The 112,442-nt window shown below is 63.8% G+C and carries 116 protein-coding genes and 1 riboswitch (2 of these 117 cut by a window edge); of the genes, 74 read left to right on the top strand and 42 right to left on the bottom strand.

Annotation, left to right across the window (positions count from 1 at the left end):
• Positions 1-300, top strand: the final stretch of a protein-coding gene (locus KTJ89_RS01270) for a sensor histidine kinase (RefSeq protein WP_259356660.1). Its footprint begins 924 nt before the window's first position; only the last 300 of its 1,224 coding nucleotides appear in the window; its start codon lies beyond the left edge, outside the window; the stop codon is at positions 298-300.
• A gap of 32 nt (positions 301-332) precedes the next feature.
• Entirely contained in the window at positions 333-974 is a 642-nt protein-coding gene (locus tag KTJ89_RS01275) for a LuxR C-terminal-related transcriptional regulator (RefSeq protein ID WP_259356866.1), read from the top strand.
• A 34-nt stretch (positions 975-1,008) separates the two neighbouring features.
• On the opposite strand, the gene KTJ89_RS01280 is transcribed toward KTJ89_RS01275, so the two are convergent.
• The 4 genes from KTJ89_RS01280 to KTJ89_RS01295 are packed head-to-tail and all read right to left on the bottom strand — an operon-like array spanning position 1,009 to position 3,214.
• Entirely contained in the window at positions 1,009-1,503 is a 495-nt protein-coding gene (locus tag KTJ89_RS01280; protein WP_259356661.1) for a DinB family protein, read from the bottom strand.
• A gap of 45 nt (positions 1,504-1,548) precedes the next feature.
• The gene (gene arfB, locus KTJ89_RS01285; protein WP_259356867.1) at positions 1,549-1,992 is read right to left on the bottom strand and encodes an alternative ribosome rescue aminoacyl-tRNA hydrolase ArfB; all 444 of its coding nucleotides are present in this window, start codon (positions 1,990-1,992) and stop codon (positions 1,549-1,551) included.
• 1 nt (position 1,993) lies between these two features.
• A complete protein-coding gene (locus KTJ89_RS01290; RefSeq protein WP_139466851.1) occupies positions 1,994-2,599 on the bottom strand; it encodes a 1-acyl-sn-glycerol-3-phosphate acyltransferase in 606 nt (201 codons plus the stop codon).
• A gap of 33 nt (positions 2,600-2,632) precedes the next feature.
• Positions 2,633-3,214 carry a hypothetical protein gene (locus KTJ89_RS01295; RefSeq protein WP_259356662.1) on the bottom strand — a complete coding sequence of 194 codons (582 nt, stop codon included), beginning with the start codon at positions 3,212-3,214 and terminating at the stop codon, positions 2,633-2,635.
• A gap of 88 nt (positions 3,215-3,302) precedes the next feature.
• Between KTJ89_RS01295 and KTJ89_RS01300 the strand changes: the two genes are divergently transcribed.
• Positions 3,303-3,989: an SDR family oxidoreductase gene (locus tag KTJ89_RS01300; protein WP_139466853.1), complete on the top strand. Its 687-nt coding sequence runs from the start codon at positions 3,303-3,305 to the stop codon at positions 3,987-3,989.
• A gap of 114 nt (positions 3,990-4,103) precedes the next feature.
• Here KTJ89_RS01300 and KTJ89_RS01305 read toward each other — a convergent pair whose 3' ends face one another.
• Positions 4,104-4,742, bottom strand: coding sequence for a dihydrofolate reductase family protein (locus KTJ89_RS01305; protein WP_259356663.1), 639 nt, complete (start codon positions 4,740-4,742; stop codon positions 4,104-4,106).
• 120 nt (positions 4,743-4,862) lie between these two features.
• On the opposite strand from KTJ89_RS01305, the gene KTJ89_RS01310 reads away from it, so the two are divergent.
• Positions 4,863-5,354 carry a winged helix-turn-helix transcriptional regulator gene (locus KTJ89_RS01310; protein WP_139466855.1) on the top strand — a complete coding sequence of 164 codons (492 nt, stop codon included), beginning with the start codon at positions 4,863-4,865 and terminating at the stop codon, positions 5,352-5,354.
• A gap of 11 nt (positions 5,355-5,365) precedes the next feature.
• Here KTJ89_RS01310 and KTJ89_RS01315 read toward each other — a convergent pair whose 3' ends face one another.
• The gene (locus KTJ89_RS01315; RefSeq protein ID WP_259356868.1) at positions 5,366-6,226 is read right to left on the bottom strand and encodes a sigma-70 family RNA polymerase sigma factor; all 861 of its coding nucleotides are present in this window, start codon (positions 6,224-6,226) and stop codon (positions 5,366-5,368) included.
• Between the two features lie 77 nt (positions 6,227-6,303).
• Between KTJ89_RS01315 and KTJ89_RS01320 the strand changes: the two genes are divergently transcribed.
• From KTJ89_RS01320 to KTJ89_RS01330, 3 genes are all read left to right on the top strand, one after another.
• Positions 6,304-6,693, top strand: coding sequence for a DoxX family protein (locus KTJ89_RS01320; protein WP_259356664.1), 390 nt, complete (start codon positions 6,304-6,306; stop codon positions 6,691-6,693).
• A gap of 103 nt (positions 6,694-6,796) precedes the next feature.
• Positions 6,797-7,129, top strand: coding sequence for a VOC family protein (locus KTJ89_RS01325; RefSeq protein ID WP_259356665.1), 333 nt, complete (start codon positions 6,797-6,799; stop codon positions 7,127-7,129).
• On the top strand, positions 7,122-7,592 hold the full coding sequence (locus KTJ89_RS01330; protein ID WP_259356666.1) for an SRPBCC domain-containing protein: 471 nt from the start codon (positions 7,122-7,124) through the stop codon (positions 7,590-7,592). Before KTJ89_RS01325 ends, KTJ89_RS01330 begins: the two co-directional genes overlap by 8 nt.
• Here the strand turns inward: KTJ89_RS01330 and KTJ89_RS01335 are convergent.
• On the bottom strand, positions 7,582-8,484 hold the full coding sequence (locus KTJ89_RS01335) for a carbohydrate kinase family protein (RefSeq protein WP_259356667.1): 903 nt from the start codon (positions 8,482-8,484) through the stop codon (positions 7,582-7,584). The genes KTJ89_RS01330 and KTJ89_RS01335 overlap by 11 nt on opposite strands.
• Positions 8,485-8,603: 119 nt before the next feature.
• Here KTJ89_RS01335 and KTJ89_RS01340 point away from each other — a divergent pair, with 119 nt between their 5' ends.
• From KTJ89_RS01340 to KTJ89_RS01360, 5 genes are read left to right on the top strand one after another with little or no spacing between them, the layout of a single operon-like run.
• Entirely contained in the window at positions 8,604-9,062 is a 459-nt protein-coding gene (locus KTJ89_RS01340) for a DUF2695 domain-containing protein (RefSeq protein WP_259356668.1), read from the top strand.
• A 27-nt stretch (positions 9,063-9,089) separates the two neighbouring features.
• The gene (locus tag KTJ89_RS01345) at positions 9,090-10,250 is read left to right on the top strand and encodes a nucleoside hydrolase (protein ID WP_259356669.1); all 1,161 of its coding nucleotides are present in this window, start codon (positions 9,090-9,092) and stop codon (positions 10,248-10,250) included.
• Entirely contained in the window at positions 10,247-11,125 is an 879-nt protein-coding gene (locus KTJ89_RS01350) for a histidine kinase (protein ID WP_139466861.1), read from the top strand. Before KTJ89_RS01345 ends, KTJ89_RS01350 begins: the two co-directional genes overlap by 4 nt.
• 17 nt (positions 11,126-11,142) lie before the next feature.
• The gene (locus tag KTJ89_RS01355) at positions 11,143-11,961 is read left to right on the top strand and encodes an energy-coupling factor transporter transmembrane component T family protein (RefSeq protein WP_259356670.1); all 819 of its coding nucleotides are present in this window, start codon (positions 11,143-11,145) and stop codon (positions 11,959-11,961) included.
• A 1-nt stretch (position 11,962) separates the two neighbouring features.
• On the top strand, positions 11,963-13,369 hold the full coding sequence (locus KTJ89_RS01360) for an ATP-binding cassette domain-containing protein (protein WP_139907527.1): 1,407 nt from the start codon (positions 11,963-11,965) through the stop codon (positions 13,367-13,369).
• Positions 13,370-13,408: 39 nt separating this feature from the next.
• Here the strand turns inward: KTJ89_RS01360 and KTJ89_RS01365 are convergent, their stop codons facing one another.
• Complete coding sequence (locus KTJ89_RS01365) at positions 13,409-13,696, bottom strand: YrhK family protein (RefSeq protein ID WP_139466864.1); 288 nt, start codon at positions 13,694-13,696, stop codon at positions 13,409-13,411.
• Between the two features lie 113 nt (positions 13,697-13,809).
• On the opposite strand from KTJ89_RS01365, the gene KTJ89_RS01370 reads away from it, so the two are divergent.
• From KTJ89_RS01370 to KTJ89_RS01390, 5 genes are all read left to right on the top strand, one after another.
• The gene (locus KTJ89_RS01370) at positions 13,810-14,451 is read left to right on the top strand and encodes a hypothetical protein (protein ID WP_139466865.1); all 642 of its coding nucleotides are present in this window, start codon (positions 13,810-13,812) and stop codon (positions 14,449-14,451) included.
• 60 nt (positions 14,452-14,511) lie between these two features.
• Positions 14,512-15,084, top strand: coding sequence for a DinB family protein (locus KTJ89_RS01375; RefSeq protein WP_259356671.1), 573 nt, complete (start codon positions 14,512-14,514; stop codon positions 15,082-15,084).
• Positions 15,085-15,097: 13 nt separating this feature from the next.
• Entirely contained in the window at positions 15,098-15,559 is a 462-nt protein-coding gene (locus tag KTJ89_RS01380) for a VOC family protein (protein ID WP_139466867.1), read from the top strand.
• A 95-nt stretch (positions 15,560-15,654) separates the two neighbouring features.
• Positions 15,655-16,320, top strand: coding sequence for a PepSY domain-containing protein (locus tag KTJ89_RS01385; protein ID WP_229663896.1), 666 nt, complete (start codon positions 15,655-15,657; stop codon positions 16,318-16,320).
• Positions 16,313-16,933 (top strand): thymidine kinase, encoded by a 621-nt coding sequence (locus KTJ89_RS01390; protein ID WP_139466868.1) that lies wholly within the window; start codon positions 16,313-16,315, stop codon positions 16,931-16,933. Before KTJ89_RS01385 ends, KTJ89_RS01390 begins: the two co-directional genes overlap by 8 nt.
• Before the next feature lie 24 nt (positions 16,934-16,957).
• Here KTJ89_RS01390 and KTJ89_RS01395 read toward each other — a convergent pair whose 3' ends face one another.
• On the bottom strand, positions 16,958-17,602 hold the full coding sequence (locus KTJ89_RS01395) for a mismatch-specific DNA-glycosylase (RefSeq protein ID WP_259356672.1): 645 nt from the start codon (positions 17,600-17,602) through the stop codon (positions 16,958-16,960).
• A gap of 23 nt (positions 17,603-17,625) precedes the next feature.
• Here KTJ89_RS01395 and KTJ89_RS01400 point away from each other — a divergent pair, with 23 nt between their 5' ends.
• On the top strand, positions 17,626-18,141 hold the full coding sequence (locus tag KTJ89_RS01400) for an SRPBCC family protein (RefSeq protein ID WP_259356673.1): 516 nt from the start codon (positions 17,626-17,628) through the stop codon (positions 18,139-18,141).
• On the opposite strand, the gene moeB is transcribed toward KTJ89_RS01400, so the two are convergent.
• From moeB to thiO, 4 genes are all read right to left on the bottom strand, one after another.
• Positions 18,112-19,392: a molybdopterin-synthase adenylyltransferase MoeB gene (moeB, locus tag KTJ89_RS01405; protein ID WP_259356674.1), complete on the bottom strand. Its 1,281-nt coding sequence runs from the start codon at positions 19,390-19,392 to the stop codon at positions 18,112-18,114. The genes KTJ89_RS01400 and moeB overlap by 30 nt on opposite strands.
• Complete coding sequence (locus tag KTJ89_RS01410; protein WP_259356675.1) at positions 19,389-20,156, bottom strand: thiazole synthase; 768 nt, start codon at positions 20,154-20,156, stop codon at positions 19,389-19,391. Before KTJ89_RS01410 ends, moeB begins: the two co-directional genes overlap by 4 nt.
• 1 nt (position 20,157) lies before the next feature.
• Positions 20,158-20,415 carry a sulfur carrier protein ThiS gene (gene thiS, locus KTJ89_RS01415; RefSeq protein ID WP_259356676.1) on the bottom strand — a complete coding sequence of 86 codons (258 nt, stop codon included), beginning with the start codon at positions 20,413-20,415 and terminating at the stop codon, positions 20,158-20,160.
• Positions 20,412-21,569: a glycine oxidase ThiO gene (gene thiO / locus KTJ89_RS01420; RefSeq protein ID WP_259356677.1), complete on the bottom strand. Its 1,158-nt coding sequence runs from the start codon at positions 21,567-21,569 to the stop codon at positions 20,412-20,414. The genes thiS and thiO overlap by 4 nt, the downstream gene beginning before the upstream one ends.
• A riboswitch (TPP riboswitch) is annotated at positions 21,559-21,662 on the bottom strand. It overlaps the preceding gene by 11 nt.
• 11 nt (positions 21,663-21,673) lie before the next feature.
• Here thiO and thiE point away from each other — a divergent pair.
• Complete coding sequence (thiE, locus tag KTJ89_RS01425; protein ID WP_259356678.1) at positions 21,674-22,357, top strand: thiamine phosphate synthase; 684 nt, start codon at positions 21,674-21,676, stop codon at positions 22,355-22,357.
• A complete protein-coding gene (locus tag KTJ89_RS01430; protein ID WP_139907532.1) occupies positions 22,354-23,319 on the top strand; it encodes a ketopantoate reductase family protein in 966 nt (321 codons plus the stop codon). Before thiE ends, KTJ89_RS01430 begins: the two co-directional genes overlap by 4 nt.
• Here the strand turns inward: KTJ89_RS01430 and KTJ89_RS01435 are convergent.
• A complete protein-coding gene (locus KTJ89_RS01435) occupies positions 23,273-24,496 on the bottom strand; it encodes a DedA family protein (protein ID WP_259356679.1) in 1,224 nt (407 codons plus the stop codon). The genes KTJ89_RS01430 and KTJ89_RS01435 overlap by 47 nt on opposite strands.
• Before the next feature lie 153 nt (positions 24,497-24,649).
• Here KTJ89_RS01435 and KTJ89_RS01440 point away from each other — a divergent pair, with 153 nt between their 5' ends.
• The 6 genes from KTJ89_RS01440 (at position 24,650) to KTJ89_RS01465 (ending at position 31,774) form a co-directional block, all read left to right on the top strand.
• Positions 24,650-25,846, top strand: a complete 1,197-nt coding sequence (locus KTJ89_RS01440; protein ID WP_259356680.1) for a sensor histidine kinase — start codon at positions 24,650-24,652, stop codon at positions 25,844-25,846.
• 29 nt (positions 25,847-25,875) lie between these two features.
• Entirely contained in the window at positions 25,876-26,535 is a 660-nt protein-coding gene (locus KTJ89_RS01445; RefSeq protein ID WP_139467405.1) for a response regulator transcription factor, read from the top strand.
• The gene (locus KTJ89_RS01450) at positions 26,532-27,785 is read left to right on the top strand and encodes an alpha-hydroxy acid oxidase (protein WP_259356681.1); all 1,254 of its coding nucleotides are present in this window, start codon (positions 26,532-26,534) and stop codon (positions 27,783-27,785) included. The genes KTJ89_RS01445 and KTJ89_RS01450 overlap by 4 nt, the downstream gene beginning before the upstream one ends.
• Before the next feature lie 27 nt (positions 27,786-27,812).
• Positions 27,813-29,132 carry an FAD-dependent oxidoreductase gene (locus KTJ89_RS01455; protein ID WP_259356682.1) on the top strand — a complete coding sequence of 440 codons (1,320 nt, stop codon included), beginning with the start codon at positions 27,813-27,815 and terminating at the stop codon, positions 29,130-29,132.
• Between the two features lie 106 nt (positions 29,133-29,238).
• Positions 29,239-30,717 (top strand): amino acid permease, encoded by a 1,479-nt coding sequence (locus KTJ89_RS01460; protein WP_301539170.1) that lies wholly within the window; start codon positions 29,239-29,241, stop codon positions 30,715-30,717.
• 100 nt (positions 30,718-30,817) lie between these two features.
• The gene (locus tag KTJ89_RS01465) at positions 30,818-31,774 is read left to right on the top strand and encodes an ABC transporter substrate-binding protein (protein ID WP_259356683.1); all 957 of its coding nucleotides are present in this window, start codon (positions 30,818-30,820) and stop codon (positions 31,772-31,774) included.
• Positions 31,775-31,812: 38 nt separating this feature from the next.
• Here the strand turns inward: KTJ89_RS01465 and KTJ89_RS01470 are convergent, their stop codons facing one another.
• Complete coding sequence (locus tag KTJ89_RS01470) at positions 31,813-32,271, bottom strand: NUDIX hydrolase (protein WP_139466882.1); 459 nt, start codon at positions 32,269-32,271, stop codon at positions 31,813-31,815.
• 91 nt (positions 32,272-32,362) lie between these two features.
• On the opposite strand from KTJ89_RS01470, the gene KTJ89_RS01475 reads away from it, so the two are divergent.
• The 7 genes from KTJ89_RS01475 to KTJ89_RS01505 all read left to right on the top strand — a co-directional run bounded on the left by KTJ89_RS01475 (position 32,363) and on the right by KTJ89_RS01505 (position 38,664).
• A complete protein-coding gene (locus tag KTJ89_RS01475; RefSeq protein ID WP_259356684.1) occupies positions 32,363-33,151 on the top strand; it encodes an alpha/beta fold hydrolase in 789 nt (262 codons plus the stop codon).
• A 72-nt stretch (positions 33,152-33,223) separates the two neighbouring features.
• Complete coding sequence (locus tag KTJ89_RS01480; RefSeq protein WP_259356685.1) at positions 33,224-34,132, top strand: sulfurtransferase; 909 nt, start codon at positions 33,224-33,226, stop codon at positions 34,130-34,132.
• Entirely contained in the window at positions 34,132-34,617 is a 486-nt protein-coding gene (locus KTJ89_RS01485; RefSeq protein WP_172169020.1) for a SufE family protein, read from the top strand. Before KTJ89_RS01480 ends, KTJ89_RS01485 begins: the two co-directional genes overlap by 1 nt.
• A gap of 96 nt (positions 34,618-34,713) precedes the next feature.
• Positions 34,714-35,781 carry an iron chelate uptake ABC transporter family permease subunit gene (locus KTJ89_RS01490; RefSeq protein ID WP_139466886.1) on the top strand — a complete coding sequence of 356 codons (1,068 nt, stop codon included), beginning with the start codon at positions 34,714-34,716 and terminating at the stop codon, positions 35,779-35,781.
• A gap of 86 nt (positions 35,782-35,867) precedes the next feature.
• Positions 35,868-36,881 (top strand): FecCD family ABC transporter permease, encoded by a 1,014-nt coding sequence (locus KTJ89_RS01495; RefSeq protein ID WP_139467407.1) that lies wholly within the window; start codon positions 35,868-35,870, stop codon positions 36,879-36,881.
• Entirely contained in the window at positions 36,878-37,705 is an 828-nt protein-coding gene (locus KTJ89_RS01500) for an ABC transporter ATP-binding protein (RefSeq protein ID WP_181270407.1), read from the top strand. The genes KTJ89_RS01495 and KTJ89_RS01500 overlap by 4 nt, the downstream gene beginning before the upstream one ends.
• Before the next feature lie 29 nt (positions 37,706-37,734).
• Positions 37,735-38,664 carry an ABC transporter substrate-binding protein gene (locus tag KTJ89_RS01505; protein ID WP_259356687.1) on the top strand — a complete coding sequence of 310 codons (930 nt, stop codon included), beginning with the start codon at positions 37,735-37,737 and terminating at the stop codon, positions 38,662-38,664.
• Between the two features lie 82 nt (positions 38,665-38,746).
• Here the strand turns inward: KTJ89_RS01505 and KTJ89_RS01510 are convergent, their stop codons facing one another.
• From KTJ89_RS01510 to KTJ89_RS01520, 3 genes are read right to left on the bottom strand one after another with little or no spacing between them, the layout of a single operon-like run.
• On the bottom strand, positions 38,747-39,718 hold the full coding sequence (locus KTJ89_RS01510) for a DUF808 domain-containing protein (RefSeq protein ID WP_259356688.1): 972 nt from the start codon (positions 39,716-39,718) through the stop codon (positions 38,747-38,749).
• Entirely contained in the window at positions 39,719-40,039 is a 321-nt protein-coding gene (locus KTJ89_RS01515; RefSeq protein ID WP_259356689.1) for an META domain-containing protein, read from the bottom strand.
• A complete protein-coding gene (locus tag KTJ89_RS01520) occupies positions 40,036-40,515 on the bottom strand; it encodes an META domain-containing protein (protein ID WP_172169032.1) in 480 nt (159 codons plus the stop codon). The genes KTJ89_RS01515 and KTJ89_RS01520 overlap by 4 nt, the downstream gene beginning before the upstream one ends.
• Before the next feature lie 246 nt (positions 40,516-40,761).
• Between KTJ89_RS01520 and KTJ89_RS01525 the strand changes: the two genes are divergently transcribed.
• Positions 40,762-42,702 (top strand): S1 family peptidase, encoded by a 1,941-nt coding sequence (locus tag KTJ89_RS01525; protein ID WP_259356690.1) that lies wholly within the window; start codon positions 40,762-40,764, stop codon positions 42,700-42,702.
• Between the two features lie 267 nt (positions 42,703-42,969).
• A complete protein-coding gene (locus tag KTJ89_RS01530; protein WP_259356691.1) occupies positions 42,970-45,198 on the top strand; it encodes a S1 family peptidase in 2,229 nt (742 codons plus the stop codon).
• 75 nt (positions 45,199-45,273) lie between these two features.
• Here the strand turns inward: KTJ89_RS01530 and KTJ89_RS19235 are convergent, their stop codons facing one another.
• Positions 45,274-46,251, bottom strand: a complete 978-nt coding sequence (locus KTJ89_RS19235; RefSeq protein WP_310650267.1) for a GNAT family N-acetyltransferase — start codon at positions 46,249-46,251, stop codon at positions 45,274-45,276.
• 84 nt (positions 46,252-46,335) lie between these two features.
• Here KTJ89_RS19235 and KTJ89_RS01545 point away from each other — a divergent pair, with 84 nt between their 5' ends.
• The 7 genes from KTJ89_RS01545 to tpx all read left to right on the top strand — a co-directional run bounded on the left by KTJ89_RS01545 (position 46,336) and on the right by tpx (position 52,472).
• Entirely contained in the window at positions 46,336-46,551 is a 216-nt protein-coding gene (locus KTJ89_RS01545; RefSeq protein WP_139907554.1) for a hypothetical protein, read from the top strand.
• Positions 46,552-46,593: 42 nt separating this feature from the next.
• A complete protein-coding gene (locus tag KTJ89_RS01550) occupies positions 46,594-47,412 on the top strand; it encodes a thioesterase family protein (protein WP_259356692.1) in 819 nt (272 codons plus the stop codon).
• Between the two features lie 107 nt (positions 47,413-47,519).
• Complete coding sequence (locus tag KTJ89_RS01555; RefSeq protein ID WP_101544850.1) at positions 47,520-47,891, top strand: VOC family protein; 372 nt, start codon at positions 47,520-47,522, stop codon at positions 47,889-47,891.
• A gap of 55 nt (positions 47,892-47,946) precedes the next feature.
• Entirely contained in the window at positions 47,947-48,465 is a 519-nt protein-coding gene (locus tag KTJ89_RS01560; protein WP_259356693.1) for a DinB family protein, read from the top strand.
• Positions 48,466-48,509: 44 nt separating this feature from the next.
• Positions 48,510-49,517 (top strand): DUF368 domain-containing protein, encoded by a 1,008-nt coding sequence (locus KTJ89_RS01565; RefSeq protein ID WP_259356694.1) that lies wholly within the window; start codon positions 48,510-48,512, stop codon positions 49,515-49,517.
• A gap of 115 nt (positions 49,518-49,632) precedes the next feature.
• The gene (locus KTJ89_RS01570) at positions 49,633-51,831 is read left to right on the top strand and encodes a bifunctional metallophosphatase/5'-nucleotidase (protein WP_259356695.1); all 2,199 of its coding nucleotides are present in this window, start codon (positions 49,633-49,635) and stop codon (positions 51,829-51,831) included.
• Positions 51,832-51,971: 140 nt separating this feature from the next.
• Complete coding sequence (gene tpx / locus KTJ89_RS01575; protein WP_259356696.1) at positions 51,972-52,472, top strand: thiol peroxidase; 501 nt, start codon at positions 51,972-51,974, stop codon at positions 52,470-52,472.
• A 147-nt stretch (positions 52,473-52,619) separates the two neighbouring features.
• Here tpx and KTJ89_RS01580 read toward each other — a convergent pair whose 3' ends face one another.
• The gene (locus KTJ89_RS01580) at positions 52,620-53,336 is read right to left on the bottom strand and encodes a PIG-L deacetylase family protein (protein WP_259356697.1); all 717 of its coding nucleotides are present in this window, start codon (positions 53,334-53,336) and stop codon (positions 52,620-52,622) included.
• Between the two features lie 105 nt (positions 53,337-53,441).
• Here KTJ89_RS01580 and KTJ89_RS01585 point away from each other — a divergent pair, with 105 nt between their 5' ends.
• Positions 53,442-54,104, top strand: a complete 663-nt coding sequence (locus KTJ89_RS01585; protein WP_218973595.1) for a hypothetical protein — start codon at positions 53,442-53,444, stop codon at positions 54,102-54,104.
• Here the strand turns inward: KTJ89_RS01585 and KTJ89_RS01590 are convergent.
• The 5 genes from KTJ89_RS01590 to KTJ89_RS01610 form a co-directional block, all read right to left on the bottom strand.
• Entirely contained in the window at positions 54,074-55,309 is a 1,236-nt protein-coding gene (locus KTJ89_RS01590; protein ID WP_259356698.1) for an NAD(P)-binding domain-containing protein, read from the bottom strand. The two genes, KTJ89_RS01585 and KTJ89_RS01590, sit on opposite strands and share 31 nt — an antisense overlap.
• A gap of 90 nt (positions 55,310-55,399) precedes the next feature.
• Positions 55,400-55,954: a hypothetical protein gene (locus KTJ89_RS01595; RefSeq protein ID WP_180345513.1), complete on the bottom strand. Its 555-nt coding sequence runs from the start codon at positions 55,952-55,954 to the stop codon at positions 55,400-55,402.
• Positions 55,955-56,256: 302 nt separating this feature from the next.
• Entirely contained in the window at positions 56,257-56,898 is a 642-nt protein-coding gene (locus tag KTJ89_RS01600) for a hypothetical protein (RefSeq protein WP_259356699.1), read from the bottom strand.
• A gap of 159 nt (positions 56,899-57,057) precedes the next feature.
• A complete protein-coding gene (locus KTJ89_RS01605) occupies positions 57,058-57,651 on the bottom strand; it encodes an HhH-GPD-type base excision DNA repair protein (RefSeq protein WP_374990244.1) in 594 nt (197 codons plus the stop codon).
• Between the two features lie 271 nt (positions 57,652-57,922).
• Positions 57,923-58,240: an immunity protein CdiI family protein gene (locus tag KTJ89_RS01610; protein ID WP_259356700.1), complete on the bottom strand. Its 318-nt coding sequence runs from the start codon at positions 58,238-58,240 to the stop codon at positions 57,923-57,925.
• A gap of 1,741 nt (positions 58,241-59,981) precedes the next feature.
• Between KTJ89_RS01610 and KTJ89_RS01615 the strand changes: the two genes are divergently transcribed.
• The 6 genes from KTJ89_RS01615 (at position 59,982) to KTJ89_RS01640 (ending at position 65,198) form a co-directional block, all read left to right on the top strand.
• The gene (locus KTJ89_RS01615; RefSeq protein WP_229663899.1) at positions 59,982-60,365 is read left to right on the top strand and encodes a YchJ family protein; all 384 of its coding nucleotides are present in this window, start codon (positions 59,982-59,984) and stop codon (positions 60,363-60,365) included.
• Positions 60,366-60,560: 195 nt separating this feature from the next.
• Positions 60,561-61,040 carry a DUF2087 domain-containing protein gene (locus KTJ89_RS01620; RefSeq protein ID WP_259356701.1) on the top strand — a complete coding sequence of 160 codons (480 nt, stop codon included), beginning with the start codon at positions 60,561-60,563 and terminating at the stop codon, positions 61,038-61,040.
• A 59-nt stretch (positions 61,041-61,099) separates the two neighbouring features.
• Positions 61,100-61,603, top strand: a complete 504-nt coding sequence (locus tag KTJ89_RS01625; RefSeq protein WP_025778180.1) for a phosphoribosyltransferase — start codon at positions 61,100-61,102, stop codon at positions 61,601-61,603.
• Between the two features lie 9 nt (positions 61,604-61,612).
• Positions 61,613-62,914: a carboxylesterase family protein gene (locus tag KTJ89_RS01630; RefSeq protein ID WP_259356702.1), complete on the top strand. Its 1,302-nt coding sequence runs from the start codon at positions 61,613-61,615 to the stop codon at positions 62,912-62,914.
• Positions 62,915-63,003: 89 nt separating this feature from the next.
• Entirely contained in the window at positions 63,004-64,113 is a 1,110-nt protein-coding gene (locus KTJ89_RS01635) for a winged helix DNA-binding domain-containing protein (protein ID WP_139907594.1), read from the top strand.
• Positions 64,114-64,148: 35 nt separating this feature from the next.
• On the top strand, positions 64,149-65,198 hold the full coding sequence (locus KTJ89_RS01640; protein ID WP_259356703.1) for a diacylglycerol/lipid kinase family protein: 1,050 nt from the start codon (positions 64,149-64,151) through the stop codon (positions 65,196-65,198).
• Here the strand turns inward: KTJ89_RS01640 and KTJ89_RS01645 are convergent.
• Genes KTJ89_RS01645 through pdxS form a run of 3 tightly spaced genes read right to left on the bottom strand, consistent with a single transcriptional unit; the run spans position 65,181 to position 68,252 of the window.
• A complete protein-coding gene (locus KTJ89_RS01645; RefSeq protein WP_259356704.1) occupies positions 65,181-66,782 on the bottom strand; it encodes a helicase HerA-like domain-containing protein in 1,602 nt (533 codons plus the stop codon). The genes KTJ89_RS01640 and KTJ89_RS01645 overlap by 18 nt on opposite strands.
• Before the next feature lie 10 nt (positions 66,783-66,792).
• On the bottom strand, positions 66,793-67,374 hold the full coding sequence (gene pdxT / locus KTJ89_RS01650) for a pyridoxal 5'-phosphate synthase glutaminase subunit PdxT (RefSeq protein ID WP_310650268.1): 582 nt from the start codon (positions 67,372-67,374) through the stop codon (positions 66,793-66,795).
• Entirely contained in the window at positions 67,371-68,252 is an 882-nt protein-coding gene (gene pdxS, locus KTJ89_RS01655) for a pyridoxal 5'-phosphate synthase lyase subunit PdxS (RefSeq protein WP_139466913.1), read from the bottom strand. The genes pdxT and pdxS overlap by 4 nt, the downstream gene beginning before the upstream one ends.
• 218 nt (positions 68,253-68,470) lie before the next feature.
• On the opposite strand from pdxS, the gene pdxR reads away from it, so the two are divergent.
• Positions 68,471-69,865 (top strand): MocR-like pyridoxine biosynthesis transcription factor PdxR, encoded by a 1,395-nt coding sequence (gene pdxR / locus KTJ89_RS01660; protein WP_259356705.1) that lies wholly within the window; start codon positions 68,471-68,473, stop codon positions 69,863-69,865.
• Positions 69,862-70,251 (top strand): hypothetical protein, encoded by a 390-nt coding sequence (locus KTJ89_RS01665; RefSeq protein WP_172169086.1) that lies wholly within the window; start codon positions 69,862-69,864, stop codon positions 70,249-70,251. The genes pdxR and KTJ89_RS01665 overlap by 4 nt, the downstream gene beginning before the upstream one ends.
• Before the next feature lie 183 nt (positions 70,252-70,434).
• On the opposite strand, the gene KTJ89_RS01670 is transcribed toward KTJ89_RS01665, so the two are convergent.
• From KTJ89_RS01670 to KTJ89_RS01680, 3 genes are all read right to left on the bottom strand, one after another.
• Positions 70,435-71,079 carry a 4'-phosphopantetheinyl transferase family protein gene (locus KTJ89_RS01670; protein ID WP_259356706.1) on the bottom strand — a complete coding sequence of 215 codons (645 nt, stop codon included), beginning with the start codon at positions 71,077-71,079 and terminating at the stop codon, positions 70,435-70,437.
• A 3-nt stretch (positions 71,080-71,082) separates the two neighbouring features.
• Positions 71,083-71,541, bottom strand: coding sequence for a LapA family protein (locus KTJ89_RS01675; protein WP_139466917.1), 459 nt, complete (start codon positions 71,539-71,541; stop codon positions 71,083-71,085).
• Between the two features lie 102 nt (positions 71,542-71,643).
• Positions 71,644-73,872 carry an NADP-dependent isocitrate dehydrogenase gene (locus KTJ89_RS01680; protein WP_259356707.1) on the bottom strand — a complete coding sequence of 743 codons (2,229 nt, stop codon included), beginning with the start codon at positions 73,870-73,872 and terminating at the stop codon, positions 71,644-71,646.
• Between the two features lie 157 nt (positions 73,873-74,029).
• On the opposite strand from KTJ89_RS01680, the gene KTJ89_RS01685 reads away from it, so the two are divergent.
• From KTJ89_RS01685 to KTJ89_RS01700, 4 genes are all read left to right on the top strand, one after another.
• Positions 74,030-74,671: a thymidine kinase gene (locus tag KTJ89_RS01685; RefSeq protein WP_139907616.1), complete on the top strand. Its 642-nt coding sequence runs from the start codon at positions 74,030-74,032 to the stop codon at positions 74,669-74,671.
• A gap of 96 nt (positions 74,672-74,767) precedes the next feature.
• Positions 74,768-75,547 carry an alpha/beta fold hydrolase gene (locus KTJ89_RS01690; protein ID WP_139907619.1) on the top strand — a complete coding sequence of 260 codons (780 nt, stop codon included), beginning with the start codon at positions 74,768-74,770 and terminating at the stop codon, positions 75,545-75,547.
• Positions 75,548-75,629: 82 nt separating this feature from the next.
• The gene (locus KTJ89_RS01695; protein WP_259356708.1) at positions 75,630-76,700 is read left to right on the top strand and encodes an NADH:flavin oxidoreductase/NADH oxidase; all 1,071 of its coding nucleotides are present in this window, start codon (positions 75,630-75,632) and stop codon (positions 76,698-76,700) included.
• Positions 76,701-76,748: 48 nt separating this feature from the next.
• A complete protein-coding gene (locus KTJ89_RS01700; RefSeq protein ID WP_259356709.1) occupies positions 76,749-77,402 on the top strand; it encodes an MBL fold metallo-hydrolase in 654 nt (217 codons plus the stop codon).
• Positions 77,403-77,404: 2 nt separating this feature from the next.
• Here the strand turns inward: KTJ89_RS01700 and KTJ89_RS01705 are convergent, their stop codons facing one another.
• Complete coding sequence (locus KTJ89_RS01705) at positions 77,405-77,989, bottom strand: hypothetical protein (RefSeq protein ID WP_259356710.1); 585 nt, start codon at positions 77,987-77,989, stop codon at positions 77,405-77,407.
• 259 nt (positions 77,990-78,248) lie between these two features.
• Between KTJ89_RS01705 and KTJ89_RS01710 the strand changes: the two genes are divergently transcribed.
• The 7 genes from KTJ89_RS01710 (at position 78,249) to KTJ89_RS01740 (ending at position 89,851) form a co-directional block, all read left to right on the top strand.
• Positions 78,249-80,054 (top strand): ABC transporter family substrate-binding protein, encoded by a 1,806-nt coding sequence (locus KTJ89_RS01710; RefSeq protein WP_139466923.1) that lies wholly within the window; start codon positions 78,249-78,251, stop codon positions 80,052-80,054.
• A 104-nt stretch (positions 80,055-80,158) separates the two neighbouring features.
• Complete coding sequence (locus KTJ89_RS01715) at positions 80,159-81,703, top strand: ABC transporter permease (protein ID WP_139907628.1); 1,545 nt, start codon at positions 80,159-80,161, stop codon at positions 81,701-81,703.
• Entirely contained in the window at positions 81,700-82,731 is a 1,032-nt protein-coding gene (locus KTJ89_RS01720) for an ABC transporter permease (RefSeq protein WP_139466925.1), read from the top strand. The genes KTJ89_RS01715 and KTJ89_RS01720 overlap by 4 nt, the downstream gene beginning before the upstream one ends.
• Positions 82,731-84,653: an ABC transporter ATP-binding protein gene (locus tag KTJ89_RS01725; protein WP_259356711.1), complete on the top strand. Its 1,923-nt coding sequence runs from the start codon at positions 82,731-82,733 to the stop codon at positions 84,651-84,653. Before KTJ89_RS01720 ends, KTJ89_RS01725 begins: the two co-directional genes overlap by 1 nt.
• Before the next feature lie 106 nt (positions 84,654-84,759).
• Positions 84,760-86,670 (top strand): translational GTPase TypA, encoded by a 1,911-nt coding sequence (gene typA, locus KTJ89_RS01730; RefSeq protein ID WP_139466927.1) that lies wholly within the window; start codon positions 84,760-84,762, stop codon positions 86,668-86,670.
• Positions 86,671-86,722: 52 nt separating this feature from the next.
• Complete coding sequence (locus tag KTJ89_RS01735) at positions 86,723-88,042, top strand: PIG-L family deacetylase (RefSeq protein WP_259356712.1); 1,320 nt, start codon at positions 86,723-86,725, stop codon at positions 88,040-88,042.
• 48 nt (positions 88,043-88,090) lie between these two features.
• Entirely contained in the window at positions 88,091-89,851 is a 1,761-nt protein-coding gene (locus KTJ89_RS01740; protein ID WP_259356713.1) for a VanW family protein, read from the top strand.
• A 33-nt stretch (positions 89,852-89,884) separates the two neighbouring features.
• On the opposite strand, the gene KTJ89_RS01745 is transcribed toward KTJ89_RS01740, so the two are convergent.
• On the bottom strand, positions 89,885-90,970 hold the full coding sequence (locus tag KTJ89_RS01745; protein ID WP_139907636.1) for a GNAT family N-acetyltransferase: 1,086 nt from the start codon (positions 90,968-90,970) through the stop codon (positions 89,885-89,887).
• Between the two features lie 190 nt (positions 90,971-91,160).
• Between KTJ89_RS01745 and fdxA the strand changes: the two genes are divergently transcribed.
• From fdxA to KTJ89_RS01760, 3 genes are all read left to right on the top strand, one after another.
• A complete protein-coding gene (gene fdxA / locus KTJ89_RS01750; protein ID WP_025776980.1) occupies positions 91,161-91,487 on the top strand; it encodes a ferredoxin in 327 nt (108 codons plus the stop codon).
• A gap of 3 nt (positions 91,488-91,490) precedes the next feature.
• Positions 91,491-92,612 (top strand): succinyldiaminopimelate transaminase, encoded by a 1,122-nt coding sequence (gene dapC, locus KTJ89_RS01755; RefSeq protein ID WP_259356714.1) that lies wholly within the window; start codon positions 91,491-91,493, stop codon positions 92,610-92,612.
• Between the two features lie 234 nt (positions 92,613-92,846).
• On the top strand, positions 92,847-94,130 hold the full coding sequence (locus KTJ89_RS01760; protein WP_101544913.1) for a citrate synthase: 1,284 nt from the start codon (positions 92,847-92,849) through the stop codon (positions 94,128-94,130).
• Positions 94,131-94,861: 731 nt separating this feature from the next.
• Here KTJ89_RS01760 and dapD read toward each other — a convergent pair.
• Complete coding sequence (gene dapD / locus KTJ89_RS01765) at positions 94,862-95,806, bottom strand: 2,3,4,5-tetrahydropyridine-2,6-dicarboxylate N-succinyltransferase (protein WP_259356715.1); 945 nt, start codon at positions 95,804-95,806, stop codon at positions 94,862-94,864.
• A 41-nt stretch (positions 95,807-95,847) separates the two neighbouring features.
• On the opposite strand from dapD, the gene dapE reads away from it, so the two are divergent.
• From dapE to KTJ89_RS01795, 6 genes are all read left to right on the top strand, one after another.
• Entirely contained in the window at positions 95,848-97,014 is a 1,167-nt protein-coding gene (dapE, locus tag KTJ89_RS01770) for a succinyl-diaminopimelate desuccinylase (RefSeq protein ID WP_259356716.1), read from the top strand.
• 5 nt (positions 97,015-97,019) lie between these two features.
• Positions 97,020-97,883: an LOG family protein gene (locus KTJ89_RS01775; protein WP_259356717.1), complete on the top strand. Its 864-nt coding sequence runs from the start codon at positions 97,020-97,022 to the stop codon at positions 97,881-97,883.
• A complete protein-coding gene (gene folP, locus KTJ89_RS01780) occupies positions 97,880-98,779 on the top strand; it encodes a dihydropteroate synthase (protein ID WP_259356718.1) in 900 nt (299 codons plus the stop codon). The genes KTJ89_RS01775 and folP overlap by 4 nt, the downstream gene beginning before the upstream one ends.
• Before the next feature lie 35 nt (positions 98,780-98,814).
• Complete coding sequence (locus tag KTJ89_RS01785) at positions 98,815-99,150, top strand: DivIVA domain-containing protein (RefSeq protein WP_139466934.1); 336 nt, start codon at positions 98,815-98,817, stop codon at positions 99,148-99,150.
• Positions 99,147-100,382, top strand: coding sequence for a hypothetical protein (locus KTJ89_RS01790; protein ID WP_139466935.1), 1,236 nt, complete (start codon positions 99,147-99,149; stop codon positions 100,380-100,382). Before KTJ89_RS01785 ends, KTJ89_RS01790 begins: the two co-directional genes overlap by 4 nt.
• 141 nt (positions 100,383-100,523) lie before the next feature.
• Positions 100,524-100,694, top strand: a complete 171-nt coding sequence (locus KTJ89_RS01795; protein ID WP_064485784.1) for a DUF3117 domain-containing protein — start codon at positions 100,524-100,526, stop codon at positions 100,692-100,694.
• Between the two features lie 79 nt (positions 100,695-100,773).
• Here KTJ89_RS01795 and KTJ89_RS01800 read toward each other — a convergent pair whose 3' ends face one another.
• Both KTJ89_RS01800 and KTJ89_RS01805 read right to left on the bottom strand, forming a co-directional pair.
• The gene (locus KTJ89_RS01800) at positions 100,774-101,409 is read right to left on the bottom strand and encodes an O-methyltransferase (RefSeq protein WP_139466936.1); all 636 of its coding nucleotides are present in this window, start codon (positions 101,407-101,409) and stop codon (positions 100,774-100,776) included.
• Between the two features lie 36 nt (positions 101,410-101,445).
• Entirely contained in the window at positions 101,446-101,778 is a 333-nt protein-coding gene (locus tag KTJ89_RS01805) for an MGMT family protein (protein ID WP_139907659.1), read from the bottom strand.
• Positions 101,779-101,857: 79 nt separating this feature from the next.
• Between KTJ89_RS01805 and KTJ89_RS01810 the strand changes: the two genes are divergently transcribed.
• Complete coding sequence (locus KTJ89_RS01810; RefSeq protein ID WP_172169121.1) at positions 101,858-102,313, top strand: twin-arginine translocase TatA/TatE family subunit; 456 nt, start codon at positions 101,858-101,860, stop codon at positions 102,311-102,313.
• 85 nt (positions 102,314-102,398) lie between these two features.
• Here KTJ89_RS01810 and KTJ89_RS01815 read toward each other — a convergent pair whose 3' ends face one another.
• The 4 genes from KTJ89_RS01815 to KTJ89_RS01830 form a co-directional block, all read right to left on the bottom strand.
• Positions 102,399-103,820 (bottom strand): polysaccharide deacetylase family protein, encoded by a 1,422-nt coding sequence (locus tag KTJ89_RS01815; protein WP_259356719.1) that lies wholly within the window; start codon positions 103,818-103,820, stop codon positions 102,399-102,401.
• Between the two features lie 4 nt (positions 103,821-103,824).
• Positions 103,825-104,946 (bottom strand): Mrp/NBP35 family ATP-binding protein, encoded by a 1,122-nt coding sequence (locus KTJ89_RS01820; protein WP_181270429.1) that lies wholly within the window; start codon positions 104,944-104,946, stop codon positions 103,825-103,827.
• A 69-nt stretch (positions 104,947-105,015) separates the two neighbouring features.
• A complete protein-coding gene (locus KTJ89_RS01825) occupies positions 105,016-105,564 on the bottom strand; it encodes a DUF1003 domain-containing protein (RefSeq protein WP_229663902.1) in 549 nt (182 codons plus the stop codon).
• Positions 105,565-105,566: 2 nt separating this feature from the next.
• Positions 105,567-106,841 (bottom strand): magnesium transporter MgtE N-terminal domain-containing protein, encoded by a 1,275-nt coding sequence (locus tag KTJ89_RS01830; RefSeq protein ID WP_101544936.1) that lies wholly within the window; start codon positions 106,839-106,841, stop codon positions 105,567-105,569.
• 216 nt (positions 106,842-107,057) lie between these two features.
• Between KTJ89_RS01830 and KTJ89_RS01835 the strand changes: the two genes are divergently transcribed.
• Positions 107,058-108,983 (top strand): calcineurin-like phosphoesterase C-terminal domain-containing protein, encoded by a 1,926-nt coding sequence (locus KTJ89_RS01835; protein ID WP_259356720.1) that lies wholly within the window; start codon positions 107,058-107,060, stop codon positions 108,981-108,983.
• A 110-nt stretch (positions 108,984-109,093) separates the two neighbouring features.
• Here the strand turns inward: KTJ89_RS01835 and KTJ89_RS01840 are convergent, their stop codons facing one another.
• Positions 109,094-110,185, bottom strand: a complete 1,092-nt coding sequence (locus tag KTJ89_RS01840) for a P1 family peptidase (RefSeq protein ID WP_172169131.1) — start codon at positions 110,183-110,185, stop codon at positions 109,094-109,096.
• Positions 110,185-111,711, bottom strand: a complete 1,527-nt coding sequence (locus tag KTJ89_RS01845; RefSeq protein ID WP_259356721.1) for an aminopeptidase P family protein — start codon at positions 111,709-111,711, stop codon at positions 110,185-110,187. Before KTJ89_RS01845 ends, KTJ89_RS01840 begins: the two co-directional genes overlap by 1 nt.
• Before the next feature lie 78 nt (positions 111,712-111,789).
• On the opposite strand from KTJ89_RS01845, the gene KTJ89_RS01850 reads away from it, so the two are divergent.
• A protein-coding gene (locus KTJ89_RS01850) for a PHP domain-containing protein (RefSeq protein ID WP_139466944.1) crosses the window boundary here: on the top strand, positions 111,790-112,442 show its 5' portion. Its footprint extends 205 nt past the window's final position; the window shows 653 of its 858 coding nt (coding positions 1-653); it begins with the start codon at positions 111,790-111,792; its stop codon lies beyond the right edge, outside the window.

Below are 112,442 nucleotides of genomic sequence, written 5' to 3' on the forward strand. Positions count from 1 at the left end.
CAGATTCCCCGGCTGTCCGAACACGTCGAACTGACCGCCTATTACGTCACCACAGAGCTGTTGAGCAATGTCGCCAAGCATGCCGAGGCGACCCAGGTCGGTGTCCACGCGGCTGTGCACAATGATCTGCTGACCGTGAGTGTCGTGGACGACGGCGTCGGCGGCGCTGACGCCCGGCACGGTGACGGCCTGATGGGGCTCGCCGACCGGCTTGCCGTCGTCGGTGGGAGGCTGCGCGTGTCCAGTCCCCAGGGTGGTCCGACCCGCGCATATGTGGAGATCCCATGCCGGATCAGCTGAGCGCCGAAGCCTCGGACTCTGCGTCGACGTCTCTGCGCATCGTGCTCGCCGAGGACACCAGCCTCCTCCGTGCCGGTCTCGAGACGCTGCTGGCCCGCTTCGGGCACGACGTGGTAGCGGCTGTCGCGGACGCGGACGCTCTCCGGCAAGCAGCCCAGGATCTCCGACCTGATCTCGTGCTCACGGATGTTCGCATGCCCCCGGACGATGCCGATGACGGCCTCCGCGCCGCCATTGCGATCCGTGAGCACCGGCCAGATCAGTCGGTGCTGGTGCTCAGCCAGTACATCGAGCAGTCCTACGCCGAGGAGCTCCTCGCCTCCCAGGACGGCGTGGGCGTCGGCTATCTGCTCAAGGATCGAGTCGGCGATGTCCGGGACTTCGTCGCCGCAGTGCAGGATGTGGCGGACGGCGGCACAGTTATCGACACCGACGTCGTCCGTCACATGGTGAATCGGCGCCGCGATCCGCTTGAGAGCCTGTCCCGGCGCGAGCACGAGGTACTCGCGCTCATGGCTGCAGGCCGATCGAACGCCGCCATCGCCCGGAACCTGTACGTGTCCGAGGCCGCCGTGAACAAACACATCGGCAGCATCTTCACCAAGCTCGGCCTCCACGTCGCCCCCGACGATCATCGCCGAGTGCTCGCGGTCCTTGCTTTCCTCCGACGGTGACCTCCCGTCAGACCGTGCCCTCAGCCCTCAGCCCTCAGCTCTCGGCACCCGCGATGAACGCTGCCTGAGCCACATGCTGGATCGCATCGTCGATGATCGAGACCAGACGGACGCCACGCGTGACAGCGGGAGTCCAGTTCTCGTCGATGACCTCGTCGAGAGCAGCCTCTGAGAGCGTGCCCGCATAGTCGGTGAACGCGTTCAGCGTGGCCTTGAGATAGTCGACGAGCAGCTGCTGATCGTCAACGCGGATCTGCGCCGCCTGCTCCGAAGTGTGCCCGAGACCGAAGCCGTCACCTGCCTCGCCCAGGTCGAAGCGGTCGCGGAATCGCTCCCATTGCTCCGGCTGTCCCGTGAGGTCGGTCAGTTGGACGTCGACTTCACGGCCGCTGTGCCACAGCAGCCAGGCGATCGAGTTCGGATGACCGCCGAGGTGGTCGTTGAGTTGGTCTGCGGAGAGTTTGGGCAGCGCGTCGGCCGCCTGTCCGGGGCGCTGGGACAGGTCGGTGAGAATGTCGATGCTGTTCATGTCGCCCATTCTGCTCTTCACGTCAACCGCTGTCACCACCGGGGCTCAATCGAGACGGGGCCTGCGACGGTTGCGTTTGATCTCCGACCGCCGCTGTTCGGTCCGGACTCGGCGACGACGGGAATTGCGTGACGGCTTCGTCGCTCGCCTCTGCACCGGCGGAGCCAACGCCTCACGCAGCAGCTGCGCCAGACGCATGCGTGCGTCCTGACGGTTCTTCAGCTGTGACCGCTGCTTCTCCGAAGTCACGGTCACCACGGTGCCCGACAGTCGTGGTGCCAATCGACTGAGCACTCGCTCGCGTTGAAGCTCGGTGAGGAATCTCGCTGAGGCCAGGTCGAGGCTCAGTTGCACCCGTGAATCGGAGGTATTGACGTGCTGGCCGCCCGGGCCGGATGACCGGGAGAACTGTTCGGACAGGTCGGACGCGGGGATGACCAGCCCGGCGGGGATACCCGGCCCGGCGGGGACGCGCAGATCACCGTCCATCTCAGTTCGGCTCCGCTTCGCCTTCGCGATCGTCACCGGCGGAGTCTTCTTCGCGCAGCCTCGGCGTGATCTGCAGGTGCGGGCGGATTCCACGCTTGTCGGCGTAGAATTCGCGGATCCGATCCATGTCCGCGGCGATGTCGCCGGTCATCTCCAGGGTCGGGCCCAGCCCCGTCGTCCGGGTCGCGGTATCCAGGTAGCCCAACGTTACGGGCATTCCCGTTGCCATCGCGATGCGATGGAACCCGGATTTCCAATGAGTGTGTCCGCCGCGGGTGCCGTCCGGGGTGATGACGAGCGCGAAGACCTCGCCGTCTCGCATGCGGTCGACCACCTCGGTGACGATCTTGCTCGGATCAGACCGATCGACGGGAATCCCACCGAGTCCCCGCATGATCGGCCCCCGCCAGCCGGTGAACAGGGAATGCTTACCCAGCCAATGGACGTCGACGCGCATGCGCCACGCGATCGCGAGCATGACGACGAAGTCCCAGTTCGAAGTGTGCGGAGCGCCGACGAGGATGGTCGGACGGTTCGGAGCGGGCTCGGTCACGAGGTTCCACTTGCTGAAGGACCAGAAAGCGCGAGCGAGGAGGCGTCGGATCATGAACTCAACGGTAAGGCACGAGGATGTGTGGGCCTATCGGTGTCCATGGACGTGTGGTGAGAAACGGGCATGAGCGGCCCTGAGGACCGGGTAGAGTCGGCGATGTGAGAGGACGAATCCGCTTCTGACGAGCACGCGCGGATTGCGCCCGCGTCTGATGAGTCGGCGGGTTGCCTCTTCGGTGAGCATATAAGCGAGCACCTTCGGGCCTGGAGACACCGCCGATTCGAAGACCACTGACTCGATATCGTGCCATGGCAGCAGAGTCCCGGGCAGAACCTCACCGCGCCGGGCCGACGCGACGCCGGTGGGGGAGACGACGAGGGATTCGTGCCTGCGCAGCCGCACGAATACGCCGATCGGCGCGACGACGAGGCATCCGATGATGCCAGCGACAATTGCCCACATGCGCAGGTTCGCAACGATGACCCATGGGCTGCCTCCGTCACCGAGAGCTGCAGTGACAATGTAGACGAAGAAGGCGAGCAGGCCGATGCCGAGCGGGACCGCGATGGCCAAAGCAGTGAAGACGTTGCGTTTCGAGGAGGGGATGACGACCTGCTGTCCACGCTCGAGCCGGCGCACGACGTCGGCGGGGGAGAAGTCGTCGGTCATGGTCCTCAGAATACCGGCGGACTGGGAATAATCGCGCAAGTGGCATCGCTGTACCGAATGCCAAGCTTCACCGACAACGGAGGTAGATATGTCTGATTCAACTCGTGTCGTCATTCTCGGCGGCCATGGAAAGATCGCACTTCTGGCCGCGCCCAAGCTCAAGGCCGCAGGCTTCGCCGTCGATTCGGTGATCCGCAACCCCGACCAGTCATCAGATGTCGAAGCCGCTGAGGCCAACCCGGTCGTCCTCGACATCGAAACCGCCGACACTCAGGCGCTCGCCGATCTGTTCTCCGGAGCCCAGGCTGTCGTCTTCTCCGCAGGCGCCGGCGGCGGCAACCCGGCCCGGACCAAGGCCGTCGACCTCGAAGCAGCCAAGCGATCGATCGACGCCGCCGGGCAGGCGGGCGTCAAGCGCTTCGTCATGGTTTCCTATGCCAGTGCGAGCGTCGACCGTGATCGCGTCGACCCCGAGAGCTCGTTCTACCCCTACGTCGAGGCCAAGGCCGGTGCAGACGAGCACCTGCGCGCCAGCGACCTTGACTTCACGATTCTCGGACCCGGCGGTCTGACCCTCGAGCCCTCCAGCGGCAAGGTCCTCATCGCCGATGCGGCCGGCGATCTCGACGGTGAACGCCCGGCAGACGAGGTGCGGGTGACCTCCCGCGAACTCGTCGCCGAGGTCATCACACACGTCATCGCCGAATCTGCAGCTGTGCGTGAGACTGTGAACTTCTACGACGGGCAGACCCCCATCGCCGAGGCGATCAACTGACCTGACAATCCATGCGGGCGCTGTCCCGTCCCTACCCGATGGCCTGTGGTCTCCGAACCGAGACCACAGGCCATCGGGCGTTCCGACGAGTCCGGTTCGAGTCGCCGCTGAGATTCAGCCTCGTCTGTTCCACAATTGATGGGTCAGACCGCTGGCCGTGGTGAGACTCTCGATCGTGAAGTCCTTCTCCAACCCCTCGAGTCCTTCCCAGAGCCAGACCCCGCGGCCGAGGGTGACCGGGACGATGACGAGGTGCATGAAGTCGACGAGGCCGTCCGCAAGGAACTGTCTGACCATCGAAGGACCGCCGCCGATGCGGACATTGCCGCCGTCAGCGGCAGAGGTCGCCTCGGCGAGTGCCTCCGCGGGCGACGCGTCGATGAAGTGGAAACTCGTGCCGTTGTCGAACTCCATCGGCTCCCGTGGATGATGAGTGAGAACGAAGCACGGGGTCTTGAACGGCGGCTCCTCACCCCACCAGCCACGCCAGCCGTCGTTGGGCCACGGCCCCGTCTGGGGACCGAACTTCTTCCGGCCCATGATCTCGGCTCCGATGCCCTGCCCCCACATGGCGAACAGAGCGCGGTCTGCGGTCACCGGGGCGTCGACCTTGTCCACGCCCTCGATGCCGCGGCCGTCGAAGTAGGAGAACAGTGCTTGGGCTTCGCCGATCGGCTGATCGAAGGTGACGAACTCGCCGGCAGCGAATCCGTCGAGGGAGACGAAGAGGTTGTTGACACACGCTTTGGCCATGTGCACTCCAATGTGATGGTTCGGCTGATGTCTTCAGTCCGACGGATGGCGTGGGTTCCGGGGAAGTGGACCCAGTGTAAGATTAAGTAGTTTCAGAATGCAATCACTGGAGGTGGGGCGATGCCTGCACAGCCGCGTTCAGGATGTGCGATCAATGCCGCCGTCGAGGTCCTCGGCGACAACTGGTCGCTCATCGTCCTGCGGGACATCATCTTCGGCAATCGTCGGCACTTCCGCGAGCTGCTCACCCACAATGATGAGGGCATAGCCTCGAACATGCTCGCCAGTCGTCTGAGGAAGCTCATCGACGAAGGGCTGCTGACAAAAGCGGAAGCCGCACGCGGGCAGCGAGCCCAGTACACCCTCACCGAGGCTGGAATCCAGACTCTGCCGGTCATGGTCGCCCTCGGAACGTGGGGAATGACCCACCGGGAGACCTCGCCGGAGCTGACGATCCGATCCAGAATCATGGCCGATGACTCCCGACTCGTCGCAGGTCTCGTGGATGAGCTTCGGGAGACCCACCTCGGGGTGCCGCGCCCGAATCCTGACGAACCGCGTTCCTCGGAGCGACTGCAGGCCGCCTACGAGGCCGAGATCTCGGGAAGCTGATTCGGGTGGGCCTACTGCCCGGGCAGTCTCAGTCGCTCCAGCAGCTTCCTTGAGGTGATCGAGACGATGCCGACCAATCTGCCGTCTGCCACGGTGCATGCCATGAGTCCCAAACGGTGACCGCTTGCGGTCAGAACGAGCAGACCCGGCTCGCCGTTGACGTTGACCTTTCGAACTTCGATCCTGTCCGGATCGCCGCGCCGAATCGCTGCGAGCACCTCGTTCGCACCCATCCGGACCATGTGGCCGCGGGCGTTGCTGCGGTGCCACGTCAGTCCCGGGTCGAGAAAGTGCAGCAGAGCGTCGAAGTCTCCAAGCCGTGCGGCAGTGAGGAATGCGTCGACGACAGCACGGCGCTGTGAAAGTTCTCCGGACGGTGGTGGTGTGTCCTTGACCTTGCGCCGGGCTCGACTGGCGGCCATCTTCGCGGCGGCTTCCGAAGATCCGATGACGGCCGCGATTTCGGCAAAGGGCACCGAGAACATGTCGTGGAGGACGAACGCGACTCGCTCCTCCGGGCGCAGCGAGTCGAGCACGATGAGCATGGCCGGTCCGAGCGAATCCGACAACGTTGCGTTCTGCTCGGGCGTCGGGTCATCCTCGTCGACGATGGCTTCGCTGACCCAGGCGTCAAGCGACGATTCTCCCCGAGCGGTGCGTCGGCGGAGCACATCGAGACAGATGCGTCCGACGACCCGGGTCAGCCACCCGCCGAGATTGTCTTTGGACTCCGGTCCGTTCCGCTCCCAGCGGAGCCATGTTTCCTGAACGGCATCCTCGGCGTCCGAATGCGAGCCGAGCACTCTCGTGGCCAACGCAGTCAGGCGAGGGCGATGAGCTTCGAACTCTGAGGTCGCAGATGACTGCGCGATGGTTGTTACCTTTCCTGGCGGCGGTGCGTCAACAGAGTGAGAGTCCGACCGGGCTCTTTCGGCAAAGGAGAATCGCAATGATGGACATCGTACTATGGGTCGTCGCCGCCGCAATGGCAGTGGCCTTCGGCATCGGCGGAGCCTCGCAGGTGATCCTGTCCAAGGAGAAGTATCGGGCGCTGGCTCGCAGCCAGCACTGGGTGGACGATTTCAGTCCGGGGCACATCAAAGTCATCGGAACCATCAAGCTCCTCGGCGTGATCGGACTGATCGTGCCCCCGCTGGCGGGAATCCTTCCGGTTCTCTCGCCGATCGCGGCGTGTGGACTCATGCTGGTGATGGCTGGGGCGGCGACGACACGATTTCGACGCAGCGAATGGGGCCTGATGGCGGGGGACACCGCATACCTGCTGGTATTTGCGTTCCTCGCATGGGGCCGGTTTGCGTTGGCCCCGTTCGGGGGCTGAGCTGAGCGTCGCTCTTGCTCCCGGGGCCGATGTGTGCTTCTATGGAATAAGTGATTGCAGAATGCAATCACTCAATCTCAAGACTGATCCCGAAGGAGCGATCATGATCACCGGACTCATGGCCAATATCGTTGTCACCAGCGAGAAGGGAGCGACCGAATGGTATTCCCGACTCTTCGAAAGACAGCCGGATGACAAGCCGATGGCGGGGCTGGCCCAATGGCTCTTCGACGAGAGGATCGGAATCCAGATCTGGGAGGACCCGCAGCGAGCCGGACGCTCCAACGTGGTTCTCGACGTGGACGACCTCGACAAGATGACCGAGCATCTGCGAGCGGCCGGAATCGACCACGACGAACCATCCCCAGGAGGCGGACAGCGCATCCTGCCGGTCACCGATCCGGACGGAAACCAGGTGGTGTTCTTCGGTGAGTGAGGCGGCATCCGACCAGAGGGCGCCGGTGACCGCGACGATCAGCCTTAGCGCTGACTTCGAGCATCCGGCCTCGAAGGTGTGGAACGCCTTCGCCGATACGGATCAGCGCGTGCAGTGGGGAGTCCCCGAGGGAGAGGAGATGGTGTGCGACATCGACGAATTCCGTCCGGGCGGTGCGATCCGTGCCCGCTGTGGGTCATCGGGAGAACTCGAGTTCGTCTCCACCGGGCAGTACTGCTCACTTGAGCCGGGACGTCACATCGTCACAACAGAGACTCTCACCAAAGACGATGAGATCCTCTCGACGGCCATCATCACCTGGACCCTGACCGCCATCCCGACAGGCACCCGGGTCGAGCTCGTCGACCAGGTCGTGTCCTTCGTCGGTCAGGGAATGATCGACGGACACCGCAACGGCCATGACATCTGCCTGCGACAGCTCGGCGAATTCCTCAGTTCGTGAGGTCCGCGGCCCACGGCAGATCCGCACCCTCACGGCTGACCGTGATCGCCGCAAGCGCCGATGCACGATCTCCTAGGGCTGTGAGTTCTGCCGTGCTGAGATCGGACACAGCGTTCTCCTGTGCATTCAGGTCGTGGATGAGCGAGACCATGAACGTATCCCCGGCCCCGATCGTGTCTTTGACTTCCACCTTCCTTGAGGTCACCGATGCCCGCGCCGAGGCCGTCGCCACGATCGCACCCTCACCACCGCGAGTCATGGCGACCAGATTCGCCCCGAGGCTGAGAAGACGGTCGACCTGTGCGGACTCGTCGAGATCGGGATAGAGCCAGTTCGCATCGACGTCGCTGAGTTTGAGAACGTCGACTCGACGAGCCAACTCCTCGAATCGCGGCAGCACATCCTCGCGGGAGCCGATGATCGACGGTCGGATATTCGGGTCGAAGGAGATGAGCGGACGAAGATGCGTACCGGAAGCGCCGGTCGCAGAGGCGAGGACATCATCGATGGCTGCGGAGCCGGGCGAAAGGAATGCCGCAATCGAACCGACATGCACAACAGAGCGAGACGCGTCCTTGAGCAGGGAAGAGTCAGGATCCCACCGCAGGTGGAACTCGTACTCGGCCGAGCCGTCATCGGCGAGGCGAGCCAGCGCTGTCGACGTGGCGCCACGTGGTGAAGCGAGCACGGCGACCTGAGACTCCTGAAGATGAGCGAGAAGGAACCCACCGTGGAAATCATCGCCGACATCGGTGAGGAACTCGACATCGTCGCCGAGGCGGCCCAGCCCGAGAGCGACATTGGCTGGAGCTCCACCCGGTGCATATCGGTCTGGACTCCCGGGCGTGCTGACGATGTCGATGAGGGCCTCACCGATGACGAGAATGCTCATGGGCACGATTCTAAGGTGAAAAGTCTTCTCCAGTTGAGACCTGCATAAATAGGACGGAAATCGATGAATGATATTAATTCTCCTCATGTCATGTCAGTGCCGTCTGGAACTGTGTGGTCATGGACAAGAACACCATTGACAACGACGTCAGAACGATCATCGACGAGGAGACCGCCCGTGTCTTCGCTCCGCGCCCCGGCGAATGCCTGGCCTGCTACGTGTTCCGACAACTCGGCGAATTCGGCTGCAACGGCACCCACAGGTTCGCGGAAGGCTTCCGCGACCGTACGGCTCCACGCGCCACGGCTCTGCTCGCGCGGCTGAGCAGCATGGGTGCCTGCTGCTGTGACTGTGAAATGTTCCTCAACGCCTTCACCTTCGCCGCCAAACCGTGGATCACCAGCATGCCGTTCGGTGAAGTCATCGGCACTCCCTTCGGCAGCGAGGAAGCCATCGACATGAGAGAAAGGTTCGGAATCGACGAACCTCCCTCGGCGAAGCTCTACCTCTGCTGCCGACTGGTGAGACGGGGATCAACCCAAGCCTGCGGAAACTGGGCCCGCATCCGAAGGTGGTGACACAGCCGGATCCGGCAGAATAGAACCATGCCTGCCGCTCTGCCGCTCTTCCTCGACTGCGACCCCGGGATCGACGATGCTATTGCACTGGCCTACCTGTGCTGCCAAGACGACGTCGACGTTGTCGGCATCGCCGCATCCGGAGGCAACGTCGCCACCGCACAAGTCGTCGAGAACACCCGCGGATGGCTGTCGCTGGCCGGACGCAGCGACATTCCCGTCCACGCCGGCCACAGCCTTCCGCTGGCATGGCGGGTCCTGCAGATGGATCCGCAGGCAGCGGAGACGGCAACGGGCGAAGCCCTGGAATATGCCGACCTCACCCATGGGGAGTCCGGGCGGGGATATGCGCGGCTGCCGGCCCCGAGCACGCCGGTGAGTTCGGTGACGGCGGCTCAGGCCTGGGTCGATGCTGCCCACGCCCATCCCGGACAGCTCCTCGGTGTCGTCATCGGTCCAGCCACGAATCTTGCCCTGGCCCTCGAAATCGACCCGGAACTCCCGAGTCTGTTCAAACGTCTCTTCATCATGGGAGGAGCGTTCAACTACCGGGGCAACACCCACCCGACGACGGAATGGAATGTCACCTTCGACCCTGAGTCCACCGCCCAGGTGCTTGCCGCTTTCGACCGCACCAGACAGGAGGAGAGGCTGGCCCACCTTCCGGTCATCGCCCCGATCGAAGCGACCGAAGCCGTTGAGATGACACCCGAGCGTCTCGCCACCATCCTCGACGGATCCTCTGCCGGTGGTGCCGATGACCGCTGGCAATCAGTACTCGCACAACTGGCCGAGGCGCTTCGGTTCTACTTCGAATTCCACGAAACCGACGGGCTCGGCTACCTCGCCCACATCCACGACCCGTTCGTCCTCGCCTGCGCTCTGTCCTGGGCTCGGCAAGACACCACAACGTCGACCGGAACAGAGCTCGAGGGATCGGACTCCGACTCCCGGGAGCCGTCCGCCCCGGTGCCCGTGAGGGGAAGTGCGGGGGACCTGCCATGGGCGTCGACGCTGTGGGCACCTGTCGATGTCGAACTCACGGGTACACTCACACGAGGCGAAACCGTCGCCGACTGGCTGGGGCGGTGGGGCCGCCCCGTGAACGCAGAGATCATCCGCGCCATCGACGCTCCTGCCTTCCTCGACCACCTCAGCACCACCCTGATGAAAGGACCACCCGCATGACCGCACACTCCAGACAGTCTGGGCAGGGGCCGACCACCACGGTCGGTCCCGGACAAAACCGCAACCGCACTCTTCCCCTCATCCTCACACTGCTCGGCACCCTCATCGTCATCGGCACCTACGTCGCCGTACTCCTCACCCAACCTGCCAACCTCGGCGTTGACCTCGGATACACCACTCTGTGGGTCATGCTCGGCTATCTCGGCGGAGGAGTTCTGCTCGCCGCAGGCACTCTCCCGCTCATTCCCCGCAGCGTTCTCGCGCTCATCCCGGTCGCCATCGCCCTCAACGTCGTCATCGGGCAGATCATCGGCAACTACACGCCTGTGCCCCTCTACCTCGACTCCATCGGAACCGTGCTCATCGGCGTCCTGGCAGGCCCCGCAGCAGGTGCCTTCACGGGAATCATCTCGAACCTCATCTGGGGCGTGACCCTGAGCCCCAGCGTCATCGCCTTCAGCTCCGGGGCCGCCTTCATCGGCGCCGCCGCCGGCTGGGCAGCAAGGCTCGGAGTCTTCCGCACACCCTGGACCGCGATCATCGTCGGCGCCGTCGCCGGTGTTCCCGCCGGCGCCATCGGAGCACCCGTCGCCGCTTATGTCTTCGGCGGCGGGCTGGGGGCCGGCACCGGGGGAGTCGTCGCGATCCTCCAAGCGACGGGCCTCGAGATGTTCAATGCCACCTTCGCTCAGAGCATGGTCTCCGACATCGTCGACAAGGCGCTCATCTTCGCCCTCGCCTATGTCGTCATCCAGTCGCTGCCCAAACGCATCGTCGGTCGCTACGAGTTCGCCGCTCATAGTCGCCCCCGGGCGAAGAAGTCCGACGGCCCCGATCTGACCAAACAGGCCGAATCGGCACAGCCGGCGGAATGAGTCACGCCTCTTCCGACATGCACGCCGCCGTTGACTCGGCTGAGGCTCACCGCCCGAAGCGTCGTCTGCACCCTGCCACGGAATTGATCATCCTTGCCTGCAGCCTGCTGCTCGTCTTCGGAATCCCCTCTCCGATCGTGCCGGTCATCATCCTGACCGGCACGGTCGTGACCGTGACAGTCTCACCCGCCGTGCGACTGCGGGAATGGGCGATGACAGTAGGTCTCCTGTGCCTGCCGACTCTGCTTGTGCTGATCGTCGTGCAGGGGCTGTTCTACCCCGGAACCGATGTGCATGTGCTCTGGCAGGTCGGACCCGCTCGCCTCAGCGTCGAAGGACTGAGCATCGCCGTTCAGATCTGGCTGCGGGTGAGCGCCCTGATCGGGCTGTGCGCGATGTTCGGTCTGGGTGCCGACTCCGCTCGCCTCTTCGACGGTCTGCGTCGACTTCGTCTGCCCTCGGCAGTCGCCTATATGTGCGCCTCTGCCATCGGTCTCATCCCAATGATCGGCGCACGCACCCGACACATCATCGAAGCCAGACAGGCCCGCGGCTGGGCCACCGACTCCTGGCGGGTGCGCATCCGACTGCTGCCGGGAATCGTCACAGGACTCGTCACCGCGATCCTGCTGACCGTCGACCAACGTCACGACGTGCTCGAATCCAGCGGACTCAATTCGAACGCGACCGCGACTGCGCTCCAGGACCACACGGACGGGACAGGGCAGAGCCTCCTGCGGATCCTGACTCCGCTCGTGAGCATCGCACTCATCGTCGCCTCGGTGACGGGATCCCTCCCGCTGCCGGGCGCCGCGCAGCTGATCGGCGGTGCCTGAGATGACCGTTTCGATCACGGACGCGTGGTTCACCTATCGTGGAGAGGACACTGCCGCGCTGAGCGGAATCACTTTCGACGTTGTCAGCGGCACCATGACCGCAGTGCTCGGACCGCTCGGATCGGGAACGTCGACTCTCTGCCGCCTGTTCGCCGGACAGCTCGTCTCTCGGGGAGCCCTGACCGGCACCATCGACCGGAACGGAACCGTGGCGCTGCTCGGCGATGACCCGGAAGCGCAACTGAGCGGAATGACCAGCCACGTCGGTGACGAGTCCCAGCTGGCGTGTCGACTGTACGGGCATGATCCGGCCGATGCCCACCGCCGAGCCCGGAACCTGCTCGAGCTCCTCGGCATCGGAGACCTATGGAACCGACGGCTGGACACGCTCTCCGGAGGGCAGAGGCAACTGGTCGCGGTGGCACGGATCCTCGCACCCGGGCCCGACCTGCTCGTTCTCGACCAACCAGCACAGTCCTTGGATCCGCAGATGCGTGTGCGCCTGGTGACAGTGCTGCAGGAATTCTGTGATCGGGGAGGGGCTGTGCTCATCACCGGTCATCAGACTGACGAACTGACCCGGATCTGCGAAGAGGTCCGCTTCCTTGACGCCGGTCGGCTGCAGACGGCGACTCCCACGGTTCGATCCGTCGGAATCTGGGACAGCCGCCCGAACGATGATGCGACTCTCTCGACGATGCTGAGGTCACAGGCAGATCCGCTGCTCACCGTTCGCGACCTCACCGTGGATCGGGGGAGCAGCCGAATCCTCGACGGCCTCGACCTCGATCTGCGGCCCGGCGAACTCACCTCAGTCACCGGTGCCAACGGGGCCGGCAAGTCCACGCTTCTGCGGGCCCTCCTCGGCCTGCTCGACCGGTCGGCGTCCGTGACGGGCACGATCACAGTCAGCCGCCTCGGCGAGATGATCCGATTGGACACCCTGCCCGCCCACGCGCGCAGTGCTCACCTCGGATGGGTGGGACAGGATGCAGGACTGCAGCTCTCCGCAGCCACAGTGGCACGCGAACTGCTTCACGCCGCTCCGCTGCCGCCGCATCGACGGCGAGACCGAAAGCGAGTGCGCGACCATCGCCTGGCAGCCGCAGACAGCGTCCTCGCCGAGGCGGACCTGACCGAGGTCGCCGACGACCATCCCTTCGACCTCGATGTGGCCAGGCGCAAAGACATCGTCATCGCCTCGGCTCTGATGACCGAGACCACGGTGCTGCTGCTTGACGAACCGACGATCGGGCGCGACCTCGCGGCAATGACCCGACTGAACGCGATTATCGAGTCGTTCCTCAACAGTGGAGGCGCTGTCCTGGCAACAACACACGACCAGCGCTGGGCGAACGAGTTCGCGCACCGCAGACTGCGGCTTATCGACGGGCGAGCCCGGTCATGATGGAATGGCGGGCGGATATTTGAGAGCGGATGACAGCGGTCAGTAGTCGAAGGAATCGTCTCCGGCGGCTGCGGGGCTGCGCAGCCTCTGCAGGTGCAGATGCCTGATGAGGCGGATGACCGGGCGAATGAGCATCTCGACACTGCCGATGACGAACAGCCAGGTTCCCGAATAGGTCAGTGATTCGGAGAAGAACATGAAGCTGCCGATGAGGAACCACAGGCCGATGAGCACATCATTGGCGATGCTGATCACCTGGTAGCGCTGCCGGACGACGAGTTCCTCCCGCCCGATCCGCAGATGAAGATCCGGATTGTGCTCGGTCAACACTCTCTCCTTTCCCGCTGAATCTGTTTCACAGCGAGCCTACCGCCGCCGCCCGGGCACGGACTCCGACCGGCGCCGAATCTCGTGTCAGGGGCTGCGCCTACCGTGAGAACATGGATCAGAAGTCGAAACCATTCGATTCCCACGTTGCCGAGTTGCTCGACCGTCACTTGCCGATGTCATGGGATGAGTTGCTCGCCGCTGTTCGTCGGTCCCCGCAGCTCTCCGCCGTCGAAGCGGCCCGCGGTGCGAAGCAGAGGCCCGATCGCACGACCGACGGTCTCAGGTCTCTGCCCGCGGCGAGCCCACCCACCTGGGATGGACTGCACGCAGTCATCAATACGCTGCACCGGAAGAACCTGCTGCCGGACGACCTTCCGCACACACGCAGCCCCTCCGTCATGCTCATCCATCTCCTCAGCGAACTCGCGCTCAGCCTCTCCGACCACCGCAGGCCAGGGCGCGACCTCGGTGCGGCGTCGGTCGAGCCGAAGGCTGAGGGAGTCCAGGCGCGGTTCGAAACCGAATGCATCATCTGGCTCATCACCGGGCGACTCGGTGTGAGGGCCGCCGCGACCGGATCACTCAAGGGCTACCTCAAATACGGAGAGCTCATGCCCGAGTTCTCCCGGGACCGGGTGCTGCAGACCGTCGACACGATCGAGGGACTCTTCGGAGGTGCGCTCGCCTTCGGGATCATGATCCGAGAGGAGATGCCGAGCCTGTTCGAACTCGATGACAGCTTGGCTGTCTGAACCCTGGCAAAGCGCCTTCGACCCTGGTGCTCAGCCGTCCACCGGAGCAGAATGACCATCATGTCCACCTCACCACAGCGCTGGAGCATTGCCACCGTCTACCCCGATATGTGGGTCGATCCCGACGACAACCCCCGCAGCTCCGACAGACACAGTCCCGACGGAGAACTCGCCACACTGCTGAGCTACCTGCGCGACTACCGGCTGACCCTGGATCTGAAATGCCAGGGACTCACGCTTGAGCAGATGATGAAGCTCTCCGTCCCACCGTCGACGATGTCGCTGTTCGGGTTGGTCCGTCACATGACCGAAGTGGAGCGAGACTGGAGGAATTGGATCACCGACGGCGAACCCGAACCCCCGATCTATGGGAGCTTGGATGACGCATTCGACCTCAGTGATGTTCCGTCTCACCCCGAGGAAACCGTCCTCACCGATGCCTTCGCCCGACTGGAACAGGAGCAGGCCGCCACCGACGCTGAAGTCAGCAGACACGACGACCTCGGCACACACGTGGGCCGAGAAGACATCGCGGTTCGGGAATTCTTAGTCCACCGCATCGAAGAATATGCCCGCCACTGTGGTCACGCTGACCTGCTGCGTGAATGCATCGACGGCAGAACCGGACAATAGGGAGCCACCGACCATGAGCCGAACAATCCAGGTGACCGTCGACTGCCACGACCCCGAAAGGCTCGCCCGCTTCTGGGCCGAAGCACTCGGCTACATCATTCCAGGACCTCCGGGGGTGCGACTCGGTGCTGACGACGACCCCCTCGTCGCTTGGAAGGAATTCATCGCCGGACTCGGCATCGAACTCGGTCCCGAGAACATGCGTGCCGCCATCGAAGACCCTGAACAGGTCGGTCCTCGGGTCTTCTTCCAAACGGTGCCCGAGCCCAAAACGGTGAAGAACCGCGTGCACCTCGACGTCCGTGCCGCTCCGGGACTCGACGGCGATGAGCGGATGGATGCACTCGAAGCAGAATGTACCCGACTCACGGGACTCGGAGGCACTCGGTTGCGCCGAGTCGATCCGGACCCGCCGTTGGAACACGGCTTCATCGTCATGGCCGATCCCGAAGGCAACGAATTCTGCCTTGACTGACCAGCAGTCTCGAACCCCTTCAGATGAGATTGTTCTCAGAAACGACTTGTGAAAGGTGTTCGCTTGCTAGCGTGGCAGCCATGAAGACGAATCGCATGGCAATGAGTACAGTGGCCGGACTTGCAGCACTCACTCTCGGCCTGGCCGGGTGTGGCGGAAGTGATTCCGGAAACGGAGGCGATGAGGCGCAGGACTCGTCCGCGGCAAGCGAATCGGCCGAGGCCAGCCCTGCCGGAGGCGAGGATCAGAGCGACGATGGCCAAAACGATGACGGCGATGAAACCAGGCCGGCGGAGGAATCGTCCGGGAAAGGCCTGAGCGCCGGTGCCGACCTGAGCAAAGAATCGCCGGCCATCAGTGCCGAAGACGCGATCAAGACTGCCGAGGAGGAAGTCGGGAACGGAATCGTTCATGGCATCGAGCTCGACTGGGACGACAAAGACGAGGCCTGGCAGTACGAGGTGTCCATCCTCGACGGAAACACCGACCATGACGTCGAGATCGACGCGGAGACCGGGAAGATCGCCGAACACGAGCAGGACTCGACCGATGACAAAGAGAAGGCCATCGACCTCAACGATCCGATGGCCTTCGACGACGCTCTCAAACTTGCCCAGAAGAAAGCCGACGGAAAGCTCGTGAGCTGGAAACTCGAATTCGACGACGGCAAGCAGGAGTACCAGTTCGATTTCGAGAAGGGCAGCGGAGACGTGGAAGTCACCGTTGATACCGACTCCAAGAGAGTCAGCGTCGATGACTGACACCGGTCGTCTCACGGTCATCGCCGGACCTATGTTCTCCGGAAAATCCGAAGAGCTTATGCGCAGGGTCCGGCGGGCTACGATTGCCGGAATCGATGTCCTCGTCGTGTCCCACTCGCTCGACACCCGATCGGACATCTCCACGATCACCTCGCACACCGGGGTGAATATCCCCGCAGTGCCGCTCGGAGACGTCGCGTCCCTTGCAGGGGCGGCCCTACAGAAGGACTATGACCTCATCGCCATCGATGAGGCGCAGTTCTTCGGCCCGGAGCTCGTCCCCGCCGTCGAGGACCTCCTCAGCCGTGGACTCGACGTCATCGTCGAAGGACTGTGCGTGACCTTCGACGGGCAGCCGTTCGAACCGCTGCCCAGCTTCATGGCCGTCGCTGAGGAGGTCCTGAGACTCACGGCGGTGTGCACAGTCTGTGGGAAGGACGCTGTGTTCCACCAGCGTTTGGAACAGACGGAGAGCCCGAACGGACCAGACGCAGCACGGACAGTTCAGCCACCCGAGGCGACTCTGGCCGCGACTGAGATCGACGCCAGCCACATCGGTGGCTTGGATACCTATGTCGCTCGCTGTCGGCAGCACTTCACCGGGGCCGGGTAGCTTCACCGGATCTGTCCAACGGTCCTAGCCGTCGACGCTGTCCCAGACCTCTCGCCAGATCCGCGCGAGGTCTGGGATCTGATAGTGGGCGTTGAGGCCGCTCGGCTGCGGAACCACATGCAGCGCCACATCAGCCGGCCACCCGTCGATCAGCGTCGTATCCTGTCGACCGAGCCGAGCTTTCGGCACCTGAAAGCCGGTGCGGAACGCTGTGATCCCGGCGATCGCGACCGCCCGGGGTCGGATATCGGCAAGACGCTCGATGAGGTGAGCCGCACCTTCACGCAGCTCCTGCCGGGAGAGTTCGTCGGCACGGACAGTGGCTCGCCCCACGAGGTTGGTCAGACCGATTCCACGACTGAGCAGCTGCAGTTCATCCGCAGACTCCAGCCCACACGAGGCATCGACTTGGTGATCGGTGAGACCTGCCTGATGCAGAGATGGCCAGAAACGGTTGCCGGGACGTGCGAACGGCGCATTCACCGCTGCCGTCCACAGCCCCGGGTTGATGCCGACGATGAGCATCTTCAGCCCGGTGGAATCGCTCGGCAGAATATCGTCGATCGCATCCGGATCGTCCGTGGCGAAAGCCGCGAGATCGTCCTTGGTCGGTTTGCGACCGCCCAGAGGGGATGGCCGTCGATTGCTGACGAAGTTGTCCTCACTCACATCTTTCACACTACCGTCGTACCATGAGCCACGATCATGTGACCCCACAGCCCGGAGAGTCCGCACCCTTCCATTTCAACGACCGCTGGATCACCTACGCCGGAATCGAATCGGTGTGGGCGGTTCTGGAACAGGTCGACGAGTGGCCTGGGTGGTGGCCGGGACTGACAGCAGCCGAAAGGGTCGGGGCCGCACAGGCTGACGTTGATGCCGCCGATCTGCCGGTGACCCCAGGCAGCCGAGCCCGCCTTCTGGTCCACGCACCGGTCGGGTGGTCTCTGCGGTTCTCCATCGAAGTCGAGGAGGTCGACGCACCCCATCACATCCGGTTCCGGGCGAGTGGTGATCTGCGCGGCGAAGGCCGATGGACTCTGACGACCTCCGAGGGGGTGACGACAATCGATTCTCTGTGGTGTGTGACGACGAGCAGAACGATCATCAGAGCGATGCGACCGCTGTCCGGACTCATGCATGGGGCAGTGATGAGAGCCGGCGAACGGGGACTGCGATCACGACTGGCCGACCGGCCCGGCTCCTGAGCGAACCGGTACCCAGGTCCTCGAATCTGCCGGTCGCTGGTCCCTCTGGTCTGCCGAGGCCCGAGCGGCGGCCTCCCACGCCTCGATGCCCCCGGCAAGAGAGCGCAGACGGACTCCGGCCGGCACCGAACCGGACAGAAAATGGACTGCCTCGGCCGATCGGGCCCCGGACTTGCAGTGGATGACGATATCGACGGGTGTCTCCGACCGGCCGGAGGCGCCGACCAACGACTCAAGCGCCTGCCACCCGCCGTCTCGGAGGGCGCCGAGCGGCAGATGCATCGAGCCGGGGATGGCCGCCAGCTCACGTTCCCAGTCCTCCCGCACATCGACGACGAACACATCGTCTTCGACGGACAGGAATTCGGCGACGTCGATCTCATCCGCCGCAGGCTCTGCCACGCCGCCGCCGTCGAGGTCCACAGCACAGGCGGCAGCCACCTCGGTGAGGTCGGTGACCGGGGGACGGTCGGGATCGAGGGAGAACCGCAGGGTCGAGTACTCCCCGGTCAGCGCCTCATAGCGCAGCAGCCGACCGATGAATGGGGCACCGATGCCGCAGATGAGCTTGATCGCCTCGGTTGCCATCGCCGAGCCCACGGTTCCGCACAGCACACCGAGGACTCCGCCCTCGGCGCAGTTGGGCACCGAATCGGGTTCCGGGATATCCGGGAACAGATCGCGCAGCATCGGCCCGTGACCGGGAACGAACGTGCTCACCTGACCGGCGAAGCGGAAGATCGTGCCCCACACCAACGGGGTGCCGGTGAGTTCGGCGGCATCATTGGATAAGTACCGAGTGGCGAAGTTGTCCGCCCCGTCAACGACGACATCGTGTTCAGCGAAGAGACCGAGCACATTCTCCGGGCTCAGCCGTTCCGCGATCGTGCGAACCTCGAAGTTCGGATCGAGCCGGTGCACGGCATCGGCGGCAGAGGAGACCTTCGGTCGGCCCACATCCGCATTCCGGTGGATGATCTGGCGCTGCAGGTTCGAGGCCTCCACCACGTCATCGTCGATGATCGTGATCGACCCGACTCCTGCGGCCGCGAGATAGTTGAGGACTGGAGCCCCGAGCCCGCCGGCGCCGATGACCAGCACCGAGGCGGCCCGCAGACGCCGTTGTCCCTCGAGTCCGAATCCCGGCAGGCTCAGGTGCCGGGAGTAGCGTTCCAGCTCCGTCCGGGACAGAGACTCCACGGGGTCGACGAGAGGAGGCAGCGACGGAGGAGTGGCGGCAACGGTGGTCATTGTGCTGCGACCATTCCATCGAACGGCGATGATGCCAATGCCAACGGTCGTTTGGGAATCCTCCCGGCTCCGGCCGCCAGATGCCCGGCCTCGACGGCCAAAGCCATCGCCCGGGCCATGGCGTGAGCATCGTGGGCGCGGGTGACCGCCGAGGCCAGCAGCACCGCGGTGCACCCGAGCTCCATCGCCAGAGCGGCATCGGAGGCGGTGCCGACACCGGCGTCGAGGATGACGGGCACCTGTGCACGGGAGACGATGGTCTCGATGTTGTGAGGGTTGAGGACGCCCAGCCCACTGCCGATCGGAGCACCGGCCGGCATCACCACAGCTACACCAGCGTCCTCCAGACGCTTCGCCAGGGCCGGATCGTCGTTCGTGTAGGCGAAGACCGTGAACCCATCGAGGACGAGCTCCTCGGCTGCTGCGAAGAGCTCGATGGGATCCGGCAGCAGGGTGTCCTCATCGGCGATGACCTCGAGCTTCACCCAATTCGTCTCCAGCGCCTCTCGGGCCAGTCGGGCGGTGAGCACGGCGTCTCGGGCCGTATAGCAGCCGGCGGTGTTCGGCAGCACCCGAATACCCAGACGCTGGAGCATTGTGAACACTGAGTCGCGGGACTCGGCATCGAAACGGCGCATCGCCACAGTGGTCAGCTCGGTTCCCGAAGCCACGAGTGCGTCTTCGAGAATGCTCAGGGAACTCGCCCCTCCCGTGCCCATCACGAGGCGAGACGACATCTCCACATCATCGATCGTCCAGGTCATCTCAACCTCCCTGCACGGCGGTGACGATGTCGACGGTGTGCCCGTCGGCCAGGGTGCAATCGGACCAGGCACCGCGACGGATGACTTCACCGTCGACGGCCAGGGCGATGCCCAGGCGGCCGCCGTCGGCTGGTGTCCCATCGGGGTTCAGCTCCCGTCCGGTGACGTCGGCGATGAGGTCGAGCGCCGAGGTGGCACCCGGCAGCTCATGGCGAGCGCCGTTGAGGACGATGGTCGGTGAGTGGTCGTGGTCGGTCATGAGATGCTCCTCATCGGGTAGGCACTGGTGTGGTCTGTGGTGAAGCGGTGTGGGGACACGGACTCGAGCGTCCCGTCAGGAGGCCAGTCGGAGGCGACGCCCAGGGCGAGCTCGGCACCGAGCCTGCCGCCGAACGGGGCCAAGAGGATGCCGTGGCGGAAATACCCGGTGTTCACGATGCAGCCGGGATCGATGCGGCCGATCATCGGCAGGTCGTCCGGAGAACCGGGCCGGGCACGGGTGGTGATATCGGTGATCTCCGCGTCGACGATGCCCGGGACCAGTCGCTGCCCGTCGGCGAGCAGCCGGTGAATCGCCCCGGCCGGAGTGCCGGAGAGTCCGTCCTCACGCGAACTGGCACCGAGCACGATCTCGCCGTCCGGGCGAGGAACCAGGTAGACGGGGCGACCATTGACCAGCCCGCGGATGGTGCGGCTCAGCAGCGGAGTCGCCTTCGCGGAGGCGCGCAGTCGCAGAACATCACCCCAGACCTCACGCAGAGGCAGCTGCGGGGCACCGACGATCGCGGACACAGCGCTGCCGGCGCAGATGATCACCTGATCGGCCTCCAACCGGCGGCCATCGCCCAGTGCGACTCCCACAGTCGTATCGCCGTCCTTGATCAGGCTGGCCGCCCGCTGGCGAATGAAGCCTCCTGAGTGAGAGGACAGGACAGTCAGCAATGCGGCAGTGAGCCGACGGGGGTCGATCGAGTGATCGCCTGGAATGTGGACTGCCCCGGCGACGGCAGGCGACAACGACGGCTCAACCCGGCGGGCAGCACTGCCGGTGATGAGCTCGGTGGCGAAACCGGACCGCGATTGTGCATCGCGCAGCTCCCGCAGAGCCTGCAGATCAGCTCGGTCACCGGCGCACACCAATGTTCCGGCATCCGAAAAACCGAGATCGCTGCCAGCGGCGCTCGCCACCTCGGCGGAGAACCGAGGATACATCTGTGCGGAGGCTCGCATCAGCGGGTACAGGGGAGTCTGCCCCCAGACCACCTCGGCGGCGGGAGCGAGCATCCCTGCGGCAGCATGGCTCGCACCCTGAGCGGGCGCAGGATCGATGATGGTGACTTCGGTACCGAGGCGGCGCAGATACCAGGCCGTGGACAGGCCGATGATCCCGGCGCCGACGACAATGACTCTCACAGCTTCTCCCTCCGGCGGCATGATCCGCATCAGGTCTGACGGTCGGCTCTTACGCCCTCTCAGCCTCGTTGGGAGGCTCCCGCGAACTCCTCTACTCTATGACCATGACCACACAGATGCCACCGCGCACCGCAGCGCGGCAGACGAAGAGAGCCTGGAGAGAGGCGCGACTGGCAGAGGCGAAGCTCTACCTGTGCACCGATGCCCGGACCGGTCAGGGCGACCTCGCCGAGTTCCTCGACGCCGCCTACCGTGGAGGTGTCGACATCATCCAACTGAGGGACAAGAGCCTCGAGGCCCGCGCCGAGATCGCGGCATTGGAGGTCCTCAAAGATATCGCCACCCGTCACGACAAGCTCTTCTCAGTCAATGACCGTGCCGACGTTGCGCTGCTGACCGACGCCGACGTCTTCCACGTCGGTCAAGGCGACCTCACCAGTGCTCAGGCCAGGGCTGTGCTCGGACCCGATGTCATCCTCGGCCGCTCGACCCATTCCCTCGAGCAGGCGCTCGCCGCCGAGGCGGACCCGGAGACCGACTATTTCTGTGTCGGGCCGGTCTGGGAGACCCCGACGAAGCCAGGCCGCGCCTCTGTGGGGACGGCGCTGCTGACCGCAACCGCCGCCGAGGCGGCCAAACCGTGGTTCGCGATCGGCGGTATCGCGCCCGGGGAGAGGCTGGACGCGATCCGGCAGGCGGGCGCGAGGCGTACCGTCGTCGTCCGTGCGATAGCCTCGGCTGAGGATCCCGCTGCGGCCGCGCGGGAGCTCAAGGAGGAGTTGGAATGACCCAAGCAGCTGACAGAGCATCCGACGGAATCGGTGCTGGCGCTGACCTGTCGATTCTCATCGCCGGGGCGGGGGCGACCGGCGGAGCGTTCGGCACCTATCTGCAGGAGGCCGGACGCGATGTCACTTTCCTGCTCCGGCAGGCACGGGCGGAGACGGTCCGCGCGGAGGGACTGCGCTTCACTGCACCCGGTGATGATCGGACGAATCAGGTCGATGTCATCACCGCTGAGGAACTCACAGCCGCATCACGAACCTTCGACCTCGTCATCGTCGCGGTCAAAGCGGGTGGACTCGACTCGGTCATCGCCGATATCGGACCGGCTGTGGGCGAGCAGACGACGATCATTCCGTTCCTCAACGGCATGGCTCAGATCGAGAAGCTGCAGAGCAGATACCCCGGACAGGTGCTCGGAGGGTTCGTCAAGATCGTCGGCACCATCAGGGACGGAGCCGTCGTCCAGCTCACCGACCTGGCCGTGATGACCATCGGAGATCTCCACGGCGCCGAAGTGCCCACACGCATCTCCGAGGCGCTCGATGTGCCCGGATTCAAACTCCAGACCGTCGATGGAATCATCGACGGGCTGTGGGAGAAATGGATCTTCATCGCCGCGGCAGGAGTCGTCACCTGCCTGTTCCGCGCCCCGGTCGGAGCGATCATGGAAGCCGGCGGCAGATCGCACGTGTATGCCATCATCGATGAACTCGAAGCCGTGGCGGCTGCGGCAGGACACCCGGTGTCGGAAGCCTCCCACGCCATGACTATCAAGATGCTCACCGAGGACGGTTCCGCCTTCACCTCATCCCTCTACCGGGATGTGACGGCAGGGCTGCCGAGCGAAACGGAGCACATCCTCGGCGACCTGTCGATCAAGGCGGAGGATCTGGGAGTGGCGACTCCGCTGCTCGACCTCACACTTGTGCAGCTGCGGGCAGGGGAAGCCCAGAAGCGGCTCTGACTTCGGCAATGCCGGTGCGCAGCATCGCCAGATACGGCTCCTGCGGCTGAGCGTGTTCGACGTCTGACGAACGATGCGCGGCGGTGAACGTGACCATCGGGACACCGTCGACATCATCGAGGACGAGCAGCGTCTCGTACCCGCCCGGACCCAGAGAGTGGGAGCTGCCGGCTGCCAGATCGAAGACGAGGCGTTCCAGCGGACTGTCCGGTTCGGGCGGTCGGTGCATCTCCTGTGCCGCCACATCGGCGAACTGTTCGGCAGTGATGAGGTAGGCCTTGGCGGGGGTCGGTCCGGGGAGGAAATGATCGTAGAAGGCCATGCCGCCGCCCCACACCTTGGACTCGCCGGCGAAATAGATCGTTCCGGGCAGTTCGATCCCGGCTTCTGCGCGGGGCAGTGTTGCGTCCCTGGCACCTGGATAGGTGACCATCGCCCCGGGCGGTCGCCCGCCCTGCAGATAGCAGGCGAGCCGATCGCGAGCCATATTCGATCCGTAGCTGACGTACCACACATATGTTTGAGACATCCCTGCCATCGTGACATCTCGGTCTTGGAATTCGGTGAATCGGTGCCGAGTGTGTCCTCTGCGGCGCCGGCATAATCGGCGGATGAGTTCGGCGCTGCCGGTGATGGCCAGGGCGATGCCGATGCCCACGGCGACTCCGAGCAGCGGCCGGTCCTCGAAGATCATTCCCCCGATGAGTCCGATCACCGTCGAATAGAGCGCCCAAGCGAGACTGCCGATCCCGTCCCAGAGGAGGAAAGTGCGGATCGGGAACCCGAGCAGACCGGAGCCGATGGTGGCCAGGCTGCGGCCCCCGGGAACGAATCGGCCGGCGATGAGCACGGTCCCGCCTCGGCGAGAGAAGACCGTGTGGGCGGAGTCGAGCAGGTTCGCGATGCGAGCCCACCGTCGCCATCGGCCGACCCCGGTCGCAGCGAATCGGCCGACGAGGTGAGCCGCCAGATCCCCGAGGAGAGCCCCTCCGGCAGCGGCGAGGATGAGTCCTGCCGGGTGAGGGTGCCCCGTCGCGGCGAAGGTCGCAGCGGTGATGAGTAGAGTCTCCGACGGCACAATCGGCATGAGCGAGTCCAGTGCCGCGGCCACGGCTATGAGCAGGTACACCCATGGAGATGTGAGGGTGGCAGTGAGCAGCTCGAGTGCGAGATCCATACTCATCCACGCTAGGCACAAGACGGCAGGGCCGGTACGCGGTCGGGCGCACAGTCAGTGCGGTCGAACAACAACCGCCATTGCGGAAAACCGGAATCCTAGACTGCGGCCGAACCTCTGGGAGGCGGCGTCAGGCGTTGCTACGATCGAATCATGCCCTGGCCGAGCGCGCTGTCCACCCGCCTTCCTCCCGAAGTACGGATGTTCACCGCGCGGTGGGCGCGGTCCGTACTCGCCGTCGCGTGGGGCGGTCTGCTGTGTCTGCCGCTGCTCATGGCCTCCGTGCTTCCGCCCACCTCACGCATGGCCGCGAAGGTGCGGAGCTGGGAACTCGCTCGGCATTCTCGCGGGTTCGGACTCGTCCTTGCCGACGAGCCGACCAAACGTCGGTTCCTGCTCGGCAACGGCCTGGTCGCAGCACTCGCCATCATTCCCACCGCGAACCTCCTCGGCGGATTCTTCGTCGTGACTCTCGGATCGCTCTTCCAAGGATTCTTCATCGGGGGAGCGGTCAACATCGGGTTCGACATGTGGTCGATCTCGCAACCCACGCTCTTCGTCGGTGTCCTCTACGGGGCGGCGAACCTCATCGGCGCCGTCGCTCTGGCCGAGGCGGCAAGCTGGGCGCATGGTCGCATCGACGCTCATTTCGTCGAGGTGGAGCGTCCCTTCGCCGTGTACACCCGCATCAGCGAGCTGCTGACGACCCGCCGTGGAGTCGTGCTCGCCATCGACGAGGAACGACGCCGGATCGAACGGGACCTGCACGACGGCGTGCAGCAGAATGTCGTCTCCCTGTCCGTGCTCATCGCCCGAGCCAGGCGTGCCTCTGACCCGGCGAAGTCCCAAGCGCTGCTCGACGATGCGCTGGTCCAGTCCCAGGACCTCATCGACGAGATGCGGGAAGTCGCCTGGCGGGTCTATCCCACTGCGCTGGACGACCATGGTCTTCGAACCGTGCTCGAGAGGATCGCCGGTCGCAGTCCTATTCCGCTGACCCTCGTGACCGTGCCGGAAGGCAGATTTCCGCCCGCAGTGGAATCTGCCGCCTACTTCGTCGTCCGTGAAGCCGTCACGAATGTCGTCAAACACGCCGAGGCGTCCGCGATCACGGTGAGCATCGTCGCCGAGCCCCGGACCGCGTTGACCGTGACCGTCTCCGATGACGGTGTCGGTGGAGCCGATCCGCGCGGGGGAGGGCTCCAAGGGCTCACACGGCGGGTCGGAGCGCTCGACGGGAATCTTGAGGTCGACTCCCTTGAGGGCGCAGGCACCACAGTTCGAACTCGGATCCCGTTCGGGACCGACGCACAGGACGGCAGCACGACGAAGGAGAAGAGACAGAAGTGAACACGACAGAGGTCCAGACAGAGAACCGGATGCGCGTCGTCCTCGCCGATGACGCGGTGTTGCTGCGAGAAGGCGTCCGCAGTCTGCTCGAAGACGAAGGGATCAGCGTCGTCGCGTCCGTCGGAGACGGAGGGGAGCTGCTGCGGGCGGTCGCCGAGCTGCGCCCGACCCTGGCGATCGTCGATGTGCGGATGCCTCCGACTCACACCACCGAAGGACTCGAAGCGGCGTTGGCGATCAAACGTCGCTTCCCGGATATCGGAGTCCTCGTCCTCAGCCAGTATGTGCTGCGGGAGTATGCGACGGAGCTGCTGAGCACCGAATCGGTGGGCGTCGGCTACCTCCTGAAGAACCGGGTGACCGACATCGACCGGTTCCTCGAGTCCGTACAGCGGATCGCAGAGGGAGGAACGGTCATCGACCCCGACGTCGTCCGGCAGCTGCTCACCACCTCGGAAAGGCAGAATACGTTGTCGACGCTGACTCCACGTGAGAGCGAAGTGCTCGAGGCGATGGCCGAAGGACTGTCGAACCGGGGAATCGGCGAACGGCTCTTCGTCTCGGTCAGTTCCGTCGAAAAGGCGATCAGCTCCATCTTCGATAAACTCGGCCTCCAGGCAGGGGAGACCACGAGCCGCCGTGTCGCGGCAGTGCTCGCCTACCTCAACCGAGAACGAGGAGAGAGATGAAGCGCCGACTGCCCGATCTGAGAGAACTCGCCCCCTTGCTGCAGTTCGACCTGCCCCGACTCGACCGGGTCGCAGCCAGATTGGAGTCGGCCGCAGACATCTGGGACCTCCGCCGCATCGCCAAGCGCGTGACGCCGACCGCGCCGTTCGACTATGTCGACGGTGCCGCTCTGGACGAGCGGACCTTGGCGAAGAACCGTGAGGCGCTCGGCAACGTTGAGCTCCTTCCGCGCATCCTCCACGGAGTCGATGCGCCGGATACGTCGACGACAATCGCCGGTGCCCGAACCCGGCTGCCCTTCGGCATCGCCCCGACCGGTTACACCCGCATGATGCACACCGAAGGCGAGGTCGCCGGAGTGCGTGCGGCGACGAAGGCCGGAATCCCGTTCTCACTGTCGACGATGGGCACGACCTCGGTCGAAGACGTCGCGCAGGCGGCGCCGGATTCCACCCGGTGGTTCCAGCTCTACCTGTGGAAGGATCGGCAGCGCAGCCTCGATCTGATCCAGCGGGCCGCCGCCAGCGGTTACGAGACCCTGCTGGTCACCGTCGACACTCCGATCACCGGTCAGCGTCTGCGCGATCACCGCAACGGTCTGACGATCCCGCCCCGACTGACGCTGGGAACCATCCTCGACGCCTCCTATCGACCCGGCTGGTGGTTCAACTTCCTCACCACCGAACCGCCGAAATACGCGTCGCTGTCGAACACCTCCCAGTCCCTCGCGGAGATGACGAAGACGATGTTCGACCCGACCCTCGACCTCGATGACCTGCGGTGGATCCGCGAACAGTGGAACGGACGCCTGTTCGTCAAGGGAATTCTCACCGCCGAGGATGCCCGCCGCGCTCAGTCGATCGGAGCCGATGGACTCGTCGTCTCCAATCACGGCGGCCGGCAGCTTGATCGGGCTCCGGACTCGCTGACCTCACTGGCCGAAGTCCGTGCGGAGGTCGGACCGGAGATGGAGCTGATCTTCGATTCCGGGATCATGTCCGGCACCGATGTCGTCGCCGCGCTGTGCGCCGGAGCCGACTTCGTGCTCATCGGCCGGGCGTACCTGTACGGGCTCATGGCCGGAGGCCAGCGAGGCGTCGAGCGGGCAATCGAGCTCATCGGACAGGAAATCCTCACCGCCATGGGACTCATGGGTGCCCGGAGCATCTCTGATTTGGGTCCCGAGCTCGTCCGCGGGCTGCCTCAGGCACCGGCCGCTGACGGGGAGTTGCGGACCGACGCTGTGTGAGCCTCGGCCCGACGAAGGAGACCACGCATGATCATCGCGGCAACGGTCAACGAGCAGCTGAAGCACGTGGACTCGGACGAGCCGCGCATTCTCATCGTCGGAGCCGGAATCGCCGGGATCACCCTGGCGCAGCTGCTCCGGGGTCGCGGGATGCACCCGACCCTCATCGATCGGTCGGCCGATTCCGGTCGGATGATCGGTGACAATCGTGCCGGATATATGCTCGCCCTCATGCCCATGGTCGATCCCATCATCGAAGAACTCGAGTGCCGGGAAGCCTACCTCGAAGCCAGCGTCGGCATCGATCGCTATATCGCCCATGCACACACCGGGAAAGTCCTCCGACAGGACCACCTCGGTGATCTTCTGGCCGACTTCGGCGACTATCGCGGGATCTCCCGCTCAGCGCTGCTCGACGTGCTCACCGGCAGCGACTGCCCGATCGCCTTCGGCACCACAGTGACCGGTCTGTCCGACGACGGCGGCACCGTAACACTGGCCCAGGCGAGCGTCGGCCGACAGCGCTTTGGAGAGCAGGAACAGAGCCGTGGCCAGGAAGAAGTGCTCGAATTCGATGCCGTCGTCATCGCAGACGGAATGAATTCCCGAACCCGCAGGCTCGTGACAGGTGGGCCTGCCGCGACCGCCATGTCCGGCTCCGGCAAGACTTCCGCTGACGGTTCTGATAAGCCCTCGTCAGAGTCCGCTGTGGACACGACATGGGGCGGATGGGTCTGCTGGGCAGAGGCGGATGACGATCAGGACGCCGTCGATGAGATATGGGGCGATGGATTCTTCCTCGGCATTTATCCGGTCAAGGGCGCCCTCGGAGTCTTTCTCGGCTGTCCCGACGCCCGGCAGCCGCTCGGCTCCCGGCGGTTCGCCGCCGAGGTCCGCAGTCGACTCACGGTGATGACTCCGCGGATCGACGCCTGCCTCACCGCGGTCGAAAAGGCCGAAGCACCGTTCTTCTGGCCGCTGCGGGATTCGCGAGCGCAGCGCTGGAGCCGTGGTCGCACCGTTCTGCTCGGCGATGCCGCCGCCGGGTTCCTTCCCACCGCCGGAATCGGGGCCGGAATGGCGATGGAATCGGCCGGAGTGCTCGCCGACGAATTCTCCTCCCTGACGACCGGGCCAGGTGCATTCGCAGCGCTCGAACGCTTCGAGGCCCGCCAGCGGTCGCGAGTCGAGGCCGCTCATGACAACTCGCGGTCCCTGGCCCGACTGATGTTCGACCGGTCCCGGCTCTTCGCGTTCGCCCGCGACCAGGCGTTCCGCTTCATCAGCATCCGCACCGCGCTCAAGCCGATACTGCATCTGCTCGAATCCCCGCCGAAGAGGGTGTGACCCTCCTCCCACCCTGCATCTTCGTCGGCCGTGGATGCCTCCGTTTGTGGTAGGAATGGCCAGGGTCCTCGTGCGCGGACCTGCCGAACCACGAACGAGGATGACCATGGGAATGCCAGCCGCCTCGGCGAACGAAGAACGCCGACTCCGACGGGGACTGAAGTCCCGCCACCTGCAGATGATCGCCATCGGCGGTGCCATCGGCACCGGGCTCTTCCTCGGCTCCGGCGGCACGATCTCACAAGCCGGCCCCGGCGGCGCCCTGCTGGCCTATGCCGCGATCGGCATCATGGTCCTCTTCGTCATGCAGTCCCTCGGCGAGATGTCGACCCACCTGCCCGTGGCCGGATCGTTCCACACCTACGGGACCAAATACGTCAGTCCCTCGTTCGGATTCGCCATGGGCTGGAACTACTGGTTCAACTGGGCGATCACCCTGGCTGCCGAACTCGTCGCCGCGGGCGTCATCATGTCCTTCTGGTTCCCCGACGTGCCCTCGTGGATCTGGGCGGCGGTCTTCCTCATCCTGCTGGCCGGGCTGAACTTCCTGTCGGCGAAGGCCTTCGGCGAAGGTGAATTCTGGTTCGCCGCCATCAAGGTCACGGCCGTGCTGGCGTTCCTCGTCCTCGGTGTGCTCATGATCGCCGGCATCCTCGGCGGGACTGCACCCGGGGTGAGCAATTGGACGACGGGAGAAGCTCCTTTCGTCGGCGGCTGGATGTCCATCATCAGCGTCTTCATGATCGCCGGATTCTCATTCCAGGGCACCGAGCTCGTCGGCGTCACCGCGGGGGAGTCGGAGAACCCGCGCAAGGACATGCCGCGCGCCATCCGCACCGTGTTCTGGCGCATCATGCTCTTCTACATCGGCGCCATCGCCGTCATCGGCTTCCTCCTGCCCTACACCGACCCCTCGCTGCTGGCCTCGGCGAACAATGAGGACATCACGGCCTCACCGTTCACTCTCGTCTTCGAACGCGCCGGAATCGCAGTGGCCGCCGGAATGATGAATGCCGTCATCCTCACCGCAATCCTCTCCGCCGGCAACTCCGGCCTCTACGCCTCCACCCGCATGCTCTACGCCATGGCGAAAGAGGGAACCGCGCCGAGGCTGTTCGCCCGACTCAACGAACGCGGAGTCCCCGTCATGGCGCTGCTGGCCACCGCCATGATCGGACTGTTCGGATTCCTCACCGAGATCATGGGTGACGGTGGAGCCTATACCTGGCTGATGAATGTCTCCGGACTCTCCGGCTTCATCGTCTGGGTCGGCATCGCCTGGTGCCACTTCCGGTTCCGCCGCGCCTATGTGCGGCAGGGGCGCGCTGTAGCGGACCTGCCGTACCGGGCGCCGCTGTTCCCGATCGGCCCGGTCATCGCGCTCATCATGCTCATCGTCGTCATCATCGGGCAGAACGTGCAGGCGATCGTCAACGGGCAGCTGCTCCAGGTCGCCAGCGCCTATGCAGGGCTTCCTGCGTTCCTGCTTCTGTGGGTCATCCACCGCATCGTCACGGGCCGCCGCTCACGCATGGTCGCCCTCGATGACATGGACGTCGAAGGGCTCGAGATCAAGGCTCCCTGATCCCTTGGTCGATTTCTCGCCGAGGCGGCCGTGCGGCCGGATTCGAACCGCCGGAGAAATGGGTTAAGCTAGGCTCGCCTAACTACTCAAGAAGGATTCCATGCGCCGTATTCTCGCCCCAGTGATTGCCTCCGTTCTCGTCCTCGCCGGCTGCGGCGGAGGAGCAGATTCAGCCGACGAGGCCTCGGGGCCCACCGTCGACACGAAGTTCGGCGCCGTCGAGGTGCCCGCCGACCCGCAGATGGTCGTGGCGCTGGGATGGGGCGATGCCGAGACCGCTCTGGCGCTCGGAGTCCAGCCCGTCGGCGCCTCTGACTGGGTCGAGTTCGGCGGCAAGGGCGTCGGGCCGTGGGCCGAAGATCTCTACGACGAAGCTCCGGAGATCATCGCGACGATGGAACCCGACTACGAAGCCATTGCCGCACTCGAGCCCGATGTCATCCTCGACACGAACAGCTCCGGAGAGCAGGAGCGCTACGACCGCCTCTCCGAGATCGCTCCCACGGTCGGAGTGCCAGAGGGCGGCGACAACTACCTGACGACCATGGACCAGCAGGTCGACCTCGTCTCCCAGGCGCTCGGCAAGGAAGACGACGGGAAGAAGCTGCTCGACGACCTCGACAAGACCTACGCCGATGCGCGCGAAGCCCATCCGGAGTTCAAGGACAAGTCCGTGACCGTGGCAGCGAAGACCTCTGAGGGCTGGGGTGCCTACGTCGAGGAATCAGGTCGCGTGCAGGTCATGGAGCAGCTCGGCTTCAAGCAGTCCGAGACGATCGCCGGAATGAAGGCGGACGGCTTCTCCGTGCCGATCTCCGAGGAGAACCTCGATCAGCTCGACGCGGACCTGCTCCTGACGTTCCCGATCTACATCGAGGACAAGGATGTCACCGAGGATGCGGCCTACAAGCGCATTCCTGCCGTCAAGGACGGGCACGACCTCGTTCTGACCAACGACAATGACGACATCCGCAAGGCATTCTCACTCAACTCGATCCTCTCGGCCAAGTACACCGCGGAGGAGCTCCCGGGTCTCATCGCCGACAAGGTGAAGTAACCGACTGACGAGCGCTGCTGCGCGCCCCTGCGCAGAACTCACACAGCGGCACGCCACGCATCCAGGCCGAGGTCGATGATGCGGGCGTGCCGCACATTTTGAAGCGAATCGATCGGCAGCCATTCCGCCCGATCCGTCGTCCCATCGACCTCGAGCGTGCCCAAGGTGCCGCCGGTGATCCGCGCCTCGTAGACGACCCGTACGCCTTTGAAAGGACGATCCGTCGAATCGCTGAAGATCGGATTGCGACGTGCTTCCGTGAAGGAATGAGTGGTCAGAGGGCGGACGACCTCAGCGTCGAACCCGGTCTCCTCTTTGATCTCACGGACCGTGCCGGCTTCGATGCTCTCGTCGAACTCGATTCCGCCTCCGGGCAGCGTCCAGATCGCGTGCAGTCGGTCCTTTCCGCCGTTGAACCAGCTGAGGAGGATTTCGTCGTCGTCATTGACGATGACCGCATAACCGGCAAGTCGGGTGTCATATTCGGAGAAGTGCATGACCTCACCCTACCCGCGTCAGCAGTGACCGCCGGGGGAGAATCTCAACAGGGCTGCTGATATGCAGAACGGCACGGGCTAGGCTGGGATCGTGACCACCATCAACAGCACTCGAATCGGCGAGTCCGGGCGCCTGGTCGTCTTCCTCCACGGCCTGTTCGGCCGAGGCAAGAACTTCACCCGCATCGCCAAGGACATCGAGCCCGAATTCTCCAGCCTGCTGGTCGACCTGCCCAACCACGGCGAGTCCGAATGGACCGAGACCTTCGACTACGTCGACCTCGCCGATGCCGTGGCGGCCCATATCGCCGAGGCGGTCGATCCCGGCGATCAGCCCGTGCACCTGGTCGGACATTCCTTGGGCGGAAAGGTCGCCATGGTGCTCGCGCTGCGCCACCCCGAACTCATCGACCGCCTCGTCGTCGTCGACATCGGACCCGACGCCGGCGGGTCCACCGGAGTCTTCGACCATCTGCTCTCCAGCCTCGCCGCCCTCGACCTCGACCGGATCGAATCGCGCACCGACGCGGATGAGGCGCTTCGGGACCCGATCCCCGAGGCCGCGATCAGGGGATTCCTGCTGCAGAACCTGCGCCCCACCTCGGCGGGCTATTCCTGGCAGCCCAATCTGCCGCTGCTGCATTCGAGCCTCGACATCATCGGGGACTTCCCGGACATGGGCGGTGCCGTCTTCGACCATCGGGTCCTCTGGGTCGCCGGCGAGAAATCGGACTACGTCGACCGCGACGACCTGCCGCAGATGCGCAGTCTGTTCCCTCGCACCACCCTTCTCACGGTCAAAGGCTCGGGTCATTGGGTGCACTCGGAGAAACCGCGTGAGTTCGTCTCAGCACTGTCGGCATTCCTCAGCCGCCCCTGAAAAGGAATATGCTGAACGCGCTCGACGTTGCCACAGCGAGCACAATTGGACTCAAACCCTCAGGAGGAATGCGTGAGCACTTCGATCCCGGCCGATCCCGCAGAGAAGTTCGCCGAATACGCGGACGGAACCCGACTGGTCAGCACTGACTGGGTGGCTGAGCATGCAGGCGATCCCGGACTCGTCGTCGTCGAAAGCGACGAAGACGTGCTGCTCTACGAAACGGGGCATATTCCCGGAGCGGTCAAGGTCGATTGGCACACCGAACTCAACGACCCGGTGACCCGTGACTACGTCGACGGCGAAGGATTCGCCGCACTCATGTCCGCCAAGGGCATCTCCCGCGATGACACCATCGTCGTCTACGGCGACAAGTCCAACTGGTGGGCTGCCTACGCGTTGTGGGTCTTCACTCTCTTCGGCCACGAAGACGTCCGCCTCATGGACGGCGGTCGCGCGAAATGGCAGGCCGAGGGCCGCGAGATGACCACGGACAAGCCGCAGCCCGTACCCTCCGAATACCCCGTCGTCGAACGTGACGATTCGGTCATCCGCGCCTTCCTTCCCGAGGTTCGAGACAGCCTCGGCGACCTGCCGCTCATCGATGTGCGCAGCCCGGAGGAATACACCGGCGAACGCACCCACATGCCCGCCTACCCGGAGGAAGGGGCACTGCGCGGCGGCCATATCCCCGGCGCGAAGTCGATGCCCTGGGGCAAGGCGGCCAACGAAGACGGCACCTTCAAGTCCGCCGCCGAACTCAAGGAGCTCTACACCGAGCAGGCAGGGCTGGGCGCCAGCAGCGAGGTCATCGCTTACTGCCGGATCGGCGAACGCTCCAGCCACACCTGGTTCGTCCTCAAGCACCTCCTCGGATATGAGAACGTGCGCAACTACGACGGCTCCTGGACCGAATGGGGCAATGTCGTCGGCGTGCCGATCGTCACCGGAGCGGAGCCGGGAGAGGTGCCCGGACGCTGATGAGCGAGACGACGACGCCTAAGACCGACGATCTGCCGGAGGCGCTGGCGGAGATCGTCACGGACTTCGCCGAAACCCCGTCCGACGACCGTCTCCAGGTGCTGCTGGAGTTCGCGACGGACCTTCCCGACCTGCCGGAGAAGTACACGGACCACCCGGAGCTGCTCGAGCCGGTACCCGAATGCCAGTCGCCGATCTTCCTCGTCACCGAGGTGGCCGACCCCGAGGCGGGGGAGCGGGCGGAAGTGCGCCTGCACTTCTCCGCGCCCCCGGAGGCGCCGACCACGCGGGGCTTCGCCGGGATCCTGCACGAAGGGCTCGACGGAGCCACCGCCGAGGCGATCCTGTCGGTTCCAGCCGACCTGCCCCTGCGGCTGTCGATGTCGGAGATCGTCAGCCCGCTGAGGCTGCGCGGAATGAGCGGAATGCTCTCGCGGATCCAGCGGCAGGTGTCCGAGAGGATCGGCAAGATCACAGCCGAGTGAGACCTCTCTCGCTTGGCTGAGGTGGTCCGGTGAGTTACAGTGTGGTTAGCCTGCCCTTAGTCACCTGACCGCCACCTCACTCAAAGGACCACCTCGATGACCGGTTCCGCCACCTCTGCCGAGGCGAAACCGCATACCGACACCAGTCATCCGACCGGTGGGAGCCTGCGGATCAGAAGAGTACTGGGACTGGTCGCAGCGATCATTGCGCTCATCGTCGTGATCGCAGCCTCCTTGGCGATCGGCGCCAGGGACATGCCGATCTCGGAGGTCCTCCGAGCCTTCTTCGCGCCCACCGGCAGCGACGATCAGCTCGTCGTCCTCGAACTGCGCCTGCCGCGGACCGTGCTCGGCATCCTCGTCGGCATGGGATTGGGCCTGGCCGGCGGTCTCATCCAAGCCCTGACGCGCAACCCCCTGGCCGATCCGGGCATCCTCGGCGTCAACGCGGGTGCGTCCCTGGCGATCACGATCGGCGTCGCATTCTTCGGGATCTCCTCGATCACCGGTTACATCTGGTTCGCGTTCGCCGGCGCCCTCGTCGCCACTGTCGGCGTCTATGTCATCGGGTCCGCGGGCCGCAGCCGCACGGTCGATCCGATCCGCCTGACTCTGGCCGGAGTCGCCGTCGCCGCTGTGCTCACCGGACTGACCAAAGCCATCCTGCTGACCAACGAACGCGCCTTCGACGCCTTCCGATCCTGGGACGTCGGCGCGATCGCCGGCCGCGATTTCGATACGATCACCGCGATCCTGCCGTTCATGGTCATCGGCACCGTGCTCGCACTGGCACTGTCCCACTCACTCAACGCCGTGGCCCTCGGTGACGATCTGGCCGCCAGCCTCGGCACCTCGGTCAACCGCACCCGAGTGCTCTCCATCCTCGCGGTGACCCTCCTTGCCGGAGCGGCTACGGCCGCCGCCGGACCGATCGGATTCATCGGCCTGATGATTCCGCACATCGCCCGTTGGATCGTCGGTCCCGACCAGCGCTGGATCCTCGGCTACTCACTCGTCCTGTCTCCCATTCTGCTCCTGGCCTCGGACGTCATCGGCAGAGTCGTGATGAAACCCGGCGAACTCCAAGTCGGAGTCGTCACCGCGTTCGTCGGTGCTCCGGTGCTCATCGCCCTTGTCCGTCGAAAGAAGGCGAGCGGCCTGTGAAGACCACCAACCTCGCGGTCACCGACCGCAGCCTCACTGCGCACCCGCATGCACTGACGGGGGAGAAAGTCGACTTCGGTCGGCCCATGTTGCGCGTCTTCGGATTCCGCATCGACCTGCGGGTTGTCATCACCGCCGGAATCATCACGCTGATCGCGCTGGCCTGCGGCTTCGCCGGTCTCATGCTCGGCAAGTTCTCGCTGACTCCGACCGAAGTGTTCCAGGGCCTGTTCGGGGCCGCTGAGAAGCGCATCGTCAATACCGTCGTCGGGGAGTGGCGGGCACCGCGCATCATCGCCGGCATCGTCCTCGGCGCCGGACTCGGAGTCTCCGGAGCCGTCTTCCAATCGCTGACACGCAATCCTCTCGGCTCCCCGGACATCATCGGCTTCTCCACCGGTGCCTACACCGGCGGCATCGTCACGATCATCGTCTTCGGCACGAGCTTCGTCTCCACCGCGGCGGGCGCGATCATCGGCGGACTCCTGACCGCCGTGGTCGTCTACCTGCTCACCTGGAAAGGCGGGGTCCAGGGCTTCCGGCTCATCATCGTGGGTATCGCACTGACGGCGATGCTCAACGCCTTCAACACCTGGCTGATCATGCGCGCCGATCTCGAGCTCGCCATGGCCGCTGCCACATGGGGTGCCGGAACCCTGAATGGAATGGGCTGGTCGACGATCGCACCGGCGGCTGTGGCCACCATCGTCCTCGGTCTGGCCTGCGGACTCTTCTCCCGAGATCTCGGCACTCTGGAACTCGGCGACGATACGGCGAAAGCGCTGGGCGTACGCAACGAGCCCATCCGTGCCGTTCTCATCGTCATCGCCGTCGCCCTCGTCGCCGTGGTCACGGCCGCGGCCGGTCCGATTGCCTTCGTCGCCTTGGCCGCACCGCAGATCGGGCGGCGGATCGCGCGGGCGCAGGGCACCAGCCTGCTGACCTCCGCGGCTGTCGGAGCACTGCTCCTCGTCGCCGCCGACCTCATCGCCCAACATGCGTTCGGCGATATCCAACTGCCCGTCGGCGTCATCACCGTGAGCATCGGCGGCATCTACCTCATCTGGCTCCTCATCCAAGAAGCTCGGAAGGCATCATGAGCATTCCCAACCCCGCAGGCGCAGCCTCCCCGCTGATCGCCGAGAACCTCGACCTGGCCTATGACCAGCGCCAGATCGTCAGCGATCTCGACGTGAGCATTCCCGACGGTAAGTTCTCGATCATCGTCGGCCCCAACGCGTGCGGCAAATCAACTCTGCTGCGTGCTCTCGCGCGACTGCTGCCGCCGGCGAAGGGCACTGTGCTTCTCGATGGGAACAACATCGAGAAGATGAAGACGAAGAAGATCGCCCAGCGGTTGGGTCTTCTCCCGCAGTCGTCCATCGCCCCGGACGGGATCACGGTCGCCGAGCTCGTCTCCCGCGGGCGACACCCGCATCAGTCGTTCCTTCGCCAGTGGACCGACGCCGATGAAGCAGCTGTGCTGTCGGCGCTGCGGGCGACGAACACCGAAGAGCTGTCCTCACGGCTCGTCGACGAGCTCTCCGGCGGTCAGCGTCAGCGCGTCTGGGTGGCCATGGTGCTCGCTCAGGAGACTTCCCTCCTGCTGCTCGACGAACCGACGACCTTTCTCGACGTCGCCTATCAGATCGAGCTGCTCGACCTGTTCTCGCAGCTCAATCACGAATACGGGCACACGCTGGTCGCCGTCCTCCACGACCTCAACCAAGCCTGCCGCTACGCCGACGAGATCATCGCCATGAAGAACGGTTCGATTGTCGCTCAGGGGGCTCCGGAGACGATCATCACCTCGGAACTCGTCAACGAGGTCTTCGGCATCGACTGCACAGTCATCGACGATCCGGTCACGGGTGCTCCGATGATCGTGGCGGGAGCACCGAAGAAGACATTCGCTCAGCGCTGAGCGCACGTATCCCGGAAATGAGAACTCAAATGACAAGGACCGCTCTCGGAGTCATCTCGGTGCTGGCGGCCTCGACGCTGCTGCTGGCAGGATGCGGCGGAACCGATGAGGCGGCGGACAACGCCGACTCGGTCACGGTCGACACTCTCAAGGGGGAGGTCGAAGTCCCGGCTGGTGCGAAGAACGTCGTCGTCCTCAATTCGCCTGCCGCTGACGCGGCTGCGGGAATGGGCGTGACACCGGTCGCCGTCGCATCCACGAAAGACCAGATCATGCCGTGGCAGAAGGGCGTCACCGACGATGTCGCGGACGATTCGCTCATCAACGCCGAATATGCGCCGAACCTCGAGAAGATCGCGGAATACGAACCGGATGTCATCTTCGCAGCACCCTGGAATATCGCCGACGACTCCACCTACGAGCAGCTCTCCGACATCGCTCCGGTGATCATTCCGGACACGGAGTCGGCGAATCCCGACTGGGATGAGATGACCGAACAGGTCGGCGAAGCTCTGGGGAAGTCTGATGAGGCAGAGAAACTGATCGACACGACGAAAGACAAGCTCGAAGCCGTCGGTGCCGACCTCGGGGTCGACGGGAAGTCATATCAGCTGATCTCGCCGCGGGCCGAAGGGATCTATTTCGGTAACGCCGCACCGCTGGAACTCTTCGGCCTCGAACCCGGGCAGCACCAGACGCCTGAAGAGATCAACAAGTTCACTCTCTCGACCGAGAATCTCGACGAGCTCGACGCAGACTACCTCTTCGTGTGGGCCATGGACGACGACGGGAAGAAGCAGGTCGTTGACAATCCGAGCTATGACTCGCTGCCGTCGGTGAAGAACGGCACCGCAGCCTTCATCGACGCCGAATTCGCGACCGCCGTCAATGCCGCCAGCCCGGCCAGCCTCGACTGGCTGGTGACCGACAGCGGCATCGAGGACATGCTCAGGAAGTAGGCGACCGGGCCAGCCCTTCTCTCACCGGCCCAACCCAACTCACGGAGCCCGGAACCCGAGCGACGAGGGACGCCGCCGCAGCTCAGGCGGTCGCAGTGTCCTTCTTGCCGTCCTTCTTCACGAGTGCCTTGACTCCGAAGATCACGCCGACGACGATGCCTCCCCAGATCGCACCGAGGATGAGGGAAAAGAACGTGTTGACCAGCCAACCCAGGAAGCCGCCGAGGACCGTGATCGCGGCGACGGGCTCTTCGAAGTGGTGGACGAAGCCGTAGAGGGCGTGGAAGCCGAGCTCGTCGGTGCCGACGAGGATGATGTGTCCTCCGACCCACAGCATGGCGAAGGTGCCCACGACGGAGAGCAGAGCGAGCAGCTTCGGCATCGCTCCGACGAGGAACCGACCGAACTTCTGCTGCCCGGGTGAGTCCTTCTTCGCCATATGCAGACCGATGTCATCCATCTTCACAATGAGTGCGACGACACCGTAGACGCCGACGGTGATCGCAACGCCGACGACGGCGAGGATGACGGCACGGCTGGTCAGGGATTCGGCGGCCACCTCGTTGAGGGCGATGACCATGATCTCGCAGCTGAGGACGAAATCGGTGGTGATGGCCGATCGCACGACCTTCTTCTCTGCCGCCTTGCCATCGGTCGACTGTTCGGCGGCCGGGGTGTCCTTCTCGTGGTGGGCGATCCAGCCGAGCTTCTCGAAGACCTTCTCGGCACCCTCATAGCAGAGGTAGGTGCCGCCGATCATGAGCAGCGGAGTGAGGAGCCAGGGCAGAAACTGGCTGAGCAGGAGAATGATCGGGAGGATGATGACGAGCTTGTTGAACAGGGAGCCCAACGCGATGCGCTGGATGATCGGAAGCTCGCGTTTGGGGTCCACTCCTTCGACGAACTTCGGCGTCACCGCGGCATCGTCGATGACGACCCCAGCCGCCTTCGCACCGGCTCGTGACGCACCTGCGGCGACATCGTCGAGGCTGGCAGCCGAGAGTTTGACGAGTGCGGCCACATCGTCGAGGAGTGCGATCAGACCTCCGGCCATCTAACGACCGCCGAGCTTGTGAGTTGGGCCGGGCGGCTGACGATGAAGGTCGCCGAGGTGGTTCTCGGCAGCGTCGAAGAGGTGCAGACGGTCGCCGTCGGGTTCGACTCTCCTGGCTTTGGGAACCCAGGTGACCATTCGGGGAGCGGCTTTGAGCGTCATCATCGAGGACTTGATCATCAAACCCTCGGGCTCGGCCGACCATGAGGTCATAAGGTTGTTGGCGCCGTCGCTGCCGCGCATTGAGCCGTCCTCGGTGAACTCGAGGAAGGCCCGCTCGTTCGTCTCGGCCGTCCAGCGGCCGATGAGTTCCTGTGTCATTTGTCGTCCTTTTCCAGTCCGCCGATGACTTTCCCGTTGCTGTCTTTGACCTTCATGACATCGCCTTCGATAGTCGCCGTTGAGGCTTTGCTCAGCCAGGTGTCGACGCCGGCGCAGGCTTTCTGGGTCGACATGAAGGAGTCGATGGTGATCTCGTCGCCTTTGACCTTCCAGCTCGTGACGATCGCGTTGCAGCCGTCAGAGCCTTCGAGCGAGCCGTCGTCAGAGAATTCGAGGAACGGGTCGCCCTTCTCCGGTGAGGTCCATTTACCGGTGGGATCGAGCTTGGAGGCGTCGTCGCTGGGAGACGTGGTTTCGCTGGACTCGGTGGGGGAGGGGGAGCTGGGGTTTCGGGGGTCGTTGCCGGTGTCACAGGCTGCCAGCGGCAGAGTGAGAGCAAGGGCCGCGAGTCCGAGCGCGAGCCTCGAGGCGGGTCTTACGGAGGCCAGGGGGCGAAGCTTTGTGTGGTTCGGCATGCCCCTGATCATAACGGCACCGTTTTCGAGCGACCTGGAAGAACACAGGACAGCTTGTGCAGTCCGACTTCTGTAAGTTGTGTTCACCTGGGACATTGATGGTTCTTGCATTGCGTCGTGATCAAACCGTAACCTTTCACACGGTTGGAAATCTGACACCGGAAGCATGAACCGCCGAGTCGCGGCGAAGCCTGTTGACGGGGTCGGGCAATCGAAGCATCGACAACGATCAAGGGAATCAACCTTATGCAGAAGAAACTCGTGCAGAGTTCACTGGCGATCAGCGCCGCTGCGGCGCTGAGCCTGAGCGGCGCGCTCGTCGCCTCACCGGCGATGGCTGACAACGCCCCGCAGAAGCTGGACCTTCAGAGTGAAGCTCACGTCCAGAAGGCACTTTCCGGTATCGAAGGCGTCAACGCCTACGGCACCGACGGCGGCGAGCTCAGCATCGGCGTTGCCAAGAAGACCGACGAGATCAAGAAGCTCGAAAAGAAGTACCAGAACATCAAGGTCACCGAGGGCGTCAAGGAACTGAAGCCCTATGCGAAGAATGATCTCGTCGGCGGTGCCGGCTACCTGGTCAAGGCCGGCGAGAGCGGCGGGGCCTGCTCGACCGGTTTCTCCGGCTGGGACGGAGACGGCAAGCCCGTCGTCCTGACCGCCGGTCACTGCTCGAAGATCATCAACGAGCAGACCAACGCGTTCGACGGCGACACCACTGTCGATCAGACCGAGAAGCCCTCGATCTCCGAGGCCAACGGCGGCGAAGGCTTCCAGGCCTCCGGCAGCGGCGTCATCGGCAAGTGGGGCTTCCACAACTTCGGCGGCGACCTCCTCGAGGGCGCCGACCAGAACAAGTGGCCTGAGCCCAGCGAGTCCGACATCGACTTCGCCGTCATCAACGTCGACGAGTCGAAGTACAACGTCAAGAACGGCATCACCGACTGGTCGACCGCCGATTCGGACGATCTGGCCAAGTCGACCACCGAGATCACCGAGGTCGGTGCGCACAAGGACGGCGCCATCAGCAAGTCCGGTCGCACCACCGGTAAGACCGACGGCGAAGTTCTGCCCCGCTCGGAGTACGACTTCGACTACCAGAATGTCGGCGGTCGTTGGGTCCACGGATTCGGCGTGACCGCGCCGATCGACAAGCCCTTCTCCCAGCCGGGCGACTCCGGCGGCGGCGTCTACCAGGGCAGCACCGCCGTGGGTGTCATCTCCGGCGGCGGCGACCTCGATGCGAACACCTCGTTCACCTGGGTTGCCGACCTGGACCACTCGCTCGAGGAGTCCGGCACGGACTTCAACCTCAAGAAGCCGGGTGAGGAGACCCCTGAGGCACCTGCCGCTCCGAAGGCCGAAGACCAGACCATCGAGCCTGAGGGCAAGGTCAAGGGCAAGGCCGAGGCTGGCGCCAAGGTCGAGGTCAAGTGGGAACCCGCTGAAGGTGCTCAGGCAGCCGAGAACGGTTCTGAGACCGTCACGGCTGACAAGGACGGAAACTTCTCCGTCGAGGGCCCCAAGGCCGAAGGCGACTACAACTTCACTGCGACGGCGATCGTTGACGGACAGGAATCCAAGACGACCGAATTCGATGTGACCGTTGAGAAGGACGAGTCCGAGACTCCCGCTCCTGCCGAGCGTGAGATCAGCGTCGACCCCAAAGAGATCGCCGCGTCCGACTTCGTGAAGGAAGACAAGGGCGTGACGATCACGGTTAAGGGCTTCGACGAGGGCGAGAAGGTCAACCTCGAAGTTGCCAACGGGCCTGAAGGCGTCGAGGGCATCAAGCTGGACGAGACCGCCAATGAGAACGGTGCCGCCGCATTCTCGATCTACGGCACCAGCGCCGAGAACGCCGAGGCCTACCTCGGTAAGTACGACGTCGAGGTTACCGGCGCCAACGATACCGAGGACGAGTCGGCACTGACCGGTACGTTCGAGGTAGTCGCTGACGAAGACGGTTCCGGCGGCGGATCCGGCGGAGACGATGACGGCAACAACGACGACGGCAATGCCGACGGCGGAGCCGGCGACGGAAACGACGATGACGGAAACGGTGACGGCGGTTCTGACCTGCCGCGCACCGGTGCCGAGCTGACCGGCCTGGCCGCCGGAGCCGGACTGCTCCTCGTGGGCGGAACCGCGGTCGTTCTGACCATGCGTCGCAAGAACAACAACTGAGTGCTGTGATGCCGGCCGTCTGACGGTCTGGCGAACTGACACTGACGATGCCCCCGGTCTTCTGACCGGGGGCATCGTCTATTCATGGCGACTGCCTAGAGGCGATAACAGCAAGTCTCTTTGTATACATCTACTGAAGTTTCGTACATTAAGTTCACAGTCTTCGACCTACTTTTTTGGTAGTCACTGAGTGCGCCCCGTAACCTTATCGTGACTTAGGTCATCAACTTGTGACATTGATCCCTCAGAACAGAGAGACAACAACTTATGCAGAAGAAACTCGTACAGAGTTCGCTGGCGCTCACAGCGGCAACGGCGCTCGGCCTGGGCGGAGCGTTCGCTGCTTCTCCGGCCGTCGCTGACAACGGTCCGCAGAAGCTGAATGTGCAGAGCGATGCGGCTGTGCAGAAGACTCTGGACAAGGCGTCCGGTGTCAACGCATACGGCGCCAAGAACGGCAAGCTCACCATCGGTGTTGAAAAGGCCGACAAGACAACCAAGAAGCTTGAGCAGGATTTCTCGAACGTCAAGGTCGTTGAGGGAGTCAAAGAGCTGAAGGCCTATGCCGGCAACGACTTGGTTGGCGGCGCAGGTTACCTCGTCAAGGCAGGCGAGGGCGGCGGAGCCTGTTCAACCGGATTCTCCGGTTGGGATGCTGATGGAAAGCCGATCGTGCTCACCGCTGGTCACTGCGCGAAGATCATCAACGAGCAGAGCGGGGAATTTGAGGGCGACACGACGGTCGACGAGACCGAACAGCCTTCCACTGCGCCTGCGGTCGGCGGAGAGGGATTCAAGCAGACCGGACTCGGCGTCATCGGCAGCTGGGGTTACAACAAGTTCGGCGGCGAGCTGGTTCCTCCGGGTTCAGATGCTCAGCCCAATGACGACGATATCGACTTCGCGGTCATCAATGTCGATGCTTCGAAGTACAACGTCAAGACAGGTGTGACTGACTGGTCGACCGCCGGAGACGACGATCTGGCTGCGAAGCTCGCCACTGATATCACCAAGGTCGGCGCTCACAGCGAAGGTACCGTTCAGAAGGCCGGCCGGACGACCGGACTGACCGAGAACGAGACATGGACTGCCTACAACGAGCAGTTCGACTTCGTCAACGTCAGCGGACGCTTCGTCCATGGTTTCGGTGTTAAGGCACCGTCCGGCAAGCCGTTCTCCGCGCCCGGCGATTCCGGTGGCGGCGTCTTCCAGGGAGACACTGCAGTCGGCGTCATCTCCGGCGGCGGTCCTGCAGAGGACGAGAACGGTCAGGAGATCGACTTCAGCTGGGTAGCCGACCTCGACTACTCGCTCGAGAAGTCCGGACAGTCGATCTCGTTCACTGATCCTAACGAAGAGCCTCCGGGTGATGATGAGGCAGAAGCTGACGCTTCCGCTGCTGCCGACGGTGAAGATGCAGATGCTTCGGCCGCTGCCGACGGTGAGGACGCAGATGCTTCCGCCGCGGCCGAGGGCGACGACGCAAACGCTTCCGACAACGCTGACGCCGACGCCAAGGAAGCTGATGCTTCGTCCGCTGCGGAAGGCGACGACGCTGAAGCTTCGGCCGACGCAGACGGAGCAGAGGCTGACGCTTCCGCTGCCGCCGATGGCGACAATGCCGATGCTTCCTCCTCAGCCGATGGCAAGGATGACAAGGCCGATTCCGACGCCGACGGTGACGAGAAGCCTGAAGCTCCCAAGGTCGGAGACCAGACAGTCGTTGAAGGCGGAAAGATCACCGGCAAGGCTGCTCCGAACGCTGACGTCAAGCTGACCTGGAAGCCCGCTGGCGATGCCCAGGCAGGTTCCGCTCAGGCCCAGGCCGCACCGGCTGAGGGCAGCGTCACGGTCAAGACCGATGCTGATGGAAACTTCTCCACCGAGGCTCCTGCTGAAGCTGGCGAATACGCCTACTCCGCTACGGTCACAGCTAACGGACAGACCTCGGAAGCCACTAACTTCACGGTGACTGTTCAGGCTGCAGAGGCCGAGCGCAAGCTGACTGTCGAGCCGAAGGAGATCGCTGCTTCGGACTTCGTGAAGGAAGACAAGGGCGTGCAGATCACGGCTGAAGGCTTCGAAGAGGGAGAGAAAGTGACCCTCAAGGTTGTCGACGGGCCTGATGGCGTCAAGGACTACGAGATGACGCAGACTGCCAACGCTGAGGGAGTCGTCGGATTCTCGATCTACGGCACCAGCGCTTCGAACCCCGAGGCCTACCTCGGTAAGTACGACGTTCAGGTCACCGGCGCCAACGACACCGAAGACGAAGAGGCCCTCACCGGCTCCTTCCAGGTTGTTGCCGACGAAGACGGCAACGGCGGCGGCAACGATGGTGACGACAACGGCAACGATGATGGAAACGGTGACGGCGGCGGATCTGATCTGCCTCGCACCGGTGCCGAGCTGACCGGCCTGGCCGCCGGAGCCGGACTGCTCCTCGTCGGTGGAGCCGCTGTTGTTCTGACCATGCGTCGCAAGAAGAACAACTGAAACACACTCTGACGGTCACTCGTTGACCGACTGAGAGAAAGTGCCCCTGGCCTTCTGGCAAGGGGCACTTTCACGTCATCGGACGAAAGCACGGACCGCCGCCCCTGCAGACGGGGCGGCTTCGCTGAAGCCGAGCGACGTGTAGAAATTAGCCAGTCCGGGATCGGCGTCGGTGAGCAGGACGGTCTGTCGGACATCGGCGAAAGGTTCGAGGACGCGAGCGACGAGTTCAGCCCCGATGCCGCGCCGCTGCATTCCTGGAGCGACCAGGACATCTTGGAGGTAGACAAGTGTTCCGAAGTCGCTGACCACGCGCGCCAATCCGACGAGCAGCTCTGCCTGGTGAGCACAAACCACGTGCGAAGAATTGAGGACACTGCGGACTAGTCGTTCCGGGGCGTTCGTGTGCGCCGACCATCCGACTGAGTTATAGAGCGCGAGCATCTCACTGCACGATGGCGGAGTATTCGACGAATACGTGATCCCGGCACGAGTCTGCTCACGGAAATGACGGCGATCATGCCAGTGCAGCTCATGGACGACGCCTGTCTCCCATTCCTCGCGCAGGATCGCATAGCCGACCGAATCCAGCGGATCGCTGCCGATTGCAGGCCACGAGCGGCGATAGTGAGCTTCTTTCGTCCAGCCTGCCCGGTCGAAGACCGCCCTCATGGCGTGATTGTCTTCGCGCGTCTGACCCTCCAACCGATTTGCTCGCGTGCTGGAAAAGACATGAGCGGCGATGGCGGTCAATGCCTCAATGCCGAGGCCCCGACCTCGAAATCGCGAAGCTAATCGAAGGTCGAACATCGGCGTCGAGTCGCTGAGATCCTCGAGGCGGACGATGTCGATCCGGCCACGCTCGCTGTGTACGAGCCAGAACGTCTCGGTCTCCTCGCTGATGAAATAGCCGTCCGCAATCCGTTGGCGGACTTCTTCTGCCGACCAGCGAGACAGCCTGGCGTGGAAAGGGAACTCTTCCGTGGTGTAGAACTCAGTCAGATCATGATTGTCGCAGCCATGTGGATCGACCCGGGTCAGCTTCACACTCATGCGCTTAGACTAATCGGTGAGCGCTCACAGCAACTCAACGCAGAGATGAAAGCGACAAGGTGCGCCCGACGAAGGAGTCCAGGCATGAGCCTTGAAGACGATCCATTCGACTACCAAATCACCAAATCCGGAATCCTCTTCATTCGCCGAGGCGGCCGCACCGTCATGGAGCTCGGCGGAAAGAAGGCTGCCGCGCTCATCCCCAAACTCGGCCGAGATGACGACACCGACCAGCAGCTGTTGGCACGGGCAACAGGTCACTATCGTCACGGCAACGAACGACAGTCCGGTCGACATTGAATCTGGCTGGACGTTCGTTCAGTTGTTGGTACTGTATGTGATATGAGTCAATCGACCGTCAGTGAGTTCTCACAGGCCACCGCAGTCACCCGCCAAGGCGACCACAGCTTTACCGCCGACCTCGACGCCGGCTGGAAAGTCGCCGGAGCCGTGAATGGAGGCTACCTCCTCGGAGTCGCCGGACAAGCCCTGCGGGCCGTCAACCCGAGCACCCCGGACCCCCTCGTCATCTCCACCTTCTATCTCGGACCGAGCAGAGAAGGTCCGGTCGACATCTCCACGCGCGCACTGCGCGAAGGCCGATCGACGGCGAGCTACGGCATCGAGCTCTCCCAGAACGGGGCACCGACGATCTCGGCGATGGCGACGATGGGCAACCTCGGCGACCTTCCCGACGATGTCGGCACGACAGCCACGCCGCCCCAGCTGCCCCCACCGGAAGAATGCGTCGGCGCCGCCGAAGCCAGCGAGGACTTCAAGAAGGCGGCGCCGCTCATCGAACGGTTCGATATGCGCCTCGACCCGGCCACCGCAGGATTCGCGGTCGGCAAACCCAGTGGTCGCGGAGTGCTGCAAGGTTGGATTCGGCTCATCGACGGGACCGACCCGGACCCGCTGTCATTGCTGACTTTCCTCGACTCGTTTCCGCCGGTGATGTTCGACCTCGGTCGCTTCAAATGGGCGCCGACGATGGAACTGACCGCACACGTCCGCGCCCTGCCCGCTCCCGGCTGGATCAGCGCGCGACTGTCCACTCGGAACATCGCCGGCGGAATGTTCGAAGAGGACTGCGAACTGTGGGACTCGGCCGGTCGCCTCGTCGCTCAGTCGCGGCAGTTGGCGCGCCAGCCCCGCGGGTGACGCGACGATGACGGCGGATAACCGACGATGACGCCTTCGACTTGTCATGTCTGTGGGGTGCTCTAGAGTCGGGTCAACACCTATCCGACTGCGAAAGGACCGCGCTCATGGCGTCGCTGGCATCTTTGAGCATCACCTTCGACTGCCTCGATGTGGAAGCACAATCGATCTTCTGGGCAGACCTCCTCGGTGCCGACATCGATCCCGGCGCCAACGAGTTCGTTGCGAGCATCGGGGGAGTTCACAACAGCGAGTCACCGACCCCGGGAATGCTTTTCCTCAAGGTCGACGAACGGGCAGAGGGGAAGAACCCGCTGCACATCGACCTCGACGATCCGCACTATCCGGCGGACGTCGACCGCGCGGTCTCCTTGGGTGCACATAAGCTCGCGTCTTTCGACGAATATGGGATCGAATGGACGACTCTGAAAGATCCCGAAGGAAATCTCTTCGACATCGGTCGGCGAAAACTAGACTGAGCCTCATACACCTGGTTCGAACATCAGGCCGTCTGCATGATCAGAGAGGCTCAGCATGACCCTGCCATTGACCGATCCGAGCAACTCCCCGAACGAACGTCGTGGGCTCGAAGAATTCGTCGAGTACTTCCGACAGGTGGTCAGACGCAAGGTCGATGGGCTGACGCCCGAGCAGCTCGACCACACCGTGGCCTCATCGTCTCTGACGATCGGCGGCATCCTCCGGCATCTCACGCTCGTCGAGGAGAGCTGGTTCGTCGAAGTGCTGCAGGGCCGAGAGCTGGGGGAGCCATGGTCGAGCGTCGACTGGAACAGCGACCGTGATTGGGACTTCGAGTCTGCGTCAGGGATGACCGCGGACGAGCTCCTGGCGGACCACGAGCAGGCCTGTGAGAAGTCCCGTGAAATCCTCGCCGAGGTGGCCGACCTCGACACGCTCACCGAACGAGGAGACCGTGACGGAGAGAAGTTCAACGTCCGATGGATCCTCATCCATCTCATCGAAGAGTACGCTCGTCACGCAGGTCATGCGGACATCCTGCGCGAAGACATCGATGGTGAGATCGGCGACTGAGTCGCACCTCATCGGCGCCCGGTGGATCTAATAGGCTGGAAAGTATGACGAACACCCCGCCGACCGCTGCCGCCGCTGCGCCGAAGAGATTCAAAGCACTCCTCCCGCTCGACCTGATCCGGGGCTTTCTCATCGGCAGCGCGGAACTCGTCCCCGGGGTCTCCGGCGGAACCATCGCCTTGGTCACCGGCGTCTACGACCAGCTCATCGACTCCGCATCTCACGTCGTTTCGGCCGCGAAGACCCTCGTGACAGGACCGAACCGTGCCGCGGGGGCTCTGGCGGAACTGCGGCGCACCGACTGGTTCCTCGTCATTCCGGTGCTGTTGGGCATGGCCGCGGCAGTGTTCACCATCGCCGGTGTCATGGAAGGCTTCGTCACCAGCAACCCCGAACTCTCCCGGGGTCTGTTCTTCGGTCTTGTCGCCGCCAGCATCGCGGTGCCGTTGAGGATGTTGCCGGCCCGCTCCTCACGGCAGCCCGTGCTCCTCGGCGTTCTGGCGTTCATCCTCGCCGCCGCTCTCGCGTTCTGGATGACGAGTCTGGCAGGTGGGGCAGACGTGGAGAATCCACCGCTCATCGCCGTCTTCTTCGTCGCCTCTATCGCCATCTGCGCTCTCGTCGTGCCCGGAGTGTCCGGATCGTTCTTCCTGCTGGCAGTGGGTATGTACTCGACCACTCTGCGGGCCGTCGACTCCCGCGATTTCGGGTACCTCGGAATCTTCATGCTCGGCGCGATCCTCGGCCTGGCGGTCTTCGTCAACATTCTCAAATACTTCCTGCACAACCACCGGTGGTGGACCCTCATCGTCATGGCAGGACTGATGTTCGGTTCCCTCCGCGCGCTCTGGCCGTGGCAGTCATCTGCAGAGGTGGGCGCCGACGGCGAAGAACACGGAGCGGGCGGCCTGCTGGCCCCCGTCGACCCGGTACTCGGTCCGATCCTGCTTGCGGTCCTCGGCGCGGCCGTCGTCGTCATCCTCATCATCGTCGAGGCTAAATCTGCGTCTGCGAAGGATGAGGCTGATAGAGCCGATTCCACCACAGCGTGAACGCAAGAGAGTTTGTGCAAATTTCTCTCAAGATCCATTCAGAAAACGATCAGCGCCCACTAGGGTAAGAGAGTTGGATCACTTTCATCCTCTCTGACCAGTTCTCTGGAGACTCATGCGTCTGCGCACCCTGACCTCGTTCACACTCGCCCTCGCTCTCATCGTCACCGGTCCCGCGGCCGCCTCCGCGACCGGACTCGGCAGTGCCGATGCCCCCGCCGACTCTCAGGCGGCGACAACCGGAGAACTGACCCTGTTGGCGACGACTGATGTTCACGGCAACGTACTCAACTGGGACTACTTCGCGAACAAGCCCTACCCGGCAGGGGAGGAGCTGGGCATGTCCCGAGCCTCGACTCTCATCAAGGGAGTGCGTGAGGACAAAGGTGCCGATTCCGTGCTCCTCGTCGACAACGGTGACACGATCCAAGGCAATCCCTTGGCCTACTACTTCGCCAAACAGGAACCGATCACGACGAGCGGCCAAACCCACCCACTGGCCAAGACCTTTAACCACCTGGGATACGACGCACAGGTCGTCGGCAACCACGAATTCAACTACGGCCTCGACCTGCTGGCCACCTACCGCGACCAGATCGACTTTCCGCTGCTCGGAGCCAATGTCATCGACGATGCCGACGGACAGACCCATTTGGACCCGTACGCGATGGTCGACAAGCAGGTCGATGGTGAGACGATCACCGTCGGCGTTCTCGGCGTGACCACACCCGGCAGCCGTATCTGGGACAAGAACAACCTGTCCGGGAAGGTGCACTTCGACGATCCGGTCGAGACGGCACAGAAGTACGTCCCCGAGATGAAACAGAAGGGCGCAGACGTCATCGTCGTACTGTCCCACTCTGGCAAAGATCCGAAGGGACAGAGCTGGGATCCGGACCAGCTGCAGGAGAACGTCAGCACCTCGGTAGCGAAAGTGCCCGGAGTTGATGTCCTCGTCGCCGGCCATACTCATCAGAACGAACCCAGTCAGGTCGTGAACCGTGACGACGGCACCCAGGTGCTCATCACCCAACCGAACTATTGGGCGCGATCGGTATCCGAGGTGGGACTGCCGATCAACCTTGACACCCACCACGTCGACTGGGGCGAGGCAGCGCCGCACGCAGACGCTCTTGCCACCCAGGGGGAGGTCGCTGAGGACCAGGAGATCAAAGACCTTGTCGATGAGCAGCACCAGACCACGATCGACTACGTGAACACGAAGATCGGATCGGTCACCGAAACACTGTCGGCGAAGACCTCCTACTATGAAGACACGGCCATCCTCGACTTCATCTCCCACGTCCAAACCGAGACGGTTGAAGAAGGACTGAAGGGAACGGACTATGCCGATCTTCCCGTGATCTCGCAGGCATCACCCTTCAGCCGCACCGCAGAGTTCCCCGCCGGCGACATCACGATCCGAGATGTGGCCGGACTCTACGTCTACGACAACACTCTTGCCGGAGTCGAGATCAATGGCGCTCAGCTGCGCGACTACCTCGAATACTCGGCACGCTATTTCAAACAGACCGAGGAAGGCGCCGAATTCGACCCGATCGACGGCACGAACGCGATCGACGAAGTCTCGGAATCTCCGATCCCGGACTACAACTACGATGCTCTGGCCGGAATCGACTACGACATCAATGTCTCCAAACCGACCGGGAAGAGGATCGAAAACCTCACGCAGGCTGACGGCAGCGAAATCGGAGACGATGACCGGTTCATCCTCGCCATCAACAACTATCGTCAGTCCGGTGGCGGCGGCTACCCGGTCGACGGACTCAAAGAGGTCTACAACGAACAGGTCGAGGTTCGTCAGGCACTCATCGACTGGGCCGAGGAGAAGCAGATCGTCGACCCCGCCGATTTCTTCGACGAGAACTGGAAAGTCGTCACCAGCAGCCGTGCACCCGGCGGAGACGATGACGATTCCGGCTACAGCGAGGATTCCGACAGCTCCGGCGAAGCCACTGCCGAGGCAGGCTCGAAGGCGTCCGCTGGAGCCGAGTCCGATGCCGGTGGGTCCTCCGACGGCGCGGGTTCCGGGAGCTCCGGAAGCGCTGACGGGGAGGACAATGCCGGAGAAGCAACATCCGAGAACGACGGCTCGACGAACAGTGCATCGGACGGCAATTCTGACGGCGGCGACGCCGACGGCCGTGAAGCTGACGGTTCGGCAACCGGTGCAGGTGGCGGGGCCGACCTGCCGCGGACAGGCCTCGAGCTTGCCACAAGCATCGGCATCGCTGCTGCGATCATCGCACTCGGTTCGGCACTCGTGGTCATCTCACGTCGCCGTCGTCGCTGAGCGGCTGTCGGCCATCTGTGGGAATCAGCGGTCCGAGAGGCGGTCGAATGACCGGTCTGCATTCACCAGGTTCCCCTCGGCGCCGTCTCACGTAGAGTGAGAGTGACAGCAGTCAGCTCTGAAGAAGGAGAGAGTCAAGCATGGCCAACACAGCATTTCAGGGATCCCCGGTCAAGACCGTCGGCGAACTGCCCGCAACGGGCGAACAGGCCCCGGCATTCAGCCTCGTCGGCGGCGACCTCGGTGATGTGAACTCACAGGACACCTCGGGCAAGCGCGTCGTGCTCAACATCTTCCCCAGCCTCGATACGGGAGTGTGCGCCGCCTCGGTGCGCAAATTCAACGAACTCGCCTCCGGGCTGGAGAACACCACCGTTCTCTGCGTGTCCAACGACCTTCCATTCGCTCAGGCCCGTTTCTGCGGCGCCGAAGGCATCGAAAACGTCGTGACGGCGTCGGGATTCCGCAGCTCCTTCGGCAAGGATTTCGGTGTGACCATGGTCGACGGTCCGCTCGCCGGTCTGCTCGCTCGGTCTGTCGTCGTCCTCGACGAGAAGGGCACCGTGACGTATACGCAGCTCGTTGACGAGATCACCACCGAACCCGACTACGATTCGGCAATCGCAGCTCTGGGAGCCTGATCCCCTCCCGCGGGTCGAAGGTTCGACTGGCAAAGTACGAACCGGGTGGGACGCACACGCGTCCCACCCGGTTGTTCTGTATCAGCAGCGTGCCGGCCGAAGTGGTTCGGAACGCCGGCTGCTGACGAGGAGCAATCGGCGAAGTGCTCACATATCGACGACGGTGATCGGCAGGGCATAGTCGACGCCGGCGAGTTCTCCACCGCTCGTGGTGATGCCGGGGATCATATCCTTCGGCGCCGGATGATCGCTGAGGGCGTCCAAATAGACTTTGTGCGCCTCAAGCGATCGCACACCACGGTCGACGTGCGCAGCAGTGAGCGCCACTGCGTGAGTGGGCTGGGCACCATTGATGAGCAGCCGATCGGCCTTCCACGCTTCCAGTCCCGCATCCTTGAGATCGGTGAAGACCCAGGGATTGTCCGCATCGCGAATAGCATCGACGGTGGCAACGCCGGCATGGCGATGGTCGACATGATTGAGCCCCCACTGCACTTGGAGGTCGAAGGTCGTCACGACAACCGCATTCGGGCGGAACTCGCGGATCTTCCGTGCGATTGCCCGACGCAACTCGTGCGTGGGTTCCAGCAGACCATCCGGGAAGTCGAGGATCTCCAGATCGTCGACGCCGACGATATTGCACGCGCGACGCTGTTCCTCGGCGCGCAGCGGTGCCACTTCCTCCGGGCTCATGTCCCGGATTCCTGCTTCTCCTCGGGTGAGCAGAAGATAGGCGACTTCTTTGCCCTCATCGGTCCATTTCGACACGGCTGCCGAACCCCCGTATTCCATATCGTCAGGATGGGCGACCACGCAGAGCACACGGTTGATATCGGAGTCATCGAAAAGCGGGATCTCAGTCATGAGTCCAGGCTAAGCGGCAGTTGACGCTTGCGCCAGAGATCGGGGACGACCAGATGATTGGGTACGATGTGGAGGACCCCACCGATCGAGTGAAGGCAGACAATGATGAACAGACCACTCGTAGCGGTGACGCTGGCCCTGGGCCTGACTCTCAGCGGATGTTCGGCGTTCAAGGTCAGCAGCTCCGAAGATGCGGGATCCAAACCGGCGAATGTGGGAATCGGCGACGGACAGTCGCCTTCGCCGACCGCAACCGGCCCGACGATTCCCGACGGGATGAGTGAGACCACTGTCGACCTGGGCGGACAATGTCCCGTCGAAGTCAGTTTGGCCTTGGGCGCCGACTGGGCAGATGGGTCCGGCTACGACGGCTATCGGCTCTACGAAGCTGATTCTGGCGCGATCATCACTGTCAACTGCATTGATGACGACGAGTCGTCACCTCAAGAATTGGTGGACAAGGCGCGGGAGAGGATGTTCAGCACGTCGGGATCGTCCATGACCAGTGAGGCCACCGGATCACTCAGCGGTGGAGAGTACTGGGTCTTCCACGGCACCTTGGCACCCGATGACATGCGAGCTGTCGACAAAGAGGACTCCGTGATGTTCGGTGCAGTTGCCGGAATATCTGTCGACGGTCGACTCTTCAAGGTCAGCGTCGACATGCTTGCGCAAGCCGATGACACAGAGGCTCAAGACCAGTTCCGACAGATGCTGCCGACGGTTCGCTTTGGCGATCAGGTGCTCAAAGCCCCAGACCTGCGCTGAGGCTGCCGACTGCCAGACATGCGTTTGAGCATTTCTCGAGCCGCTATCCTCCCGGCCCTGGTCGCGCCGACCGTGGAACTGGCTGATCCGTAGCCGACGAGGAACAGCCGTGGATCGTCTTTGACCGCGACCTCAGTTTCCATGGAGATTCCGCCATCAGGTGTGCGCAGGCGCAGCGGTGCAAGGTGTTTGAGTGCTGCTCGGAACCCGGTGTTCCAGAAGATCACGTCGACCTCTTCGACACGGGGTTCGTCGAACGGCGCCCATGATTCGGGCACCGCCAGGTAGTCGCTGGCCGAAGGACCCAAGCCTTCCGACGTGGTCGGAAGCTCGGTGTCGCCGAGTCCGGGGAAGTGGACGCCGTGGGGAAGGATGCGGTCGAACATGCCTCGAGACACCAGAACTCCCGAGTCGATTCCTTCCCGGAACTCTCTGCGGATCGGCAGGCCAGTCGTGCGGACGACGCTGGCTGGGGCCAGACCGGACAGAGTTCGTTCGCGAACGGCTCGTTCGACCTCAAGTCCCCATTGGCCGTCGAATTCCCTGGACGTGAAGTTCGGGGGACGGCGTGTGGCCCAAAGAGTGTCGGTCACTTCGGCGAGTTCGAGGAGAAACTGCGTGGCGGAGATTCCGCCGCCGACCACGAGCGTGCGCAGTCCCCGGAAGTCTTCGACGTCACGGAAGTTCACGGTATGCAGCTGGTGGCCCTCGAACTCCGCGATGCCGGGGACGAAGGGGACGTAAGGCTGGGTCCACGTGCCGGTTGCGTTGATGAGGTAGTCGCTGGAGAGCGTCACGTGTTCACCGTCGACGGTGGCTGTGATGGTGAATCGTCCCTGTCCGGGTTCTTCGGACCGGACGGTGTCCACTTCAGCCGGCCGGATGACGCAGAGTTCGAGTTCGCGTTCGAACCGGGAGTAGTAGTCGGACACGACCTCGGAGGCAGGGACGTTCGGGTCGGGACGTCCGAGAGGAAACCCAGGCAGGTCGGAGATGTGGTTGGTGGTGCCCAGTGTCAATGAGTCCCACCGTTCTCGCCAGGCACCACCGGGGCCGTCTCCGGCATCGAGGATGATGAAGTCTTTGCCCGGTGCGAGGCCGTCGCGCCACAGGTAATGTGCTGCGGACAGTCCGGCTTGGCCCGCGCCGATGATGACGATAGGCCAATGAGAGTCGATCAGGAGCTCGTTGATTCGGCACACCATGGGGCCATTGTTTCAGGTTTCTCTCGTCACGGGTTCACTGATCATGGCCGGGCGATGGGCCGAGCCTTTCCGACTGAGAATGTCACGGCGTCATCGGGCAGATTGGGCACAGTCCGGCCCGCGGGGATTCGAATAGCAGTCTTCGTCGACAAGGTAGCGGTGGTAGCGGTAGACCTCAATGCCGATGTCGTTGCTGGCGACGTGAGCGAATCCGTCGATAGGGAGCCAGGGTCCGCCGTCGACCGAGAATTCTCCGCTGAATGTCGCAGTCATCGATGCCGACACGTTGCCGGATTCTTGGTATTCGTGTCCGATCTGGGGTGTGCCGCCGGGCAGGGGCTTCGCCCCCTTCGCAGTAGTGGTCGTGCCCGAGCCGTCTCCGAAGTCCCAATTGAAGCGCTCTGGGGTGACTTTGACCTTTACTGCGTAGGTCAGCAGGGTCATGTCGATATAGCTGACGTCGATGTCCGTCCAGAAGGCCGCCGGTTTGCCGACGACAGCCCAATCCTTCGGCCAGGCATAGATTGTGGGAGCCGGTATGTCGAAATTCTGGAACTGCGATTCGGGGATATGTGTCGGGGGATCGGGGCGCGCAGGAGTGCCGCCGCCACCGCCCCCTCCGCCACCGGGGCCGGGTTCACTCACGCACAGATAGCCGACGTCTTCAGTCGGGCAGTCAGGCTGACCGCCGCCTCCGCCGGCGGCACCACCTCCGCCACCGGATCCACCGCCGCCGTTGCCGCCTCCACCAGAGCCGCCACCTCCGGAGCCCCCGCCGCCGTCAGATCCCCCTCCGCCCGGAGGCGGTTGGGGAACCGGGGGTTTTACAACACTGCACTCGCGCTCTTGGAGTGAGTTGCAAGCGGGTCCGCTGTCAGCAGGTGCAGGTTGAGCTAGGAGCGTACAGGCGGATATTACAAACAAACTCACGACAAACAGGTGCAAACTTACTCGCACTTCTTGCTCCAGAGTTCCTGGTTGGATATCTTCCATTTGCCACTGTGCTTGCTGGCTGTTTGTAGGATCGTAAGACTCGTCTTCGGCTGGTTCGGCATCGAATCGCCATTGTCGACGACAGCGTGTTTTGAGTCGTGTGAACAGAAGAGAATTTTGACCGTGTGTTTGTCTGGCGAGTTCGAATTTATGCCAACATCCGGAACTCGAATGTTGTAGTAGTCGTACTCTCCCGCCATATACTGGCTGTCTCTTTCTAGATCGCTGGCGCTCTGGCGCAGTGATTCCAGAGAATCGGCGGCGGCGTAATTCTCAATATCGTTTAAGTCTTTCCCGCCTGAAGAAAATACCCGGTTGATTGTGTCGATGTATCCGACGAACGCAACCAGCGCGCCCTCGACGGCCTTCTTTTCCTCTTTGTCGAGGTCGAGGTCGGTTTCGTAGTCGGGGATGGCCACCTCGGCGGGGCTTTCGGTCGAGCCTCCGTCGGGCTGCTGTGCGGGCAGGGTCGACGTCGGCGCGGCTACCGGCGAGTTGTCGGCACAGCCGACGACCGCGACCAAACTCAGCGCGGAGAAAACGGCGACGAATATTTGGGCAGGTCGACGATTCGGTCGGGACGATCCAGTTCTCATTCCACGCCTCTGTGGTCTGCAACTGCGGCGCGACCCCGCTGGCCGACGCCCGGATTCCCTACATTATTCGACAGGCACGCTTTTTAGAACAGACGAAGTCGAATCTGTGGATAACTCACGCCCGAGTGTGTGGGAGCACCGACCTTTCGGCGACTGCGGTTATTTGTTCGCGGCCTTCGCCGCCTTGGCCGCGGCCTTCTGCTGCTTCTTGAAGGCACGCACCTCTTGCAGAGTGACGTCATCGACGACGTCGGCGATCGAACGGCGGGCGTCCGCGTCACCGTAGTCGCCGGCAGCCTCCTGCCAGCCTTCGGCTTGGAGTGCGAACTGCTTGCCGAGCAGTGCCAGGAAGATCTTGGCCTTCTGATCACCGAATCCGGGCAGCTTCTTGAGCCGTTTGAGGACCTCGGCACCGCTGGGATCTCCATCAGTCCAGATCGCCTCGGGGTTTCCGTCGTACTCGTCGACAATGGCCGCGGCCAGCTTCTGCACCCGGCCAGCCATAGACTTCGGGAACCGGTGAACCGCGGGAGTCTGGGCGAAGATGTCGAGGAAATCGTCCGGGTTCATCTCAGCGATCTCGTCGATATCGAGCTTGCCGAGCCGGTCGGCCAGCTTGGCCGGCCCAGCGAAGGCGCTCTCCATAGTCACCTGCTGGTCGAGCAGCATCCCGACAAGCAGAGCGAAGCGGTCTTCGGCCAAGAGTGCATCGGCTGCTGGGTCTGTCGACAGGTAGACGGATTTGATAGTCATACGTCCGATCTTGCCGTAGTCGGTCTTCAGACGCCAGGGAGCGAGGTCACGATGGCAGCGAGAGAGAGGATGAGTTGCCTCGTTGCTGGCATCTGCGAGCTGCACGGCTCAGCTCTCTACTTCTCCCGCAGAGCAGGGCCTCGAATCCGCCTGAGGCCGTCCGCGATGACACCCAGCTCTGTTTGGCCGGGAATCGTCCATGTTTCGGCCTAGCCATTGTTGGTTTACGAGCCAGGTTTCTGCTGTTGAGGGGCGGCTTGGGGCTCCGGAGCTATAGCGAGTCTGAGAGCCGTTCGTCCAAGATGGTGGCTTTTCCAATGAGCTCGTCGGTCAGTTCGCTAATGAGCCGATCGCCTTCCTGAGCAAACCAAAGCCGGTTCTCTTCAGAATCCCAGCCGGATTCAGGGTAGTCGACAACCGGATTGAAGTGATCCTCCCAGAAGTCCATGTACTCGTGAAGCCCGCTTGCAAGCTCTTCAGAAATTGGGAGGTCTGAAGTCTTCACGACAATGTCATAAGTGTCGTGGCTCCAGAGTGGTTCCTTCCGTCCCCAATCAGGAAAGAAGCGGATTTCGATTCCGGTCTTCATGGTGTGCGCCTGTGTACTCTAGTTGGGAATGCCAAGATTCTCCGTAAGGGTTGTGGGTTTGCGATCTTGTGGTTGAGCAGCATCCCGGCAGGCAGTGCGAAGGGGTTTTCGGCCAAGAGTTCATCGGCCTTCGGATCTCCAGACAGGAAACAGTGAAGTTATGACTCCATCTTCGCACGCCACGCAAAGGGAGCCCTCGACGGTGAGAGAGGTTGGGTCTGGTGGAAACGTTCACTGACAGCTCTTTGGGCGCAACTAGGAAACCGACGAGACTGGCTATTCAGGAGCTTCTGAAGCAACAGGAAAACATCACCTAGGTTCTCTTCGCCGATGACCGATTGGGGAGCAAAGCGACCGATCTTGAACGTGTGCTGGATCCATAGTTCACCGAATATCAGGTTTCGGCTCGAATGCTGCCCCGACATAGCCCTGCGCACAGGCAGGACGATTCTCCGAAAAGGTGCGTGCCAGTTTCTCAGCCACGGACACAGAGCAACGTGCAGCGCGTATGGGCAGGCGAGTGAAGCGGTCTTCAGGGCGGGTAAGGCATGCCCAAGACACACGGAGATCTGAGGGCGACAAAGACGACTCTGCGAACGCGCTAGATGAAGCGAACCCTGAGTTGTCTGGCAGCTGAGGAGCCTGCTCAAGCACATGCAAAGCGTCAGAATCAACGCATGAGGGCTGCAGCTCGTGGTCGAACTGAGGGGGTAATCGAATGAGAAGTTGAACAACGCCTGACGGCCAAATGCCCGCGGCTGAACGACGGTCCCAAAGATCCGTGCCTGCCACAGTGAGGCGGGAACTTCCTTCCTTCAAAGGAAGGTGCCTTGCGCGTAAGTGTGAGCTGTGCCACACTGTAGATACCACTCCTCTAGTTAACGGAATCCCCAGTGTCGAATGCGCACCCGTTCAGGGCAACACCGGTTGGCTTTGTGGTCATAGCATGAGCTTAGACGATCAGTCCAATAGCTCCAGCCAACTCTGCTGAGGCAGATCGTGCAAAGGGAGAACAACTTCAGGGTGCCATGCTGGAAGCCAAGAAGGACGGAATACCTATCGAGGGAAATGTCTCTGTAGACGACCTGCTGAAGAGATAGCGGAAGGCGGGGTAGAACCGTGTGCTGGTGACGGATGTTCTACGTAGTTCGTTGCTGTTCGGGCGGGCGGAAAGAGTAACTGCAAAGGTGAGAGGAAGAATAATTGATTCCTAAATCGATAGGCTGGAAAATCGCATACCTCGCACTGCTTGCGGTCAGTCTTCTAGTCGTTGCTTTCTGCGTCTTCGTTTGGTTCTGGGCAGGAACTACCGGGAGTGGGTGGAAGAGCGCGTATGCAACTGCGGTTTTCGTTACTGTCGTCTCAGTGCCTATCGTGATTTCGCCGCTCTTGTGGTCGCTGGGTATCTTCTTGTTCAAGTCTTTCAAGAAACGAGAAGCAGATAGGTTTCGTTCTGAATCGTTTGCCCACTAAGCGCGAAGATCAATACTGACGGCATAGCGACGAGATCCCGATAGTGGAATACGTCCCATGCCTTGCGAAGTCTGCACATTCGACTTCGGGACAACCTGCGGTGATCGGGGCACGGGTATATGGAAGTTCACTCTGTCACACCATTGCGCGTGTCAGAAGTTGGTGGCTGAGTCCCGAAGAGCTGAGGGATCTCCAGACAGGAACAGTGAAGTCATGACTCCATCTTCGCACGCCGCCTACGGCTGTCCACTGCCGATATCATCGACTGATGATCTGCCCCTGCTCCGGAATGCCTCCCGGCACCGCCTACGACGACTGCTGCCGCCCCGCCCTCGACGGTGAATCCTGGCCCACCACCGCCGAGGCGCTGATGCGCTCCCGCTACACCGCCTTCGTCCGCGGCAACGAAGACCACCTCTTCCGCACCTGGCATGCCAAGACCCGACCCGACGATGTCGGCGTCGATGACGCCACCACGTGGCTCGGCCTCGAAATCGTGTCCACCACGGGCGGGGGATTCGACGATGTCACCGGCACCGTGCACTTCCGTGCGCGATTCCGGGACCACCTCGGCGATCATGTCCTCGAAGAGAACTCCTCCTTCGTCCGCCGTGCCGGGCGGTGGATGTACCTCGAAGCGCTCGAGAGCTGACAACCGGCAACGGCTTCGAACGCCGACCACTGTGTCTATACTGGTGTTCGGCGCATCCAACGCCCAGCCGAGGTCGTGTTCCCAGCACACCGACCGCATGGCGAAGGGGAGAGAATCCTCGGACGAAACCGGCACGGTGATTTCCTGACCAGGTTTCGTGCTGGGGGAGACTTGGTCGTTTGAGGAAGTGACACCATGACCAAGGACAAGGATTTCAAGAAGCTCGTTCGCACGCGGATGACCGAAACCGGTGAGAACTACACCACGGCCCGCACCGCGCTGGTCGCCGCGAACCAGGGTTCAGGATCCAACAGTGATTCCCGCAGCGAATCCGTCATCGCCCCGGAGATCGCACGGTTTCGGGCGAAGACACTGAAAACGTTCATGCCGGACGGCCACATCATCGCCATTCCGACGAAACGACGCGCCCTCGTGCTCGTCCTCATCGAAGTCCTCGCCGCCCTCGACCCGGACCAGGTCTACGCCGAGAAACGACTCAACGGCATCCTCGGGGATTTCCATCCGGACTTCGCCCTGCTGCGTCGCGAACTCATCGACTACCGCCTGCTCGAACGCAATGCCCACACGGGGGAGTACTGGGTCAACCCGAACCCGCCGACCCATACCGGTTCGCAGGCGCAGGAGATAGCCGGACTCGAGGTATTTCTGCGCTGAACCGGCGACAGCGTATCCTTGAAGCTCGAACCATAAAAGGGCAGACACAAGGAGCATCCATGGCCTATCACGCCGATTCGACCGATCTCGACGAAAAAGAGATTCTCAGCTGGGACATGTTCGGCCGATCGGCGCGTGAGATGGCGCAGACCATCGCGGATTCCGACTACGATCCCGAGATCGTCATCGCCGTAGCCCGCGGTGGACTGCTGCCCGCCGGAGCACTCGCCTACGCGCTCGGACTCAAGCTTTCCGACGCCATCAACGTCGAGTTCTACACCGACGTCCACGAGACCCTGCCCGACCCCATCCTGCTCGCCCCGATGCTCGACATCGAAGCGATCAAGGGCAAGAAGCTGCTCGTCGTAGATGACGTCGCCGACTCCGGCCGCACCCTCGCCCTCGTCCTCGAACTGCTGCGCAAACACGGTGCGGAAGCCCAGTCGGCCGTCATCTACGCGAAGTCCGCATCGATCATCGACCCGGACTTCGTGTGGAAGCGCACCGATCAGTGGATCGTCTTCCCCTGGTCGGCCGAACCCCCGGTCGAACCCAGCAAGTAAGCTGACCAAATGGAGGAGACACGGGACATCGCCGCCCCGTGCGGACGCGTGCGCGCCTACGTCAACGACGACGTGATCCGCGCACGGGGCATCCGCTACGCCCGTGCAGGTCGTTTCCTCCCTCCCGTCGATGAACCTCCGGTGGACTTCATCGACGGCGGTCGACCGGGCCCGGCAAGCCCGCAGCTGCGCCGCGACCCGAATGCCGGAATGACCTTCGACCAGCTCGGCGGGCTGCCCATCAGCGAAGACTGTCTGCGCGTGAGCGTGACTATGCCGAAGGACACCATCACCGAGGCGGGGCTTCCCGTCCTCGTCTGGATCCACGGCGGAGCCTACGTCGCCGGGGCCGGGGACGCGGAGATCTACGATCCGCACGCCCTGGCCGCCGAACAGAACATCATCGTCGTCTCCGTGACCTACCGCCTCGGCGTCCTCGGATACCTCGGAACCGGGCGCGACGAACATCTCAACCTCGGAGTGCTCGACCAGATCTCCGCCTTGCGCTGGGTGCAGACGAACATCTCCGCCTTCGGCGGCAACCCGGACAACGTCACGATCGCCGGGCAAAGCGCCGGGGCAGACGCCTGCGCCCACCTCATGATCGCCGAAGGCACCGAAGGACTCTTCCATCGTGTGCTCATGGCCTCAGCACCCCTGGGGCTCGCCGGCGGCACCGACGCAATGAACTGGGCAATGGGGAAAGTCGCTGCGAAGATCGACCCTGAAGCCGGCGTCGACGACATCCTCCGAGCGCAGGAGGAAGTGCACAAGGCCGCCCTCGTCGGGGGTCTGCATGCCGGAATGTGCTTCGGAGTACGCTACGGCCAGTACCCTTTGCCATCACGAGCGAAAGCAGCCGAAGCCTGGGCCGCGGTCGCCCCGAAATTCGACGTGCTCATGACCCGCACGGAACGGGAGATTGCGTTCTTCGCCGGTTTCGTTCCCGCACTGCGTCGCCTCCACGACCGCACCCTGACCTCCCCGATGCTTGAATCCCTCATCTCCGGAATCACGTCGGCGGTCTATACCCGGGCCGGACGGGAATTCTACGACCGCCACCGGATGTCCGGCGGTCAAGGAGCCCGCCTGCTCATCGTCTCCCGTGGCGACGGCAGCTTCTTCGACGCTGCCCACTCCGGAGATCTGCCGCTGATCTTCCCCGGCGAGATCTGGCACGATTCCTTCCTCGACTACGGTGCGACCACCGATATCGCCGGTCCCGAGCTGCGCCGGACCTGGGGCGAATTCGCCTCATCGGGCGCACTGCCGCGGGTGCGAGTGCCCGGACTCATCGACATCATGGGCTGAACGATTCAACTGCACGATCGCCGTCTGCGAACCCAGCTCTGTCGTCTTTTCACAACCGCCATGTCACCGGCGTGCACTACCGTTGGACCATGGACGCACATCAGATCTCGGCAGCCCGTCTGATCTCGCAGGGACTCATCGGACCTCCACCCGAGTCACCGACAGGAACCGACCTCTCAACCGCCGGCGCAGTCGTCGAGCATCTCGGCTGTGTCCAAGCCCAAGCTCTCGGCGGTGCACTGGTCTCCATCGCCCTGCGCCTAGGACCGGATGTCACTGACGGTGTGGCCGCGGTCCGTGCCGCCATCGATGGCGGAGAGATCGTGCGTTCCTGGACCCAGCGCGGCACCATCCATCTGACCACGGCCAAGGACATCGGGTGGATCCTCGGCCTCACCGGGGCACGGATCATGAAATCCACGGCCAAACGGCGCGAGTATTTCGGCATCACCGACGCGATGCTCGATACTGCAGCGGAACTCGCCACAGCAGCCATCCGGGACCGGGGACCGCTGACGCGCGAAGAGCTGCTCGAAGCGTTCGCTCCCATCGGTGCCGGAGACGAATACGGCCACGCCCGTTACCTCATCACGTCCCTGGCGCTGCAGAACATCATCGTCCAAGCCCCCGTGATCGAGGGCAAAGATGACATGAAATACGTGCTCACCGCCGATTGGGTGCCCACACCTACAGAGCTGGACACCGAGGCGGCCGACCACGAATGGATGAGACGCTTCGTCACCAGTCACGGACCGGTCACAGTCGATGACGCGACACGGTGGACGGGACTGCCGAAGACGAGAATGAGAAAGGCCATCCGCGCCGGAATCGATGCCGGAGAGATCGTGAGCACCGACATCGACGGCACCGACTACGTTCACGCACCGGATCTGGAGGACCGACTGGCCGAATGGGAGACGGCGGCGCAGGAGACCATGCTGCTGCCGGGATTCGACGAGATCATCCTCGGGTACAAGGACCGCAGCGCCACACTCGACCCTGCGAATGAGAGACTCGTTGTGCCCGGAGGCAACGGAATGTTCAAGAACACGGTGGTGACCGGCACCCGCGCACGCGCGACCTGGAAACGATCACCCCGCAAGACCGGTCCGCGAGTCCGCGTCGACACCTTCCCAGGGGAGAAGGTTGACCTCGAGGCCGTCGAATCGGTGAGTGCAACCCACCCGGCCTTCGTCTGAGCACGCAGAGACGACCGACGGTGGACGATCGCCATATGCCACTCGAACAGGTGTCCGGCCGGGTGGATGAGGACGACCGCCCGGCATCGCCGGCGGGCCGAACTGCCGTCGGGATCATCCTCAATCCCAAACACCCGGCGACCCTGCGGGCGTATGCCGAGCTCGTGCCGGAACTGCGCAATACCGGCGCGCACTACCGAAGCATGACCACCAGCGTCGACCGTTCCGGTCGTTGGCAAGCCGAACAGCTCGTCAAATGGGGCGCTGACATCGTCATCATCCTCGGTGGCGACGGCACCATCCGAGCGACAGCGCCGGTACTCGCCGAGGCGGACATCCTGACGTTCCTCGTCCCGACCGGGACCGCGAACGTGCTCAGCCGCCATATGGGCCTCCGATCCTCCCGGCACGCCATTGACCATTGCAAGCGCACGATCGCCTCGATCATCCGTGACGGCTATCCGCCGAACCTCCGGGACGTTTCGATCAATACTGCGGAGTTCCGGACGGTGGACGGCGCTCGACATCGCACCGAGTTCATCAGTCTCGCAGGAATCGGGGGAGGCGCCCGGGCCGTCGCCCACCACCATGCCTCGCTCGGGCTGCTCGGCTACGCCTGGGGAGCCGCGCAGGCCCTCTTCGCCGCAGATTTCACCGCGAGCACGGGAGACACAGCGAGCATTAGGGACGCCGCAAGAGCGGAAGACACCGCAAGCACAGGGGAAGGAACCGACTCGGGGCCGGTGTGGTCGGTGATGGCGTCGAAGGTCGCCCGTCCTGCCGGTCCCATCGCCGTGTTCCCCGAAGCGCGCATTGATGCTCCGACCTTCTCCATGCTCACCGTCGGCCCGTTCCCGCACTCACCCATGGCCCGGTGCCGAGCCTGGGCAGGAATCGCCGCGGCATGCCTGCAGGGCAGACCGGAGGCCCACCCGCTCATGAACTATCGCCGTACGACCGAGGTGACGGTCACCGTCGAGTCACCGGTACCGGCACAACTCGACGGCGACCTCATCGGCGACTGCCTGGAGCTGCGGGTGAACGCCGGTGAGAAGACACTGCGGGTATCAGCGCCGGCGTCGTGAGGTACCGAAGATTCCGCGTGCGATCTCGCGTGCCGCGGTCCTTGTGAACTGCTTGAACGCCGAGGACTTCACGACCTGGGAAAACAGGTTCTCGTCGTCCTTCTTCGCCGACTTCTTCCCAGAACCGCCTGACTCCTCCGGGAAGTCGATCTTGTCCGCTGAAGCGTCGCGACCCTGACTCTCAGCGGGCGCATCGGCAGGAGCTGACTTCTGTTCCTCGGCGTGAGCTTCTGACCCGCCTTCGAGGCGCTTGGTGAGGATCTCGCGGGCAGATTCGTTGTCGATCGCGGTCCCGTACTTCTCATGCTGGGGCGACTCCGCCACAGCCGCTTTGATCTCGTCCTCGCTCATCGGCCCCATCTTCGACTCCGGGGCTCGCATTCGCGTCGGTGCCACCGGGGTCGGAGCACCATCGGGGTCCATGACGGTGACCACGGCTTCGCCGATGCCGAGCGAGGTGAGCAGCTCTTCGAGGTCGTAGTCGGACTTCGGGAAGGTCTGCACGGTCGCTTTGAGCGCCTTCGCGTCGTTGGGTGTATGTGCCCGCAGCTGGTGCTGAATGCGCGAACCCAACTGTGCGAGCACATCTTCGGGAACATCCTTCGGCGTCTGAGTGACGAAGAAGATGCCGACGCCCTTCGAGCGGATGAGCCGCACGGTCTGCGTCACCGACTGGAGGAAGGCCTTCGACGCGCCGGCGAAGAGCAGGTGGGCTTCGTCGAAGAAGAACACAAGCGAGGGCTTGTCCGGGTCGCCGACCTCCGGCAGGTCCTGGAACAGGTCGGCCAGCAGCCACATGAGGAACGTGGAGAACAAGGCCGGCGACTGACTGAGTTTCTGCAGTTCGAGCACCGAGACGATTCCGGCACCGTTGTCGTCGGTGCGCAGCAGATCAGCGGTGTCGAATTCCGGTTCGCCGAAGAACACGTCGCCGCCTTGGGCCGCGAGTTCGGAGATCTTGCGCAGGATGACGCCGACGGTGGCCTTCGACGCCCCGCCGATGCCTTCGAGATCGGCCTTTCCCTCGTCGGAGGTGAGGAAGGTGAGGACGGCCTTGAGGTCGGAGAGGTCGAGCAGCGCCAACCCTGCCTGATCGGCATAGTGGAAGACCAGAGAGAGGACGGATTCTTGAGTGTCGTTGAGTTCGAGCACCTTTGCCAGCAGAATCGGCCCGAACGAGGTCACCGTCGCTCGCAGGGGAGTGCCGAGCCCCGAATCACCGAGAGTGTAGAACTCGGTCGGATTGGACCGCGACTGCCAGTCCTGACCGGCGGCATCGAGGCGCTTGCGCAGCTTGTCGGATTCGACGCCGGCAGCGCCGATGCCCGAGAGATCGCCCTTGATGTCCGAAGCGAACACCGGCACTCCGGCCCGTGACAGCTGCTCGGCGAGCACCTGCAGGGTCACGGTCTTACCGGTTCCCGTGGCACCGGCGACGAGGCCGTGCCGATTGAGCATTGACAACGGGATGGAGATCGGGGTCTCCTTCGAGGGTTCTTCACCGTTCAGGGCGACCCCAAGATCGAGTGTCTCGCCGTCGAAGATGTATCCGTCTTTGAGTGTCTGCAACGCCTGCTCAGTCATGAGTCAATCTTTACACAGCGGCACCGAGGTGGTGGAGGAATTCTGCGTGGATTCGTCCGTCGGTGCCCAATTCCGGGTGGAAGCTGGCACCCCAGACCGAGCCCTGCCGGACGAGGACGGGCACGTCGTCGTGACGGGAGAGCACCTCGGTGTCGGGCCCGAGCTCGAGGATCTGCGGGGCACGAATGAATGTGCCCTCGACCGGTTCGTCCAGTCCGCGTACGGTCAGCGGGGCGGTGAAGGACTCGCGCTGTCGACCGTAGGCGTTGCGGGCAACGGTGATATCGAGCCCGCCGAGGCGGTCATACCCACCCAGCGAATCGTCGCTGAGCCGGTCGGCCAGGAGAATGAGTCCGGCACAGGTGCCGAAGACCGGCAGACCGCCGGCCATGTGTTCGCGCAGAGTCGCGAAGAGATCCGTGCCGGCGGCGATGCGCACCATGGCAGTGGACTCACCGCCGGGCAGAATGAGCGCATCGAGGCCCGTAAGGTGTTCGGACCTGGTGACTTTGAGGGTGTCGACCCCCAGGGAGCCGAGCATGAGCAGGTGCTCACGGAAGGCTCCCTGGAGGGCGAGGACGCCGACTCTCACCAGCCGCGCTCGGCCAGGCGGTGCGGTGCGGGTACGTCGGCGACGTTGATGCCGACCATCGCATCGCCGAGTCCGCGGGATGCCTCGGCCACGGCCTGCGGGTCATCGAAGTGCGTGGTCGCCTCGACGATGGCTTTCGCACGGGCCTCCGGGTTGCCGGACTTGAAGATGCCGGAGCCGACGAAGACGCCGTCGGCACCGAGCTGCATCATCATCGCTGCGTCTGCCGGGGTGGCGATGCCGCCGGCGACGAAGGTCACGACGGGCAGACGGCCGAGGCTGGCGACCTGCTTGACCAGGTGGTACGGGGCGGCGATCTCCTTGGCCGCGACGTAGAGCTCGTCTTCGCTCTTCGCTCCCAGTGCACGGATCTCGGAGTTGATGGTCCGCAGGTGGCGCATCGCCTCGGAGACGTCGCCGGTTCCTGCCTCGCCTTTCGAGCGGATCATCGATGCGCCCTCTTGGATACGGCGCAGAGCCTCACCGAGGTTGGTCGCACCACAGACGAACGGCACCTTGAAGACGGACTTGTCGATGTGGTTGACGTAGTCGGCGGGGGAGAGGACCTCCGATTCGTCGATGTAGTCGACACCGAGGGTCTCGAGGATCTGGGCCTCGACGAAATGGCCGATGCGGGCCTTGGCCATCACCGGGATAGACACGGCGCTGATGATCGAGTCGATGAGGTCGGGGTCGCTCATCCGGGCGACTCCACCCTGTGCGCGGATGTCGGCAGGGACGCGTTCGAGGGCCATGACTGCGGAAGCGCCGGCCGCCTCGGCGATGCGTGCCTGCTCTTCGTTGACGACGTCCATGATGACGCCGCCCTTGAGCATCTGAGCCAGTCCGGTGTTGAGCAGGGTCTGTGTTTCGGTCATTGTGGTGTAGATCCATTCACTGTCGCGGAGTCGATCCGGGTCGCCACGGGGAACAGAACAGAGGGATCTCTGTCTGCTGCCGGAGGTCGGAGGGATCGTGGTTCTTCGGGGTGAACGGCCGTTCTCGACCAGCCTAAACCGATGAGTGGCTCATTGAGAGAGCCAGTAATATGCAAGTATTTTAGGCCAGATAAACGTGATCGCTCTATGATCGACTGATGGTCACGAAGTCACAGAACGGCACTCAGGCCGAGGGCATCGCTCTGCCGGTGAACGTCGACAAAGGTCTGTCGACTCCGCTGCCGGATCAGCTCACTCAGGAGCTGCGTCGTCTGATTTCGGAGGGGACTCTGCGGCCGGGGGATGCTGTGCCTTCGAGCCGTCGGTTGGCCAAGCATCTCGGAATCTCTCGCGGCAGTGTGGAGACCGCCTATGCGCAGCTTGCCGTGGAAGGATTCCTCATCGCCGCCGAGCGTTCGGCCACGCGGATCAATCCCGACCTGCCCGCCGCCTCGACGACGGTGCGTCCCAAGCGCCGAGTTCCGGACTCGCCGAGGCGGCGCCTGCGCAACTATGTCGACCTGCGCCCGGGGTTCGGCGGTGACGATCCTCTGCGCGAACCGGCCTTTCGTCGGGCATGGAGGGAATCACTCGACCTCGACCCGGGCCCGATCGACCCCTTGGGCCAGCCCCGTGCTCGGTGGGCGATCGCCGACTATCTGCGGCTGACTCGTGGGATGGCCGTCGACCCCGACGAGATCATCCTCACCAGCGGGTCTCGCGATGGTCTGCGCCTGCTGCTGAGCCTCGGCGTCTCCGGATCCATCGCCGTGGAGAATCCCGGTTTCCCGGGTCTGCGCCAGGCGATGACCGACCAGCAGCTTGTGCCCTTGGACTTGGTCGGCTCCTCGCCGGCACGGGCCGATGTGGCTGCGGCCGTCGTGACACCGAATCACCAGTTCCCGCACGGAACACCGATGCCGGTCGACCAGCGTGCCCGCCTGCTGGACTGGGCTGCTCGAGGAAACGTTCTCATCGTCGAGGACGACTACGACAGTGAGGCCCGCTTCACCCGCACAGTGCTGCCGACCCTCTTCGACCTCGCATCATCGACCGGCAGCAGCGCGCAGGTCGTCCACATCGGCACCTTCTCTGCCCTGCTGACCTCGGCCGTATCGACCGGATACGTCATCGCTCGCGGACCGATCTCGGAGGAGCTCATGAGTCTGCGCGCGGCACTCGGCCCGGCCTACTCGCCGATTCTGCAGATGGCCATCGCCTCCTACCTCGGCTCCGGTGGGCTGCGTCGCCGCATCTCCCGGGGACGGCGGCGACTCCGGGCCGCCGAGGAGGTCGTGTCCGAGATCGGCCCGATCCCCGGTCTCGTCCACGAGGGACGCACCCTCGTCATCGAAACGTCTCAGGCCCGGGCCGAAAGCCTCCTGAGGGAGCTTGCCGAGCGCGGCATCCTCGTCGCCTCGTTGGCTCGCGGCTGGACCGGTGGCGACGAGATTCGACACGGTCTGGTCATCGCCCATTCGAACGTCGAGGCCCCTGAGCTGCGGGAGGCCTTGGGGGCGGTGAAGTCCCTGTTGAGTAGGATTCAGTCATGAGGAATTCCGGATTTGCAGTCGACGGCATCATCAAGCTGCTGCTGGCCGTGCTCGGCTTCATCTTCATCGGCGGGCTCGAGGACTTCTTCCTCGCCCCACGCTGGTTGGTCGTCACCGCGCTGGTGCTGCTCTTCCTCAGCGCTGCCACCCAGATCTCCTATGCCGTGACCAAGGGGGAGAAGCGCTACCTGAAGTTCCCGATGGTCTTCGACGCGCTTCTCATCGTCGCGGTCGTCGTCGGCCTCATCCTCGCCGCTGCGAGCAACCCTGCCGGCGCCTGGGTCCTCTTCGGATTGGTCGGAGTGGGCTCGTTGGGCATCGCCGTGGTCTTCACGACCGGCGAGAACGGCCCGTCGTTCAGCGAAGACGAGCCGCAGAACCCCTGACCGCTGTCGCACGCCGCCCTACGTCGATGAAGCGTTCCCGCACGGCGCTTTCCGTCGATCAAGCGTTGGCGCGCGCCGCTCTCCGTCGATCAAGCGCCGGCGCACATTTGTGGACGCCTACCGGCACATATCTGCTGTAGGCCTTGATCGGCGGAGAATTCTCGCTGTGGTGCGACGGTGCGCTCAGCGGTTGAAGGCGATGGCCGCGATATGGCCGTCGGGAATACCGGCCTCGAGATCGTGGATGTCGACATCGGGATGCGGTGAGTTCGGTTCCGGTCCGGCACCGATGTAGTCGAGACCCGGATCGCGAGCCAGGCCCGTGCTCAGTGCCTTGAGGAAAGCTTCGGTGCGTGCCCACACACGGACGAAGCCGGCGGCGAAGTCGTCATCGGGAAGCGCTTCGAGTTCTGCGCGTTCTCTCTCATGGAGCAGCTGCATCGCCTCCAGTGCGACATCTCGCTCGGGGATCGCTTCGATGTCGAGTCCGACCGGGTCGTCGGCGACGGCGACGAGGACGAGGCGACGAGACCTCGACACGGAGAATTCGCACTCGTCGTGACGTGGTTTGCCCGCCGAGTCGAGGCGGATCTCGATCGCGGCGGGGTCCTGACCCAGATGCGCTCCGAGCACATGGCGGAGGACGACCCGGCCGGCAGACCAGGTGGCGGCCGCCTCGGCGTCGAATTCCTTCGCATAGTTGCGTTCCTGCTCGGTGAGCACGGAATCGTCATCCCGAGCCCACGCCGCTTCGGCCGAGGTATCGGCGAGGACGAGGCTGACGGGCAGCTCGGTAGGCAGTTCGGTGAAGCTGGGGTGGTGCGCCATCGATCAGCGGCCCAGGGCCTTGTTGATCTTCTTCAGCTTGCGGTTGAGCACGAAGATCCGCACCGAACCGATGATTCCGGCGATGAGGATGCCGCCGATCGCAGCGAAGAGCATCGCCACTCCCAGGGGCAGTTCGAACTGCCAGCCGAAGTACTTGAACTCGGCCGGGACATTGTTCTGCAGAATGAAGATGAGCAGCAGGACGACGATGAGGGCGCCGAGGATGAGGGAGACCCACATTCCCGCCGACATTCCGGATCCGGCCTTCGTCGACGGCAGTTCACCGGTGTGTCCCGTCGGAGGCTGGGTCTGCTCATGCCGCTCCTGCGGGGACATCTCTCGGGTCTTGTCCACCGCAGCGGTCTCGCCCGTCGCGGGAGTATCGCTGCCGAGGACTGAATCGGTTTCGGCCAGGAGCTCTTCGGGCGTCTGCGAATCGCCACGCGGGTCTTGAGTACTCATGCGCCCCATCATAACTGCTGATGGGGCGCATAAGTCAGGTTTGCAGAAAGAGTCCCGGCAACCGCTGCCGGGACTCTTTCCTAAGGGGAGTCGATCAGTTGATCAGACGGTCTTGCTCAGCGAGGAGATGATCTCATTGAGCGTGGCCGAAGGGCGCATGGCGGCTTCGGTCTTCGCATCGTTCGGGTAGTAGTAGCCACCCAGGTCGACCGGGCTGCCCTGAACCTCGAGGAGCTCGGCCACGATGGCGTCCTCCTTCTCAGCCAGTGCCTTCGCCACGGGGGAGATGGCCTCGGCCAGAGCTTCGTCCGCGGTCTGCTCGGCCAGCTGCTGCGCCCAGTACAGGGTGAGGTAGAAGTGGCTGCCGCGGTTGTCGATCTCGCCGACCTTGCGCGACGGCGACTTGTTCTCCTCGAGGAACTTGCCGGTCGCGGCGTCGAGGGTGTCGGCCAGGACGCCGGCCCGCTCGTTTCCGTGGACGTTGAACTCGTGGCGGAAGGACTCTGCCAGGGCAAGGAACTCACCGAGGGAGTCCCAGCGCAGGTGGTTCTCCTCGATGAGCTGCTGAACGTGCTTCGGAGCCGAGCCGCCGGCACCGGTCTCGAACAGTCCGCCGCCCGCGATGAGCGGAACGACGGAGAGCATCTTCGCCGAGGTGCCGAGCTCGAGTATCGGGAACAGGTCGGTGTTGTAGTCACGGAGGACGTTGCCGGTCACCGAGATGGTGTCCTTGCCCTCGCGTATGCGGTCGATGGAGAACTGAGTGGCCTCCACCGGGTTCATGATGCGGATGTCCAGGCCCTCGGTGTCATGGTCCTTGAGGTATTCCTCGACCTTCGACGTGATGTTGCGGTCGTGGGCGCGGGTCTCGTCGAGCCAGAACACGGCCGGAGTCTCGGACAGGCGGGCACGGGTGACGGCAAGCTTGACCCAGTCGCGGACGGGGATGTCCTTCGTCTGGCAGGCACGCCAGATGTCACCGGCAGCAACCTCGTGGCTCATGAGCACATCGCCGGCGGAGTTGACGACCTCGACGGTTCCGGCCTCCGGGATCTCGAAGGTCTTGTCGTGGCTGCCGTACTCTTCGGCCTTCTGCGCCATGAGACCGACGTTGGGAACGGTGCCCATGGTCCGCGGGTCGAAGGCGCCCTTGGCCTGGCAGTCCTCGATGACGGTCTGGTAGACGCCGGCATAGGAGGAGTCGGGGATGACGGCCAGGGTGTCCTGGGTCTGGTCGTCCTTGTTCCACATCTTGCCGCCGACGCGGATCATCGCCGGCATAGAGGCATCGACGATGACATCGGAGGGCACGTGGAGGTTCGTGATGCCCTTGTGCGAGTTGACCATGGCCAGGTCGGGCCCGTCGGCCAGACCCTTCTCGATTCCGGCTTTGACTCCGGCAGCCGCCTCGGCAGGCAGGGTGTCGAGCCCGGCGAGGATGGCGGCCAGTCCGTTGTCGGAGGTCAGTCCCGCCTCGGCGAGGACGTCACCGTACTCGGCGAAGACGTCGGGGAAGAAAGCTTCGATGACCTTGCCGAAGAGGATGGGGTCGGAGACCTTCATCATCGTGGCCTTGAGGTGGACGGAGAAGAGGACGTCGTCGGCCTTGGCCGCGGCGATCTGGTCCTTGACGAATTCGTCGAGGGCGGCGGCGTTCATCTTCGTCGAATCGACGATCTCGCCGGCCAGGACGGGCAGGGACTCCTTGAGGACCTTCGTCTCTCCCGCAGCGGTGCGCAGGCGGATCGACAGGGTGTCATCGGCCTCGATGATCACGGACTTCTCGTTGTCGCGGAAGTCGTCCGAGCCCATGGTGGCGACGCGGGTCTTCGAGTCCTTGGACCATTCGCCCATCGAATGCGGGTGGGCCTTGGCGAAGTTCTTCACTGCCTGCGGAGCGCGACGGTCGGAGTTGCCCTCACGCAGCACCGGGTTGACGGCCGAACCCTTGACCTTGTCGTAGCGTGCCCGAACGTCCTTCTCCTCATCGGTCGAAGGCTCTTCCGGGTAGGCGGGCAGGTCGTAGCCCTGGGACTGCAGTTCGGTGATCGTCGCCTTCAGCTGCGGGACGGAAGCCGAGATGTTGGGCAGCTTGATGATGTTGGCATCGGGGGTCTTGGCGAGATCGCCCAGCTCCGCGAGTGCGTCGCCGACCTGCTGTTCCTCAGGCAGACGGTCGTTGAACTGGGCCAGCACGCGTGCGGCGAGAGAGATGTCCCTGGTCTCAACCTCGACACCGGCCGACGTGGCGAAGGCTTCGATGATCGGCTTGAGCGAATACGTCGCCAGAAGCGGCGCTTCATCCGTGCGCGTGTAAATGATTTTAGCCATAGTTAAGGACCACTCCGCATCTTCTTGGGGTTTATCGCCCTCCATCCTACCTTCTGGGCCATTTCGGTAGGCGGCCCCGGCCGATGATGGTGCTCACATCCCCAGGTGGCACCCGGTAGTCTTCTGTGTCGGCACGGACAACAGAAAGAGGACGACAGTGGCCAAACTCTACTTCCGGTACGGGGCGATGAATTCCGGCAAGTCGACCGCTCTTCTGCAAGCGGCCTTCAACTACGAGGAACGCGGCCAGCGCGTTCTGCTGGCCAAGCCGCTGATCGACACCAAAGGCGCATCGCAGATCGTGTCCCGATTGGGCGTCACCCGTGAGGTCGACTTCGTCATCCCCGCCGACGGTGACGTGGAGCGGATCTATGCCGAACATGCCGACTACGTCGACCACGATGCCCTCATCGAATCCATCGACGCCCCGAAGATCCCGGTCGCGTGCCTGCTCATCGACGAAGCGCAGTTCCTCAGCCCCGTCCAAGTGGATTCGCTCATGCGGATCGCCACCACCGCCTCGGTGCCGGTGATGTGCTACGGAATCCGCACAGACTTCCAGACGAAGGCATTCCCCGGTTCAGCGCGACTGCTCGAGATCGCCCACACCCTCGAGGAACTCAAGACGATCTGCCGCTGCGGCCGCAAGGCGATGTTCAACGGCCGCCTCGTCGACGGACAGTTCATCTTCGACGGCGATCAGGTCGCCATCGACGGCAATTCCGTGACCTATGAGTCACTGTGCCCGAGCTGTTATCTCGAGTACTCCGGCGGTAGGCTGTCAACGACAGACTCCTGACCGATCCCGACACAGCTTCCCCGTCGAATCCAGCTCATCGACGACCGTCGTATCCAGTCGAAATCCGTTCGCACTTTCAGTTCTCAAGGAGCCTCCATGCGCATCGCCGTTCGTGCCTTCAACGACAATCCCGGTTCTCCCGTCCTCGTCTTCGGCAACGCTTTGGGCACTCGGATGCCTTTGTGGACCTCCGTGGCCGCGCGTCTGGCCGACGATTTCCAGATCTATCTCACCGACCTTCCCGGACATACCCTTCCCGCCGGCGATTCCCTCGCCGAGGCGGCCGCCCCGCTGACAGTCGAAGCGCTGGCTTCCGGCGTCGTCGAGTCCCTCGCCGAGCTCGGGGTGGAGTCCTTCACCTACTGCGGAGTCTCGATCTCCGGCGGCATCGGTCTGACCCTGGCGCTCAACCACCCCGATTCGCTGACCGGGCTCGTCGCCTGTGCGACGGCCGAGAAGTTCGGCACTCCGGAATCCTGGGACGAACGCATCGGCGAAGTCCGCGCCGACGGCACCAAGGGACTTGTCGATGACACCGCCGACCGGTGGTTCGCGGCCGGGTTCCTCGGCGAGGACATCGCCACCGGCCACCTCATCCTGTCCGACCTCGCCCTGGTCGATGACGAGGCCTACATCGCGGCCGCCTCGGCGCTGAAGACCTACGATCTGAGTGGGAAGCTCGGCTCGATCGCCACCCCGACGCTCGTCATCGCCGGCGCCCAGGATTCCGGCTGCACTCCCGAAGCGATGTCGGAGATGGCCGAACAGATCGAAGGTTCGCACTTCGCCACGATCCCGGACTCCGCTCACTTGCCGATGGTCGAACACCCTGAGATCGTCGTCGATCACATCCAGGAGTTCTGCGGCCAGCTCTAGAGTGGAGCGGACCGCGGCATCTTCGCCGTTCCGGTATTCGGGACCGGTGTCTGAGTCCGAGCGGAACTGGCAGACTGATGTCATGACTGAGCTGTTCGAACCGCTGACACTGCGCGGAACCGAGATCCCCAATCGCATCTGGCTGGCACCGATGTGCCAGTATTCCTGCGAAGCCGAAGACGGAATGCCCGGCCCCTGGCATCTCGTCCACCTCGGTGCCCGGGCGCAGGGCGGATTCGGGCTCATCCTCACCGAAGCCTCCGCAGTCGTCCCCGAAGGTCGAATCTCACCACAGGACGCCGGAATCTGGAACGACGACCAGGCAGAGTCATGGTCGGCCGTCGTCGACTTCGTCCACTCCCAGGGCAGCATCATCGGCATTCAGCTCGCCCATGCCGGCCGCAAGGCCAGCACCTATCGTCCTTTCACCGGTGAACCGAAGGGCAGCGTCCCCGAGTCCGAGGGCGGATGGCCGACGTTCGGCGCCAGCTCCATCGCCTATCCGCAGCTGGCCGAGCCCGTGGAGATGACGAAGGACGACATCGCCGAGGTGGTCGCCGCCTTCGCGGCCGCTGCCCGACGTTCGATCGATGCCGGGTTCGACCTCGTCGAGCTCCACGCAGCCCACGGCTATCTGCTCCATTCCTTCCTGTCCCCGCTGTCGAACCAGCGCAGCGACGAATACGGCGGCAATCTCGCCGGTCGGTCCCGACTGCTCCACGAGGTCTATGCGGCCGTCCGCGCCGAGGTCGGTGAGGATGTGCCGGTGTTCGTACGCATCTCGGCCAGCGAATGGACCGACGGCGGATTCGACATCGCCGAAGCCGCCGAGGTCAGCCGTGCGCTGTCGGAGGCCGGAGTCGACCTCATCGACGTCTCCTCGGGCGGCAACTATCCGGTGCGGATCCCCATCGGTCCCGGATACCAGGTGTCGCTGGCCGCCGCGATCCGCGCCGAGGGCGTGCCGACCGGAGCCGTCGGACTCATCACCGATCCGAAGCAGGCCGAGACCATCCTCAGCACGGGACAGGCCGATGCGATCTTCATGGCCCGAGCAGCCCTGCGCGAACCTTCCTGGCCGCAGCGGGCCGCCCATGTCCTCGGAGCCGAACCCGGACCCTACCCTCCGCAGTACACCCGCGGAGCCTGGTGACCTGTCCCTGAACCTCGGAAGCATCAGCACAGATTGAGGAGTTTGGAAATGCACACGATCGAAACCGAGCACGTCATCATCCGCTCTATCGCGGTCTCCGAGATGGCGAACAACGTCTATCTGCTCACCGCCAAAGAGACCGGCTCCCAGGTGCTCATCGACGCCGCCGACGACGCCGAGGCGATCACCGATCTCATCGACTCGGGAGCCCAGGACACCGACGCGGAACCCATGCTGCGAGCGATCATCACCACACACCAGCACTGGGATCATATTCGGGCACTGCCGGCCACCTCGGCGAACTATCCGGAGGCGATGACGATCGCCGGTGCCGCGGACGCGGCCGCCATCACCGAGGCGGAAGGAGTGGAGATCGCGCACTCTGTCGATCACCTCGATGTCGGGGACTTCGGCGGATTCGTCCTCCAAGCCATCGCACTGCGCGGGCACACTCCCGGCTCGATCGCACTGCTTCTGCGCGACGGCGGTCAGACGATCCTGTTCTCCGGTGACTCGCTGTTTCCGGGCGGGCCGGGCAAGACCTGGTCGGCGGAGGACTTCACCTCACTCATGGACGACCTCGAGGAGCGGGTATTCGGCGAACTTCCGGACGAGACTCTCGTCCTGCCCGGACACGGGGACTCGACCACCCTGGGCGAGGAACGTCCGAAACTGGGGGAGTGGCGCGAACGCGGCTGGTGACCTCAGCTCGGCAGTGCCGCGAAGCCGAAGAGTGCCCAGACGATGGCGAGGAGACCCACGGAGATGATGCCGATGTTCCATCTCGTCTCGATGACACGCTGCCCTCCGGGGTTGGCGAGTTCTGCGTCGCTGAGCGACGAATAGCGCTCGAGCACTGTGTCGACGGCCAGGCTCGGATTCTCGACGAGCCGGCGTATATCGTGCTCGTCCTTCTCCCACTTCTTGCCCTTGCCGGCCAGCGGCCATGAGGCGAACTTCTTCTCATGGGTGCGCACGCTCAGACCGAAGTGGGTCTCGAAGCCGTCGACGAGGTTCCACGGGATCGTCACGGTCTGCAGCGGATTGACCAAGATGAGCTGCTGTCTGTGCAGCTCGACGCGGGGGAACCGGTAGAAGATGAAGACCAAGGTGCCGACGGCCAGAGGGATGCCTGCGGCGGCCAGACCGCGCAGCGTGAAATCGCCGAAGAGGATTGAGAGCACGCCCAAGGCGCAGAGCCCGCCGACGATGAAGAACAGGGCCGTCGAACTCGTCGTCCGCACGACGGTCGGCTTGGTCTCATTGCGATCTATCTCACTGTCAGCCACCTGATCATCCTATCCATTGAGACTGAACAAAAGTTGTCTGTTCCCTTGGTTTCGAAACGGTAACGATTCCGAAATTTGCTCATTATGTGGACTCCGTCACAGTCGCCGGTGAATTAACTTTGTTGCAATCCATGTGAAAAACATGAACGCGGTCACATGCGCTTCGGTCTCTGCCGAAATGCTTCACGTGACCGGAATGCACTCCGGCTTTGGGGTGCAAGAACGAGGGTGACTCGCCCTAGAACAACAAGGAGAGAACGTGAACAAGCGCTTCCTCGCGGCTGGTGCCTCTGTGGCTGCCGCTGCAATGGTGCTCACCGCCTGCACACCCCCTGGCGGAGGCGATGACGACGAAGCATCGAAGGACACCGCCATCAATATCGGTTGGAACGAATCGTTCCGGTCGATGAATACGCTGACCGCCAACGGCAATGCAACCTCGAACGCCATTCTCACCTACATGATGAATGACAACTTCGGGTACTACGATGGTGACCTCGAAGTTCAGGACGGAGCCCTCGGCAAGGTCGAACAGGTTTCCGAAGACCCGCTCAAGGTCAAGTACACATTCAATGATGATGCCAAGTGGTCCGACGGCACCCCCGTCGACGCCGCCGACCTGGCGCTGACCTGGGCCGGCACATCGGCGAACTTCAACACCGTCGAAGCCAACAACAACGACGACGGAACGGTGAAGAAGAACGACGCGAAGACCGTCTACTTCGATTCCTCGACCGCCGGTTCGGCTCTGATCAAGAAGTTCCCCGAGATCTCCGACGACGGCAAGGAGATCACCCTCGAATACTCCAAGCCCTTCGCCGACTGGCAGACCGAATTCGGCACTGGTGCCGACGGCGTCGGTGTGCCCGCTCATATCGTGGCGAAGAAGGCTCTCGGGATCGACGATGCCGAGAAGGGCAAGGAGGCCATCCTCAAGGCCATCAAGGACAAGGACACCGAGAAGCTGTCGAAGATCTCGAACACCTGGAACACCGGGTTCGACTTCACTTCGATGCCGAAGGACGAGGACCTGCTGGTCCACAACGGTCCGTACAAGATGACGAAGTTCGAGGAGGGACAGTATGTCACCCTCGAGCTCGACGACAAGTACACCGGTCCGGTGAAGCCGAAGGTCAAGACAGTCACGGTCCGCTACAACGGCGACCCGATGGCGATGATCCAGGCGATCGAGAACGGTGAGGTCGATATGACTCAGCCGCAGGCGACCGCTGACGTCCTCTCCGCCGCCGAGAAGATCGACGGAGTCAATGTCGATGCCGCCGATGGTGCGACGTATGAGCACGTCGACTTCACCTTCGACAACAAGGGTCCCTTCGATCCTGCTGCCAACGGCGGCGACGAGGAGAAGGCGAAGAAGGTCCGTCAGGCGTTCCTCAAGGCTCTGCCGCGTGAGGACATCGTCGAGAAGATCATCAAGCCCCTCAACGACAAAGCCGTCACCCGTGATTCCTACTCGCAGGTGCCGGGCTCGCCGATGTACGACGCGATCACCAAGGTCAACGGCGTCGCCGATGCCGCAGATGGTGACGTCGAGGCCGCGAAGAAGCTGCTCAAGGAAGCCGGAGTGGACTCCCCGACCGTGCGTGTCATGTACGACAACACGAACTCGCGTCGTCAGCAGGAGTTCCAGCTGATCAAGGAATCGGCTGAGAAAGCCGGCTTCAAGATCAAGGACGTCGGAGATGTCAACTGGGGCACCCGCCTCGGTGACGGCACCTACGATGTTTCGCTGTTCGGTTGGCAGTCCGAGGGCACCGGCGTGTCCGAGAACGATGCGAACTTCCGCTACGGTGCGCAGAACAACTACGGCGGCTACAAGAGCGAGAAGATGAACAAGATCCTCGACAAGCTTCTCGTGTCAAAGGAAGAGGAGCAGCAGGATCTCCTCATCGACATGGAGAAGCAGCTGACCGAAGATGCCTTCGGTGCGCCGATCTTCCAGTTCCCCGAACTGACGATCTACCGTGACAGCGTGAAGAACGTGAAGTCGACCGCTGTGTCGCCGACGATGTTCTGGAACTACTGGGAGTGGGAAGTCAACTGATCCGCGACTGACGCGATCGGTTCTTCTCCACTCAAGCCTTCTGTGGGGATCACTGTGTGGTCCCCACAGCGGCGTTTTCGGAAGATTGAAACGGAACTCCCATCATGATCAGATTCATCCTCCGACGATTGCTGTCGACAGCGCTCGTGCTCCTCGTCGTCACCTTCGTCCTCTACTTGCTCCTCAACGTCGCGCTCGACTTCTTCTGGGACCTGCGCGCGAGCACATCACCGAACATCGAAGCTCTCTACGAGTCGCGTCGACGTCTCCTCGACCTCGACACTCCGGCCATCGTCCGGTATTTCAAGTGGTTGGCAGGAGTCGGCGGCTGCGCCATCGGCCAATGTGACTTCGGCATCGCCTGGAAGTCGGGTCAGGAAGTCACCGAACAGCTGCAGGGCGCGATCGTCAACACGATCAAGCTCATCACCGCCTCGACGATCGTGGCCATCATCCTCGGCATCGCCGTCGGCATGATCTCGGCCATCCGCCAGTACTCGGGCTTCGACTACTTCATCACCTTCGTCTCGTTCCTCCTCTACTCGCTGCCCGTCTTCTGGGTGGCGGTGCTGCTCAAGCAGTACGGAGCGATCGACATCAACAACTTCATCAACGATCCGACCTTGGAATCCTGGTGGCCGATCATCATCGGCTGTGTGGCCATGGGGCTGTTCTGGATGGGTGCGCTCGGCGGCAGCGCGAAGCGTCGCGTGATCACCTTCGTCGCCGCAGCGGTCATCACCTTCGGCACCATCTACTACATCCTCGCCAGCGGCTGGATGCAGCACCCGACGATCGGCCTCCTTGGCGTGGTCGTCATCGGCGCCGGTGCGGCCATCGTCATGACGTACCTGTCGACGGGCCTGAAGAACCGCCGCGTGCTCTATGCCACACTCATCACGGTGGCCGTCGGCGCGCTGCTCTACTGGCCGCTGATGAACCTCTTCTACTACGTCGACATGAACTGGCTGTGGATGTTCGGGCTCTTCATCGTTGCGATCGCCGTCGCCGTCGGCATCGGTCTGGCATTCCGAGGCCCGGATCCCTGGGATACCGCGCGCACGACGAGCTTCACGGCCATCATCGTGGCAGTGCTCATCTTCGCCGACCGTGTGCTGCAGGGCTGGCAGGAGTATTCGGACGACCCGGCCATCAACAATCGTCCGATCGCGACGATCGGTGCATCGGCGCCGAATATCGACGGCGACTTCTGGATCACGAACCTCGACTCGTTCACTCACCTGCTGCTGCCGTCGATCGCTCTCGTCCTCATCTCCTTCGCCTCGTACACCCGCTATACCCGCGGTTCGATGCTCGAGGTCCTGGGCCAGGACTACATCCGCACGGCACGAGCCAAAGGTCTCAACGAACGTACGGTGATCATGCGGCACGCTATGCGCAATGCGCTGCTGCCATTGGCCTCGGTCGTTCCCGTCGACATCATCACAATGATCGGCGGTGCCGTCATCACGGAGACGATCTTCGGCTGGAACGGCATGGGCAAGCTCTTCATCGATTCGCTGAGACAGGCAGAGCTCGACCCGGTCATGGCCTACATCCTGATCACAGGCCTGCTCGCTATCATCGCCAACCTGGTCGCGGACTTCCTCTATGCCGTCCTCGACCCGAGAATCCGAGTGAACGCATGAGTACTGACAACGACAAACAGAACGCTCTCGCCCTCGACGAAGTCGGGGACAATGCGATCGAGTCGAAGGAAACCGAAGGTCTTTCCCAGGGCAAGATCGTCCTGCGCAAATTCCTCCGTCACAAAGGCGCGATGATCTCCATCGTCGTCCTTGTGCTCGTGGCCATCTTCGCCTTCAGCGCACAGGGATTTGCGGGAATCCCCGGTTGGTGGAAATTCAGTCATACGGCGTCCGGGCCCGTGGTCAACCCCGGCGGAGCCCCGACCTGGTCGTTTGCGAACTTCTTCTCACTCGGTGATCATCCCTTCGGTCAGGATGAGATCGGTCGTGACAACTTCTCCCGAGTGATGAAAGGGACACAGATCTCTCTCGTCGTCATGTTCATCATCGGCATCGTCTGCCTGATCATCGGCACGGTCGTCGGTGCTGTTGCGGGCTACTACCGCGGTTGGGTCGATTCGGTGCTCATGCGCATCACCGACGGTTTCGTCATCCTGCCGGTCATCGTGGTCGGATCGATCCTCGGTGTGCTCGTCGGCGGAGCGAACGGCCCGCTGCTCGGTGTGGCGCTGGGCTGCATCCTCTGGGTGGGTCTTGCACGTCTCGTCCGCGGTGACTTCATGTCGCTGCGCGAACGGGAGTTCGTCGATTCGGCCCGCGTGGCCGGGGCCAGCGATTTCCGGATCATGTTCAAGCACATGCTGCCCAATGCCATGGGCGTCATCATCGTCAACACGACGCTGATCATGAGTCAGGCGATCGTGCTCGAAGCCTCGCTGAGCTACCTCGGCTTCGGCATCAAACCGCCCGGCATCTCGTTGGGACAGCTCATCAGCGAATACCAGACCTCCTTCGCCACTCGTCCGTGGCTGTTCTGGTGGCCCGGCTTGTTCATCATCGTCATCGCTCTGTGTGTGAACTTCATCGGCGACGGTCTGCGCGACGCGTTCGACCCGCGGATGAAGACCATCCCGAGTTGGAGGAAGATGAAGAAGGCCGAGCGCATGGCACAGAAAGAGGCGAAGTGATGGCTGAGAAGAAAGCAGAGGCCCAGCGGAAGACGGGCTCCCCGATCCTCGAGGTCAATGACCTTGGAGTCCAGTTCTGGGTCAGCGACGAATGGTGGATGGCCGCCGAACACCTCGACTACACGGTCAATGCCGGCGAGGTTCTTGCGATCGTCGGCGAGTCCGGCTCCGGAAAGTCGCAGTCGAGCATGTCACTGCTCGGCCTCCTGCCGAGCAACGGCCGTGCGACCGGCTCAGCGAAGCTCAATGGGCGCGAACTCATCGGCATGCCTCCGGAGAAGATGCAGGCCGTGCGCGGCAACGACATCTCCGTGATCTTCCAGGAGCCGATGACTGCGCTCAACCCGGTCTACACCGCGGGGTACCAGATCGTGGAGACGCTGCGCGTCCACCTCGACATCGGTCCCAGTGAGGCGAAGCAACGGGCTCTCGAGCTCATGCGGCTGGTGGAGATCCCTGATCCGGAGGATCGGTTCCATTCGTTCCCGCACCAGCTCTCCGGCGGTCAGCGTCAGCGCATCATGATCGCGCAGGCTCTGGCCTGTCAGCCGAAGCTGCTCATCGCCGATGAGCCGACCACGGCGCTCGACGTCACGGTGCAGGCCGAGATCCTCAAGCTCATGCGCGAACTGAAGTCGAAGCTCGATGCGGGCATCATCCTCATCACGCACGATATGGGCGTGGTGGCGGATATGGCCGATCGCATCATCGTCATGCGCGCCGGCAAGGTGGTCGAATCGGGTACCGCGGAGGAGATCTTCTACAACCCGCAGCATCCGTATACGAAGCAGCTCCTCGAGGCTGTTCCCCACCTCGGTGAGGGTACCGACAGCGAAGCATTCGGCGGCAGCATCGACGATGTCGAGGCCTCGCTGTCCGATATCACTTCCGATCAGGCCTCGCACGCCGATGACCCGGTCGGCGCACCGGACTCCGCCGTAGGTGGCGACGGTCTCTCCGAGGCCGGGGCTGCCGATATGGCCGTGGCCGAGGCTCGCGCTCAGGTGACCGCGCAGGACCGTCCCGATATTGAGATGGACTCCACGGAGACGTACTACCATCCAGGTTCGCAGGCGGACTTCTCGAAGCCCTCTGCCCTGCAGCTGCGTGACGCCGCGATCGAGTACCCCGCAATCGGACGGAAGAAGGCCTTCCGCGCCGCTCATCACATCAATCTCATGATCGCCCCCGGCGAAGTCGTGGGCCTGGTGGGGGAGTCGGGGTCGGGCAAGACCACGATCGGGCGCGCCGCTCTCGGGCTGCTGCCCACCGTTGAAGGCGATATGGTCGTCAACGGCACGAGCATCAAGGGCCTGAGCAATAAGCAGATGAGGCCCCTGCGCAAGGAAGTCGGGATCGTGTTCCAGGATCCCGGTTCCTCGCTCAACCCGCGACTGCCGGTCGGAGAGTCGATCGGTGAGCCGCTCTACCTCCACGAGGGGATGAAAGGGCCGGAGCTGAGCAAGCGGGTCGAGGAGCTGCTGACCGCGGTCGAACTGCCGACTTCTATGCGCAACCGCTATCCGCATGAGCTCTCCGGAGGTCAGCGTCAGCGCATCGGCATCGCCCGTGCCCTGACCCTGCGCCCGAAGCTGCTCATCGCCGATGAGCCGACCTCGGCCCTCGACGTGTCCGTGCAGGCGAAGGTCCTCGACCTGTTCGAAGGTCTGCAGAAGGAATACGGCTTCGCGTGTCTGTTCATCAGCCACGACCTGGCCGTGGTCGAGCGCATCGCCGAGCGCATCGCGGTGATGCGCCACGGCTACCTCGTCGAGATCGGCAAGTCCTCACAGGTCGTGTCGAACCCCGTCCACCCGTACACACAGCGTCTGCTGTCTGCGGTTCCCGTTCCGGATCCGCAGGAGCAGCGCAAGCGTCGGGAGGCCAGGGACGCGGTTCTCGAGGCCACGATGAACGCCTGAGTCCGCCCAAGCTGACGGCCACCTGCACGCGAGAGCGTGCGGGTGGCCGTATAATTGTCTGTTGGGTCCGGGCTGGACCGATCTCTCTATCTCAAAAAGGTTCTTGATGACTGAAGCCATCACACGACGGGAAAACCGCCGAAACGTAGCAATCGTCGCACACGTCGACCACGGCAAGACCACGCTGGTCGACGCCATGCTCCGGCAGACCGGTGTGTTCAGCGAACACGGCGACTTCGCCGAACGCGTCATGGATTCAGGCGACCTCGAACGGGAGAAGGGCATCACCATTCTCGCGAAGAACACCTCCGTCCTCTACAACGGTCCCTCGGCCGGCGAGGACCCCATCGTCATCAACGTCATCGACACCCCCGGGCACGCCGACTTCGGTGGTGAGGTCGAGCGCGGACTGTCCATGGTCGACGGCGTCGTCCTCCTCGTCGACGCATCGGAAGGTCCTCTGCCGCAGACCCGCTTCGTCCTGCGCAAGACGCTGGCCGCGAAGCTGCCCGTCATCCTCGTGATCAACAAGACCGACCGTGCCGATGCCCGCATCGACGGCGTCGTCGAGGAAGCTCAGGACCTGCTCCTGGGTCTGGCCTCCGACCTCGCCGACGAAGTCCCCGACCTCGACGTCGACTCCGTCCTCGATGTGCCCGTCGTCTTCGCCGCCGCGAAGGCAGGTGCCGCCTCCCTCGAACAGCCCGCCGATGGAGCGGTCCCGGACAACCCCGACCTCGAACCGCTGTTCAAGACCATTCTCGAGACGATCCCGGCACCGGAGATCAACTCCGACGGCATCCTCCAGGCACATGTCACGAACCTCGACGCCTCGCCGTTCCTCGGCCGTCTGGCTCTGCTGCGCATCTTCGGCGGCACGTTGAAGAAGGGCCAGCAGGTCGCCTGGGCCCGCGGTGACGAGATCAGCTCGGTGAAGATCACCGAACTGCTCGAGACCCAGGGTCTCGACCGGGTGCCCGCCACGGAGGCCTCGGCCGGTGACATCGTCGCCGTCGCCGGCATTCCCGACATCATGATCGGTGACACGCTCACCGACATCAACAATCCGAAGCCGATGCCGGCGATCGTCATCGACGATCCGGCGATCTCGATGACCGTGGGTATCAACACCTCCCCGTTGGCCGGCCGTGAGAAGAACACGAAGGTCACCGCCCGCATGGTGAAGGACCGCCTCGACCAGGAGCTCGTCGGCAACGTCTCGCTCAAGGTCGTCCCGACCGAACGCCCCGACGCCTGGGAGGTCCAGGGTCGCGGTGAGCTGGCTCTGGCCATCCTCGTCGAGCAGATGCGCCGTGAAGGATTCGAACTCACGGTCGGCAAGCCTCAGGTTGTGACCAAACAGGTCGACGGCAAGGTCCATGAGCCCTTCGAAGAGCTCACGGTCGATGTGCCGGAGGACTACCTCGGCGCCGTGACCCAGCTGCTGGCTGCCCGCAAGGGTGTCATGTCGACCATGACGAACCACGGCACCGGCTGGGTGCGGATGGAGTTCAAGGTCCCCGCTCGCGGCCTCATCGGATTCCGCACTCGGTTCCTCACCGAGACTCGCGGCACCGGTATCGCGAACACGATCTCGGCCGGATACGGACCGTGGGCCGGCAACATCGAGTTCCGCATCAACGGATCTCTCGTGGCCGACCGCGCGGGAACAGTGACCCCGTACGCGATGATCAACCTGCAGGACCGCGGTACCTTCTTCGTCGAACCGACCTCCGAGGTCTACGAAGGCCAGATCGTGGGCGAGAACTCGCGCGCCGACGATATGGACGTCAACATCACGAAGGAGAAGAAGCTGACGAACATGCGTTCGGCTTCTGCCGACAGCTTCGAGAACCTCACGCCGCCGCGCAAGCTGACCCTCGAGGAGAGCCTCGAGTTCGCTCGTGAGGACGAGTGCGTCGAGGTCACCCCGGGTGCCATCCGCATCCGCAAGGTCGAACTCGATCAGAAGGAACGCGCAAAGCTCTACGCGAAGATGCGCCGCCAGAACGCCTGAGCCGGATTCCTTGATCCGGCAGCACCGAATGACCTCGAGCACCCAGGAACCAATGACTGTTACGCCACGCGTCCTCCTCGTGCACGCTCATCCCGACGATGAGACGATCACGACGGGCGGCACGATCGCCGAATTGGTCTCCGAGGGTGCCGAGGTCATGGTGCTCACAGCCACCCGCGGTGAGGGCGGCGAGGTCATCCCCGCAGAGCTGAAGCAGCTCGAGGGCGACCGGGCCGGTCTCGCCCGGGTCCGGGAGCAGGAGATCGCCGAGGCGATGCGTGCTCTCGGCGTGCGTATGCACACCTTCCTCGGCGGGACCACGCGCACCTTCGAGGATTCGGGAATGGAATGGGGACCGGACGGTCACGCTCGACCCGCGGCATCGATGACCGACAACGCTCTGTGCGAAGCCGACATCACGACCGTGGCCAGACACATCGCCGCCGTCATCGACGCCTTCGAACCGCATGCGATCATCACCTACGCCGCCAACGGGGGCTACGGTCACCCCGACCACGTGCGGGTGCACGAGGCCACGAACGCGGCAATCGACTTCGCCGAATGGCGGACCGGTCGACTGCTCTACGTCGACACCCCCACCGAGGTGGCCCGCCATTCGTTCGACCCGCACCAGGCAGGCTTCGCAGACACCGGATTCGCCCCCGCCGAGACGATCCCGGCCAAACCGCCTGTCGGTCAGATCGTCATCGACCAGGACGTCAGCGCGGTGCTGCCGGCGAAACGGGCAGCGTTGGAAGCCCACCGTACGCAGGTGAGTGTGTCAGGCGGTTTCTTCGCTCTGTCCAACGGTGTCGGCCAGAAGATCGGCGACCGCGAATACTTCTCGATCGGAGCCGGAGCGCCGATCCCGTCCGAGATCCTCAACGCCGGATCGGCCCCGCACGTGCTCACCGGCCTCGATGTCGCAGTGGTCGAAGCTCAGGAGAATACAGCGGTTCAGCCCCTGCGACGGCGACGCGCACCGCGGAAGCCGGGAATCTTCGCCTACCTCCACTCCGCTGTGCTCGGACTGCTCATCGCCTTCCTCGGCACCATGCAGCACCTCAACGTCACGGTGGTCAACCTCGGCGAGACCCCGATCATCCTGCCGTGGGGACTCGTGCTGGCCCTGGCTCTGGCCGCGGCGGGACTGTGGCACCTGAAGACGATGTATCGCAGCAGCGCCCCGATGCTGGTCGCCGCCGTGATCATCGCCGTACTGTCCTTCGTCTTCGGTCAGCCGAAGTGGCTGCCCGGCGCCGATATGATCGTTACCGGACTGCTGCGTTCAGTTGTGTGGCTGCTCGGACCGATGGTCCTGGCTGCTGTCTTCTCCTTCATCAACGTGCGCGGGCACGATCGCACTCGATAGACTCGTGCGAACCGCACCGAATCAGTCGTTATCGACACCCTCGGGAGAATGATGCCGACCAATACCCTGTCCGATGGAACCTCGAACGCAGGCGGGCCCGACCCGTCCGGCAGCGCTGTCCGGAAGAAGTCGGTCTGGCCCTTCATCCTCGTGGCCGTCGTCGTGCTGGCCGCCATCTATGTGGTGATCGGCTTCTTCAGCGGTCGTATGCTCGCACCGGGGACGACCGTGGCCGGAATCGACATCGGCGGCAAGTCCGCGACAGACGCCGAGAATACACTGCGCAACGACCTGCGAGATGACGCGGAAAAGGACATCGTCCTCAAAGCCGGAGAGCCGACGGCGAAGCTCGACCCGGAGAAGGCCGGAATCACCTTCGACTCGGAAGCGACAGTCGAGCGCCTCACCGGCTTCAGCCTCGACCCCACCGTCATCTGGGACCGCCTGTTCGGCGAAGACGAGGTCGATCCCGTCATCAAGGTCGACGAGGAGAAGTTCGACAAGGAAACCGCGAAGGTCACGGAATCCCTGGCCGTCGATCCCAAGGACGCCGAACTCGAGTTCGACAAGACCACACCGAAGGTCAAGGACGGCAAGAACGGCCAGACCGTCGAGACCGCCGCCGTGCGCACCGCCGTCGACGATCATTGGCTGCGCACCGAGGATGCTCTCCCGGTCAGTCCGAAGAGCGTCGATCCCGATATCACCACGTCCGAAGCCGAAGACATGGCCGACGGATTTGCGAAAGACGCCGTGAGCAAGGACCTCACGATCACGGCGAAGCCTGCGAAGGATGCGGACTCGGAGGTCAAGGGCGGTGACCTCACCGTGTCCCCGAAGACCGTCGCGAAGACTCTGACGTTCAAAGCCGAGGACTCGAAGCTCAAGCCTGTCTTCGATCAGGAGGCTTTGCAGAAGGCCGTGCTGGCCGCGAACAAGGACATCGGACGACCGGCCGAAGACGCGAGTTTCGAGATCAAGGACGGCAAGCCCGAGGTCGTGCCATCCCGCGATGGAATCGGGATCAAGGCCAAGGAACTGACCGCCGCGGTCACCGACGCCATCAACGGCAAGGAGGACAAGCCCACGGTCACTCTGGCCTCGGTCAAACCCGAGTTCACGACGAAGGACGCGAAGAAGGCCGATGTCTCCGACACCGTGTCCCACTTCTCCACCGGCTACAGCTCCGAACCCAACCGCGATACGAACCTGCGGGTGGCCGCGAAGAGGGTCTCCGGCACGGTTCTCAAGCCCGGTGAGCAGTTCTCCCTCAATGAAGCTCTGGGCCAGCGCACCGCCGCAAACGGCTACAAACCTGCCGGCGTGATCTCCGAAGGGCAGATGAAGGAAGACTACGGCGGCGGCGTCTCGCAGGTGTCGACGACCCTGTTCAATGCGGCGTTCTTCGCCGGCTTCGAACTCGACGAACACCAGGCGCATTCGCGCTATATCTCCCGCTACCCGGAGGGCCGCGAGTCGACCCTCGACTGGTCGTCGATCGATATGAAGTTCACGAACAACTCGAAGACTCCGGTCGTCCTCGACATGTACCTCAAAGACGGAGAGGTCCACGCGAAGGTCTTCGGCGTCAAGAAGTACGATGTGTCGGCCGACGCCTCGGACCGGTTCAACCACACGTCACCGGGGTCGGTCACCGAAAGCGGGCCTTCTTGCTCCCCGCAGTCGCCGAAGGGCGGCTGGTCGATCCGGATCACCCGGACCATGAAGGACATCGCTTCGGGCAAGACAACGAAGGACGGCTTCACCACGGTCTACCGGCCGGTGAACAAGGTCGAGTGCAAGGGCTGAGCCCTCCCCGCTGGATTCCGGCCGGCTGACCGGTCAGCGTGCTTCGGCGTACCAGGACCGGTGACGCACTGCGGCTCCGAGAGAGGCGAAGAGGCCCAGTGATGCCTCATTGCTCGACTCGACGTCGACGAGGTAGGACCTGACCCCGCGCTGAGCGAGCAGTGCTGCCGCGGCTGCGGCCACCGAACGTCCGGCACCGCGTCTGCGCAGATCGGGACGGGTGATGAGGTTGGTGATGACACCCCATTTGCTGCGCTCGACCACCCTGCAGGCCGCCACCATAGTCCGGGACCCATCGGGATGCTCGGCGTAGGCGGTGACGAACTCACACGGCTGATCGGCTTCGATGAGCGTCTTGAACGCCTCAGCTGAACCCGGTTCCTCACCGGGGTTGCGCTGCGACGTCCATGCGGCGAAATGCTCGGAGGTCGGGGCATCGGAGACGTCGACGATCAGTCCGGCCGCGGCCGCCTCGGCGGGGGAGGATGCACCGCCGGCTGCCTCTGCCGTGGCGCCTGTGAGCAGAAGTGTGGCCTCGGAAGGGGTGTAGCCGCGAGCCGAGAGCAGGGGAGCGAGCCCCTCACATTCGGGTGCCAGCGTCGAGGAATCGTCAGCGGAATAGATCTGGACGCGGCTCGGCCTGCCTCGGGTCCGATACCACTCTTCGACGGCATCGAGTCCCTGTTCCCACCCGAGTCCGGTGTCGGTCACCGGCAGGCAGGAATTGGCGCGCCGGGTCGCTGATTCCGAATGCCGCAGCAGCCAGCCCTTCTGCAGCAGGCTGACCTCGGCGGCCGCCTCGGTGCCTTCGTTGCGCAGATTCTCCACGTGCAGCCAGGACACGTCGTGAGGAAGCCAAGCGGCGGCCGAGATGCGCCGCAGATCCACGGCGGAGACGATCTCATGCGTGCGCCCGGCCTTCGTCGGAGCCGGAGGCACCTCGTGGACGAGGAGGATCTGGGCGCGAGCGATGCGCAGGGGACCGCGCTTCGTATCGATCTCGAGCCCCGCCTCGTCGACGGCTGTGACGACGCCGAGGGCATCCGACGTCGAATGGGTGTCACCGGGTGCGAGCGAATACCGCACGACCACTCGTCTGCCGGGCTGCAGATCGTCCACTTCTGGCCTTCCTCCGCGAAATTGATGCCCTCCCACCCTATGACACGCGCGCCCCGGTCGGGTGCAGGCGTGGTCAGGGATGTCAGATGCAATGCGAATCACTTGAGACCGGTGGTCACGGGAATCGGGCGAAGGCGTATTGTGGGATGTATATGCGCACCATCTGTGAGTCTTTCGAGGAGTCAGCCCAGTGACGTACATCATTGCCCAGCCCTGTGTCGACCTCAAGGACAAGGCCTGCATCGACGAATGCCCCGTCGACTGCATCTACGAGGGCGAACGCAGCCTGTACATCCACCCCGACGAATGCGTCGACTGCGGTGCGTGCGAACCGGTGTGCCCCGTCGAGGCCATCTTCTATGAGGACGATGTGCCCGATGAGTGGGAAGAGTACTACAAGGCCAATGTCGAATTCTTCGACGACCTCGGTTCGCCCGGCGGTGCCGCGAAGCTCGGCAACACCGGCAAGGACCATCCGATCATCTCCGCCCTGCCGCCGCAGAACCACGACGACTGACCGATGACGAACGCCTTCGGACTCAACCTCCCGGACTACCCCTGGGACCGTCTCACGGAATACCGCAACCGGGCCGCCGAGCATCCCGACGGAGTGTGTGACCTCTCCATCGGCACTCCGGTCGACCCCACCCCCGAGGTGATCCGGCGTGCGCTGTCGGACGCAGGGGATGCGCACGGCTACCCGACGACTGCCGGAACCGCACAGCTTCGTGAAGCCATCGCCTGGTGGTACGAGAACTGGCACTCGGTTCAGCTCGATCCCGCCACGGAGATCCTGCCGACTGTGGGCTCGAAGGAGCTCGTAGCCTGGCTGCCGACCCTGTTGGGACTGCGCGAGCGAGGACTGGCCGTCGCCTGTCCCTCCGCTGCCTACCCGACCTACGAGATGGGTGCGACGATCGCTGGTGTCGAATGCCGCCGTCTCGACGCCGCGCAGATCGTCGACGGCGAGTCATTGGACGGTGTCGGTCTGCTGTGGATCAACACGCCGAGCAACCCGACCGGTGAGGTCCTCGACGTCGACACCATCGCCGAGGTGGTTCGCCGTGCTCGTGCCACCGGAGTCGTCGTCGCATCGGACGAATGCTACGGACTGCTCAATTGGGAATCCGATGAGCCGGCGCCGAGCGTACTTGCAGCCGCGGGGGAGTCGAATGCCGGTGTGCTGAGTGTGTACTCGATGTCGAAGCAGTCGAACCTCGCCGGCTACCGCGCGGCGTTCGTCGCCGGTGACGCCGAGCTCATCTCCGATCTCACCCGCTCACGCAAGCACGCGGGAATGATCGTGCCGTTCCCGATTCAGGAAGCCATGGTCGCCGGACTCCGCGACACCGAACACGTGCTGGCGCAGAAAGAGACCTACCGGTCACGGCGCGAGCAGCTGCGAACTGGTCTCGAAGAGTACGGATTCCGCATCGACCATTCGACTGCCGGTCTCTACCTGTGGTCGACCGCGGACAAGAACTGCTGGGAGTCCCTGGCTGACCTTGCCGAACTCGGCATCGTGGCGGGCCCCGGAGAGTTCTACGGAGCGGCGGCTGCCGACCATGTGCGGATTGCGCTGACCGCCACCGACGAACGCATTCGAGACGCGGCCGAGCGTCTTCGGGCCGCCGCGAGATGATTGCGAGGGTGGGGCACGGTGCGAGGAAGTCGACGGTTTCCGAGCGTCCGCTAAGTTCCTGCTAAGACTTCATGCAGGGCGAAAAACTGTTATCTGCCCTGGTCAGACGTATTACCAGCCAGTAAATGAAGCGTGCAGTGATTTTCTGATTCCCGCAGTTGTCGGTAGTCTTTGAAAGAACTGTGCAAAACACCTCAGGAAGTTCTTGGGGTCGGTCAACGGTGAGGAGATCGAATGACTTCGGAGGCGAACCTCAGGATCGCTGATACGGAGCTGACACTGCCCGAGGTGTCAGCAACAGCGGGCAACAACGGATACCGTATCGGTTCTCTGCTCAAAGAGACCGGCGCGGTCACATACGATCCAGGGTTTGCCAACACTGCAACCACCTCGTCGTCCATCACCTACATCGATGGTGACAACGGTGAGCTGCAGTACCGCGGTTACCCGATCGAACAGCTCGCGGAACAGTCGAACTTCGTCGAAGTCTGCTACCTCCTCATCTACGGTGAGCTGCCGACTCAGGAACAGTACGACGCCTTCGACGCTCGCCTGCGCGGACACACCATCGTCCACGAGGACCTGCGGCGCTTCTTCCGTGCGTTCCCGTACGACGCTCATCCGATGCCTATGGTTGCAGCTGCCGTCGCGGCTTTGTCGACGTTCTACCAAGATGACCTCGATGTCTTTGACGAAGACCAGATCGACACCTCGTCGTTCCGTCTGCTCGCGAAGATGCCGACCATCGCGGCACTTGCGCATCGGAAGAACATGGGCCTGCCGGTCATCCACCCGGATAACTCGCTGAGCCTCGTGGAGAACTTCCTGCGAGTGAACTTCGGCGTTCCCGCTGAGGAATACGAACCGGATCCGCTGGCGGTCAAGGCCATGGATCAGCTGTTCATCCTCCACGCCGATCACGAGCAGAACTGCTCGACCTCGACGGTTCGCCTCGTCGGTTCGTCGCAGGCCAACGTGTTCCAGTCGATCTCGGCCGGCGTCAACGCCCTGGCCGGACCGCTGCACGGCGGCGCGAACTCCGCAGTGCTCGAGATGCTCGAGCAGATCGCGGCCTCCGATGACGGACCGAAGAAGTTCATGGAGCGCGTGAAGAACAAGGAAGACGGCGTCCGTCTCATGGGCTTCGGCCACCGCGTGTACAAGAACTACGATCCGCGCGCGAAGATCATCAAGAAGACGGCTGACGAGGTTCTCGCCCGGTCGGGCGGTGACCCGCTGCTCGAACTGGCTCAGCAGCTCGAAGAGATCGCGCTGGCCGACGACTACTTCGTCGAGCGCAAGCTCTACCCGAACGTCGACTTCTACACGGGCCTCATCTACAAGGCTCTCGGCTTCCCGACGAATATGTTCACCGTGCTCTTCTCGGTCGGTCGCCTGCCCGGCTGGATCGCCCAGTGGCGTGAGATGATCAAGGACCCCGAGACGAAGATCGGCCGTCCCCGACAGATCTACACGGGCGAATACAACCGGAACTACAAGGACATCAGCGAACGCTGAGTCCCGGCGGACGCAACGGCGTCGGTGCAGATTCGTCTGCCCGGCGCCGTTGTGCATTCACCTGCCCGGCACAGTCGTAACTGCCCAGGTCCGTTCCGCGCTGCCCTTTCTGCAGGTGCATTTCTCCGGCAGGCCTCCCGCTGCCAACACGTCCTCACCGCGGGCCTTCGTTCGCCATCACGCACCGGTAGTGCCACTATGCGCTGGTGGTGGCATCTCATACACGTACCTGGGCATGCGTCACCGTTGGTGCCACAACCCCCTGCAGGAACGCGTTGATGTGCCAGTACCGGTGGGGTATGCGGGGCTTCCCGGCGAAGAACCGTCGAAGGCACGCTGCTTCTGCAGCTGGCAGCAACTCTCAGCGCTGGTGACTGTTCATACATCTGCTTGAGCATCCATCACCTTTCGTGCCAGAACCTCCTGCAGGAACGGGGCGTCATGGCACGCGCGAGGTGTTTTGCCGCCAGCAGGGTGACTCGCCGCGAAGCATGTGGGACGCCTGGCGTCGGCGAGGAGGTGAATGCGCTGAGGGCGCGCCCACATGATGTGAAGGCGCCCTCGAGTACTCGGCGCAGGCGATTCGGCGTCAGCCTCACCGTCAGCTCAGCGCTAAAACGCCGCAACTCCGCAGCGCCGTAACGCCGCAACTCCGCAGTGCCGCGGCGCGTTGTCGCTGCGAACGGCAGGTCGGTCGATGAGACCCGTTTCGCCGGTCGCCGGAGGCTGACTCAGTGGAGGTCGGGGTTGAGCTCGATGCTCTTGGAGTCGCGAGCGATCGCCTCGACGGTGCCGGTGACCGAATTGCGGCGGAAGAGGATGTTGTTCTTCCCGCTGAGCTCGGCGGCCTTGACCACGGCATCGTCTTCGCCGGGGACCGTCACGCGAGTGCCTGCAGTGATGTAGAGACCGGCTTCGACGATGCAGTCATCGCCGATGGAGATGCCGACACCGGCATTCGCACCCAGCAGGCTGCCCGAGCCGATGGAGATGCGGTGCGTGCCGCCGCCGGAGAGCGTACCCATGATCGAGGCTCCGCCGCCGATGTCGGAACCGTCCCCGACGACGACGCCCTGGGAGATGCGCCCTTCGACCATGGCCGAACCGAGAGTCCCGGCATTGAAGTTCACGAAGCCTTCGTGCATGACGGTGGTGCCGGGAGCCAGGTGAGCGCCGAGGCGGACGCGGTCGGCGTCGGCGATGCGCACACCGGAGGGGATGACGAAGTCCGTCATCCGCGGGAACTTGTCGAGCCCGTACACGGCAACAGGGCCGCGGGCGAGGAGCTTGGCGCGAGTGGCCTCGAAGTCCTCGGGGGAGCAGGCGCCGAAGGAGGTCCACACGACATTGGCGATATGGCCGAAGATTCCGTCGAGGTTGACGTCGTTGGGGGTCACGACGCGGTGGGACAGTGCGTGCAGACGCAGGTAGGCGTCGGCCGCCGAGGCGGGACCGGCGTCGAGATCGATCGTGGTGGTGACGACCTCTGAGCGGGTGCCGCGAGCCTCATCGGTGCCCTCCAGGGCGTCGAGACCGTCGTCGGCGGCGCGAGCGGTGGCGGCCGCCTCGGCGGTGTCGTGGGTATCGCCGGTGCTCAGTACCGGGTACCAGACGGAGAGGACGGTGTCGGAATGGATCGTGGCGAGTCCACGTGCGGAAACGATGCGTTCTGTCATGCCTCAAGCCTAGACGGTGGCGCCGTACTAGGCTAAGAGACATGATTGTCGATCCATCTGCTGAGACTGATGCCATATTCGCGCCCGTCGGCGACCTCGGCGAGTACCTGTTCGCCGCGGTGGGTGACCCGGCCGAACTCACCGGCCGACTGTGCGCCATCGAATCCGTGTCCGGGAACGAAACCGTCCTCGCCGATGCCGTCGTCGCTGTGCTGGAGAGGATCAGCGCGGGTCCGGGACCGGACCTGGAGATCCTCCGCGACGGAGACACCGTCATCGCTCGCACGAACCTGGGGCTGGCCGAGCGCATCGTCGTCGCCGGCCACCTCGACACCGTTCCCGTCGAAGACAACCTTCCGCCCGTACGCACCCACATGTCCGGAGACGACTACCCCGATGATGAGGTCATCTGGGGGCGGGGTGCCTGCGATATGAAGGCCGGAGTGGCGATGCAGCTGTCCACCGCGGCCGCGCTGACCAGTCCGAACCGCGATGTCACTTGGGTCTTCTACGACCATGAGGAGGTCGATGCCTCACTCAACGGACTCGGCCGCGTCTCCCGCAACCATCCCGATTGGCTGGCCGGTGACTTCGCGATCCTCGGCGAACCCTCGAACGCCTCCGTCGAAGGCGGCTGCAACGGAACCATCCGCGTCGACGTCACCACCACCGGAGTCCGGGCCCACTCGGCCCGTGCTTTCATGGGTGTCAACGCCATCCATGCTGCCGCCGAGATCCTCACCCGGCTCGCCGAATTCGAGACGGGCACCGTCACGGTCGATGGGCTCGACTACCGCGAATCCCTGTCCGCCGTGAACATCCGCGGGGGAGTCGCCGGCAACGTCGTGCCCGACGAGTGCGTGGTGTCCGTGAACTACCGCTTCGCTCCGAGCAAGTCGGCCGCCGAGGCGGAATCCTTCCTGCGCGAGCTCTTCACCGGATTCGACGTCGTCGTCACCGATGCCGCCGAGGGGGCCCGCCCCGGACTCGACCGGGCGATCGCCCAGGACTTCATCGACACCCTCGGTCTGTCCCCGGCACCGAAGCTCGGCTGGACGGATGTGTCCAGGTTCAGCGCCCTCGGCGTTCCGGCGGTGAATTTCGGTCCCGGCAACCCTCTGTACGCCCATAAGTCGGACGAGCATGTGAGAGTCACCGAGGTGGAACAGGCCACCGCAACTCTGCGCAGCTACCTTCAGGGCCGGTGAACGAGATGACCAGAGCGACAGAAGACGTCGATGGCGAGCTTTCGAGTGCTCCCGGGCGCCTTTCCGCCGACGATCAGACAGGCGACCGGGGAGACGACCCAACAGGTGACCCGGGCTTCTACAGCAAGGGCCCGCTGAGGCTGAGCGGTGACCAGGTGCCGGCGACGACGACGGACCAGCGCCTCCTCGAATCGAAGTCGGGCACCGACTGGGTGCATGAGGACCCGTGGCGTGTCATGCGCATCCAAGCCGAGTTCGTCGAAGGATTCGGCTCGCTGGCCGAGATCGGACCGGCAGTGTCCATCTTCGGCTCAGCCCGTCTGAAAGCCGGCACCCAGGCCTATGCGGACACCCGCGAGATCGCTCGCCGCATCGCCGAGAACGGTAATGCGATCATCACCGGCGGGGGACCCGGAATCATGGAGGCCGGCAACCTCGGTGCCTGCGAGGGCGGGGGAGTGTCCATCGGGCTGGGCATCGAGCTGCCCTTCGAGACCGGACTCAACCAGCATGTCGAACTCGGCGTGAACTTCCGCTACTTCTTCGTCCGCAAGACCATGTTCCTCAAATACTCGCGCGGATTCGTCGTCATGCCCGGAGGCCTGGGCACTCTGGACGAGCTGTTCGAAGCCTTCACCATGGTCCAGACCGGCAAGATCACCTCATTCCCGATCGTGCTTTTCGGGACCGACTACTGGCGCGGGCTCGTCGACTGGATGCAGAACACCCTGCTGGCCGCAGGGACGATCAGCGAAACAGACCTGAACATGTTCACCCTCACCGATGACATCGACGAAGTCGTCGCCGCGATCGGACCGGGACACGGCCAGGACTCGGCCGGCGCGAATCCTGCGAACGGTCGACCATGAGGGGCGACATCTCATCAGTGCCGGAGGGCGAACGGTTCGATCTGGCCCGGGCTCGGCCCGGAACCCCGGCGATCATGGCCGTGATCAACCGCACCACAGATTCGTTCTACGAATCCGCCGCCACCCTCGACGAGGCGATCACGGCGGTGGAGGCGGCCGCCTCGGCGGGTGCTCAGATCGTCGATATCGGGGGAGTGCGCGCCGGCCGCGGACGGGAGATCTCCGTGGCCGAGGAGATCGACCGCGTGTGCCCGACCATCGAAGCAGTCGCAAGGTCCCACCCGCACGTGCTCATCAGCGTCGACACCTGGCGCCATGAAGTGGCCGAGGCTGCCTGGAGGGCCGGTGCGGGACTGCTCAACGACACCTGGGCCGGGATCGACCCGAAGCTCGCCGAGGTGGCCGCCCGACATGATGTCGGCATCGTCTGCTCCCACACAGGGGGGTTGGATCCGCGCACCGACGCCCACCGCAACCGCTATGGCCTAAAGGCCGGTGACGTCGTCGATTCCACCTTGGCAGGCGTCATCGACCTCGCCGAGGCGGCGCGTGCAGCAGGGGTGCGCGAAGACCGGATCATCATCGATCCCACTCCCGACTTCGGGAAGAACACGTACCACTCGCTTCGTCTGCTGCGTGAACTCGACCGATTCGCCGCGACCGGCTATCCGGTGCTGCTGGCGATCTCACGCAAGGATTTCGTCGGTGAGGCCATCGGTGAGGTCGCCCCGTCGGACCGGCTGTACGGAACGATCGCCGCGACCGCGCTGGCCGTCGAGAAGGGAGCGGCGATGATCCGCACCCACGATGTCAGGGCCACTGCCGACGCCATCGACGTGACCGTGGCGATCACCGGCGAAGCGGCGCCGAGACACACCGTGCGCGGACTGCGCTGAGCCTTCCGTGCAGGCGCCTATGCGAAAATGGGGGCATGCCTCTGTGGATTGTCATCGGTGTCGCAGCTGCGGTCTTCGTCCTCGTATTCGTCGTCGCAGCGACCTTCAACGTCTTCTCCTCCGAAACCGTCGACGAGGCCGAAGAGAGCTGGACCGGGCTGCCGGCGGAGTTCACCGTCAAGGACCTGGAATCGGTGCGGTTCCGGCCCGCCCTGCGCGGCTACCGGATGGAAGACGTCGACGCGGCCATGGCGATGCTGCGGGCACGCCTGAGCGAACTCGAAACCGCAGCCGCCCCCGCCGAGGCGGCATCGCCCACCAGACCGACAACCTCACCTGACGGACCGGAAACGGCTGCCGGACCACGATGAGCCGCCCCGCAGACCTCCCCGGAATCACCCTCGCCCCCGAAGTCTTCGACTCCTCCCGTTTCAGCCGCCTCGGCGCACTGTTCATGGCTCTGCCCGTGTGGCTGCAGGCCGTGGCAGTGTACTTCGCCTCCCGCGTCGTGAGCATGTCGATCTTCGCCGCAGTCCTCAAACGGCAGGACCCGGCGAACTGGTCGTCGTCGCCTGTGACGACGACGCTCAATGACTTCCTCAACTTCTGGGACGGCGGCTGGTACGGGCGCGTCGCCGATGAGGGCTATCCCCGCATCCTGCCCGTCGACGAATCCGGAGCGGTCGCGGAGAACCAGTGGGCGTTTTATCCGCTGCACCCCTCGATCGTGTCCACTCTGGCCGACCTCACGGGGCTGAGCTACGAAGTCATCTCGCCGATCGTGTCCACGATCGCGGCCGGTCTGGCCTCGATCGTCATCCTCCATCTCTTCCGGAAGTACGTCGATGCCGGTCAGGCGCTGATGGGCCTAGCGCTCGTGATGTTCTTCCCACCGGCCGCGATCTTCTCCACCGGCTATGCCGAATCACTGACCCTCCTGCTGCAGGCGTCGGCGCTGTTCCTCGTCGTCGAACGCCGCTATCTCACGGCGATCCCGGTCGTCGTCTTCATGGATCTGTCGCGGCCGATCGGCGTGGCGTTCTCGTTCTTCATGCTCTTCCACCTCATCGACCGCTTCCTCCGCCGCCGCAGCGATCCGTATCCGACCGGCGAGGTGATCCGGTCCTGGGCCCTGGGTGTGCTCTCCTGCGCAGCGGCCCTCATCCACCCGGTCCATGCCTGGTGGGCAACCGGATCGCTGACGGCCTATACCGACACCGAGGCGGCCTGGCACACCGGCGAGACCACGTTCGTCGTCCAGTGGGTGGCTCGGTCGATCAGCCTCATCGGTCCGCTCGGTCCGGTGCTTCTCGTCATCGTCGTCGCCGGAATGCTCGCGTTGATCTTCTCCCCGGCGGGAGCGCATATGGGACGGACACTGCAGCTGTTCTGCCTCGGGTACGGCCTGTATCTGCTCATCTTCTTCAATCCGCAGACCTCCACCCTGCGTCTGCTGCTGCCGTTGTTCCCGCTGGCCCTGACGTTGTCGCTGGTGCGCTCACGAGGCTATCGGGCCGCGATGCTGGTGGCCTATATCCTGCTTCAGATCGTATGGGTCGCCTACCTGTGGCACTTCACTCCGCCGGCCGATCTGCCGCCGTGATCGCCTGCTGATCTGCCCCCGTCACCGTCCGTTGGGCGGGAGAGTTACCGGGAACGCGCGGATCATGGAATAATCGTAGGTACATCATTCGGTCCACCTGGTGTGAACCGTCTTTGAATGACAACGGAAGGAAGAGCCCATATGGCAGCCCAGAAACCCCGCACCGGCGACGGACCTCTGGAAGTGACCGAAGAAGGCCGAAGCATGGTGATGCGGCTTCCAGTCGAAGGCGGAGGCCGTCTGGTGATCGAACTCAGCAGAGATGAAGCCACCGGACTCCACGACACTCTCGCCCAGACGCTGGGGCTCTGAGCCGACGGCCGCAGAACACGGCCGGACGGAGACGCACGAACAGCAGAGACTTACCTGTAAGTCTCTGCTGTTGTTGCATTCACCGGGTCTTCTGCAGCAGCAGCAGCCCTTCTCCGATGGGCAGCAGAACCCGTTCGAGGTGCTCCTGTTCGGCGATGCGGTTGAGCATGCTCCGTGCCGCCTGAGTCCGGGGACTGCGATCGACGGGATCGGCGACGGCGCCCTTGAGCAGAGTCTTGTGGATGACCAGCAGGCCCTGGGCATCGAGCAGGCGGAGAGAGGGTTGGATCATCCTCTCAAGGCTGCCCGGCTCCACGTCGATGAAGACCATGTCATAGGCCGAAGGCGCGAGACGTTTGAGCACCTCTTCGGCTCGACCGCTCATCAGACGCAGTCGCCCCGGCCGGATTCCTGCCATGTCGGCGAGGTCACGAGCTGCGCTCTGGGTCGTCGAATTCGTGTCGATCGACGTCAGTATCCCGGCGGTCGGCATCCCGCGCAGAAGTGACAGCGTCGACGTTCCCACACCGGTGCCGACCTCGACGGCCGCGACCGGTGTGAGCAGTCGGGCCAGCAGCGTCAGCGTCCTCGCCGTGGTCTGCGACACCGGTGCGATCCCGAACTCATGAGAGTGGGTGCGAGCGGCGTCGAGCAGCGGATCGGGACCGTTGTACTGTTCCGAGAAGGTGAGATCACCTGCATTTTCGCGTGCCAACCGGCCCCTCCCTTCTGGTGCTGAGTTCTCCCAAGTCTAACCGCAATCGGGGTCGATTCCTTGGCTGCGCCACAGTCGATCGAGTTCATCGACTTCGAGGAATGCCGCGCGTTCGACCCGCTCATGTGAATGCGGTGTGCCCTCCTCTTCCCAGTGGATGCGGGCGCGGGCGAAGATCTCGGGCGGCAGGATCCCGGCCGCGTTGACGACTCGCCACCAAGTGACGTTCGATCCGAATTCCCTCATCACCCGTCCGACATAGCGGGGTGAGCAATCGGCAACGGCGCCGACTGTCCCGTAGGCGACGACGCGTGCGGCGGGTACGAGTTCGATGATGCGCAGCACCCGTTCGACTGCTATCTCGTCCACTGCACCTCCCGGCAGCGGGATGTCGAACCTGAGCTGACCATGAGTCGATGCTACCGCCGTCCACGGTAGACTTGAGACCATGTTCGGTATCAACGGCACCGAAATGGTGATTCTGGTCGTTGTGGCGTTGGTCGTCATCGGACCCAAACGCCTACCCGAATACGCTCAGAAGCTGCGGGACTTCGTGCGGCAGATGCGTCGCATGGCCGAAGGCGCGAAAGACAGCGTCCGACGCGATTTCGGCGACGACTTCAAGGACGTGGACTGGCAGAAGCTCGATCCGCGCCAGTACGATCCCCGCCGCATCGTACGTGAGGCACTCGTCGAAGAGGATGCAGCCATCCGCGAGTCCAAACGTCAGGAACGGGCCTCTGAAGAATTGTCATCCGCTGAGTCCTCCGGTGCTGCCCTGTCCACTGAGACCGACACCGAGGCGACCCCTACCCGGGAGAAGTCACCCATCGAACGATTCCAAGCTCAGATCGACCAGCGCGACCGTTCCGCTGCGGCACCGTTCGACCCCGAAGCCACCTGAGCCGCCCCCGGAACCCACCTGGGGTTGGGGCCGACGGCGTCTGTTGGGAATGTTGCATTCCCACCTCCGTGCAAGCGTCAGTGGCTCAGTTCTTCATCACCGCGGGATGTTCGGGATTCGAGCACAGCTCATCGCCGTAGCCGCGGCAGAAGTACGACCCGCCCTTCTTCCATTCGATCCCGGAGAAGAGCTCGCGCACGGTCACTGCGTAGAGGCCCTTGTCCGCCACGGCCGAGAACACCTCCGGAGCAGCCTTCGCGGTCGACGGATGGATGGAATGCATGAGCACGATCGATCCGGGGCGAGTCAGTGACTGCACGCGTCGGGCCGTCTTCTTCGCATCTCTGTGCTGCCAGTCTCCGGTATCGACGTCCCAGATGATCGCAGGGCCGCCCAGAGCATGTGCTGCGCGTTTGTCGAGGGCACCATAAGGCGGACGGACGAGAGGTTCGTCCTTCACACCGACCGAGCGCAGCGACCTGTCGGTCCGGTCGAGCTCTCTGCGGATCGTCGCCGAGGAGGTCTTGTCCATCTGCACATGCGAGAACGTGTGATCGTCGACTTCATGGCCGGCGGAGATGATGCGCTCGGCCACTTTGGGGAAGGCAACCGTGTTCTTCCCGAGGAAGAAGTAGGTCAGACGGATGTTCGCCTCATCGGCTGCGTCGAGGATCGTCTGTTCGGTCTTCGCCTCTCCGGGACCGTCGTCATAGGTCAGCGCCACACAGGGCAGCAGCGCGCAGGAGAAGTCGGGGGAGCGCAGATCGAACGGCTGCGGCAGTTCGAGACTGCTGTGCAGCGCCTTCTGGACACGGACGCCGATGGAGGACAGATCGGTGTCGGAGACGGCATCGTCATTGATCGTCAGCGTGCCGGTGTCATCGGCTCCGACGGCGGCCGGGTCGACCGGTGCGGCGAAGAGCCGGCGGGCATTGACTGTGCTGTCGTGGGCGAGATCGGTCAGCAGCAGCCTTGTCTGCGGATGCGGCGACTGAACATCGATTGCGGTCACGACGAATTTCCCGCCGCTTGCCAACACCCGAGTGCTGATGTCCACAGCACGCGGGTCGACTCGAGACGCAGGAGCGTCATCGATGCTGGTCTGGGCTGGTGTGAAAGCCGTCGCCGGCCACCTGTGGACAGGGGCTGTCTGAACGGGGTCGAAGGCAGCGCGGTCGGCGAAGCCTCCGGAACCGTCGATGAGAGACAGCACATGTTCTTCGATCGCCGCATTCAACGAGGCGGCCGTGGGCAGACCGAAGGTGTGGACGTCCAGTCGCGGCGTGCGTTCGTCTGAGACGAGCGCGTAGCTGCGCAGCACTGCGGAGAGAGCGTCCCGGTTCTCGGCGGCGATCGTTCGCTGCGCGGATTCCACCGGCCGTCCGGGGGTGGGGTCATCTCGAAGAGCAGTGACGACAGCTCCGGCCAAGAGGACGAGAGTGGTCAGAGCGCTGAGGCCGACGAAGGCAGAGTAGACGAGGGTATCGCGAGGGGAGAGAGGAGACACCGACTCAGACCGGGCTCAGTCCCAAGGACCTGCCGGACAGGCCGCGACTGCGTCGCCGCAGCGACTCCGCAAGGGTGTCGAAAGCCCTCGCCGCAGGCGAATCTGGACCGCCGAGCACGACCGGGGTACCCGCGTCCGAACCTTCCCGCAGACGAGTGTCCAAGGGGATCTGGGCGAGCAGCGGAACCTCCTGGTCGAGGGCGGCGGCGAGGTTCTCGGCCACGCTGGCACCTCCGCCGGAGCCGAACACCTCCATCCGAGTGCCGTCGGGCATCTCCATCCATGACATGTTCTCGATGACTCCTGCCAACGTCTGCTTCGTCTGTGTGGCGATGGATCCCGCACGTTCGGCGACTTGGGCGGCCGCCGACTGCGGTGTGGTGACGACGAGGAGCTCGGATCCGGGCAGCAGCTGAGCCACGGAGATCGCAATATCACCTGTGCCGGGAGGCAGATCCAGCAGCAGCACGTCGAGGTCGCCCCAGAACACATCGGTGAGAAACTGCTGCAGAGCGCGATGGAGCATGGGACCGCGCCAGACGACGGCCTGGCTCGGCGGGACGAACATGCCGATGCTCATCACCTTCACGTCATGGGCGACCTGGGGCAGGATCATCTCATCGACTCGGGTCGGCTTGCCGGAGAGACCGAGCATACCGGGGATGGAGAAGCCGTAGATATCGGCATCGACGATGCCGACACGCAGGCCCTTGTCCGCCAGGGACACGGCGAGGTTCGCGGTCACCGACGACTTTCCGACTCCGCCTTTTCCGGACGCGATGGCATAGACCTTCGTCAGCGATTCCGGGCGATTGAAGGGGATATCGCGGGTGCCGGAGCCCTGCAGCTTCTCCTTCATCTCCTTGCGCTGTTCGGGGGTCATCGTGCCCAGAACGACAGCCACCTCGGCGACCCCGTCGACACCGGCCACCGCAGCCTTGGTGTCTTTGGTGATCGTGTCCTTCAGCGGGCACCCGGCGATCGTGAGGAGAACTGTGACGGTGACCTTGCCGCCTTCGATCACGATCGACTCGACCATATCGAGTTCGACGATGCTGCGGCGGATCTCAGGGTCGATGACCCCGGTCAGCGCCTCTCTCACGGCGTCCTCAGAGGGACCAGTCATGCCCACGTCCTTTCCTTCCCGGAACAGTGCTCCCGGGCCCTCAACACTACCGCTTCGGCGGTCGTCTCGTCATCCGCCTCGAGGGCCGCCTCGGCGCTTTTCGGAGGCCCGGGGATCGACCTTGTCGGTCCCGTTTTCGTCCTGTCTCTCCTCCTCGAGCTCCTTGAGCAGATCCTTGAGCTCGGAGCGGATGAAGTCACGAGTGGCGACCTCGCGCATGGCGATGCGCAGCGCCGCCACCTCTCGTGCGAGGTACTCGGTGTCGGCCAGGTTGCGTTCGGCGCGCTGCCGATCGTGTTCGAACTCGACGCGGTCCCGGTCGGTGCTGCGGTTCTCCGCGAGCAGGATCAACGGCGCGGCATAGGAGGCCTGAAGGGACAGGATGAGGGTCAACAGGGTGAAGTTGAGCGATCGCGGGTCGAACTGCCACGATTCCGGCAGCAGGGTATTCCACAGCAGCCACACCGCACAGAACACCGTCATCCCGACGAGGAACGCGGGAGTGCCCATGAACCGAGCGAAGGCCTCGGCTCCGCGTCCGAAGGTCTCGGGGGAGACGGTGAAGCTCGGCAGTCGGCGCTTGCTCGACCGCGGGATCTCGAAATCATCGACGGCCATATCTACCCCCTGCTGCGATCGTCTCGACCGGTGGTTCGCCAGTCCTCGGGCAACAGCTCGTCGAGGACGTCATCGACGGTGACCACACCGACGAGGCGATCGTTGTCGTCGGTGATCGGCACCGACACCAGATTGTACGCGGCCAGCAGCTTCGCCACCTCGCCGAGCGGAGTCTCCGGCGACAGCGGTTCGACCTCGGTGTCGAGCATGATGCCCACGGCCTCGTGCGGCGGATGGCGCAGCATCTCCTGGATGTGGACGAGACCCAGATACTTGCCAGTCGGGGTCTCTACCGGCTGCCTGCAGACGAAGACCGCGGCAGCCAGCGCCGCAGGCAGGTCTTCCCGCCGGACATGGGCCAGCGCCTCGGCGACAGTGGCTTCCGGGGTGAGGATGACCGGTTCGGTCGTCATCAGACCGCCGGCTGTGTCATCGTCGTACGCCAGAAGCGTACGCACATCTTCGGCCTCATCCGGTTCCATCAGAGTCAGGAATCGTTCGGCCTGTTCATCGCTGAGCTCGCCGAGGAGGTCTGCCGCATCGTCTGGAGCCATCTCTTCGAGCACGGTCACGGCTCGTTCGGTTTCGAGTCCGGTGAGGATCTCGATCTGGGTCTCGGCCGGCAGCTCCTCGACGACATCGGCAAGGCGTTCGTCATCGAGGGCTCGGGCCACCTGGAGGCGGCGAGCGGCGTTCATCTCGAAGAGCACATCGGCGAGGTCGGCAGGCTTCGTGTCCTGATAGGCGGCGATGAGCTGAGTGGCTTCCTGATCGACCTCGGAATCCACAGGATGGTCGGCATCCGTCCAGTCGATCTGCTTGGTCTCGCCGCGGCGGCGGAACGCGGCGAAGGCGCTGCGTTCGGGCACACGACGCACGAACAGCCTGGTGACCTCCCAGTCCTTGTTCACCTGCTGTTCGATGCCGACGTCCTCGACGAGCACCGGTGAGTTGTCTTCGCGCAGACGCAACCGTCGGTCGAGCAGGTCATTCATCACCAGGGTCTCGGATTCGCGCTGTTCGAAGCGGCGCATATTCACCAGGCCGGTCGTGATGACCTGGCCGGAGTCGATCGCGGTGACCCGGCCCATCGGCACGAATACTCGGCGACGGCCCGGCACTTCGACGACGAGGCCGATGACTCGCGGGAACTGCCGCATCGTCGCACGATAGACGACGACGGCGTCACGGACACGGCCGACCTGATCGCCGAGAGGGTCGAACACGGGGGCGGAGACGAGTCGGGCGACGAAGACTCTTTTCGGTGGACCACTCATGTTCTCAGACTACGTGGTGCATGGAGTTTTCAGTGATCGCCTCCACGAATTGAATCGAGATCACATTCGCGGGCGGTGAACGCAGTGGGCGTCGGGTTCCACTCGCCCACTTTTCCTATTCATCAAGCCGTCCTGTCTGCTTCATCTCGATGTCGCCCCGTCTCCCTAGGGTCATTTCTCGGCAGAACCCGCCATAGTCGAATACAGGAGAAATCCATGCAGACACGACGAATCCGCCCGCGCACCGCTGCCGCAGGCTTGGGAGCCTGTGCCGCGCTCTCGCTCTTCGCTCCGCTTCTCTCGCCGACCTCGGCGACGGCCGCGGACGCACCGGCTGAACTCTACGAGGGCCACGTCCAGATCGACCGCGGCAAGGCCGCCGACCCGAAGAAGTTCACCGGTCAGGTCTTCGATGACGTGAACGAGAACTCGAAGCTCGACGGCGACGAGAAGGGAGTGGCCGGAGTCGCGGTGTCCAACGGCGTCGACGTCGTCCAGACCGACGGCGAGGGCCGCTACGAGCTGCCCGTGCGGGACAACATGACCGTTTCCATCACTCAGCCGTCCGGCTGGCAGGTTCCCGTCGATGAGGACAAGGTCGCACAGTTCAGCTACAACCACCTGCCCGAAGGGTCCGGTGATCTCGAATACGGCGGCATCGAACCGACAGGGGACACGCCGAAGGCCGTGAACTTCCCGATGGTCGAGTCGAAGGCCTCGGCAAAGGGCGAGCAGAACTGCCCGATCGCCTCCGACACCCAGGCCTATGACAAGACAGAGATGGGCTACGCCCGCGACGGAGCCGTCGGTGACCTTGCTGATCGCAGTGATTATGGGGCCTGCGGAGTGCTGCTGCTCGGGGACAACGTCGGTGACGACCTCAGTCTCAACGATGAACTGCGCGATATCTACTCCCAGATGAACGGACCCGTGCGCGTGGCCCCGGGCAACCATGACCAGGACTACGACGCGGTCGACGACGCTCACGCCCTCGACACCTTCCGTGACCAGTTCGGACCCTCTTACTTCTCCTACGACGTCGGCAAAACCCACTTCGTCGTCCTCGACAGCATCGAATACGAGGGCAAGGCGAACAAGAAGAAGTACAAGGAGAAGATCAGTCAGGATCAACTGACTTGGCTGGAGAACGATCTGAAGAACGTGCCGAAGAACGCACAGGTCGTCGTCGCCACCCACGCGCCCATTCTCACGCACAAAGAGGTCGTCGTCGACAACGCGAAGGACTTCTACGACGTCATCTCCGACTACCCGAACGCCGTGACCGTCGGCGGACACACTCACACTCAGGAGAACCTCGTCGCAGGCGAGACGAGGAAGGAATGGGCTGCAGCCGGGATCGAGAAGCTGCCGAACACGCAGATCGTCGCCGGTGCCGTCTCCGGCGACTGGTACTCCGGCGGCCTCAACGCCGACGGGCTGCCGTACTCATTCACTCAGGACGCTTCGGAACCGGGCGTGCTCACCCTCGAATACGACGGTGCTTCGCGCAGCGAACGCTACACCGTGCGCAACGAATCCGACGACCACCAGCTGCTGCTCGGCGTGAACTCGCCCGAGTGGCGCGACTGGGCGCAGAAAGCCCAGGAATGGCAAGACGCGGACAAGAAGGGCACCGCTCCGAAGGAGATCTCCGAACGCGTCGTCACCCGCGAGGACCTCAAGCAGGGCGAGACCTGGCTGACCTCGAGCTTCCTCGCCGGCACCTCGGACGCACGAGTGGAGGTCAGCTTCGACGGCAAAGCACCGAAGCAGTCCGAGCACACTCAGCCGGGCAAGGGCGAAGCTCTGGCCAAGGGCTGGGAGTACACCGATCCGTACACGGCATCTCAGAATCTGCGCACCTCCGGCAATGTGGGCCAGTCGAGCTCGCACCTGTGGCGGACCGAGATCCCCTCGAACCTCGACCTGGGCACCCACACCGCCGAGGTGACCGGAACCGACCGCTACGGTCGTGACTTCACCGAGTCGGTCCGGTTCACCGTGGTCGAGGATGAGGCCGCGGCGAAGACCGAATCGCAGAAGCTGCTGCGTCAGGATGGCTTCGATACTCAGCAGAAGAAGGAAGTCCGAGACCCGAAGGGTCTCGACTCCGAAGAGGCTCAGTCGGCTCGCAACGACTGACAGCTGAAGAAGGAGCTGCAGCTTCGTGCGGCCGTCGGATGATGGCGCTTGGAAGCTGCGGAGAACTGAGAGGAGCGGGGCCCGCAGAACGGCGGGCCCCGTCTCCGTGATCAGAGAGCGTTGAACTCCGAGGCGAAATCCGGTGCGATCTCGCTCAGCGTCGGCGGCTGCCCCCACGAGCTGTCGACGGGTGTCGCCGAAGCGTGGGCGTCGAGGATCGCCAAGCTCAGCGCATCGGCTGCCGCCGCGGAGATCATCACGAGCTCTCGGGTGGCGGCGTCACGATCGGAGGGCAGATCCTGCGCTCCGGTGGCGATGCCGAAGACCGTGTCGCCGTCGAAGAGGGTGTGCGAGGGCCGCACAGCTCGGGAGATGCCCGCGTGCGCACCCGATGCCATCCGCGTGGTCTGTGCCGAGTCGAGGCGTGCATCGGTTGCGACGATCGCAATCGTCGTGTTCTTCGCAGCAGTCCCCGGGACCGGCGCTGCCGAGTCGGGGAGACTCAGCACCTTCGGCAGATCGAGGCCGATCGAGCGCAGCAGCGGGTCCAACCACAGACCGCCCGACGGCGTGCCGATCGTTCCCAGCGAATTCGCCACGACGAGCGCCGCGACCATGGTTCCGCTGGGGAGCCGGACGGCATAGGATCCGAGCCCTCCGCGCACACTCTGGAATCCGGACCGGGCTCCGATGCCTGCCCCGATGCTGCCTCGGACGTCGTCCGTCCGTCCGGACAGCGCCGCTCGTGTCGCCTCGGCGCCTTCGTCCGGTCTCGGCGGTGCCACGGAACCGTTTCCGCGGCCGAGGTCGAAGATCGCGGCGGCAGGAACGAGCGGAATGACCGCATCGGCAAGTCCGGGAGCAGGGAATCCGAGTCCCGCCTCGGCGAGGGTATCGACGACTCCGGAGACGGCACCCAGCCCGAATGCGGATCCGCCGGTGAGGACGATGGCATCGGCACCATAGGAATGTGTTCCCGTTGCGATGACATCGGTCTCACGGGTGGCGGGACCGCCCCCGCGGACATCGACGCCGATGGTCGAACCGATCGGTGGCAGCACGGTGGTGATCCCGGTCAGCCGGCTGTCGGTGAACTCACCGGCATGGCCGAGGCGGATACCGGGGATCTCGAGGACTCCGCGCCCGCGGAACGGGCCGGGTCGTGCCTCGGAGCCCGAACCGCGTGCGGTATCCGAGGTCATCAGCGGTCCTGGGCTCGGCTCTGCACCCAGGCCTCGATCTCGGCGCGGGTGCGGGGGAAGTCGGCCGAGAGATTCTCCACTCCGTCGGCGGTGACGAGGACGTCGTCCTCGATGCGGACACCGTTACCGCGGAACTCCTCGGGCAGGAGCAGGTCGTCTGACTTGAAGTACAGTCCGGGTTCGATGGTGAAGACCATTCCCGGTTCGATGGTCGCGTCCAAGTACATCTCCGCTCTCGCCTGCGCACAATCATGGACGTCGAGGCCGAGGTGATGACTGGTGCCGTGGACCATCCATCGACGGTGCTGCTGTCCTTCCGGTGACAGCGAAACGGCAGCGGAGACCGGCAGCACACCGAACTCTTCGAGACGCTTCGCGATGACCTCCATGGCCGCCTCGTGGACCTCACGGAACTTCACAGGACGGTTGGGGTGATCTGCGGCCACAGCGAACGCGGCATCGGAGGCATCGAGCACGGCATCGTAGATCTTCGCCTGCACCGGAGTGAAGGTGCCCGAAACGGGCAGGGTGCGGGTGATGTCCGCGGTGTAGAGCGAATCGGCTTCGGCTCCGGCATCGACGAGGATGAGGTCACCGTCCCGGACCTGACCGTCATTGCGGATCCAGTGCAGGGTGCAGGCATTGTTGCCCGAGGCGGCGATCGTGTCGTAGCCGACCCCGTTGCCGTCGGAGCGAGCGGCGGTCTCGAACGCGGTCTCCACGACACGCTCACCACGACGGTGTCCGAGTGCCTTCGGCAGCGCTGCCACCACGTTGTCGAAACCGGCGCGGGTGATGGCGACGGCTTCGCGCAGCTGCGCGATCTCGTGGTCGTCCTTGATCAGGCGCAGCTCGGAGAGCAGCTGGGCCAGTTCGGCGTCGCCTGCCTCGGATGTCTCGAGATCGGCCTGGACCTGGCTGCGAGCCAGGTCGATGACTCCGTCGATGCGGGCGTCGGCCTGTCGGACGAGGCGCACGGAGATGGCCCCGAGATCCTTCGTGATGGCGTCATCGACAGTGGCGGAGCTCTCAGTTGCGATGCCGGTCATGGTGGACATCGCTTCGAGATCGGCACGCGGTCCGACCCAGTACTCTCCGTAGCGGGAATCGGAGAAGAACTCCTCCGTATCGGCACCGGCGCGGGGACGGAAGTACAGCGTCACATCGTGGCCGTCGCCCTCGGGTTCGAAGACGAGCACGGCGTCGGGTTCGGAGTCGGTTTCCAGACCCGTGAGGTGGATGAACGCGGAATGAGCGCGGAAGCGATAATCGGTGTCGTTCGAGCGGACCTTGAGTCCGCCGGCGGGAACGACCAGCCGTTCGCCGGGGAATGCCGCCGAGACCGCGTCCCGACGGGCAGGGGTGAAACCGGCGGCGGCGAGAGCCTCGGCGTTGAGGGGAGTGCGATCCCAACCGGAGGCGACGAAGTCGCGGAAGGCGGCGGAATTCGGGCGATGCGAGCGGTTGTTGACGCGGTCTGCGAGGTCCTGAGTCGAGTCTGGGGTATCTGAGTTGTGCTCTGTCATGCCGCCAGTCTAGACGGGCGGAGTGACATGGTGTGTACACGTGGAAGTCGGAACGACAGATGCAGATAGACTGTGACCATGGTCATCGATCTCCACGTGCACACCGCATTTTCGGACGGGACCCAGACCCCGTCCGAACTCATCTCAGAAGCCTCGATGGAGGGCATCGACGTCGTCGGACTCACCGATCACGACACCACTGCAGGTTGGACCCTTGCCGAAGATGCCGCCCGCGTCTACGGGCTCGGCCTGGTGAGGGGAATGGAGATCTCCTGCCGCTACGAGGGGATCAGCGTGCACCTGCTCTCCTACCTCCACGACCCGTACGATACGGGGCTGGCCGAGGTCGTGCAGGAGACCAGGCGGGCGAGACTCGATCGCACCCACCTCATCATCGAACGATTGGCCGAAGACTATCCGATCGACATGGATGCGGTGCTCTCCGTCTCGGGAGAGGACGCCACGATCGGACGTCCGCATATCGCCGATGCGCTGGTCGCGGCCGGCGTCGTCGAGTCCCGCACCGAAGCGTTCTCGTCGATTCTGTCCAGCCAGGGAAAATATCATGTGTCCCTGCCGACGATCGATCCGATCACCGCGATCGGGCTGATTCGGGAGGCCGGGGGAGTCTCGGTCTTCGCCCATCCGCGCGCGGCCATGCGCGGTCGGGTCGTGCCCGATTCGGCGATGACCGAATTCATCGCCGCCGGTCTCGACGGACTCGAGGTCGA

The sequence above is a fragment of the Brevibacterium sediminis genome (genome assembly GCF_024895295.1).
GTDB classification, from domain to species: Bacteria; Actinomycetota; Actinomycetes; order Actinomycetales; family Brevibacteriaceae; genus Brevibacterium; species Brevibacterium sediminis.

Coding starts and splice junctions, on each gene's coding strand:
- KTJ89_RS01280 (WP_259356661.1), bottom strand. CDS start 1,503: ATGAACAGCATCGACATTCTCACCGACCTGTCCCAGCGCCCCGGACAG.
- arfB (WP_259356867.1), bottom strand. CDS start 1,992: ATGGACGGTGATCTGCGCGTCCCCGCCGGGCCGGGTATCCCCGCCGGG.
- KTJ89_RS01290 (WP_139466851.1), bottom strand. CDS start 2,599: ATGATCCGACGCCTCCTCGCTCGCGCTTTCTGGTCCTTCAGCAAGTGG.
- KTJ89_RS01295 (WP_259356662.1), bottom strand. CDS start 3,214: ATGACCGACGACTTCTCCCCCGCCGACGTCGTGCGCCGGCTCGAGCGT.
- KTJ89_RS01300 (WP_139466853.1), top strand. CDS start 3,303: ATGTCTGATTCAACTCGTGTCGTCATTCTCGGCGGCCATGGAAAGATC.
- KTJ89_RS01305 (WP_259356663.1), bottom strand. CDS start 4,742: ATGGCCAAAGCGTGTGTCAACAACCTCTTCGTCTCCCTCGACGGATTC.
- KTJ89_RS01310 (WP_139466855.1), top strand. CDS start 4,863: ATGCCTGCACAGCCGCGTTCAGGATGTGCGATCAATGCCGCCGTCGAG.
- KTJ89_RS01320 (WP_259356664.1), top strand. CDS start 6,304: ATGATGGACATCGTACTATGGGTCGTCGCCGCCGCAATGGCAGTGGCC.
- KTJ89_RS01325 (WP_259356665.1), top strand. CDS start 6,797: ATGATCACCGGACTCATGGCCAATATCGTTGTCACCAGCGAGAAGGGA.
- KTJ89_RS01335 (WP_259356667.1), bottom strand. CDS start 8,484: ATGAGCATTCTCGTCATCGGTGAGGCCCTCATCGACATCGTCAGCACG.
- KTJ89_RS01340 (WP_259356668.1), top strand. CDS start 8,604: ATGGACAAGAACACCATTGACAACGACGTCAGAACGATCATCGACGAG.
- KTJ89_RS01345 (WP_259356669.1), top strand. CDS start 9,090: ATGCCTGCCGCTCTGCCGCTCTTCCTCGACTGCGACCCCGGGATCGAC.
- KTJ89_RS01350 (WP_139466861.1), top strand. CDS start 10,247: ATGACCGCACACTCCAGACAGTCTGGGCAGGGGCCGACCACCACGGTC.
- KTJ89_RS01355 (WP_259356670.1), top strand. CDS start 11,143: ATGCACGCCGCCGTTGACTCGGCTGAGGCTCACCGCCCGAAGCGTCGT.
- KTJ89_RS01360 (WP_139907527.1), top strand. CDS start 11,963: ATGACCGTTTCGATCACGGACGCGTGGTTCACCTATCGTGGAGAGGAC.
- KTJ89_RS01370 (WP_139466865.1), top strand. CDS start 13,810: ATGGATCAGAAGTCGAAACCATTCGATTCCCACGTTGCCGAGTTGCTC.
- KTJ89_RS01375 (WP_259356671.1), top strand. CDS start 14,512: ATGTCCACCTCACCACAGCGCTGGAGCATTGCCACCGTCTACCCCGAT.
- KTJ89_RS01380 (WP_139466867.1), top strand. CDS start 15,098: ATGAGCCGAACAATCCAGGTGACCGTCGACTGCCACGACCCCGAAAGG.
- KTJ89_RS01385 (WP_229663896.1), top strand. CDS start 15,655: ATGGCAATGAGTACAGTGGCCGGACTTGCAGCACTCACTCTCGGCCTG.
- KTJ89_RS01390 (WP_139466868.1), top strand. CDS start 16,313: ATGACTGACACCGGTCGTCTCACGGTCATCGCCGGACCTATGTTCTCC.
- KTJ89_RS01400 (WP_259356673.1), top strand. CDS start 17,626: ATGAGCCACGATCATGTGACCCCACAGCCCGGAGAGTCCGCACCCTTC.
- moeB (WP_259356674.1), bottom strand. CDS start 19,392: ATGACCACCGTTGCCGCCACTCCTCCGTCGCTGCCTCCTCTCGTCGAC.
- KTJ89_RS01410 (WP_259356675.1), bottom strand. CDS start 20,156: ATGACCTGGACGATCGATGATGTGGAGATGTCGTCTCGCCTCGTGATG.
- thiS (WP_259356676.1), bottom strand. CDS start 20,415: ATGACCGACCACGACCACTCACCGACCATCGTCCTCAACGGCGCTCGC.
- thiE (WP_259356678.1), top strand. CDS start 21,674: ATGACCACACAGATGCCACCGCGCACCGCAGCGCGGCAGACGAAGAGA.
- KTJ89_RS01430 (WP_139907532.1), top strand. CDS start 22,354: ATGACCCAAGCAGCTGACAGAGCATCCGACGGAATCGGTGCTGGCGCT.
- KTJ89_RS01435 (WP_259356679.1), bottom strand. CDS start 24,496: ATGGATCTCGCACTCGAGCTGCTCACTGCCACCCTCACATCTCCATGG.
- KTJ89_RS01440 (WP_259356680.1), top strand. CDS start 24,650: ATGCCCTGGCCGAGCGCGCTGTCCACCCGCCTTCCTCCCGAAGTACGG.
- KTJ89_RS01445 (WP_139467405.1), top strand. CDS start 25,876: ATGCGCGTCGTCCTCGCCGATGACGCGGTGTTGCTGCGAGAAGGCGTC.
- KTJ89_RS01450 (WP_259356681.1), top strand. CDS start 26,532: ATGAAGCGCCGACTGCCCGATCTGAGAGAACTCGCCCCCTTGCTGCAG.
- KTJ89_RS01455 (WP_259356682.1), top strand. CDS start 27,813: ATGATCATCGCGGCAACGGTCAACGAGCAGCTGAAGCACGTGGACTCG.
- KTJ89_RS01460 (WP_301539170.1), top strand. CDS start 29,239: ATGGGAATGCCAGCCGCCTCGGCGAACGAAGAACGCCGACTCCGACGG.
- KTJ89_RS01465 (WP_259356683.1), top strand. CDS start 30,818: ATGCGCCGTATTCTCGCCCCAGTGATTGCCTCCGTTCTCGTCCTCGCC.
- KTJ89_RS01470 (WP_139466882.1), bottom strand. CDS start 32,271: ATGCACTTCTCCGAATATGACACCCGACTTGCCGGTTATGCGGTCATC.
- KTJ89_RS01485 (WP_172169020.1), top strand. CDS start 34,132: ATGAGCGAGACGACGACGCCTAAGACCGACGATCTGCCGGAGGCGCTG.
- KTJ89_RS01490 (WP_139466886.1), top strand. CDS start 34,714: ATGACCGGTTCCGCCACCTCTGCCGAGGCGAAACCGCATACCGACACC.
- KTJ89_RS01495 (WP_139467407.1), top strand. CDS start 35,868: ATGTTGCGCGTCTTCGGATTCCGCATCGACCTGCGGGTTGTCATCACC.
- KTJ89_RS01500 (WP_181270407.1), top strand. CDS start 36,878: ATGAGCATTCCCAACCCCGCAGGCGCAGCCTCCCCGCTGATCGCCGAG.
- KTJ89_RS01505 (WP_259356687.1), top strand. CDS start 37,735: ATGACAAGGACCGCTCTCGGAGTCATCTCGGTGCTGGCGGCCTCGACG.
- KTJ89_RS01510 (WP_259356688.1), bottom strand. CDS start 39,718: ATGGCCGGAGGTCTGATCGCACTCCTCGACGATGTGGCCGCACTCGTC.
- KTJ89_RS01515 (WP_259356689.1), bottom strand. CDS start 40,039: ATGACACAGGAACTCATCGGCCGCTGGACGGCCGAGACGAACGAGCGG.
- KTJ89_RS01520 (WP_172169032.1), bottom strand. CDS start 40,515: ATGCCGAACCACACAAAGCTTCGCCCCCTGGCCTCCGTAAGACCCGCC.
- KTJ89_RS01525 (WP_259356690.1), top strand. CDS start 40,762: ATGCAGAAGAAACTCGTGCAGAGTTCACTGGCGATCAGCGCCGCTGCG.
- KTJ89_RS01530 (WP_259356691.1), top strand. CDS start 42,970: ATGCAGAAGAAACTCGTACAGAGTTCGCTGGCGCTCACAGCGGCAACG.
- KTJ89_RS19235 (WP_310650267.1), bottom strand. CDS start 46,251: ATGAGTGTGAAGCTGACCCGGGTCGATCCACATGGCTGCGACAATCAT.
- KTJ89_RS01545 (WP_139907554.1), top strand. CDS start 46,336: ATGAGCCTTGAAGACGATCCATTCGACTACCAAATCACCAAATCCGGA.
- KTJ89_RS01550 (WP_259356692.1), top strand. CDS start 46,594: ATGAGTCAATCGACCGTCAGTGAGTTCTCACAGGCCACCGCAGTCACC.
- KTJ89_RS01555 (WP_101544850.1), top strand. CDS start 47,520: ATGGCGTCGCTGGCATCTTTGAGCATCACCTTCGACTGCCTCGATGTG.
- KTJ89_RS01560 (WP_259356693.1), top strand. CDS start 47,947: ATGACCCTGCCATTGACCGATCCGAGCAACTCCCCGAACGAACGTCGT.
- KTJ89_RS01565 (WP_259356694.1), top strand. CDS start 48,510: ATGACGAACACCCCGCCGACCGCTGCCGCCGCTGCGCCGAAGAGATTC.
- KTJ89_RS01570 (WP_259356695.1), top strand. CDS start 49,633: ATGCGTCTGCGCACCCTGACCTCGTTCACACTCGCCCTCGCTCTCATC.
- tpx (WP_259356696.1), top strand. CDS start 51,972: ATGGCCAACACAGCATTTCAGGGATCCCCGGTCAAGACCGTCGGCGAA.
- KTJ89_RS01580 (WP_259356697.1), bottom strand. CDS start 53,336: ATGACTGAGATCCCGCTTTTCGATGACTCCGATATCAACCGTGTGCTC.
- KTJ89_RS01585 (WP_218973595.1), top strand. CDS start 53,442: ATGAACAGACCACTCGTAGCGGTGACGCTGGCCCTGGGCCTGACTCTC.
- KTJ89_RS01590 (WP_259356698.1), bottom strand. CDS start 55,309: ATGGTGTGCCGAATCAACGAGCTCCTGATCGACTCTCATTGGCCTATC.
- KTJ89_RS01600 (WP_259356699.1), bottom strand. CDS start 56,898: ATGAGAACTGGATCGTCCCGACCGAATCGTCGACCTGCCCAAATATTC.
- KTJ89_RS01605 (WP_374990244.1), bottom strand. CDS start 57,651: ATGACTATCAAATCCGTCTACCTGTCGACAGACCCAGCAGCCGATGCA.
- KTJ89_RS01610 (WP_259356700.1), bottom strand. CDS start 58,240: ATGAAGACCGGAATCGAAATCCGCTTCTTTCCTGATTGGGGACGGAAG.
- KTJ89_RS01615 (WP_229663899.1), top strand. CDS start 59,982: ATGATCTGCCCCTGCTCCGGAATGCCTCCCGGCACCGCCTACGACGAC.
- KTJ89_RS01620 (WP_259356701.1), top strand. CDS start 60,561: ATGACCAAGGACAAGGATTTCAAGAAGCTCGTTCGCACGCGGATGACC.
- KTJ89_RS01625 (WP_025778180.1), top strand. CDS start 61,100: ATGGCCTATCACGCCGATTCGACCGATCTCGACGAAAAAGAGATTCTC.
- KTJ89_RS01630 (WP_259356702.1), top strand. CDS start 61,613: ATGGAGGAGACACGGGACATCGCCGCCCCGTGCGGACGCGTGCGCGCC.
- KTJ89_RS01635 (WP_139907594.1), top strand. CDS start 63,004: ATGGACGCACATCAGATCTCGGCAGCCCGTCTGATCTCGCAGGGACTC.
- KTJ89_RS01640 (WP_259356703.1), top strand. CDS start 64,149: ATGCCACTCGAACAGGTGTCCGGCCGGGTGGATGAGGACGACCGCCCG.
- KTJ89_RS01645 (WP_259356704.1), bottom strand. CDS start 66,782: ATGACTGAGCAGGCGTTGCAGACACTCAAAGACGGATACATCTTCGAC.
- pdxS (WP_139466913.1), bottom strand. CDS start 68,252: ATGACCGAAACACAGACCCTGCTCAACACCGGACTGGCTCAGATGCTC.
- pdxR (WP_259356705.1), top strand. CDS start 68,471: ATGGTCACGAAGTCACAGAACGGCACTCAGGCCGAGGGCATCGCTCTG.
- KTJ89_RS01665 (WP_172169086.1), top strand. CDS start 69,862: ATGAGGAATTCCGGATTTGCAGTCGACGGCATCATCAAGCTGCTGCTG.
- KTJ89_RS01670 (WP_259356706.1), bottom strand. CDS start 71,079: ATGGCGCACCACCCCAGCTTCACCGAACTGCCTACCGAGCTGCCCGTC.
- KTJ89_RS01675 (WP_139466917.1), bottom strand. CDS start 71,541: ATGAGTACTCAAGACCCGCGTGGCGATTCGCAGACGCCCGAAGAGCTC.
- KTJ89_RS01680 (WP_259356707.1), bottom strand. CDS start 73,872: ATGGCTAAAATCATTTACACGCGCACGGATGAAGCGCCGCTTCTGGCG.
- KTJ89_RS01690 (WP_139907619.1), top strand. CDS start 74,768: ATGCGCATCGCCGTTCGTGCCTTCAACGACAATCCCGGTTCTCCCGTC.
- KTJ89_RS01695 (WP_259356708.1), top strand. CDS start 75,630: ATGACTGAGCTGTTCGAACCGCTGACACTGCGCGGAACCGAGATCCCC.
- KTJ89_RS01700 (WP_259356709.1), top strand. CDS start 76,749: ATGCACACGATCGAAACCGAGCACGTCATCATCCGCTCTATCGCGGTC.
- KTJ89_RS01715 (WP_139907628.1), top strand. CDS start 80,159: ATGATCAGATTCATCCTCCGACGATTGCTGTCGACAGCGCTCGTGCTC.
- KTJ89_RS01720 (WP_139466925.1), top strand. CDS start 81,700: ATGAGTACTGACAACGACAAACAGAACGCTCTCGCCCTCGACGAAGTC.
- KTJ89_RS01725 (WP_259356711.1), top strand. CDS start 82,731: ATGGCTGAGAAGAAAGCAGAGGCCCAGCGGAAGACGGGCTCCCCGATC.
- typA (WP_139466927.1), top strand. CDS start 84,760: ATGACTGAAGCCATCACACGACGGGAAAACCGCCGAAACGTAGCAATC.
- KTJ89_RS01735 (WP_259356712.1), top strand. CDS start 86,723: ATGACTGTTACGCCACGCGTCCTCCTCGTGCACGCTCATCCCGACGAT.
- KTJ89_RS01740 (WP_259356713.1), top strand. CDS start 88,091: ATGATGCCGACCAATACCCTGTCCGATGGAACCTCGAACGCAGGCGGG.
- dapC (WP_259356714.1), top strand. CDS start 91,491: ATGACGAACGCCTTCGGACTCAACCTCCCGGACTACCCCTGGGACCGT.
- KTJ89_RS01760 (WP_101544913.1), top strand. CDS start 92,847: ATGACTTCGGAGGCGAACCTCAGGATCGCTGATACGGAGCTGACACTG.
- dapD (WP_259356715.1), bottom strand. CDS start 95,806: ATGACAGAACGCATCGTTTCCGCACGTGGACTCGCCACGATCCATTCC.
- dapE (WP_259356716.1), top strand. CDS start 95,848: ATGATTGTCGATCCATCTGCTGAGACTGATGCCATATTCGCGCCCGTC.
- KTJ89_RS01775 (WP_259356717.1), top strand. CDS start 97,020: ATGACCAGAGCGACAGAAGACGTCGATGGCGAGCTTTCGAGTGCTCCC.
- folP (WP_259356718.1), top strand. CDS start 97,880: ATGAGGGGCGACATCTCATCAGTGCCGGAGGGCGAACGGTTCGATCTG.
- KTJ89_RS01785 (WP_139466934.1), top strand. CDS start 98,815: ATGCCTCTGTGGATTGTCATCGGTGTCGCAGCTGCGGTCTTCGTCCTC.
- KTJ89_RS01790 (WP_139466935.1), top strand. CDS start 99,147: ATGAGCCGCCCCGCAGACCTCCCCGGAATCACCCTCGCCCCCGAAGTC.
- KTJ89_RS01795 (WP_064485784.1), top strand. CDS start 100,524: ATGGCAGCCCAGAAACCCCGCACCGGCGACGGACCTCTGGAAGTGACC.
- KTJ89_RS01810 (WP_172169121.1), top strand. CDS start 101,858: ATGTTCGGTATCAACGGCACCGAAATGGTGATTCTGGTCGTTGTGGCG.
- KTJ89_RS01820 (WP_181270429.1), bottom strand. CDS start 104,946: ATGACTGGTCCCTCTGAGGACGCCGTGAGAGAGGCGCTGACCGGGGTC.
- KTJ89_RS01825 (WP_229663902.1), bottom strand. CDS start 105,564: ATGGCCGTCGATGATTTCGAGATCCCGCGGTCGAGCAAGCGCCGACTG.
- KTJ89_RS01830 (WP_101544936.1), bottom strand. CDS start 106,841: ATGAGTGGTCCACCGAAAAGAGTCTTCGTCGCCCGACTCGTCTCCGCC.
- KTJ89_RS01835 (WP_259356720.1), top strand. CDS start 107,058: ATGCAGACACGACGAATCCGCCCGCGCACCGCTGCCGCAGGCTTGGGA.
- KTJ89_RS01840 (WP_172169131.1), bottom strand. CDS start 110,185: ATGACCTCGGATACCGCACGCGGTTCGGGCTCCGAGGCACGACCCGGC.
- KTJ89_RS01845 (WP_259356721.1), bottom strand. CDS start 111,711: ATGACAGAGCACAACTCAGATACCCCAGACTCGACTCAGGACCTCGCA.